Below are 115343 nucleotides of genomic sequence, written 5' to 3'. Positions count from 1 at the left end.
AACGCGCCCGAGGCGAGGCCGCGCAGCCCGATGACGGTGGGTAGCCCGCGGGCGGACCGCAGGAACCCGGCCGGCAGCAGCCGAGGCGCGCAGACCAGCAGGCCGGCGACCGCGACCGCGGTCACCACCACGGCGACGGCACCGCGCTGCTGGCCCCCGATGTGCAGCAGAGCGGCGCTCACCCCCGCCCCGCCCGCCCAGCCGATCCGCGCCCGGGCGCCCGCCGGCACGCCGGTCGCCGCGGCCGGGCCGATCGACCGCAGCCCGGGGTGGACGAGCAGCACGGCCGGCACGGCGACCGCCGGCACCGCCAGGAACACCCACCGCCACCCGAGGTGTTCGACGATCAGACCGGCCACCGCCGGTCCGACCAGCGACGGTACGACCCACGCGGCGGCGAAGGCCGCGAAGATCCGCCGGTGCAGCTCCTCCGGGTACGCCTTACCGACGATCACGTACAGCGCGACGGAGAGCAGCCCGGAACCGAAGCCCTGCACGACCCGACCGACGACCAGCGCCCCCATCACCGGTGCGGTCCCGGCGACCACCAGCCCGACCACGAACCAGACCAGCCCGTGCCACATCGCCGGGCGCGGCCCCCGGGCGTCGCACCAGATGCCGGAGAGCACCATGGCGACCACACCGGCGGCGAAGGATCCCCCGAACGCCAACCCGTACAGGGCCAGGCCGTCCAGGCTGCGGGCCACCGTGGGCATCGCCGTGCCGACGGCCAGGGCCTCGAAGGCGAGCAGCGAGACCAGCGCGACGCTGCCCACGGTCATCGCGCGCAGGCGGGGTGCGAACAGGCTCGTGGCCGGTGTCGCCGGTGCGACGGTGGCGGTCATGGTCGGGTCCGCGCCGGTGCGATCGTCATGCGACCCAGCCTGCGACTTGAAGCCGGGTTCAGGTCAACCGGAAAACGCGGACGGCGGGTGGACCGGCCTCGGTCAGGCGCTCTGCAACGCCTCGCCCACGCCCTTCACCAGGCCCGAGAAGTGCTGGTCGGACAGGAGGTGGCCGGCAGTGATCACCAGCGCCAGCGGCCACTCGATGATCTGCACCGCGGCGAGCAGCCCGATCCCCGCGTAGTAGGCCAGCCGATCGACGGGTGGTACTGCCATCTCGCCCAGCATCGGCACCTGTACCCGCCGGCTGTAGATCTCGACGGTCTCGCGGGCCCCGTTCAGATGTCGACTCAGACTGCTCATCGCGGCCTCCCCGTTGGCTTCTGACGTCCGCCGCTTTCCACCGCCGATCCGGTCCATGCGCCCGAAGGTGGGGAAACTTCCTCTGCTCCGGGGGCATAACGGACGACGCGGCGGGAAGCCAGGCCGCCGACGCGAGCGTGGGAGGCGAGATGGCGTACGGCAGAAACGGCAGCAGCGGGGAGTCTGGCCGGCGATCGTCCGGTCGTACGCCTCGATGACGCTGGCGGGTCGCGTCGCCGGTCGGCTCCTCCCACCGGTCGGCGTGCCACGGCTGGTCGAAGACGCCGGGCGCACGGTTGGCTCCGCCGCGTCACGGCTGGCCCGGCTGGCCGGCGTCACCAACCGCCGCGTGTGGTCCCGGCCGGGGCGGCATCACATCGAGGTGCACGGCGTCTGCCAGGACGGCGGCGACACTCTGGCCCGCCAGGTGGAAGCGGCCCTGGAGGGGATGCCGGGCGTGGCGTGGGCGCGTGTCAACGCGCCGTCCGGCCGCGTGGTGGTGGCCGTCGAGCCACCGGAGCCGAAGCTGCGCGACCTCATCGCCACGATCGCCCGCACCGAACGCACCTGCCCGCACGAGCCCGACCCGGAGGTCCCGCCGCCGCACCCGCCGGAGGAGGGCCCGCGTACCCCACGCACGCTCGGTGCCCTCGCCTCCGACGCGTTGGGCCTGACGATCTCCGCGGCCACCCGGATCCTGCCGTTCACCCCGGTGCCGGGCGAGGTGGCCGGGCTGCTCTCGGCCGTGGACCTGCACCCGCGTCTACACTCGCTCGCCGGTCGAGGGCTGCGCGCCGACCCCCGGGCGGACATCCTCTTCCCCCTCGCCGAGGCGGTGGTGCAGGGCCTCACCGGTGGCTGGGCGGGGATCGTGCTCGACGGCGCCCAGCGGATCATGCAATGGGGTGAGGACCGGGCCCAACTGTCCGTCTGGGAGAAGGCCGAACCGCGGCTGTTCGGTGAGCCCGACCTGGCGGTGGCCCGGTGGCCCGTCCTCGACCGGCCCCGCCCCAAACCGGACAGCCCCGTCGAGCGGCACGCGACCCGGATGCTCGCGGCCGGCGCCGTCGCCGCCGCGGCCGCCGCCCCGGTCGCCGGCCGCAAACGCGCCGCGGCTCTCGGCCTCTCCGCCCTGCCCAAGGCCCCAGGGAGTGGCCGCGAGGGTTACGCCGCCCAGCTCGGCCGGATCCTGGCCCGCCGGGGCGTGATCGCCATGGACCGCGGTGTGCTGCGCCAACTCGACCGGCTCGACACACTGGTGCTGGACGCCGCCGTACTCGGTTCGGATCGGGGCGTCCTGGCCGACCTCGCGCCGCTGCCCGGCGCGGAGACCGGGCACGTCGCCGAGCAGGCGTTCGCGCTCTTCGACCCGGAGGACCCGGACCGCGTCCACGAGGCGGACGGTTGGCGGATGGGCCCGCTGGACCGCCTCGACGCCGACGACCCGGGCGACACCGAGGACAGCCGCCGCCTCCGCGAGCAGGGCGGCCGGCTGCTCGGGCTGGCCCATCGGGGCACGCTCGCCGCGCTGCTGCGGGTGGAGGCCGAGCCCGCACCGGGCGTCGACGGGCTGCCCACCGCCGCCCGCCACGCCGGGCTGCGGCTGGTGGTGGCCGGCGACGACGATCAGCGGTACGGCTTCGCCGACGCCGTGCTGCCCGGCGGGGACCGGCTGACCGAATCGGTGCGGTCGCTCCAGCGGGACGGCGCGATGGTGATGCTGGTGTCCCGCGACCGGTCTGCGCTCGGCGCCGCGGACTGCGGGCTCGGCCTGTCCGCCCCCGACGAGCCGCCGCCGTGGGGCGCGCACCTGCTGGTCGGCACGGATCTGCGGGTCGTGGCGCTGATCGTCGAGGCGGCCGGCGTGGCCCGCCGGATGACCGCGCAGAACATCAAGGTGGCGATGGCCGGAACGGGCCTCGGCGCGCTCGGGGCGTTCACCGCCGCCCCGCAACAACTGCCCGGCCGGAGCCTGCACGCGGTCAACGGCGCGGCGGCGATCGCGTTCGGCAACGGCGTCTGGCGGGCCAGTCGACTGCCCCAGCCGGACGACACGCCGGCCCCGGTGGCGACGGCCTGGCACCTCATGCCGGTGCGGACCGTCTTCGAGCGGCTCGGCACCGATCGGGACGGGTTGGCGGAGGCGGAGGCGGAGCGACGACGCGCCGGCGGCGGCCCGGACGGTCAGGGCCAGGGCGGCCTGCTCCGGGCGTTCGTCGACGAGCTCGCCAACCCGCTCACCCCGGTGCTGGCCGCCGGCGCGGTGCTCTCCGCCTCGTTCGGCTCGGTGGTGGACGCCGCCCTGGTGGGTGGCGTCGTCGGCGGCTCCGCGCTGATCGGCGCGGTGCACCAGCGCAACACCGAACGCTCCCTGGCGGAGCTGCTGTCCCGATCGGCGGTCACCGCGCGGGTGCGGCGCGACGGCGCGGAGCGGGTGCTGGCGGCCGAAGACCTGGTGCCCGGGGACGTGGTGCGGCTGGAGCCCGGGGACGCCGTCCCGGCCGACTGCCGGGTCATCGAAGCCGACGGGCTGGAGGCGGACGAGTCGTCGCTGACCGGGGAGTCCCTGCCGGTTACCAAGACGGATCAGCCGGTCGTGGCGGCCGCCGTCGCGGATCGGCACTCCATGCTTTACGAGGGCACCACCGTCGCCGCCGGACACGGCAGCGCGGTGGTGGTGGCCACGGGCGCCGACACGGAGACCGGCCGCAGCCTCGCCCTGGCCCGGCAGGCCCCGCCGAGCGGCGGTGTCGAAGCCCGCCTCGGCCGGCTGACCCGGGCAGCCGTCCCGCTGGCGGCGGGCTCGGCGGTGGCCGTCGCCGGGGCGGGCCTGCTGCGGGGCGTACCCCTGGCGCAGACGGCGGCGACCGCCGCGAACCTGGCGGTGGCGTCGGTGCCGGAGGGGCTGCCGTTCCTGGTCAGCGCCGCCCAGCTCGCCGCGGCCCGGCGGCTCGCCGACCACGGCGCCCTGGTGCGCAACCCACGCACCATCGAGGCGCTCGGCCGGGTGGACGTGCTCTGCTTCGACAAGACCGGCACCCTCACCGAGGGGCAGCTACTGCTCGCCGGGGTCGGTGACGGCGACGCCAGCCGGTACGCCACCGTGGACCGGCTCGACGACCGACTCCGGTTCACGCTGGCCGCGGCGCTGCGGGCCACCCCGTGGGCGGCCGACCCGGAGGAGCTGGGTCACCAGACCGACCGGGCGGTCCGGCACGGCGCGGAAGCCTCGGGCGTGGTGGAGCAGATCGGCGCGGACGGGTGGCGCGCGGTGGGTGGGCTGCCGTTCGAGCCGTCCCGGGGCTACCACGCCACCGTCGGCGGGGACAACGACGGCCTGCTGCTCAGCGTGAAGGGCGCGCCGGAGTCGGTGCTGCCGCGCTGCGGCTCCCGCCGCGTCGACGGGCGGTCGGAGCCGCTGGACGACGCCGGTCGGGATGAGCTTTACCACCTGCTCGCCGAGCGCGCCGGCGCCGGTCACCGGGTGCTGGCGGTCGCCGAGTGCCGGATCGGCGAGCAGTCGGTCAGCGACGAGCAGGTGACCGATCTCTGTTTCGTCGGCTTCCTCTCTCTCGCCGACGGGGTGCGGGAGAGCGCCGCCCCCGCCGTACGCCGGATCCGGCAGGCCGGCGTGCACACCATCATGATCACGGGTGACCATCCGGCGACCGCCGAAGCGATCGCCGCCACCATCACCGACCACGACGAGCAGCAGGTGGTGACCGCCACCGAGCTCGACCAGCTCGACGACGAGGCGCTCGCCGACCGGCTGGCCCACACCGACGTGGTGGCCCGCTGCACGCCGGCGCACAAGGTCCGGATCATCCAGGCGTTGCAGAAGTGCGGTCGTACGGTCGCGATGACCGGCGACGGCGCCAACGACGCGCCCGCGATCCGGCTGGCCGACGTGGGCATCGCCCTCGGCCAGCGGGGCACCCCCGCCGCGCGGGCCGCGGCCGACCTGGTGGTCACCGACGACCGGCTGGAGACCATCATCGCCACCCTCGTGGAGGGTCGGGCGATGTGGTCGTCCGTACGGCACGCGCTGAGCATCCTGGTCGGCGGCAACCTCGGCGAGATCGCGTTCAGCGTGCTGACCGCCGCGGCGACCGGCCAGTCCGCCATAAACGGGCGGCAACTGCTGCTGGTCAACCTGCTCACCGACCTCGCGCCGGCGTTGGCGATCGCCGTCCGCCCGCCCGGGGGCGACCACGCCGACGACCTTCTCCGCGAAGGGCCGGACACCTCGCTGGGCGAGACCCTGACCCGCGAGATCGGGCTGCGGGCCGCCGCGACCACCCTCGGCGCGACCGCCGGCTGGACGCTCGCCCGCTACACCGGCGGCACACCGCAGCGGGCCGGCACGGTCGCGCTGGTCTCCCTGGTCGGCACCCAGCTCGGCCAGACCGTCCTGGCCGGTGGCACCAGTCCGACGGTGCTCGCGTCCACGGTGGCCTCACTCGGTGTGCTGGGTGCGGTGGTGCAGACACCCGGGCTCAGCCAGTTCTTCGGCTGCACCCCGCTCGGGCCCGTGGGTTGGGGTATCGCCGCCGGTTCGGCGTTCGGCGCCACCTTCGCCAACGGTGCGCTGAGCCGGCTGGTGGAGCGGCTGCCGCAGCGCGACGGCGCCGGCCGCCCGGCCCACGACGGCTCCTCCGGCGACACCGGGTCTCCGGGGTCCGAGGACGGCGGCGGCGTGTCGCCGGGTGCCGACGACGGCGGGGGCCTCCAGGGTTTCGCGCCGGGCCTCGGCGGCCTCGACACGGACGAGCCGGCGGACGGCTGACGACCGCCGCCGGCATGGCCCGCCCATCCGGGGGTACGGCAACGGACGGAGGTGGGCGGGTTGGCAGAGCGGCCGGAGGTCACGTTCATCGGCACCGCCACCACGGTGCTGCGGATCGGCGGGTTCACCCTGCTCACCGACCCGAACTTCCTGCACCGGGGGCAACCCGTCTATCTGGGCAAGGGGCTGTGGTCGCGGCGGCGCACCGATCCGGCCATGACCATCGCCCAGCTGCCGCCGCTCGACGCGGTGGTCCTGTCCCACCTGCACGGCGACCACTTCGACCGGGTGGCCCGGCGTGAACTCGACCGCGCGCTGCCCATCGTGACGACGCCCGAGGCCGAGCGGAAACTGCGGCGCTGGGGTTTCCGGGGCGCGGCGGGGCTGCCCACCTGGCGCTCCCACGAGCTGCACCGCGACGGCGCGACCCTACGACTGACGTCGATGCCCGGCCAGCACGGGCCGGGCATCGTGGACCGCCTGCTCCCGGACGTGATGGGCACGATGATCGACCTGCTCCGCGACGGGGCCCGCACGTTCCGCCTCTACGTCACCGGCGACACCCTCAACCTGCCGATGCTCGCCGCCGTCCCCGAGCGGTACCCGGACATCGACGCGATGCTCATCCACCTCGGGGGCACCAAGGTCGCCGGCATCCTGCTCAGCATGGACGCGCAGCAGGGTGCCGACCTGATCGAGCTGGTCCGGCCGAGGCTGACCGTGCCGATCCATTACGACGACTACCCGGTGTTCCGGTCGCCGCTGACCATCTTCCTGGACGAGGCGCGCCGCCGAGGCCTGGTGAGGATGATCCGCCCGATTTCCCGGGGCGAAACCGTCCCCCTCATCCCCTGAGACCCTGCCCTTGCCTCGGTGATCGAGAACTTTGGGCCAGGATCGCGCCGATTCCTGACGCAAGCGCACTTCCGGCGGGAGGGTTGATGCCGGTCCTCCTACCCCGGTGCGACCCGCCCATGCGCCCGACGCCGTCGGCGGCGGGCGACGATGCGCCAGCCGATCACCAGCGCCACCAACCCGACCAACCCCACGAGGAGCTGCCCGAGCGGCCACCAGAGGGCGAGCAGCCACCGGAGGGCGCCCTCGGGCCAGGTGGGCGACGGCCCGCCGAAGCTGTCCAGCAGGTCGGCCGGGACGTCCACGAAGAGGGCGCTGGACGGCAGCGCGACCAATTCCCGCCGGGAACCGTCCACCCGGAACTCCCGCAGCTCCACCGCGCCGACCTGCGTCCAGCCGGTCTCGGACCAGAGCTCGTCGTCCGGTTGCTTGGTCAGCCCCACCTCCGGCTGGTACTCGGCGACGACGGCGTCCCCGTCGCGCTGCCAGCCGAGGAGTCGGGCGGCCAGGCCGTGCGCGGGAGGCAGCGCCGGGCCGGTCGCCGGGCCGCCGGTGCGTACGTAGCGGTAGCTGATCTGGATCGCCCGCCGCGCCAGGCGTTGCTCGTCGCAGCTGCCGCCGTCCTCGCAGTCGCTGATCGACCACAGGGCGATCCGCTCGCCGTCGGGCAGCCAGGCACCGGGCCCGGCGAGCCGTTCCCGAGCGGTGAGGGCGGCGAGGGTACGGCTCGCGCCGGAGGCGAGGTCGACGATGTGCAGCGCCTCGGTCGTCGCCACGGCGAGCCGTGACCCGTCCGGGGAGAAGGCGGCGAGGTTGCCGGCGTGGGCGGCGGTCCCGTCGATCGGGGGCAACTGGCGCACCGCCCCGGTGGTCGTGTCGAGCAGGCTCAGCCGACCCAGCCGTCCGATGACGTTCTGCGCCATGACCAGCAACGACCGTCCGTCCGGGGCCCAGGCCACCGGCAGCCCACCCGGGTACTGCCGCGCCTGCCCGGTGGTCAGGTCCATGATCGCCGTCTGCCCGACCGGGTCGTCCGGCCACTGACTGCCCTCCAGCCACGGTTGGGCGGCCAGCCGGCTGCCGTCCGGTGAGAGGAGAAGGTCACTCGTTCCCGCAGCGGTCTCCCCGACCGTACGCGCCAGCCGGTAGCTGCCGTCCCGCCCGACCAGCAGGCTGCGGCCCTCCCAGCCCCAGATGTCGCTGCCCCGCAGCTCCTTGTCGCCGGACACCACCAGGGCTGCCGGGCCCGGCGGGTCCTCGACGACGGTCGCCTCGCCGGTCAGCGGCGGAAACACCCGCGACGGCACCACCGGCCGGTCCGCGGCGGGCGAGAACCCGCCGTCGGGCAGCGTGGTCGCCAGCAGCGGTACGCCGGTCAGCGCCACCACGAGCGCCACCAGCGCCGCACCGGCACGCCGCCGTCGCCGCCGCCGACCGAGTAGCCAGGTGTCCGGTGAGATCCGCGGCGGGTGGGACTCCTCGGCCAACCGGTGCAGTGCCTCCCTCAGCAACTGGTCGCTCATGACCGCACCTCCAGCAGGTCCACCAGCTCCGGCGCGAGGACGCGCAGCCGCGCCAACCCGTCCCGCAACTGGCTCTTCACCGTCCCCACGCGACAGCCGAGGGTGTCGGCGATCTGCGCGTCGCTCAGGTCGGCGAAGTACCGCAGCACGATCGCCGCCCGCTGCCGGGGAGCGAGCCGGCCCAACGCCGCCCGGACCGCGAGGTTCACGGCGACCGCGTCCGCCGCGTCCGGCACCGGCCGGTCGTTGCGCTCCAGCGGGGCCTCCGGCACCTGCCGGGTCCGCCGCCGCCACCAGGAGATGTGCTGGTGGTAGAGGGCCCGACGCACGTACGCGTCGGGGTCGCCCTCGGCCACCACCCGCCGCCACCGGCCGGCGACCCGCAACAGCGTCTGCTGGACCAGGTCCTCGGCGAGATGGTGGTCGCCGGTGAGCAGGTAGGCGTGCCGAGACAGACCCGGACCACGGGTCTGCACATACGCCTCGAACGACTGCCGGTCGGCATCCACTCGGCACCTCCTGCACTACCTTCACGCCCGTACGCCGGTAAGTGGAGGGGTGCGGCGCCAGAATTTCCCGGCGATCTCGCCGACGGCCAAATCGCCTTGCCGGCCGGACCGCCGCTTGCGAGGCTTCGACCGTGATCGACAAGCCTGACGTCGACGAGCGGTCGCTGGCGGCCGAGGTGGCCGCCGCCTGGGGCGTCGACGTCGCCCACCTCGCGTTCCTGCCGCTGGGGCTCGACGGGAACGCCTGGGCCTACCGGGTGGACACGTCCGGCGGCGAACGCTACTTCCTGAAACTGCGTCGCGGCGACGTCAACCGGGCAGCCGTCCTGCTGCCCGGCTTCCTCCGCGCTCAGGGCGTACGCCAGGTCGTGGCGCCGATCGACCTGCCGGACGGTGGCGCCAGCCGGGCCTTCGGGGAGCACCGGCTGCTGCTCTACCCGTTCCACGACGGCGGCAGCCTGTGGAGCCGTGGCCTCACCGACCGCCAGTGGGTCGAGTACGGCGAGTTCCTCGGTCGGTTGCACGCGGTCACGCCGAGCGCCGACCTCGCCGCGGTCCTGCCGGTGGAGACCTACCGGTCGGGCGCGGGCGAACGCCTGCGCGCCCTCGGCGAGCAGGCTGCGGCGAGCGAGATCCTCGGCGCCTTCTGGGACCGGTACGCCACCGCGCTGCGTCGACTGTCGGCACGGGTCGACGACCTCGCCGCCCGGCTGACGCGCGGCCAGCACGTCGTCTGCCACGCCGACGTCCACCCCGGCAACCTGATCGCCGACGGCGACGGTCCGCTGCACGTGGTGGACTGGGACGCGCCCATCCTCGCGCCGCGCGAGCGGGACCTGATGTTCGTCTACAGCCACGACTTCGGCGACCACCCGATCAACGCGCACCGCGCCGCGCTCTTCCGTCAGGGCTACGGACCCCTGGAACCGGACGAGACAATGCTGGGCTACTACCGCAGCGAGCGGCACCTCGACGACGTGACCGCGTTCCTGGACAGCATCCTGAACACCGGGGCCAGTGCGGAATCCCGAGCCAACGACCTGCACTGGCTGACCCGCATCGCCGAGATGGTCGCCGCGGAGGAAGCCCGGTGAACGACGACGAGAGCCTCCGCCGTTACGGCCCCCAGCCGTCCATCGCCGACCTGCCCCACATCCGCGAGATCCTCCGCGTGGGCTCCGAGGACACCGCCGACGCGCTCCACTACCTGGTCGAGTGCGAGGCGGCCGGCGACTTCGACACCTTCTCAGTAGCCGAGCAAGCCCGTTGGAGAGCCGACTACTACCTCGGTTGATGGCGCTACGGCTACCACGGCCAGTGCTGGGCCAGGTTGGCCGGATCATCGTCCGGCGACACCACGACCGCGTGAGCGCCGTCGTCGTCAAGCACCAGCATCGGCCCGACCTGCGACGCCAGTGCCACCACCGTGGCCAGGACGGCACGGCCCGACGGCTTACGGAACCCGATATCGGTTACGGCCTGGTTCAACGTCACGGGCTCCGCGCCGCTGGCTCCGTCGACACCCAGACTGACCTCACCCAGATCCAGGCCACCCACTGACGGGCAGGTGCCCGGGTCGGGGCAGTCCGGGAAGCCGGCGAGCAGGTCATACCCCGCGACCTGGAATCACGGCGTGCCGTGACAGCCAGCCTCCTGAAACGCGAGCAGAACCTGCTCCACCGTCGGCAACTCACGATCGAGCGGGGGCTCCTCGGGCAGAGCAAAGGAGAACTCGGCACCAGCCGCCCACTCAAGCCCACCATTCTCGGCTGCCCGCTGCAGGGGCATCACCAGCAGAGACCAGCTCACGGAACGCATCGTGCCATCAGGGCACCCGTGCCCGAGATGCACCAGGTGCGCGCTGGACCGGGGCAACGACCTGCCAGCGGCCCACGCGGGCACGCGCATCCCCCGCTATAGGCTCGACCGGTGACGCTGCCCCTGCCGCCCGGCGACTTCCAGGCGTACCTCTTCGACTGCGACGGCACCATCGCCGACTCCATGCCCCTGCACTACGTGGCCTGGGAGCGGGCGCTGGCGGAGTGGGGGTGCACCCTCCCGGAGGACCTGTTCTACGCCTGGGGCGGCCGTCCGGTCGCGGACATCATCGTCGACCTCAACGAGCAGCAGGGGCTGGCCATGCCGGTCGAGGTCGTCGCCCGTCGCCGGGAGGGCATCTACCAGCGGCTCCTGCCGCAGCTCACCGCCGTCCCCGACGTCCTCCGGCACATCCACGACGCCCACGGACGGCTCCCTATCGCCGTGGTGTCCGGCAGCACCCGGGAATCCGTCACCGCCTCGCTGCGCACCCTCGACCTGCTGGACAAGTTCGACGTGCTGGTCTGCGCCGGTGACTACGCGCGGGCCAAGCCCGACCCGGAGGCCTTCCTGCTCGCCGCGAAGCTGCTCGACGTTCCGCCGCAGTCCTGCCTCGTCTTCGAGGACACCGACTTCGGCATCCAGGCCGCGACGGCGGCCGGCATGGCAGCCGTACGCGTGCCGCAGCCCCGGCAGCGCTGACAGCGCGACAGACGACGGGTACAGAGTGGAGATGGTGGAGCCCAGTGGGGGTGAACCGCTAGCCCGTGTTACGTAAGGGCCTTCCAGCGGTGAGGTGCGCCCGGCCGAGGTGTGTGCACCCTGACAGACCGGGTGGACGCGAGGCGGCCACCGCGTACTCGGCTCGCCCGACCCACCTGCCGGCTGCGGTCGGTGGATCGGGTGGGTGGGCGTCTGCGCCAACTCTGAGTCTCCGGCCAGCCGGAGAACTCCCTCGTCAGCAGGACCCCGGCGCCGGTGCCGCACGAACTGACGTAATTTGGTCGTTGAGCCAGTTGCCGTCGGCAAGATTCGCGATTTCCTTGTCCTTCCTCAACCAGATCCACCGCCCCAGATAGCCTCGGTCGGCGTAGAAGCACATGTCATATCCGGTCCCCCAGTTTCCCAGCGAGGACGCCCGGTTATCGAAGCCGCCACGGTTTACCAGGCTGTACGCGTTTACGTCGATCTCGTATTTCTCCCCGCTGTACCCTGCATGCTCGAAGAGTTGAACGGGTTTGTGGAAGCGAAGTTCGCCACTGCCCATGACGGAGACCGTTGGCTCCGTCGACAGCCCATACACAATTCCGCTGTCTTCCACCGAGGGCTTTGCCTCGGCAGATGCCGGCGCTCCGGTCAAGGTGCTCGATCCCACAACAAAAACAGCGATCATCGCCAACCGACCAACTAACCGCACTGACATCACTTCCCATCTCACCGTAAAGCCAGCCTACTGATTTCAGTAGCCACGTGGAGGCCGAGGTCCCGACATAACTGGCTCGACATTCATCCACATCGGAATCCTGCTAACAACCGAATAGATCCGACGATTCACATACCCGCAAGGTGCCTCGTCTCACATCACAACAAGGAGAGCCGAATGAACATTTCGGCGATCGTGACGTGGCAGCCAAAACGAGGGTCACCGTCCCGCACATAGAGCAAGCCGCGATCGCAGGAGATCTCTTGGCTCTATTGAGATGATCTCGGCAAGGTCCCGGGAGCGGTTGGGATCAGTACGTACACCGTCGCGAAGTGTCGGATCAGGCGTGACTCGGCGACAAGTTGGTGGCGACGGGGCTCCGGCGGGCTGAGCTGTTGGGCCTTCGCTGGTCGGATGTCGACCTGCCCGGCCGGGCGCTGTTCGTTCGGCAAACGCTCCAGTGGACTGATCGCGGCCTGGAGTTCGTGCCGCCGAAGACGCACCGGTCCAGCCGGCCGGTGCCGCTGTCCGCGCTGGCTGTGCGGGCGTTGGAGTCGCAGCGGGCACGCCAAGCCAAGGAACGGCTCGCGGCCGGGGAGGTGTGGTCGGATCTGGGCCTGGTCTTCGCCAGCACCATCGGCACCGCGATGGAGCCGCGGAACGTCAACCGACGCTTCGAGCAACTCCGCGCGGCGGCCGGGCTGGACTGGCTGCACCTGCACGACCTGCGGCACGCCTTCGCCACGTTCCTGCTCGACCAGGGCGAGGAACTGCGCACGGTGATGGAGCTGCTCGGGCACTCCATGATTCGGATGACGGCCGACACGTACGGGCACGTCCTGCCGGCGCGGGGCTCGTCAGGCTGCCTCGGCCATCGATAGCGTGCTGGGCGAGGAGGGGACGGCGTGACCGCTTGGCTGTACGAATGGCTGTACTCGGGACCGAGATCAACCAAAGGAATTCCTGGTGGGCCGGCGGCACCACCATGCAAACCACACCGCCACCCTCCCTGGTGATCTGCTGACCCTGACTTCTCCCAGGGCACGGACTCGGACGGCGTCTGGCGACCCCGGCCCTGAGCAGCCAAGGCTGCTGACGCATGCGGCCAAGCAGGCTAGACTAATCCCTTAGCTAAGCGAGGAGATTGCGCATGTCGGCTGAGGCGGTGCACTACAACATGCATGACGCCAAGACCCACCTGTCGCGCATCATTGAACGGGTGGAACACGGCGAGGAGATCATCATCGACCGGGCGGGCACTCCGGTGGCGAAGGTCGTACCGCTGGTCCGGCGGGTTAACCGCACCGCAGTCGGCTCCCTCGCCGGCCAACTGGACCTATCCGGCGACTGGGACTCACCACAGACCAACGCCGAGATTGCCGACGACTTCGGCATCGGCGCATGAACCTGTTGCTGGACACTCACGTCGCGCTCTGGGCCATCACCGCCGACCCGACCCTCGGCACCGAGTTGCTCGACCGACTACGCCACGAGCCGGACATCTTCCTCTCCCCGGTTACCCTGTGGGAGATCACCATTAAACAAAGCACCGGGAAACTCGCCGGACCCCCTGACCTTGCAGAGCGGGTACGAGACATGGGTTTCCGAGAACTCACGGTGACCCACGCCCACGCCATCGCCGCCGGCCGCCTGCCATCGCATCACCGCGATCCCTTCGACCGCATGCTGGTGGCACAGGCAATCACCGAAGGGATGACCCTCGCCTCCCGCGACGCGTCGATAGCGCTGTACGACGTGGACGTCCTCAAGGTGTGATCGGACAGCTCGGTCCACGCCTGATATCCGCGAGAGGCCCAGGCCCAACTCGCCAACTCGCCGTCCCTTCCATTCCGAGCGGGGCCGGTTACTCAGCCCCGGCACAAGCCGTGGCCTGCAACTTCGCGAGTCTTGGACCCCTCCGTTTGGGTATCCGTTTCGGTGGACCCGATGTGGCGCGTGATGGAGAAGTCCGGGATGCGGCAGGTGCGCTCTGACGAGCGGCTGCGCTACTTCGAGATCACCAAGCCGGTGTAGCTGGGACCACCGGCCTGCTTCCGGCGCGCTGGGCTCCAGCCAGGCCGTGCAGAGGAAGGTCGGTGAGCGCGTCGACGACACCGGTGTCGTCGTAATCGGCGCCGCGAAGTTCAGGGCGGCGAGCATCGCACCGATCGCGGCGACGACCAGGCTGCACGCGACCGTGATCCTCCACGCGGTCGACCCTGTTCCGACCCGGCATAGCTCGGCCGGATCTCAGCCCGCCAAGCAATCAAACCCATCGCAGTCCAGGCCATCGCACGGTGGAATCGATCACCGCCCCAGATAGGAGAAAGCCCAGCTCGCGAACGAGCTGGGCTTTTGCTAATCGGACATATCCGATTAGCGGGTGGAGCCCAGGGGACTCGAACCCCTAAACCGCGATCGTGGCTCGGAGTGGGCGGGAACGGACTGATCTACGCCCTGACCTCGGCCAGACCCGTCACGGTTTCTCGATGTTTCACAGCCACTGCGGCGCTCATCTGTAGTGGCTTTGTACTAGTTGATCTAGCTAGCTGCCAGACGCTCTGCCGCCACTCAGGGCAGCGATGCAGTGACGTTCGTTGGTATGTTGCGGGCATGGGTCGTGCACGGGGAAACGGCGGTCGTCTGCAGGGCCGGCCGGTCTCTGATGGGGAGCGCGCCGAGGCCGTGGAGCACTACCGGGGATCGGTCGATCGTCTGCAGCGGTCAGCGTTCCGCAACCTTCGGAACTCGATCGCCAACGCGGCGATCTTCTTCGCGGTGCTGTCGGCGTTCATGATCCTGGCCGGGGACGTCACGCCTGCGACCCTGCTGCCCATGGCAGTGTCCGTGGTCGGTGGCGCCCTCGGCGTCGGCACCTACGTCGTCCGGCAGGAGCCGATGTCCAAGTACCTGCACATCGCAGCGGTGGTGCTGGCGGTCGCAGGTCTGGCAGGCACGGTCATCGCATCCCAAATCGCGTCGTGACCCTCTTCGTTGACCCACAGGCGGTGACCGGCTTCGCCGGCCAGGTCGACCGAGCCGCGGGGCACGTCTCCGAGATGCGCCGCTACCTCACCACGTATGCCGAGGCCGGCACGGGCGGAGAGGCATTCAACCTCGCCAGGTCCAGCCACGAGCACGCTGTCAGCGTCATAAACGCCGTCATCTACCGACTGGCGTGCCTGTTAGAGAACTCGGCACCCGAGCTGCGCGCCGCAGCCACCTACTACCGCACGACCGACCTCGCCGCGGCCGACGCCGTCGACCGCACCCTCCCATCCGCTGTCGATCGGTGCATCACCCCGCTGGAACTCGAACTGGCGAACAACCCCTGCGCTCCGGCGAACTTCGCCGATCCGCGCGAGGTCACCGAACAGCTCAAACCACCCGGTGAAGCCGAGAATCCCGCCAATGCCCTCGGCTGGATGGACTACCTCAGCCCATCAGCGTGGGCCAACAGCGCCTTCGACATCGTCTTCGGTTTCGACCCCATCGGAGAGCTGCAAGCCCGACTCGTCGGAGACTGGGAAGCCCTCGCGGCCATGAGCCCAGTGACACGCAACCTCGGCAGCGCACTTCACGACCTGGCCTACAACGTCCAATCCGGCGCGACCACCCTCCGACCGATGTGGCAGGGCACTGCGGGCGGCGCCGCCTTCCGCTACTTCACAACCGCCTGCAACGGTGTCGCCGACCTCCACGGCCCCCTGAACAACATCAGCCAGGCATATACGAAACTCGCCGACGGTGTCTGGGCTATCGGCGAGGCCATCGGCGGCATCGTCAAGAGCATGCTCGACTCCGCCATCATCGCCGGCATCAGCGTTGCCGCCGGGACCGCCACTTCCGCGACCGGCGCCGGCGCTCTCATCGGCTACGGCCTCGCTGCCGGTGAAGTCGCCAACATGCTCCGGCTGTGGGGCCACGCCACCAACCTCTGCCAGAAGCTCTCCGCGGTCGTGAACACCTTCCGAGCCGCACTCGTTCGCGCCCTGAACGACCTCGACTCCGTCTACCTGCCCGCCCTACCCGACGGCGGTCGGTACGACCACCCCGTCGCCGGCATGGCCGCCTGAACCGATGAGCGACCTTCACGACATAGCCGGCGGCGACGAACGCCGCGCGCGAGAGCTGCACGATGCCCTCCTACGCCTCGCGGACGGGAAGAACCCACTTCTTCGCGAGATGTCCGAAGCTGTGATCAACGGCGAACTCGCCCTCCGCGACGCCGTTGCCAGTGACACCTACGCCTCGCAGTTCGCCGAGCCTTTCAAAGCCTTCTGGAGCCAGTACCAGGAGCTCACGGAAGCAGATCGGGATCAACTTCCTGAACCCAATAGCCCGGGCACCGACGCGGTCGAATCGCCCAGACCGACTCCTGGACTACTCGACGGGGCTAGTCTGGACCGTTGGTTCGACGGACCGACCGAGTACCCGTTGTGAGCATGGGGGTACGCGATCCCATCCGATTGCGGCGCCCTCCCCGAGGCGGCCCGTCCACCGGACAGGGCACTGCCAATGCAGGCCGCGACATCTTCTGAACCGTAGCTCCGGGCAGTGCGGTCTTGAACGACTGCCTCAGCTGCCAGCTGGCTCCCGTTGGTCGCATCGACGCCGGTTGCTGGCGGGCGGCTTTGAGCAGCTCCGCGCGGTGGCCGGACTGGAGTGGCTGCACCTGCACGACCTGCGGCACGCCTTCGCGACGTTCCTTCTCGACCAGGGCGAGGTACTGCGCACGGTGATGGAGCTGCTCGGGCACTCCACGATCCGGATGACGGCCGACACGTGCGGGCACGTCCTGCCGGCGCGGGGCTCGTCAGGCTGCCTCGGCCATCGATAGCGTGCTGGGCGAGGAGGGGACGGCGTGACCGCTTGGCTGTACAAATGGCTGTACTCGGGACCGAGATCAACCAAGGAAAGTGCTGGTGGAGCCCAGGGGACTCGAACCCCTAACCCCTGCCTTGCAAAGGCAGTGCTCTGCCAGTTGAGCTAGGGCCCCGAGGGCGGCGACGCCGCCCGGTCAGTGTCGGTGAGGCAAGGGCCTCAGCGCAGGTCGGGGGCGGTGGTCGCCTCGTGCCACAGGGCGCGCTCATCGTTGGAAGCCTTGACCTTCTTGGCCACGAGCGCGGCCACGCCGACGACGCCGGCGAGAATCAGAAGCTTCTTGAACATGGGGCGACCCCTTGCGCTCGGCTGCCGTCGGACGACGTGCGGTGGGGCTAGCTGGAATCGAACCAGCGACCTCAGAGTTATCAGCTCTGCGCTCTAACCGACTGAGCTATAGCCCCGCGTTGCGACGAGCAAGATTAACCCATCCCCGTGGGCCGCCCCAAATCGGGGGTCGGATCGCGCGCCGCCGTCGCTTGCGAACCTACCGGAACGCGGAACGCCGGGGCGACCGCTTTCGCGGCGCCCCGGCGTCCGGTGGGGTCAGTCCCGCTCGGCGAGGGTCAGCTCGATGCCGCCGACCAGGTCGGCGCACACGTTGTAGACGAACGCTCCGAGGGTGGCCAACGCGGTGAACAGCACGACGTTGACCAGGCCGATCAGCGCCGAGCTGAGGATCACGCCCTTGGCCGTGATCTGGAAGCCGCTGGTGCTCTGCCCACCGCCCGCGTTCACCAGGTCGGTGAGGCTGTCGTTGACGCTCTGGAACACGCCCATGGCGTCCAGGGCCAGGTAGAGCACGGACGTGGCGACCACCACGACGATGAAGAGCACCACCGAGACGGCGAATGCGAACTTCATCACGGACCAGGGGTCGATCCGCTTGAGGTTCAGCCGGGCCCGGCGCGGTCCGCGCGACGCGGCCGAGCTGACCGACGTACGCGCGGCGCGTACCGCGTCACCGACGCGCGCGGCCCCGACGGCGGCCGCGTTGCCGATGCCCGGCGGCAGCCCGCCGCCGTTGGGTGTCCGGCCGGCGCCGGGCTGCGGCGCGCCCGCGGCACCCACCCGGGGCTGCGTGCCGGTCGCGCCGCTCGACGCGCCGGCGCGGACCGGGATCTGCTGCGTGGCGTTCGAGCTGGCGGCGGCCCCGCCCTTGGCGGCACCGGCGGTGGTCGCCTTGGCCGGCGCCACCGCCTCGGTCTTCTCACCGGAGCCCGCGTCGTCGCCCGGTGTCTCCGGTGGTGGCGTCATCCCGGGAGCCCGGGTGAATTTCGGGGCAGGCGCGTCGGCGGGGACGGTCGCCCGACCCACGGCGGCGCGGCCGCTGGCCGCCGTGCCGCCCGAGGCGGCCTCCTCGTCGACCGGGTTGGCCGAGGTCCCCGTGTTCCCCGACTTCGCCTGTGTCTCCGTCATTCAACTAGTCCTGTTCGTCAGGCTCGTCGGCATTGCGAGCAATCGCCACGATAGTCACGCCGTCCGGGAGGTCCATCAACTTGACCCCCATTGTGTTCCGGTCACGCGTACGGCGTACAGGCTTCACCGGAGTCCGGATGACACCACCGTTGCTCGTGATCGCGAACAGCTCGTCGTCCGGGTCGATCACCACCGCACCGACCAGACCACCGCGTCGCTCGGTGATCTTCGCAGTCAGCACGCCTTTACCTCCCCGGCCCTGGACCGGGTATTCCTCGATGGGGGTACGTTTCGCGTATCCCCCGTTCGTGGCCACGAGGACGTCCATTTCCGGCCGGACGACCTCCATCGCCAGCAGGACGTCGTCCTCGGCGAAGCGCATACCGATCACGCCCGAGGTGGCGCGACCCATGGGCCGCAGGGCCTCGTCGGTGGCGTTGAACCGGATCGCCTGGGCGTTCTTCGAGACGAGCAGCAGATCGTCCTCCGGCGCGACGAGGGCAGCACCGACCAGCTCGTCCTCATCGCGCAGGTTGATCGCGATGATTCCGCCGGAACGGTTGGAGTCGAACTCCTCGAGGCGCGTCTTCTTCACCAGGCCGTTCTTCGTGGCCAGTACCAGGTAGGGGGCTACCTGGTAGTTCGGGATCTCGATGATCTGTGCGATCTGCTCATCGGGTTGGAACGCGAGCAGATTGGCCACGTGCTGGCCCTTGGCCACCCTACTGGCTTCCGGAAGTTCGTACGCCTTGGCCCGGTACACGCGGCCCTTGTTCGTGAAGAACAGGATCCAGTCGTGCGTGGAGCATACGAAGAAGTGGCTGACGATGTCGTCCTGCCGCAGTGAGGCGCCGCTGACGCCCTTGCCACCGCGCCGCTGCGAGCGGTACAGGTCGACCTTCGTGCGCTTGGCGTAGCCCGTGCGGGTGATCGTCACGACGACGTCCTCGCGGGCGATGAGGTCCTCCATCGAGACCTCGCCGTCGAAGGGCACGATCTGCGTACGCCGGTCGTCGCCCCACTTCGCGACGATCTCGCCGAGCTCCTCCGAGACGATCTTCCGCTGCCGCTCGGGCTTGGCGAGGATGTCCTTGAGGTCGGCGATCTCCAGCTCCAGCTTGGCCAGGTCGTCGAGGATCCGCTGCCGCTCCAGCGCGGCGAGCCGGCGCAGCTGCATGTCCAGGATCGCGGTGGCCTGGATCTCGTCGATCTCCAGCAGCCGGATCAGGCCCTGGCGGGCGTCCTCGACCGTGGGCGAGCGACGGATGAGGGCGATCACCTCGTCGAGGGCGTCGAGGGCCTTCGCCAGACCGCGCAGGATGTGCGCCCGCTCCTCGGCCTTGCGCAGCCGGAACGCGGTGCGCCGGCGGATGACCTCGACCTGGTGGTCGACGTAGTAGCGGATGAACTGCGCCAGGTTGAGCGTGCGCGGCACCCCGTCGACCAGCGCCAGCATGTTGGCGCCGAAGGTCTCCTGAAGCTGGGTGTGCTTGTAGAGGTTGTTGAGCACCACCTTGGCGACCGCGTCGCGCTTGAGCACGAGCACGATCCGCATACCCGTACGTCCGGAGGACTCGTCGCGGATATCGGCGATCCCGCCGAGCTTGCCCTCCTTGATCAGCTCGGCGATGCGCTCGGCCAGGTTGTCCGGGTTGACCTGGTAGGGCAGCTCGCTGACGACCAGCGCGGGACGGCCGCGCTTGTCCTCCTCGACCTCCACCACGGCGCGCATCCGGATCGAGCCCCGGCCGGTGCGGTACGCGTCCTGGATCGCCTGGGTGCCGACGATCAGGCCGTGGGTCGGGAAGTCCGGGCCCTTGACGATCCCCAGCAGCGCCTCGAGGGTGGTCGCCTCGTCGGCCTCCGGGTTCTCCAGGCACCACTGCACCGCCGCGCCGATCTCGCGCAGGTTGTGCGGCGGGATCTTGGTGGCCATGCCGACCGCGATGCCCTCGGAGCCGTTGACCAGCAGGTTCGGGATCCGCGACGGCAGGATGGTGGGCTCCTTGGCCCGGCCGTCGTAGTTGTCCTGGAGGTCGACGGTGTCCTCGTCGATGTCCCGCAGCATCTCCATGGCCAGCGGGTCGAGCTTGCACTCGGTGTACCGCATGGCCGCGGCCGGATCGTTACCCGGCGAGCCGAAGTTGCCGTTGCCGTCGACCAGCGGGTAGCGCAGCGACCAGGGCTGCGCCATGCGGACCAGCGCGTCGTAGATGGCCGAGTCGCCGTGCGGGTGGAACTGACCCATCACGTCGCCGACGACGCGGGAGCACTTCACGTAGCCCCGGTCCGGCCGGTAGCCGGAGTCGAACATCGCGTAGAGGATCTTGCGGTGGACCGGCTTGAGCCCGTCCCGGACGTCCGGCAGCGCCCGCCCGACGATGACACTCATCGCGTAGTCGAGGTAGGAGCGCTGCATCTCCACCTCGAGCCCGACCGGTTCGATCCGGTCGTGCGCGACCACAGCGCCGACGGTCTCGGGGACCTCGGGCTCGTTCGGTGTGGACTCGGGGGAATCGGTCACTGTTTACCCTTATCAGACTCAGAGTCGTTTTCGTGCTGTGGATAACCGCTGTGGATAGCGGCCAAGCTGTGGATAACTCTGTGGATCGGCGGGTCGGCCGGTGATGCCGGCCGACCCGCCGCCGACCGTCAGATGTCCAGGAAGCGGACGTCCTTGGCGTTGCGCTGGATGAACGACCGGCGCGCCTCGACGTCCTCACCCATCAGAACGCTGAACAACTCGTCCGCGGTTGCCGCGTCGTCGAGGGTGACCTGCCGGAGCGTACGGGTCGCCGGGTTCATCGTGGTCTCCCAGAGCTCGGGATAGTTCATCTCACCGAGACCCTTGAACCGCTGGATGTCGTCCGGCTTGGCGTTCGGCTTCTTCTGCTGGCGCAGCGCGATCAGCCCGTCGCGCTCCCGGTCGGAGTACGCGTACTGCGCGTCATCGCCCTTCTTGTTCCACTTGATCTTGTAGAGCGGCGGGGCGGCCAGGTAGACGTGCCCCAGCTCGACCAGCGGACGCATGAAGCGGAACAGCAGCGTGAGCAGCAGCGTCTGGATGTGCTGGCCGTCGACGTCCGCGTCGGCCATCAGCACGATCTTGTGGTAGCGCAGCTTCTCGATGTCGAAGTCGTCGTGGATGCCGGTGCCCAGCGCGGTGATGAGCGCCTGGACCTCGTTGTTCTTCAGCACCCGGTCGATCCGGGCCTTCTCCACGTTGAGGATCTTGCCGCGGATCGGCAGGATCGCCTGCGTACGCGGGTCGCGCCCCTGCTTCGCCGAGCCGCCCGCCGAGTCACCCTCGACGATGAAGACCTCGGACTCCCGCGGGTCGGTCGACTGGCAGTCGGCCAGCTTGCCCGGCATCGAGCCGGACTCCAGCAGCGACTTGCGCCGAGCCAGCTTGCGCGCCTGCTGCGCGGCGATCCGGGCCCGGGCCGCCTGGGAGGCCTTCTGGATGATCGTCTTGGCCTCGGCCGGGTTGCGGTCGAACCAGTCCACCAGCCACTCGTTGCAGACGCGCTGCACGAAGCTCTTCACCGGGGTGTTGCCGAGCTTCGTCTTGGTCTGACCCTCGAACTGCGGGTTGGCCAGCTTCACCGAGATGATCGCGGCCAGGCCCTCACGGATGTCCTCGCCGGAGAGCTTCTCGTCGCCCTTGAGCAGCTTCTTCTCCGCGCCGTAGCGGTTGACCACGCTGGTCAGCGCCGCCCGGAAGCCCTCCTCGTGGGTGCCGCCCTCGTGGGTGTTGATCGTGTTGGCGAAGGTGTAGACCGACTCGCCGTACGACTCGTTCCACTGCATGGCGATCTCGACCGACATGCCCTCCTCCTCGGCGCCGAACTCGACCACCGTGCGGTGGATCGGGTTCTTCGAGGCGTTGAGGTGCCGGACGAAGTCGGCGATGCCGCCCTTGTAGAGGAAGGTCACCTCACGCGGCTTGCCCTCCTCGTCCGCCGAACGCTCGTCGAGCAGGTGGATGGTGAGGCCGCGGTTGAGGAAGGCCATCTCCTGGAGGCGCCGGTAGATGGTCTGGAAATCGAAGTCGACGGTCTCGAAGACCGCCGCGTCCGGCCAGAACGACACCGCGGAGCCGGAGCGCTCGGTCGGCTCGCCCTTCTCCAGCGGGCCGGGCTTGGAGTTGGTGTAGCTCTGCCGCCAGTAGAAGCCGTCCTTCTGGATCTCAACGGCCATCTTCGTGGAGAGCGCGTTCACCACCGAGACGCCGACGCCGTGCAGGCCGCCGGAGACCGCGTACGCCTTGCCGTCGAATTTGCCGCCGGCGTGCAGCACGGTCAGCGCGACCTCGACACCGGGCTTCTTCAGCTTCGGGTGCAGGTCGACCGGGAAGCCACGGCCGTTGTCGGTGACCCGGACCCCGCCGTCGGCCAGCAGCACCACGTCGATGGTGTCGCAGTAACCGGCCAGCGCCTCGTCCACGGCGTTGTCGACGACCTCCCAGACGAGGTGGTGCAGACCACGCTCGCCGGTCGACCCGATGTACATACCGGGCCGCTTGCGGACCGCCTCCAACCCCTCGAGAACGGTGATCGACTCTGCGCCGTACTGCTGATTTTCCTGCGCTGACACCCTCGGCCACTTTCTCGCACCGTGACACGCCGAAGGGGCGCGTCGGGCGCGGGTTCGGCGGACAGGACGCGACGTAGGCACGCGGACCGGACCGGACGAATCCGGACACGGGTCGGTACGCGCCGTTCGCCGCGGTTGCCCGCGGATCGCGATCGGCTCGACCCGACGTGGACAATGATCACGGGCCCGGTGAGGGCCCGGGTCCGTCGCTCCGCACCGGGTCTTCGTCTCTGCGTCAATCTTACTGTGCGCCAGCGGCAGAACCGCCACTCGGCACCCTCGCAAAGCGGCTGAGATCTCCGTAGCCGGGCGAACCGCGCCTCCCACGACTCCCCCTACACGCCAGCCTCGGATCGGGGGCGGCGCCGCCCGACGGGTGCACCCGCTGCCGGGCGGGTCGGGGGTTCCGGACAGACCGGCCGTGCCGTACGTTTGCGGCGGTCGCGAAGCCGGCTTGATCTTTGCCCACCGGAACCGGACGATCGACTCGATCGTCCTCCACACGCGCTCTTAAGAGGTGACCCCAGATGGGGCTGGACAACGTCGCGGTGCACTGGCCGCGTACCGGCCGCTTCTACGATCCGGTCGCACCGGCCGAGTTCGTCGACTTCGGCGAGATCGTCGACATGCCGCGGATCTCCGCGCCCACAGCCGCGTTGGCCGAGTTGATCGCGAAGACAGGGACAGTACGCGCGACGGCGTACACCGAACTGGTGGACCTGCTGCTCGGTCTGGAGGGTGTGCTCTACGCCACTGACGCGGCGGCGGAGGACGAGGACCCGGTGATCGATCCGGACGGCTGCGCCTGGATCGCCGACGGCATCGAGCGCTTCGTGGCCGGCCACCGGTCGCACGGCGAGGCGGTGACGTTCGAGTCGGTGAGCGCCGTGCTGCGGTCGCTGCTCGGCGACGGGCGGCTGGCCGAGCAGCAGCTGCGCTGGCTCGACGGTCGCCTGGACGCCCTGCGTGACGAGAGCGGCGAGCCACCGCAGTGGGACTTCACCTGCGCCGAACTCGGCGTGCTCGCCGCGTTCTACCGGCGCTGCGCCGACCGCGGCTTCGCCGTGTACGCGGAGTCCGAGGCGCCCCGCCGCGCCACCCAGCCCTAGTCGGTCGCCACGCTCGCCGCGCCGCCGGCGTCCGTGGGCGCGCCGTCCGCGGCACCCGGGACGGCGGCGGCGTTCGGGGCGGCTGCGTTCGTGGCGCCGTTCGCGGCCGCGATCACCTGGGTGAGCGCCGAGTGCAGCTGCCGCAGGTCGTCGACGGGTAGCCCGAGCCGCGCCACGATCGCCGGCGGGATCTCCTCCGCACGGGCCCGTAGGGCCTGGCCGCTGGCGGTCAGCGTGACGGCGAGGCTGCGCTCGTCGGCCGGGTCCCGCTGGCGCCGGACGTAGCCGGTGGCCTCCAGCCGTTTCAGCAGGGGCGACAGCGTCCCCGGGTCGAGTTGGAGCAGCCGGCTCAGGTCGCGTACGGACAGCGGGGCGTGCTGCCACAGCGCGAGCATCACCAGGTACTGCGGGTGGGTCAGACCCATCGGCTCCAGCAGTGGCCGGTAGACCGCGACGACGCTGCGCGCGGCGACCGACAGCGCGAAGCACACCTGCTGCTCCAGTGCCAGCGGATCGACGTCGTCGATCTGGTCACGCATTCCCGACCTCCTCGTCCGGTGTTATCGTACCCATGTTTGGTGCCCCAATGATTGGGATACCAACGGTTGGGGTGCGTGGAAGCGGTTCCCGAGCGGAGGTCATGGCATGAGCGAGGACGCGAAGGAGACCAGGAGCGCCGGCGAGGGTGGCCGGTTCCTGCGGTTCGCGTACAAGTACCTGGCCGGGCCCGCCGAGGGCGTGGGGAACGCCGTGTACGGGGGCTCGACCGAGGCCCGCGAGGGGTGGAAGCGCGACCTGGAGAACCGCAAGCGCTACAGCCGCGAGCAGCGGGAGCGCAAGCGCGCCGAGCGCGAGGCCCGACGCGACGGCTGAGCGGGGCGGGTGCGGGCTCTTCGTGGCCGCCGGCACCGACGCCAGGATCGAGCAGGCTCAGCCGTACGTGTCTCGGGGGCCACGCCCCCGCACCCGCCTCGGGCCGCGCGACCACGACGGTGCCGCCGGCCCGTGGATGTGCAGTTTGCGCACCACGTTGTGCCCGACCTCGCGGGCTATCTGCTTGAGCAGCGACCCGGCGAGCAGCCGTAGCTGGGTCGCCCAGGCGGTGGAGCGGGCCTCCACGGTCAGCTCGCCGTTCTCCAACTTCACCGGACGGCTGTGCTGCGCCACCTCCGGCCCGACGACCCGCTCCCAGGCACCGAAGACGGTCGCCTCGGCCGCCGGCTGCTGCCAGCCGCGCGCCTTCACCAACCGGTCGAGCACGGCGCCGAGCGGCTGGGGATCCCGGGGATCCGGGCCGGGGCCGGAATAGCCGCGGAGCCGCCGCTCGCCGCCGCCCGCACCACCGGTCGTGCTGGTGCGCCGCCGACTCTTGGCCGCCGACTCCCGCCGTGCCTTCGCCGCGTCGAGCACCGCCCGCGCCAGCTCCGGGCCGGAGGCCCCGTCCGGTGCTCCGGGCGGCGGCCCGTCGGAGGTCGACCCGGCCGGCGCCGACCCGGCGGGCACCGGACCACGGGACGCCGGCCCGTCCGGGCGCTGCGGGTCATTCGACACGGCGTACCGTCCCCTCGCCGACCTCGTAGCGGGCTCCGCGCAGCGCCGCCGGGACGTCATCGTCCACCGCACACGTCACCAGCAGCTGGCTCGCCCCGCCGACCAGCTCGGCCAACCGCTCCCGGCGGCCCGCATCGAGCTCCGCGAAGACATCGTCCAGCACCAGGACCGGTTCGATCCCGTCGGCGCGCAGCAGGTCGTAGCCGGCCAGCCGCAACGCGAGCGCGAACGACCAGGACTCGCCGTGGCTGGCGTACCCCTTGGCGGGCAGCGGGCCGAGCGTGAGGGCCAGTTCGTCGCGGTGCGGCCCGACCAGCGTGGTGCCGCGCTCGATCTCCGCCGACCGCGACTCGGCGAGCGCGGCGGTCAGCGCCTCGACCAGCACCGCGCGGTCGGTGGTGGGCTCGACCAGCTCCAGCGACGGCCGGTAGGCGATGCCGGCGGAGCCACGGCCGGCGGCCACGGCGTCGTACGCCTTGGTCACGTGCGGTGCGAGCGCGGCGACCAGCTCCAGCCGCCCGGCCAGCAGCTCGGCCCCGTGCCGCGCCAGGTGGGTGTCCCAGACGGCCAGCGTGGAGAGGTCGCCGCCGCGCGAGCCGCCGGTCTTGCGGGCGAGGTACGCGGTCCGCAACAGCGCGTTGCGCTGCTTCACCACCCGCTCGTAGTCGGCGCGGACGCCGGCGAAGCGGGGTTGGCGAGTGACCAGCAGGTCATCCAGGTAGCGGCGGCGCTCCGCCGGGTCGCCGCGGACCAGTTCCAGGTCCTCCGGAGCGAAGAGCACCAGGCGCAGCGCACCGAGCACGTCCCGGGCCCGACGGGCCGGGGAGCGGCCGAGCCGGGCCCGGTTCGCCTTGCCCGGGACGATCTCCAGCTCGACCAGCAGCTCCCGGCCGTCGTGCACCACCGCGCAGCGGATCACCGCCGCGCCGGCGCCCATCCGCACCAGGGGGGCGTCCGTGGCGACCCGGTGACTGTCCAGGGTCGCCACGTAGCCGATCGCCTCGACCAGGTTGGTCTTACCGACGCCGTTGGCGCCGATCAGGACGTTCGCCCCCGGCTGGAGGTCCACGCCGACGCGCTCATACGAACGGAAGTCGACCAGTTCCAGCCGGCGGACGTACACAGGTTGTGGATACCGGTCAGCGCTTGTGGACGGCGTGCCCGCCGAACTGCTGACGCAGCGCGGCGACGGCCTTCATCGCGGGCGAGTCGTCCTGGCGGGACGCGAACCGGGCGAAGAGGGAGGCGGTGATGACGTTCAGCGGCACGGCGAGCCGGACCGCCTCGTCCACCGTCCAGCGGCCCTCACCGGTGTCCTCGGTGTAGCCGCTCAGCTCGGCGAGCTCCGGGTCCTCGTCGAGGGCCCGGTCGAGCAGGTCGAGCAGCCAGGACCGGACCACGGTGCCCTCGCGCCACGACTTGAAGACGCCCGGCACGTTGGTGACCAGCTCGGAGGCGGTGAGCAGCTCGTAGCCCTCGGCGTAGGCGTGCATCAGGCCGTACTCGATGCCGTTGTGCACCATCTTGGCGTAGTGCCCGGCGCCGACCGGCCCGGCGTGCACGAACCCGAACTCGCCCTCCGGCTTCAGCGAGTCGAAGATCGGCATGAGGCGCTCGACGTGCTCCTGGGCGCCGCCGACCATCAGCCCGTAGCCGTTCTGCCGGCCCCAGACGCCGCCGGAGACGCCGACGTCGATGTAGCCGATGCCACGGTCGTTCAGCCGCTCGGCGCGGGGGGCGTCGTCGCTGAACCGCGAGTTGCCGCCGTCAATGATGATGTCGCCGGCGTCGAGCACCTCGGCGAGCTCGTCGATCGTGGCGTCGGTGACTCCGGCGGGCACCATCACCCACACCGCCCGCGGCGCCTCGAGCTTCTCCGCCAGCTGCGCGAGGGACGTGACGTCGCTCAGCTCCGCGTTGTGGTCGAAACCGACCACCTCGTGGCCGGAGGCGCGCAACCGCTCACGCATGTTGCCGCCCATGCGGCCGAGTCCTACCAGGCCGAGCTGCATTGTTCCTACCTTCCGGTGTTGCTGGATGTGCCTGCGCGATCAGCGGGAGACGCGGATCGGCATGATGAGGTACCGGTACCCGGGGATGACCTCGCCATCCTCACCGGCGGGCGAAATCACCGCGGGCTTGAAGGCGTCGACGAACGAGAGCATCGCGGTCTGGGCGCCCAGGTTCGACAGGCCGTCGATCAGGTACTGCGGGTTGAAGCCGATGGTCAGCGCGTCACCGGTGAAGGTGGCCTCCATCGCCTCGCTGGCCCGGGCCTCCTCGGAGCCGCCGGCCTCGACCACCAGCCCGTCGGCGCTGAAGCTGAGCAGCACCGGGGTGGTGCGCTCGGCGACGAGTGCGACGCGCTTGACGACCTCGATCAGGGTGCTCACCGACACCCGCGCCTCGGCGTTGTGGCTGCTCGGGAAGAGCGACCGCACGGGCGGGTAGTTGGCGCCGTCGAGCAGGCGGCTGGTCGTCCGCCGGGTGCCGCCGGAGAAGCCGATCATGCCCTCGCCGGCGCCGCCGGCTGCGAGCGCCATCGTGACCTCGCCGCCGAGCGGACCGAGCGCCTTGGCGGTGTCGTGCAGCGTGCGCGCCGGCACCAGGGCGTTGAGGCTGATGTCGGGATCGTCCGGGCTCCACTGGATCTCACGCAGCGCGAGCCGGTAGCGGTCGGTGGCGAGCATCGCCAGCGTGCTGCCGCTCAGCTCGATCCGGACGCCGGTCATCATCGGCAGGGTCTCGTCCCGCCCGGCGGCGACGGCCACCTGGGCGACCGCAGAGGCGAAGGCGGCCGCGTCGACCGTGCCGGCGCTCTCCGGCATCTCGGGCAGGGTCGGGTAGTCCTCGACCGGCATGGTCGGGAGGGTGAACCGTGCGCTGCCGCAGACCAGCTCCAGGTGCGCGCCGACCGCGGCGATGTCCACCGGCTTGGCCGGCAGGGCCTTGGTGATCTCGGCGAGCAGGCGACCGGAGACGAGGGCCGCGCCGTCGGCGTCACCCTGCACCTCGACGGTCACCTGGCTGGAGACCTCGTAGTCGAACCCGGAGACCTGCAGGTTGCCGTCGGTGACGCGCAGCATCACCCCGGCGAGCACCGGAACCGACGGCCGGTTGGGCAGGCTCTTCGCGGTCCAGGCCACGGCCTCGGCGAGCGCGTCGCGCTCCACTCGGAACTTCATCAATGCCTCCGCGTCGACGTCGACGACAACTCTCTCATGCCGACCGCTGCCTGCCGACCCGCCTGACGGTGCGGGTACCCCTCGCACCTTAGGACGCGTCGGCATCCACTGTGCGCCCGACCCCGCTTGCGGGGTGGGTGCTCACTGCCGTCCTGGCAGCGCTCGGCCCGATCCACAGAAAGTCCAACGGTGATGATTGGTTTTTGTTCTTTTAGAAGAGATAACTCATCGTCTTCATCGCACCTGTGCAAACTGTGGAGAACCGACGTTCGCGCAGGTGAGACAGGTTATCCACCGGTGTTCATGCTGTGGAGAACCGGGGTGCGAACGGGTGTCTGAGTCCACAGGCCCCGTCAGCCGCGACGTTGTCCACGCTTGTCCACCGGTTGTCCACCGGTTGTCCACGGACTTTCTCCCCAGGCTTGTGGATCGCCCCAACCGCCTTCTTCGTCGTCATCCCCAGAACCTTCAACAGCCCATCCACACGGTGATCGTCGTCGGTGGATGACGATCGAGTTTTCCCCACCCGTCCACACGCCGTCCCCAGGAGTTCTCCACAGGCTGTGGGTAACCGGGCGAGGACGGAAGGTAGTTATCCACCGTCGGTGGACAACGGGATGTGGACAACGATCGGGGCCGTGGACGGACACGGCCCCGATCCTGTGGGCTCGACCGACGTGAGGGTCAAGCTCATGAGGGTGTGGAGAAACACCAGAGGTGTGGAGAAACACGAACGCCCGGCCGTGGGCACGGCCGGGCGCTACCGGTGCGGTGGCCGTCGGTCACCCGACGGCAGGCGTACGCCTCAGGTGGTCTGCTTGATCCGGTTGGTCAGCTCGGCGATCTGGTTGTAGAGCGACCGGCGTTCGGCCATCTGCTGCCGGATCTTGCGGTCGGCGTGCATGACCGTGGTGTGGTCGCGGCCGCCGAACGCCTGCCCGATGCGGGGCAGGGAGAGATCGGTCAGCTCCCGGCACAGGTACATCGCCACCTGGCGGGCGTTGACGAGGACGCGCGAGCGCGAGTGGCCGCGAAGGTCCTCCAGGCTCACTCCGAAGTAGTCGGCGGTCGACACCATGATCTGGTCCGCGGTGATCTCCGGCCCGGCGCCGTCCGGGATGAAGTCCCGCAGCACCTCCTCGGCCAGCGACAGCTCCACCGTCGAACGGGTGAGGCTGGCGAACGCGGTCACCCGGATCAGGGCGCCCTCCAGTTCGCGGATCGAGTTCGACACCCGCGAGGCGATGAACTCCAGCACGTCCGGCGGGGCGAAGAGACGCTCCTGGGCCGCCTTCTTCTGCAGGATCGCGATCCGGGTTTCCAGGTCCGGCGGCTGGATGTCGGCGAGCAGCCCCCACTCGAACCGCGTACGCAGCCGGTCCTCCAGCGTCGCCAGCTGCTTCGGCGACCGGTCCGAGGTGATCACGATCTGCTTGTTGGAGTTGTGCAGGGTGTTGAAGGTGTGGAAGAACTCCTCCTGCGTCCGTTCCCGGTTCTCCAGGAACTGGATGTCGTCGATCAGGAGGATGTCCACGTCGCGGTAGCGCCGCTGGAACGCGCTGGTCTTGTCGTCCCGCAGCGAGTTGATGAAGTCGTTGGTGAACTCCTCGGTCGACACGTACCGCACCGAGCGGGCGTTGCCGAGGGTCGTCGCGTAGTGCCCGATGGCGTGCAGCAGGTGGGTCTTGCCCAGCCCGGAGCTGCCGTAGATGAAGAGCGGGTTGTACGCCTTCGCTGGCGACTCGGCGACCGCGACCGACGCGGCGTGCGCGAACCGGTTCGACGACCCGATGACGAACGTCTCGAACATGTACTTCGGGTTGAGCCGGTTGCCGCCGGTGTCGGCGCCGGGCAGACGCCGCTCACTCGGCAGACCTGTCCGGTGATCCGTGCCACCCCGCCCGGGTCCGCTGTCCGTCCCGCCGTCGCGCGGCAACGCCCGGATGACGTGCTGGTCGCGCGGTGAGCCGACGTCCTCCCGGTAGCGGGGGTCGAAGCCACGGGTGTCCGGACCCGGCGGGCTCAGCCGAGCCGCCTGCTCCTCGAAGCCGCGCCGGGCCGCCTGGTCCTCGAAGCCCCGCCGGTCGGCGGGACGGGTCGCCGGCGGCGGCTCGGCGAAGGCGGTGCTGAACAGCGTCTCCTGGGCGTTGCGCCCGGGCGGGGCCGCGTCGGGTTGGTGCGCCTCGATCGGCGGTGGGCTCAGCTCGGCGACGCGCTCGGGCTGCGGCTGCTCCGGGATCGACACCTCCGGCCGCGGCGGGGCGACGGCCGGGTCGTCGTCGAGCAGGCTCGGCGGGGCGCCCTCGGGGGCCGCCGGCTCGGGGCCGCTGCGATAGACGGTGCCCGCCGGGCGACCCGCGGCGTCCTCGGCGACCCGGACGGTGACGGCGACCTGGATCGGCCGACCCAGCCGCCGGGTCAGCGCCTCGGTGATCGCCGGCCGCAGGCGGGACTCGATGACGTCCCGGGTGAAGGCGTCCGGGACCGAGATCAGAGCGGTGTCCTCGACGATGGCGCGCAGGCGGGTCAGTCGGAGGTAGGCGCGCTGCTGGGCGGAGATGATCTCGTCGGCGAGCTCGTCCGTCGTCGCCGTCCACACCGCGGCAAGGTCGGTCGTACCGGCCACCGTCGTGCCACCCCCTCGCCTCTGCTCCCGGCCGCCGCTGTCTGCCAGCCGGCCGTCCCGGGCCCGCCGCGTGCGCGCGGGTGGTCCATCACCACCCGAACGGCCGACCAGTCATCCACAAGTTATCCACAGCCTGTGTACCGACCGATTGTGGCCGTTCGTCGGACGCGGATGGGACCTGCCCCCTGCCTGAACGGGCGTTGAAGCGGGTACACCGTGCCGAACGATTCACTACCTTGTCCGGTCTTGCCGGTCAGCGACGACCTGACCCCCCGACGCCGACCGCAATCGGGCACGGTAACAGCGTTGTCCCTGCGCCATCAACCGGCGACGCGGCCCGGTCGTTCTCGGCATCAGTGAAAACCGCCGCTTCGGTCGCCGGCGCGTCCGGGTGGACCTTCGCCGCGACGTTTGACGGTCATTGCCCCCCTGCGTAGGCTGGAGCGGCCGCTCTCTCGCCCTCTGCTAGGGTGATGGGTGCATGCTGTCCGCGGTCGCATCCCCGCGTCGCCGAGGTCCCGCACCGCCGGGCAGCACCGATCGGAGGTCACCGTCGAGGTGGCCTGGACCACCCCACGACCCCGGGCGATCCCATCGCGCGGGGCGCGTACGAAAACGGAGAGCCTGACGTGAGCAAGCGCACCTACCAGCCGAACAACCGCCGGCGCGCGAAGACCCACGGCTTCCGGCTGCGCATGCGCACCCGCGCTGGCCGTGCCATCCTCTCGAACCGCCGCGCCAAGGGTCGCACCACCCTGTCGGCCTGAGGGCCGACCGGGTAGGTCCGGGAGACGTGGGCAGTCGTGCTGGCGGCCGCACAACGACTGCGGCGCAGCACTGACTTCGCCGCAGCGGTCCGCGGTGGCCGTCGCGCCGGCCGTGGTGCCGTCGTGGTTCACCTGACCCTGCCTCCCGACGACCCGACAACGACCTCGCCGGAGCCGGCGCGGCCCACCGGTGCGGAGGACACCTCCGCACCGAGCCGCGCCGGCTTCGTCGTTTCCAAGGCCGTCGGGCCCGCCGTGGTCCGCAACCGCGTCCGCCGTCGGCTCCGGCACCTCGTCCGGGAGCGGCTGGCCGGGCTCCCGGCGGGCACCACCCTCGTCGTCCGTGCGCTGCCGGCGGCCGCCGACGCGTCGTACGCCCGACTCGCCGCCGACCTCGACGCCGCGCTCGTCGCGGCCCGAGCGCCCCGCGGGCGACGCCGGTGACGGCCCACGCGGCCGGTTCCCGGCCTCGCAGCGCCGCCGCCCGTGTGCTGATCGGGCCCATCATCGCGTACCGTCGGTGGATAAGTCCGGCACTGCCGGCCCGCTGTCGGTTCTACCCGTCGTGCAGTGCGTACGCCCTTGAGGCGGTGGAACGGCACGGCGCGGTCCGCGGGATCGGCTTGGCGGTCCGGCGGTTGTTGCGCTGCCACCCCTTCCACCCAGGTGGACACGACCCGGTGCCGGAGCCGGGCGGTCACCGCCGTGCCGATCTGACTGGAGCCTGAGAATTGTTCAGTCTGGACTGGATCTACTACGCGATCTCGTGGATCCTGCTGACCTGGCACTCCGCCTGGGACGCCATCGGGGTCCCGGTCGACGCGGTGATCGGCACGAACTTCGCCTGGATCCTGGCCATCGTCTTCCTGGTGGTCACCGTCCGGGTGATCCTCTTCCCGGTCTTCGTCAAGCAGATCAAGTCGCAGCGCGCGATGCAGGCGTTGCAGCCCCAGGTCAAGGCCCTCCAGGAGAAGCACAAGGGTGACCGGGAGACGCTCCAGAAAGAGATGATGGAGCTCTACCGGAAGGAAAAGGCCAACCCGCTCATGGGCTGCCTTCCGATGTTCCTCCAGATCCCCGTCTTCCTGGGCCTCTTCCACGTGCTCCGCCGGCTCGACCCGGCCAAGCAGGCCAAGACCCTGTACGGCTGGTCCGTGGAGCAGTTCGACAGCGCCTCCAACGCGAAGCTCTTCACCGCGCCGATCGCCGGCAAGTTCGGCTCGACGACCGACGAGCTGGCCCGACTCGGCGCCAACGGCACCACCGTCAAGGTCATCGCCGGCATCCTGGTCCTGGTCATGATGGGCACCACCTACCTGACCAGCCGCCAGATGATCCTCAAGACCGGCTGGGCCGAGGACCCGCAGCAGCGGATGATCCAGCGGCTGATGCTCTACGGCATCCCGCTCTCGCTGCTCGTGTCGGGTGCGATCTTCCCGATCGGTGTGATCATCTACTGGGTCACCAACAACCTCTTCACCCTCGGCCAGCAGCAGTGGGTGCTGCGCAAGTACCCGCCGCCGCCCACCGCGACCAGCAAGGCCACCTCGGGCGCGCGGAACCCGGTGCAGCCGGCGAAGTCTGCCGGGCTGTTCGGTCGGAGCAAGCCGGCTCCGCAGGCGCCGGCCAAGGCCACCGCGCCCAAGGTCGCCGGCCCGAAGCCGGGCGCGAAGCCGGCCAACCCGAAGAAGGGGCGCCCCGCCAAGCGGCAGGGCTGAGCTCAGTCGGGCCGCCGCCGGGAGACCGACGGCGGCCCGTTCCGCACCGTGCAGCCGCCGTACGGCCGGCGCCGGGCGGAACACCCCGCGCGCGGCGCGGCCACGGGCGACACTGGCCCGTACAGACGTGCCCGTGGGCACCGGCGACCTCCCGCCGGCCCCCGGGAGACCAGCGGACCCGATGGTCCGGCCGAGCGAGTACGGAGATGACACCGTGACCGACACCAGCATCCCCCGCGCCGACCAGTCCCTGGACGAGGAGGGGACCGCCCCGATCGCGGCGAACGGCGACACCGACAACGACACCGAGTCTGAGGAGACCGAGGTCGAGGCCGGTCGGGAGAAGAAGGCCCCGGCCGAGAGCGACCTGTTCCGGCAGAGCGAAATCGCCGCCGACTACGTCGAGGGCCTGCTCGACATCCTCGACTACGACGGTGACATCGACGAGCTGGTCTCGGGCGGACGCCCCGTGGTCGAGGTCGTCGGCGGCCGGCTGCAGAGCCTGGTCGGCCAGCGCGGCGCCACCCTGGAGGCGCTCCAGGAGCTGACCCGGCTCGCGGTTTTCCGGCAGACCGGCACCCCCAGCCGCCTGCTGCTCGACGTCGGCGGCTACCGGGCCAACCGGCGCAAGGAGCTCGCCGCGGTGGCCAAGAACGCGGTCGAGAAGGTCAAGGAGTACGGCGAGGCCGTCCGCCTGGAGCCGATGTCCGCCTTCGAGCGCAAGTGCGTGCACGACGTGGTCAACGCGATGAGCGGCGTGGAGAGCGAGTCGGAGGGCGTCGAGCCCAACCGGCGCATCGTCGTCCGGCCGGTGGACTGACCGGGTGACCGACGACGACACCACGGCCGGTGCCGTGGCCGGCCCGGGTGACAGCTCACCCGGGCCGTCGCCTGTCCGGCCCGGCACACCCGACCCCGCCGCCGCGGTGCTTCCCCCCGAGCTGGCCGGCGCCGCCCGTACCCTCTTCGGCGACCGCCTCGACCTCGCCGCCGCGTACGCGGAGCTGCTGGCGACCGACGGCGTGGTCCGCGGGCTGATCGGTCCCCGGGAGGCACCGCGGATCTGGGACCGGCATCTGCTGAACTGCGCGGTGGTGGCCGAGCGGATCCCGGAGGGCGCGGCCGTGCTGGACGTCGGCTCCGGTGCCGGCCTGCCGGGCCTCGTGCTGGCGATCGCGCGGCCCGACCTGACCGTCACGCTGATCGAACCGCTGGCCCGGCGCACCTCCTTCCTCATCGAGGTGGTCGAGCAGCTCGGTCTGGCGAAGACCGTGCGGGTCTTCCGTGGGCGGGCCGAGGAGGCCGCCTCCGGCGCGTCGGGTGTCGCCCCGCTGATCGGGGACGTGGTCACCGCCCGCGCGGTGGCACCGCTGGACCGGCTCGCTGCCTGGTGCCTGCCGCTCGCCGCGCCGGGCGGACGACTGGTCGCGCTGAAGGGCGCCTCGGCGGCCGAGGAGATCGTGGAGCACGCGGCGGCGGTGGCGAAGCTCGGCGGTGGAGAGCCGACGATGCACCGCTGCGGGGTCGACGTCATCGACCCGCCGACCACCGTCGTGGAGATCGTGCGGGAACGGGTGGTGGGGCCGGCTCGCGCGGGGGGCGGCAAGAAGTCACGGGGTGGCCGGTCCCGTCGGCGTTGACCGCGGGACTTCTCACCCGCCGACTTTCGACGAGTCGGCCGGGCTCCACGAGAACTCGCCGTCGTCGGACGGCGGCTGACCAGCGCTTCGATCAGCTCGGCGGCTTTCCCGGACGGGGTTGCCTCGTTGAAACCCTTGCGGGTGGAACGAAGGGACGAGAACCCGACGTGGACCGGCCACGCCCGTCCACCGTAGGCTGACCGCGCGTCGATAGTGTGGGGTGGGTGGTGAAGGACCCTACGGTCTCCGACCACTCCCACCGGCCGCAGGGAGCCGCGGGACGAGCGCGGACGTGGCCAGTTGACGGGTGCGGACCGACCATCCGAAGCGGGCAGGGATGACAGGTGCATGACGACGGCAGGTATGACGATCCACGCGTGAACGGGTCGGCCAGTGACCATGTTTCACGTGAAACCGCCTATCCGAGTTGGTCGGCCGAGGAGGGCCCCCGGGGTGCCGGGTACGTCGGCGGCCGTGGCGGACAGGTGCCGCCCGGTACCGAGCCGGCGGACTCCCCCGGGACGCGCCGAGCGTCGGACGGGGTGACGCGGCCCGCGAACGCCCCTGGCGACGCGAGGTCGACCCCGCGCCGGAACAGCGTGGCGTCCGCCCGCTTCGAGCCGCCGGTACCGCACCAGCCAACTCCCGATGGCGTACGGGACGCGTCCCCGACCGCCGTGGCGTCCGACGCCTCCGCAGCTCCGGTCGAGCCGTATGCGGCACCTCCGGTTGACCCGTCGTTCGTTTCACGTGAAACGGGCGAAGACGATGACCCACCGTTGGCTATGGAGGCGATGCGCGCCGTGCAGATCCTGAACCCCAGTGGCGAGGTGACGATGCCTCGGCCAGAGCGGACCCGGGTCATGTGCGTCGCGAACCAGAAGGGCGGCGTCGGTAAGACCACCACCACCGTCAACCTGGCGGTGGCGCTCGCGCTCCACGGCAACCGGGTGCTGGTGATCGACCTGGACCCGCAGGGGAACGCGTCGACCGGTCTCAACGTGCCGCACCACACCGGTGTGCCGGACGTCTACGACTGCCTCATCAACAGCGTGCCGTTGGCGGACGTCGCCCAGGCGGTGGAGGGCATCCCGAACCTCTGGTGCGTCCCGGCGACCATCGACCTGGCCGGCGCCGAGATCGAGCTGGTCTCCGTGGTCGCCCGTGAGTCCCGGCTGGACCGGGCCATCACCGCGTACCCGGGTCACTTCGACTACGTCTTCATCGACTGCCCGCCCTCGCTGGGCCTGCTCACCGTGAACGCTCTCGTCGCCGCCCAAGAGGTACTCATCCCGATTCAGTGCGAGTACTACGCGCTGGAAGGGCTGAACCAGCTCATCAACAACATCAACCTGGTCCGGCAGCACCTCAACCCGAGGCTTGAGGTGTCCACGATCCTGCTCACCATGTACGACCGGCGTACGCGCCTGGCCGACGCGGTCGAGCAGGACGTCCGGAACCACTTCGGCGACAAGGTCCTCCAGGCGGTGATCCCGCGCAACGTACGCGTCTCCGAGGCACCGAGCTACGGCCAGTCGGTGATGACCTACGATCCGGGGTCGCGGGGCGCTACGAGCTACTTCGAGGCGGCCCAGGAGATCGCCGAGCGGGGCGTCATGGAGCCGGTGAGCCGGAATGCGTAGTGCGGACGAGTCGTCGGGAGGAATGGCATGGTGAACCGTCCTCGGGGCGGCCTCGGTAAGGGCCTCGGGGCGCTGATCCCGACCGGACCGGCGCCGACCGCCGGTGCGATCACGGGCGCGCCCGACAACGCGCCGGCCGGCGGCGTTGCCGGCGCCGGGGTCGTACCGCCGGCGGTCCCGGCCGCCCCGGTGCCCACCGGCCCGGAACTGAGCCCGGTCCCCGGAGCCCGGTTCGCCGAGATCCCGGTCGACGCGATCGTGCCGAACCCGAAGCAGCCCCGGCACGTCTTCGACGAGGACGCGCTCGAGGAGCTGAAGGTCTCGATCCAGGAGGTCGGCTTCCTCCAGCCCATCGTCGTGCGCCAGTTGGACGACGAGAAGTACGAGCTGGTCATGGGCGAGCGCCGTTGGCGTGCCGCCCAAGCGGTCGGCAAGGAGAGCATTCCGGCGATCGTCCGGGACACGCGGGACGACGCGATGCTCCGGGACGCGCTGCTGGAGAACATCCACCGCGCGAACCTCAACCCGCTGGAAGAGGCGGCGGCCTACCAGCAGTTGCTGGAGGAGTTCGGGGCGACCCACGAGGAGTTGGCCCGCCGGATCGGGCGCAGCCGCCCGCAGATCTCCAACACCATCCGGCTGCTGAACCTCCCCGCCCCCGTGCAGCGGCGGGTCGCCGCCGGCGTGCTCTCCGCCGGGCATGCCCGAGCCCTGCTGAGCCTGGAGGACCCGGAGGCGCAGGAGCAGCTCGCTACGCGGATCAACGTCGAGGGGCTGTCCGTCCGGGCGACCGAGGAGATCGTCGCGCTGGCGCTCAGCGAGGCGCCCGCCAAGACCCCGGCCGCCAAGCGGCGCCCCAAGCCGCAGGCACCCGCCCTGGGCGACCTCGCCGACCGGCTCTCCGACCGGTTCGACACTCGCGTCAAGGTGGACATCGGCCGGAACAAGGGCAAGATCACGATCGAATTCGCCACGGTGGACGACCTGGAGCGGATCGTGGGCATCATCGGCTTCACCCCGGAGGAACCCGAGAGCTGACCGACCGGACCGCTCGACGGCCGCGCTCCCCGACCTCGGGGTCGCGGCCGTCGTCATCTCCGCCGGCCTTCCCCGAGCGCTTGGTCCGTGGACTGCCGCCAGCGAGAAGGTGAGACAAGGGCTCCACCGGTCTCCGAGCTCGCGGACCTCGGTCCGGTCTGGCGGCAGGCCCGGTCTGGGTGACGGCCGGCAGTTCGCGGGGCGGAGCCGGCATGAGGGCGCGCCCTGGCCGAGCGGCAGGGCTGTGCGCGCCTTCCGGGGCGTGGGGCTGGGCGCCTTGCCGGGGCTTGGTGGCGGGTGGTCGGCGTGGAGCACGGGTGCGGGCCATGGGTGCCGGGTTGATCAGGGCGGAGCGCGGGTGTGGCCCGTGGGGGCGGGGTGCCCGATGTTGACTGCGGCTGGGCCGGCGGGCTGGCGTACCCGCAGGGTCGTGAGACGGCGCCCCGGGGAAATGGCCGGGCGCCAAGGCCAAGGGCCCCGCTGCCGTGAGGGCCTTGGCGGGCCGAATGAAGTGGCTGACCGCTGGGTCGGCGTCCGCCGTTTCACGTGAAACGCGCTAGAGGTGAGCGCCGGGTGCCGGCGGTCCGGTGAACGCACCGCCCCCGCCGTGGCTCCGGCAGTCGCGCAGCCGCTTCTGGAGCCTACGAAGTGACCGTTGGTGCATCCGGTCCCCGGCTGACGGAGAGAAGCCGCCAGGGGCGTTCTGGAGGGCCGGGCCAATCCTTCTCGGGGATCTGCTCGCTGCCGGTCCTTCCATCCGTGCCCCCACGGGGCCGAGGCTCCGCGTTCCAGCGGCTGCTTCGGGCTCTGCGGTGTTGATGATCGACTCGATAACCGAGTGATGTCACGGTGTCCGGGTGTTGGGAGATACCGCGACGCCCGGGAGCCGGGAAGTGCGGGGTCCGCTCCCTGGCGATCGAGCGGTTCTGGCTGTTGGCTTCGCGCCCCCTCTGAAGTTCCGGTGAGCGGACGAAGTGCAGTGGGGACCAGACGCTGAGTGCTGCCGACGGCGCCCGGCCACAGGGACAGCTCGCTCGGCCGGCCGGGCGGTGCCAGGCAAGGTCGGCTGATCGCCGGAAGAGGACAGCGGCGAGTCGGCGGCTGCCCAAGGCAGTGAATCCGGACCGGGCCGGATCCGGGCGGACGAGATGACGGGTAGCCGTCGTCCCGCGCGACTCTTCCCACTGGCCTCGTTTCACGTGAAACCGTGCGGCAGACGTGGCGAGCGAGAGCCGCAGGGGTTGCCGGCCGCCGTCGGTTCGAGGCCGAGGCGTCATGCTGCGTGACTCTCGGCGGACGACCAAGCCCCGTCCGGGGCGGCTGTGTCCGAGCGCCTCCGCGCGTTGCGGGCCGCCGGCCGCCCAGAGCGGGCGCCGGTGCGTCGGGCGACGCTGTCCGATGGGCACGGGGGAGATTGAGCCCCCTGCCCTGGCAGGCAGCGCCGGTCGGGGCCAGGACCGTCGGGGCCGCCAGAGGAACGACCGGGACGGAAACGACGCCGCGATCCGCATCTCGGTGATGAGGGCGGAGAGTTGGTCGTGCGACTGTGGGCAGGAACGCGGCCGAGGGAGCGGACTACCGCTAACGGGTCGACGGTCTGGGGTCATCGAGATCACGGAGCGACTGCGCTGAGGGAGGCGCTCTGAACGCTGACCGGGCGATAGGCGACCAGCCGAGGCGACCGCGCCCAGGGCCGACAGCCGACTGGCCGAAGGCGGCCGGGTCCGCCAGGCCACCGGTTCGCCGCGCCGGCCGGGCCGCCAAGTCCGCTCCCGGTTCGCCGCGCCGGTCGGGTCCGACGAGCGCCGGCCGGGTCGGACGAGGCCACTGGATCGACGGTTCAGCGGCTGGACCCGAACGACTTACTCCGACGGAGCGCACCGATCGAGGGCGCCAAGGGCGGACGCAGCGGACGCGCCGAGCAGGCGTGCTGATCGGCGGAGCGGACGGCCTCCTCGGGGCGGTCGTCGCAGCGAGCCGGGACCGGATCCCGCCTCCCTCGTTTCACGTGAAACGAGGGAGGCGGCCCGCTCGCGTTACCCCGGACCGTGCCGCGCAGTTATCCACTGAAGTTATCCACACGGGTTTTCCACAGGCACCCGTCGTTTCACGTGAAACAGCGCGTGGAGATGGGTGTTGGCCTGTGGATGACGGCGCGGATCCGCCAGTGCGGAGGCCTGTGGATATCTCCCGGAACGGTGGATGACGGGAGCGTTGCTCGGGCCCGGAACCACCCAGGATTTCGGGTAGGGACAGTCGTCTCCGACTCGGTTAGGGTCAGCCTCGTGCCCGACACCCCTCCTGCAGTTCCGGACTTCACCCACTGGCCCTCCTTCCCCTTCGAGGGCGATCTCCGCGTCAAGCAGCTCGACCCGCCGGTCGCCGTCGAACCGCCCCGCAAGGGCGAAGGCAGCCGGGAGTGCACCGCCTGCGCCGCTCCTGACGAGGCCTACATCTGGGTGGGTGAGCGCTGGCGGGTACGCGCCATGGACCGTCCCACCGGCCTGCCGATGGTGCTCATCCTGGAATCCCGGTCCCACCTCGACATCGGCGATCTGCCGAACCTGCTCGCCGCCGAGCTCGGGGTGATGACGGTACGGCTGGAGCGGGCCATCCGTTCGCTGGACGGCGTCGGTAGAGTGCACGTGAACCGCTGGGGCGATGGCTCCGCCCACCTGCACATGTGGTTCCTCGCCCGGCCCTACGGTCAGCTCCAACTGCGCGGCACGTTCCTGTCGCTCTGGGACTCGATCCTGCCGCCGATCCCCGAGGCACAGTGGCGAGAGAATCTCGCGCTCGTCGCGGCTTGGCTCGCCGAGTTCGGCGGACGACCGCTGGCGGAACCGCCGCGGATCCAGTGGCAGGCGCCGTCCAGCCTCGCCGCCCAGGGGGCGGCCACCGTCGACGAAGGGCCGGTCGACGAGGTGGTGTCAGTGATCGAGGCATCCGAGGAGAATCCCGAAGCGGCCACGGGTGACGGCGGTGGAGTCGGGACGACCGGAGTAACGGTGGTCGGCGATGCCGCGACGGCCGGTGCCGGACCCACTGCGGGCGGCACCGAGGTGGTCGTGCGTGACGAGGGCGGCAACGGAACCGGTGCCGAGGGCGGCAGCGGGGACGGGGTCAGGACCGCCGTCGAAGCCGACGATCGCGGCACCGCCGGAAGTGCGCTCGGAGCGACGGTCGGCGTTGGTCGTAGCGGCACCGGGATCGGCAGCGGCCAGAACGCAGACGACGCCGACAGCACGGACGTCGAAGAGACCGGGGACGAGGAGACGAGGGCAGCGCCGGTCACCGTCAAGGGCGATGGAGCGACCGGCCCGAACTGACCCAGCCGCGGTGGCTGCTCGAACCGCATGACGGTCGCCGAGGCCGCTGGGCAGCGGGCCGGCCTGAACCGGCGGAACCGGCAGCCGAGCGGAACCGGCCGGCACGACGAAACCGCCGGCAGGACGCAACCGCAGGCGCGACGCAACCGCCAGCACGGCGGAACCGGCAAACCCGTCCGCGCCGCTCGCTCGCACCGGAGGCGAGCCAGGCAAGAGCGGCGGCGGCGATCAGAGGCAGCCGCGCGGTCAGGGGCGGCGGGTCGCGGCTCGGGCGACCAGCGAGCTGAGCACCTGGCCGAAGTCGAGGGCGGCGGCGGAGACCGCGAGCGGGAGCAGCGACGTCTCGGTCATCCCCGGGGAGACGTTCACCTCCAGCACGTGCGGCCGGCCGTCGGCGTCGACGATCATGTCGACCCGGGACAGGTCCCGTAGGCCGAGCGCGTTGTGCGCGGCGAGCGCCACGTCGGCGACGTGGTCGGCGACCTCGGGCTGGAGTCGGGCCGGGGCGTGCCAGGTGGTGCGGCCGGCGGTGTAGCGGGCCGCGTAGTCGTACACGCCGTTGCGGGGCACGATCTCGACGGCGGGCAGCGCCTCCGGGCCGTCGCCCAGGTCGACGACGGAGACCGCGACGTCCATGCCGGGGACGTACCGCTCCACGAGGGCCGTGGTGTCGTACGCGAAACAGCCCACCATGGCGGCCGGAAGGGCGGCGGCGTCCCGGACCACGGCGGCGCCGAGGCCCGAACCGCCCTGCGCCGGCTTGACCATCAGCGGCAGCCCCAGGCGGTCGACGATCCGGTCGAGCACCGCCACCGCGCCGAGTTCGGAGAAGCGGTCGTGCGGCAGTGCCACCCAGTCCGGGGTGGGGATGCCGGCCTCGCGGAGCACCGCCTTGGCCGACGGCTTGTCCCAGGCGAGGCGGGACGCGCGGGCGTCGCAGCCGACGTAGGGCACGTCGCAGAGGTCGAGTACGCCGCGCAGGGAACCGTCCTCGCCGGTGGCGCCGTGCAGGGCGATCACCACGGCGTCCGGCGGGTCGGCGGCCAGGGCCGGCAGCAGGGCTACGTCGGCGTCCCGGAGCTCGGCGTCGACGCCGACGGCGCGCAGCGCGTCGAGGACCCGGCGGCCGGAGCGCAGGGACACGTCCCGTTCGTAGGAGAGCCCGCCGGCGAGCACCAGCACGTGCAGGTCCTCGGTGACAGGTGACGCGGTCAGCCCTGGCTGCTCGGCAGCGGTCGTACCCATGCCGGAATCATGCCAAGTCGGGACCCGGGGTGTCGGAGCCGGCCCGGCCACGACGGGGGCCCTCCCCGCGGATCGCACCGAACACCCGTCGGGTGGCGAGCTCCTGCTCCATCACCCCGGCCAGCCGGCGGACGCCCTCCCGGATCCGCTCCGGCGGCGGGAAGCTGAAGTTGAGCCGCATGTGACCGGTGCCGGTGCCGTCGGCGTAGAAGCCGGTGCCCGGCACGTAGGCGACCCGGGCGGCGATGGCCCTCGGCATCATGGCCTTCGAGTCGAGCCCGTCGGGGAGGGTGGCCCAGACGAAGAGACCGCCGCCGGGCCTCGTCCAGGTGGTCCCGGCGGGCATCAGGTCGGCGAGGGCGTCGAGCAGCGCGTCCCGCCGCTCCCGGTAGACCTCGCGGTAGACCTTGAGCTGCTGCCGCCACGGCATCGTGCTGAGGTAGGTCGCGACGGCGGCCTGCGCGTAGCCGCTGGGGCAGAGGATCTGCGCCTCGCTGGCGATCACCAGCTTGTCGCGGACGGCGTGCGGCGCCAGGATCCAGCCGACCCGCAGACCGGGGGCGAAGGTCTTGGAGAAGGTGCTGAGGTAGAAGACGCCGTCGCGCCGACGGGCGCGCAGCGGCGCGGGCGCCTCGCCCTCGAAACCCAGTTGGCCGTACGGGTCGTCCTCGACCACCAGCAGCCCGGCTCGTTCGCAGATGTCGAGGACCCGCTCGCGCCGCTCCTCGGAGAGGGTCACGCCGGTCGGGTTCTGGTAGGTGGGGATGGTGTAGAGGAACTTGACCCGCCGTCCGGCGCGGGCCAGGTCGGCGATCGCCGCCTCCAGCGCCTCGGGGATCAGGCCGTCGGAGTCCATCGGGACGTGCACCACCTGGGCCTGGGCGGCCTGGAACACCCCGAGCGCGCCGACGTACGTCGGGCCCTCGGCGAGCACCACGTCCCCCGGGTCGAGGAAGAGCCGCGCCACCAGGTCCAGGGCCTGCTGGCCGCCGACGGTCACCACGACGTCCTCCGGGGAGGCGCCGCACGCGGCGTCGATCCCGGAGAGCGCCATCACCTCACAGATCCGCTCGCGCAGCTCGAGGGTGCCCTGGCCGATGCCGTACTGGAGGGTGGTCACGCCGTGCTCGCCACCGAGCCGGCCGAGCATCTCGCCCACCGCGTCGAGCGGCAGCGCGGCGATGTAGGGGGCACCACCGGCCAGCGAGACGACCTCCGGACGGCTCGCCACGGCGAAGAGCGCTCGGATCTCCGAGGCGGTCATCCCGCGCACGCGGCGGGCGTACCGGTCGGTGTAGTCGTCGAGCGTCGTGCCGGTCATGACATCACCTCGATCGCTGGTGCGGCTCCCGCTGCGGCGTACCCAGGACACCGGCGACCATGGCGGGCGTGGGACGCCGATTGTCGATCCTAGTCGCCCCTGACCAGGGACGTGAGGTACGACATGAGGGACGTCCACATCCCGGGCGCCGGTCACCCACCGCGGTGAGGGTTCGCGCGTCCTCTCCCGTACGGTCGATCAGCGGCGTACGATCGCTCGTCGGGGGCAGGAAGGCGGCGCTGTCGTTCCGTGCCGGGTTCACCACCGAGCCTATTGTGGGGATGCGCCAATGTCGCGACGTCTGGTCAGTCTGACCCTGGACACCCTGGAGGACCTGCCCCGTCCGTGTCGCCAGTGCGTCTACTGGGAGCTTGATCCGGTCTCCGCCGACCGCGCCTGCGCCGCCGGTGACCCCGGCCTGGAGAAGGAGGCCTGGGTCTCCCAGACGCTGCTGGAGTGGGGCTCCTGCGGCAAGCTCGCGTACGTGGACGGCATGCCCGCGGGCTTCGTGATGTACGCCCCGCCCGCCTACGTGCCCCGCTCGATGGCCTTCCCCACCTCGCCGGTCTCCGCCGACGCGGCGCTGCTGATGACCGCCAACGTGGTGCCCGCCTTCGCCGGTGGCGGGCTGGGTCGGATGCTGGTGCAGGGCGTGGCGCGGGACCTCACCAAGCGGGGGATCAAGGCGATCGAGGCGTTCGGCGACGCCAAGTTCGGCGACGCGGACGACCCGACCCGCGCCTGCGTCGCTCCGGCCGACTTCTTCCTCTCCGTCGGGTTCAAGACCGTACGTCCGCATCCGCGCTTCCCGCGTCTGCGGCTCGAACTGCGCACCGCGCTCAGCTGGAAGTCCGACGTCGAGTACGCGCTGGAGAAGCTGCTCGGCTCGATGAGCCCGGAGACCCTGCTCCGTCCGGTACGGCCCGCCCCGGCCACCCGCGCCACGATGCACTGAACTGTCAGTCGACGACCGTGCCGGCCGCCACGACCGCACGGAGTTCGCTGACGTCGATCGAGCCGGTCGGGACGTCCCGCTCGATCGGCAGGTACATCCGCTGCACGCCGGCCACGATCGCCTCCACCAGCCGGTCCCGGAACCGCGGGTCGACCAGCCGGTCGCGGTCGGCGGGTGAGGTGAGGTATCCGATCTCCACCCGGACCGCCGGCATCCGGGTCAGCCGGAGCAGGTCCCACGCTTTGGCGTGGGTGCGGCAGTCCCGCAGGCCGGTACGGGCCACGATCTCCCGCTGCACCAGCCCGGCGAGCCGTTCACCGGTCGCCGAGGTCACCCCGTTGTCGGTGCCGTAGTGGTAGGTCGCCACGCCCTCGGCGCACGGGTTGGCGTGTCCGTCGGTGTGCAGGGAGATGAACACGTCGGCGCCGAGCGCGTTGGCCAGCTCGGCGCGTTCGGTGTCCGGCAGGCAGTCCTCCGGGGAGGGCCCCCGGGTGAGCTGGACCCGCACGCCGGAGGCGGCGAGGCGTCCCTCCAGTCGGCTGGCCAGGTCGTGGACCAGGTCCGCCTCGGTCCAACGCAGCCGCCCGTCCGGCACCACGACGCCCGGGTCGGTGCCGCCGTGCCCGGGGTCGATGACCACGGTGCGGCCGACCAGGGTCGGACCGGACTGGCGGATGGCGTCGGACTCGCGCAGCCACTGCGGCCGGCCACCCACGACTTTCCGGCCGAGCCGGCGCAGCGCGTTCATGGTGTGCGGTCCGCAGGCGCCGTCGGGGGTGAGCCCGACCTCCCGCTGGAACTGGGCCACCGCCCGCGAGGTGCGTACGCCGTAGATGGCGTCGGCCCGGCCGACGTCGTACCCCATCTCCAGCAGGCGTTCCTGCAACGACCGGACGTCCTCGCCGGTGAGCGGTTCCGGCACGGCGTGGTAGAGCGTGCGGGCGCCGAGCCGCCAGCGGGCGGCGTCCAGGGCCCGCCACGTCTCCTCGCCGACGCGGCCGTCGACGCTCAGCCCGCGGGACTGCTGGAACGCGCGTACGGCCCGCTCGATCTGGGCGTCGAACTCGTCGTCGTCGGGACCGGCCGGGGTGAGCAGGTTCAGACCGACCAGGACCGTACGGATCTCCGTGACCGCGGGTCCGCGGTCACCGGGACGGATCGGACGCACGCACGACCCCCTCTGCACGGACGCTGGCTGGCCGGGCGGCCCCGGCTTGAGGTTATGCGCTTCGGCGGGGCGAGGTGGCGTGGGCGGCGAAAAACGCCGAACCCCGGACCGCGGAGGCGGTCCGGGGTTCGGCGTCGTCGGCGCAGGTCAGAGCGCCGATTCGATGAGCTTCACCAGCTCGCCCTTGGGCTTGGCCCCGGCGATGGACTGCACCGGCTCACCGTTCTTGAACACGGTGAGGGTCGGCACGGACATCACCCGGTAGGCCCGGGCGGTCTCCGGGTTCTCGTCGATGTTGACCTTGACGATGGTGACCTGGTCACCCATCTCGCCAGCGATCTCCTCCAGCAGCGGCGACACCTTGCGGCACGGCCCGCACCACTCGGCCCAGAAGTCGACCAGCACCGGCTTGTCGGACTTCAGCACGTCGGTCGCGAAACTCGCGTCGGTGACCGCCTTGGTCGTTCCCACTATGCCCCTCCTCCAGGGTGTGTTTCGGTTGTTCAGCCCTGCAGCGTCGCGATGAAACGCTCGGCGTCGAGGGCGGCGGCGCAGCCCGTGCCGGCGGCGGTGATCGCCTGCCGGTAGACGTGGTCGACGAGGTCGCCGGCGGCGAAGACACCGGGCACGCTCGTCCGGGTGCTCGGCACCTGGACCTTCACGTACCCCTCGTCGTTCAGCTCCACCTGACCGCGGAAGAGTTCGCTGCGCGGGTCGTGACCGATGGCGACGAAGACACCGGTCACGTCGAGCACCTTGGTCTCGCCGGTGTGCACGTTGCGGAGACGGGCGCCGGTGACCTTGCCGTCGTCGCCGAGGATCTCCTCGACGACGCTGTTCCACTCGACCTTGATCTTGTCGTTGCTCAGCGCCCGCTCGGCCATGATCTTGCTGGCCCGGAACGAGTCGCGTCGGTGGACGATGGTCACCGAGTCGGCGAAGCGGGTCAGGAAGCTGGCCTCCTCCATCGCCGAGTCACCACCGCCGACGACGATGATGTGCTGGTTACGGAAGAAGAAGCCGTCACAGGTGGCACAGGACGAGACGCCGTGGCCGAGGTATTCCTGCTCGCCCGGCACGCCCAGCGGCCGCCAGGCGGAGCCGGTGGCCAGGATGACGGCGCGGGCCCGGTAGGCGGTCTCGCCGACCCACACGGTGCTGGTCGCGCCCGAGCCGGCGTCGCCGGTGTCGACCAGCTCCACCCGGGTCACGTCGTCGGTGAGGAACTCGGCGCCGAACCTCTCGGCCTGCTTGCGCATGTTGTCCATCAGCTCGGGCCCGAGGATGCCGTCGGCGAAGCCGGGGAAGTTTTCCACCTCGGTCGTCGTCATCAGCGCCCCGCCGGACTGCACGCCCTCGATCACCAGCGGATTCAGGTTGGCGCGTGCGGCGTAGACCGCCGCGGTGTAGCCGGCCGGCCCGGAGCCGATGATGATCAGGTTGCGGACCTCGTCCACTGCCGTCTCCCGAGTTGTGTTGTCGGCGTCGGCGTCTACCGATGCCGATCCGAGTGCGGCACCCGGAGGTGCCGACGAGCTTCTTCCAGAACGTCATCGTATTGACCGGGAATTCCCAGGACGGGCATCCGGTGGGTCACGTCACGTGAGCGGTGAAACGCCGATGACCGCGATTTCACCCTACCCGGGTGCGGTAGCGGGTGTCTGCGCCCGAACCGGGTACGCCGCACTCCGGTCCGCTCACCCAGGTCCACCGTGCGCCGGTGCCGTCGGTGAACCGCACCACCAACGCCTGCTCGCCCTGGAAGGCGGCGTAGTCGACCAGGTCGACCACCAGCGGACCGGCGCGGTGCTCGGCGGCGATCTCGTCCAGGCATGTGGTGAGCGCGGCATGGTCGGTGAGCCGGGCCAGCCGGTCCCGGCCGTCGGGCGCCGGTAGCCGCTCCCCCTCGGCGTCGGCCCCCGTGCGGGGCATCTCGCTGGCCAGCGGCCGGGACGTGGCCGATGCGCCGGGCGCGCTGGCACCGGCGAGGCTCTGCGGGGAGTAGTCGGTGCCGCTGTGGATCGCCGGGCCGGTCGTCCTCGCCGGCCCGGCCCCGGCCGCGTCCGCCGGGGCCCTGACCGGCTGGTCCATCGCGGTGCCGGCGGTGTCCCCGTGCTGACGAAGCTGACCGACGCCCAGGCCGACGGCCGCCAGCGAGACCGCGGCGACCGCAACGGGGCCGGCGACGCGGGCCCAGCGGCGGCGCCCCCGACCCGGGCCGGTCGCGACGCGCCGCCCCGATTCTGCGCGTGACGTGCCCGCGGCCGGCCGGCGCCGCACCGGCCCGCCCTGCGCGGGGACCAGCCGCCCGCCGTCGCCCGCCGACTCGATCGTCGGTACGCCGTCGACCGGCGCGTCCGACGCCAACCCGGCCGGGTTGCCGTCTGCGGAGGTCGGCATCGGCTCCGCGGCGAGCGCCGCGGCGATCCGGTCGCTGATCTCGGGCGGCAGTTCGACCGCCGGCTCGCCCCACCCCGCCAGATCGGCCCGGACGTCCGCCACGGCCGGTGCCAGCAGGGCGTACGCGTCGGCCCAGACGCTGTTCTCGCTGATCAACCGGGCGACCAGGGCCTCCTCGGGCGTGCCGTCCAGTGCCCCGCCGACGTAGTCGGCGAGCAGGTCGTCGTCGACCTCCTGGGACCGCCCGGTCGTCACGCGTCCTCCTGGTTGGCGTCGCGCCGGGATCGCCCCGGCCCTGATCCGACGCCCTCCGACGGGCGTGGGTTCCCGGACGTGACGGGTGGCACGTCGCCGCGCAGGTGCCCCAGCAGCACGGCCAGCCGGGCGCGGCCCCGGGCGCACCGGCTCTTCACCGTCCCCTCGGCGACGCCGAGGATCCGGGCCACCTCGGCGACCGGGTAGCCCTGCACGTCGACGAGGACGAGCGCGGCGCGTTGCTCGACGGGCAGCGCGGCGAGGGCCTGCCGGACGACGAGGGCGGTGTCGTGGTCGGTCACCGGGGCCGCCGGCTCGACGCCGCCGGTGCCCGAACCGCTGTCGCCGTGGACCCCGTCGGGCAGCGGCACCGTGGGGTGCGCCTGCCGCCGGCGGATCCGGTCCAGGCAGGCGTTCACCACGATCCGGTGCAGCCAGGTGGTGACGGCCGAGTCGCCGCGGAAGCGGTCGGCCGCGCGGTGTGCGGAGAGCAGCGCGTCCTGGAGCGCGTCCGCCGCCTCCTCGCGGTCGCCCATCGTGCGCAGCGCCACCGCCCAGAGGCGGTCTCGGTGTCGGTGGAACAGCTCGGCGAAGGCGTCCCGGTCACCGGCGACGTGAGCGCGCAGCAGCGCGAGGTCGTGGGCCGGGTCGGCGACGCCCGGCGGGACCGGCGCGGTGGCCGGCGGTGAACCCGCGTCGTCGTGCGTGTCCATCACCACGTCCGGCGGAGGCGGTGCCCGGGACGTGGTTGCCGGTTCACGACCCCTGGACCGAGATCTCCTGGACCCCGAGCCGGAACCCGGGACTGTCCTCGTCGGCGGGCAGCTGGGTGACCCAGAAGAGCAGGTACCGGTATTTCTTGTCGGCGTCGAAGCCGTCGAAGGTCATCGTGGTGCCGTCGTGCTCCTCGAACGGCTGGCCGATCGCGGTCTTGTAGTTCTCGACCAGCTGCTTGTCGCCCGAGGAGGTGGAGGGCGGGTTGACGCTGCCGCTGAACAGCGCGGCCGTCGCGCCGCTGCCGGCGAGGGTGACCTGGACGGAGCGCACGGTGTGCGGGGCGCCGAGGTCGATCCAGACGCCCATCCCCTTCTTCAGGTTGCCGAACTTGTTGTTCGGGTAGCGGTCGGTCCGCCAGCCCTCGTCGGTCTTACCGTCGATGATCTTCTTGGCGCCGTCCAACTCGTCGCGCTTGCTGCTGTCCGGGTCGATGATCCGGACGTCCTGGATGCGCAGCGGCCCGGCCGCGGGCGGGTTGGCGTCACCGGCGGGAGCGCTGGAGGTGGGCGCCGCGACCGGGTTGGTCTGCGGGTCCTTGTCGTCGCCCCCACCGAGCGCGCTGATGCCGATCAGGAGCCCGACAAGGGCCACGGCGAGCAGGCCGGCGATGCCGATGGCGACCTTGCGGCCACCGGCTGCGGCCAGCGGCGACGGCTCCTCTTCGGGGTCGGCGGCGAAGCGCAGCGGGCCGCTGTTGTCGAGGTACGAGTCGTCCGCCGGCACGTCGAGGCGGGCCAGCTCGGCCGCGAGCACGTCCGACGACGGCGGGGCGATCTCCGGGTCGAGCAGGTCCATGGTCAGGTCGTCCAGGTACGCCGGCACGCCGGCGCGGACCTGGCGCGGCGCGGCGATGGCGCCGGCGGCGTCGCGTACGCCGTCCGGAATGGCGGCCCGTCCGTGGCCGGCGGTGGCGCCGCGCAGCGGGGCCTCGGTGTGCGGCCAGTGCCCGGTCAGGGCGAAGTAGAGGATCCCGCCGACCGCCCGGATGTCGCTCTCCTGGCTGTCGTCGCCGTCGGTGCGGGCGTCGGCCAGCACCACGCGGCCGTCGTCGGAGATCATCACGGTGCCGGGGTGCACGTTGCCGTGCACCATGCCGGTGGCGTGGACGGCGGCGAGGGCGCTGGCCACGGCGCTGCCGATGGCGGTGGCGCGCGCCGGGTCGAACTGGCCCTCGGCGACGAGCTCCCGCAGGGACTGCCCGTCGACCCACTCGCGCACCACGTACGCGCGCTCGTCCTCGTCGATCGCGTCGTAGACGCCGACGAGGTTGGGGTGGATGACGCGGCTGGCCGCGACGGCGGCCTGGAGCATCTCGGTGGCGGACTCACCACCCGGGTAGCGCAGCACGACGGCGACGGGGCGGCGCAGCACGACGTCGACACCCCGCCAGACCAGACGCCCAGCGCTGTCGTTGTTGATGTGCTCGACCAGTTCGTAGCGCTCGGCGAGGATCTCACCGGCCGTGGGAGCACCGAAGGTCATGACCGGCGGAGCGCTCTCGTCCGCGTCCTGACCCTCGCCGACCTGGGTCACCCGTCCTCCCTCGGTGATCGTGTCGATCGATGGACCCGCGCTGCTGGGCATGTGGCTTCCCGCTCTGCCTTCAAAGGAACCGGCCGACCGGAGTCGCACCGATGCCGGCTGCCGTTCCCGTCGACAGCGACCTTACCCGGGTTGCCCGCTTCCCCGACATGTCATCTTCCCGCCGCACCCACCGAGGTGCCCGGAGTCGGAGGAGTCGTCCGGTTACGACCGTTGTCGGCCACGTTGCTGGCACATGTACTAGCCAATCTACGGGTTCACCGCAAGGCGTCGCCGCAGGGGCCCGGGCCGGGGTGGTGGACCGCGTCCCTGCGGACCCCAGGTTCCCCCCGACAGCCCGGGCACGCTCATCCGTACGGCTGGTTATCCACAGGCCGACCGGCCAGCTGACCGGTGAATCGCGGAGTTATCCACAGGCACATCCCCAGCCTGGTGATCCACGGTCACGGACCGTACCGCCGGGTAGTACCGGGCCTCAGTGGCCGAGACGGCGGCGGACCATGCCGACCACCTCGGTGATCTCGCCGATCCGCAGGGCCATCGCGAGGCCCAGGTAGGTCACGCCGATGACCGCGCCACCCACCACGAGCTGGATGACGGCCTCCACGCGGGTCGGCGTGTCATCGCCGGGGAGCACCTTGACCACCAGCAGACCGACCAGCGCCGCGCCGAGCGCCGCCACCAGCACCCGTCCGCTGGTCCGGGTGATCTCACCCAGGCCGATCCGACCGACCCGGGGGCGCAGCAGCCACGCGGAGCCGAGCGCGGCGGCCAGGTAGGAGACGGCGTTACCGATCATCATTCCCGCGCCGGCGAAGCTCGCCGAGAAGGCCACGAAGAGCACGATCTGCACGCCGATCCGCAGCGCCACCACCGGAATGTTGATCAGCGCCGGGGTACGGGTGTCCGGCAGCGCGTAGAAGGCGAAGGTGAAGAGCTGGCTCACCGCGAACGGGACCAGCGCCAGCGCGGCGGCGATCAGCACCACCGAGGTCGCGGTCGCGTTCTCGGCGTTGAACGCGCCGAACCGGAACAGGGTGAACGCGATCGGGGTCGCCAGGACGGCGTAGCAGACCGCGATCGGGGCGAGCACCGCGGTGACCGTCCGCGTGCCCCGGGACAGGTCGGCGGCGACGTCGGCGTACCGGCCGTCGGCGGCGGCGGCGCTCATCCGGGGCATCAGCGCGGTGATGATCGAGACGGCGATGATGCCGTGCGCGGTCATCAGCAGCAGGAACACGTTGTTGTAGATCAGTGGGCCGGCGGCGTTCTCCTCGCCCACCCGGTTCAGCAGGTTGAAGAGCACGATCAGGCCGACCTGGCTGACCGCGACGTAGCAGATCATCCAGGCCCCGAGCCGACCCAGCTCGCGCAGGCCGAGGGCCCGGAAGTCGAAGCGCATCTTCCAGCGGAACCCGACCTTGCGCAGCGCCGGTAGCAGGCCGACGGCCTGGATCGCGACGCCGAGCAGGGTGCCGCCACCGATCAGCGCGATCCGTCCGGCGGTCATGTCCTCCGGCTGGACGATCTTCGCCCCGAACACGGCGATGTAGAGGCCGGCGGTGCCGATGACCACCAGGTTGTTGAGGATCGGCGCCCACATCGGGGCGGCGAAGTGACCCCGGGTGTTGAGCACCGCGCTGATGAGCGCGCTCAAGCCGGAGAAGAAGATCATCGGCAGCGTCAGGTACGAGAGGTTGGTGACGAGGCCGGAGTAGCCCTCGGTCGACTCGCTGCCGCCGTAGAGCCAGGTCAGCGGTGATGCCAGGAGCACCGCGAGGACGGCGGCCGCGCCGAGCGCGAGCACCGCCAGGGTGAGCAGCCGCTGGGCGTACGCCTGGCCGCCGTCGGCGTCCGCCTTGCGCCGTCGAACCAGCACCGGGATCAGCACGCTGGTGAGGACGCCGCCCAGCAGGAACTCGTAGACCATCCCGGGCAGGATCTGGGCGGTCGTGTACGCGTTGCCGACGAACCCGCCGCCGAGCGCCGCCCCGATCACGAGGTTGCGGAGGAAACCGGTGCCCCGGCTGACCAGGCTGCCGATGGCCATCACGGCGCTGTTGGTGGCGGCGCTCGCCTCGGCGACCTGCTCCTGCGGCGGGGCCGTCGACTCGAACGCCGGCTGGTTCAGCGGCTCGGCCGAGATGAAGGTGGCCCCGTCGGCCGGCGGCTGCCCGCTGCCGTACCCGCCCGGGCCTCCGCCCTGTGCGGCGTTCGCGCTGCGGTAGAGCCCGCCGCTCATGTCCAGCCTCCCCGGGTACCTCGCCGGGCGCCCGCCCGCACGTCAGAAACCTTAGTCAACCCTGGCCCGTTACCCGCGCCCGGCGGAGGAGATCCCCACCCGGCCCGATAGGCTGGCGATCCCATGTCCGAAGCCTCCGCGTATCCCACCGCCGACCGCCGCGAACTCACCGCCGCGCAGCGCACCGCCGTCGCCGAACTGCTCCGGGTTTCCCCGGTCGCCGACGAGTTGGGCCGCCGGTTCGCCCGCGCGGGCCACGAACTGCACCTGGTGGGCGGTTCGGTGCGCGATGCCCTACTCGGCCGGCTCGGCGACGACCTCGACTTCTGCACCGACGCCCACCCCGACGAGACCCTGCGGATCGTCCGGGGCTGGGCGGAGGCGATCTGGGAGACGGGTCGGGAGTTCGGCACCATCGGCGCCCAGCGCGACGGGCTCCGGCTGGAGATCACCACGTTCCGGGCCGAGGCGTACGACCAGATCAGCCGCAACCCGGTGGTCGAGTACGGCACCAGCCTCACCGAGGACCTGAAGCGCCGGGACTTCACGATCAACGCGATGGCGGTGAGCCTCCCGGACCACCGGTTCACCGACCCGCACGGTGGGCTGGACGATCTCGCGGCCAAGGTGATCCGTACGCCCGCGACTCCCCACGAGTCGTTCCGGGACGACCCGCTGCGGATGCTGCGGGCCGCCCGGTTCGCCGCCCAGCTCCGCTTCGCGGTGCACCCCGACGTGCACGCCGCGATGACCGCGATGGCCGCCGACCTCGACCGGATCACCGCCGAGCGGATCCGCGACGAGTTCACCAAGCTGCTGTGCGGCGCCGACCCGATCACCGGGCTGCGCCTGCTGGTCGACACCGGCCTGGCCGAACGCTTCCTGCCCGAGCTGACCGGCCTCAAGCTGGAGATCGACGAGCACGCCCAGCACAAGGACGTCTACGAGCACACCCTCACCGTGGTCAGCAACGCGATGCGGTTCGAGGAGGAGGGCTGCGACTTCGTCCTGCGGATGGCCGCGCTGATGCACGACGTGGGCAAGCCGGGGACCAAGGCGGTCGGGTCGGACGGTCGGGTCAGCTTCCACCATCACGAGGTCGTCGGCGCCCGGCTGACCAAGGCCCGGATGAAGGCGCTGCGCTACCCGAAGGAGGTCACCTCCCAGGTCACCGCGCTGGTCGCGCTGCACCTGCGGTTCTACGGGTACGGCCGGGGCGAGTGGACCGACTCCGCGGTGCGCCGGTACGTCGCCGACGCCGGTGACCTGCTGTCCCGCCTGCACAAGCTGACCCGGTCGGACTGCACCACCCGCAACCGCCGCAAGGCCGCCCAGCTCGCTGCCGACTACGACGCGCTGGAGGAGCGGATCGCCCGGCTGGCCGCCGAGGAGGACCTGGCCCGGGTCCGCCCCGACCTCGACGGAAACGCGATCATGGAGCTGCTCGGCGTGCCGCCGGGGCCGGTGGTGGGCCGGGCCTGGAAGTACCTCAAGGAGCTGCGGCTGGAGCGCGGCCCGCTCGACCGCGACGAGGCAGAGGCGGAACTGCTCCGCTGGGCCCGCGACGAGGGCATCCGCGACTGACCGAAGCAGGACGGGCGCCACTCCCGAACCGGGAGCGGCGCCCGCCGTCGTACGTCAGCGGGTCTCGACGGCCGCGCCCTCGACGGACGGCTTGCCGTTCCCGGCGGCCGAGCCCAGCCGGGCGAGCAGCCCGGCCAGGTCGATGCCGGTGAGATCGCTGCCGAGTTGGAGGCCCTGCGCCACGTTGCCGGCCACCGACTTGGTCAGGGAGGAGGCCCCGTCGGTGGAGATGACCGTCATCTTGTCGATCGCGCCGATCGGGGCACTGGCGGCCTCGACCACCTGCGGCAGCACCTTCACCAGCAGGTCTAGGACGGCCGCCTCGCCGTACGCCGCGAACGCCTCCGCCTTGCGCGCCATCGCGTCGGCCTCGGCCTGACCGCGGGCGAGGATCGCGGCGGCCTCGGCCGCGCCCTCCCGCTCGACCGCCTCGGCGATCGCGGAGCGACGCCGCTGCTCGGCCTCACCCTCCTTGGCGCCTTCGATCGCGTTCGCCTCGGCGAGCGCGGCGCGCCGCGCCCGCTCACCCTCACCGGTGAGCCGGGACTGCTCGGCGGCCGCCTGGGCGGCGGCGATGACCGCCTGCCGCTGGGCGTCCGCGTTGAGGACCGCCGCGTTGCGGGCCGCCTCGGCCTCCTGCTCGACCTTGTACCGGGCGGCGTCGGCCGGCTTGCGCACCTCGGTGTCGAGCTGGCGCTGCTTCAGCTCGGCGTTGCGCTCGGCCACCTTCTGCTGTTCGGTGAGGATCGCCTGGTCCCGCTCGGCCTGCGCGAGCGGCCCGGCCGCCGCCGACTTCGCCTTCGCGGCGTCGATCTCGGCCTGGATGGCGGCCTGCTTGAGGGAGAGGTTCCGGTTCGCCTCGGCGATCGCCTCCTCGGCGAGCAGCCGTTCCTGCTCGGCCTGCTGGCGGGCCCGGGCCTCGGCGATCGCCGCGTCCTTGAGCACCCGGGCCGCCTCCGGCCGGCCCAGGTCCTGAAGGTAGGAGCCCTCGGCCAGGATGTCCTGGAGTTGGAAGGTGTCGAGCACCAGGCCCTGGTTGGTCATCGAGTGCTCGGCCTCCTCGGCGACCGCGCTGGCGAACGCCGCCCGGTCGCGGATGACCTCCTCGATGGTGAGCCGACCGACGATGGAGCGCAGCGCGCCGGCCAGCACCTCCCGGGTGAAGTTGTCAATCTCGTCCTGCTGGTGCAGGAAGCGCTGGGCGGCGGCCCGGATGGCGTCCTCGGTGCCGCCGACCTTGACGATCGCCACGCCGTGCAGGTCGGCCCGGATGCCCTGCTTGCTGACCGCGCCCCGGATCCCGACGTCGATCCGGCGGCTGGACAGGTCGAGGGACTGGAGTTTCTGCACCACCGGCAGGACGAAGACCGAGGCGCCCAGCACCACCTTCTGGCCGGACATGTCGGTCGAGCGGCCGCCGTCCGCGGTCTGGGTGGTCCGGCCCTTGCGGCCGGTGACGATGAACGCCTCGTTCGGCCCGGCCACCTTGATCCGGGACAGCACGAACATCACGAGGATGAGGACGAGGATGACCGCGCCGCCGATGGCGATGAGTAGGAGCATGCAGGTGTCCTGTCTGCGAAGGGGGTTGTTCAGTAGGTCTCGACGTGCACGCTGGTCTCGCTGAGCGCCTGGACGACGAAGATCTGGGCGCCGGCCGGGATGGCACGATCGGCGCGGGCGTTGAGCTTGACCGGCTGCCCGGCCAGCCGGATCCGGACCTCGCCGTAGCCGTCGACCGGCACCGGGGTCACCACCAGGCCCATCGCCCCGACCAGGTCGTCCCGGGTCGGCGTGGGGTCGGTGCGCATGTCGCGGGCGGCCCGGCTGAGGCGGGACGCCAGCCACGCGACGGGCACGGCGGCGAGGGCGCCGCCGGCGGTCGCTGCGGCGACCATTGCGGGCGTACGCCCACCGAGCAGCTCGTTGACGATCGCGGCACCGAAGCCGAACGAGCCGACGAAGGCGGCCACGGTCTCGGTCGACACCGGGCCGTCGACATCGGCCCCACCGAAGTGGAGCAGTTCGGTCCCGAGCAGGGCGAGTGCCAGCACCGCGACACCGGCCCCACCGACGATCAGGAAGAACAGCGTCCCCGTGGCCACGACCTGCACGGTATCGACGTCCCGCAACATTTCGATGATCCACTGGACGGCAAGATGATCTACCGACGCGCGGGCTGGCGCCTTGATCGAAAAGAGGACAGCGCAGGCAGCCCTCGGCGAGTTATGTTCTGCGCCGCCGGTTGATCGCTCCGGCCTGTGCACAACGAGAGGACCTGCCGTGGCCGTGGTGATCACGCTCTACATCCTCGGCTTGGCGCTGACCGCGCTCGTGCTGCTGGGCGTCGCCGTCACCTCCTTCGTCACCACGTCGTGGGTCGACCGCGTGCTGGCCGGCATCGGCGCCGTGCTCGCCGGCTCCTACGCCTATTACCTGCTGAGCGGCGGCGCGGGCTACGTCCTGTTCTTCGTCGTGGCGTTGCTGCTGCCCTTCTACGCCGGTCGCAAGTTGTACCTGGGCTTTCGTGACCGCGACCGCACCCGCGCCGAGCGGGCCGCCGCCGCTGCCGCGATCCGCGCAGCGGACGAATGGCGTTCGACCCGCCGTTGGTAGCCGGGCCGGCGGAGAAGTCGGCGACGGGGACAATGGCTGGATGCGCTGGACCGTGCTCGACTCACCGATCGGCGAGTTCTCCGTGGCCACCGACGGCACGAGCGTGTGCGGCACGCGCTTCGGCCGGGTGGACACAGCGGCCGACGAGCCCGGCGACGAGGTGTCCCGGCAGGCCGTCTCGGAGCTCCGGGCGTACTTCGCCGGTCAGCTGACCGACTTCACCGTGCCGGTGTCCATTCCGCGCGGCTCGGAGTTCGAGCGGGCGGTGTGGCAGGTGATGACCGAGATCCCCCACGGTGAGACGCTGACCTACGGCGAGGTGGCGCGACTGGTCGGCGATCCCGGGGCGGCACGGGCGGTCGGGGTGGCCTGCAACCGCAACCCGGTCCCGGTGATCGTGCCCTGCCACCGCATCGTGGGCGTCGGCGGCAAGCTGGTCGGCTTCGGCGGCGGCCTCGACCGCAAGGTTCACCTGCTGGAGCTGGAGGCCCGCGTCGCCCTGCAACGGGCCTGGTCCTGACGTTCGTCGATCTGGAGGGGGCGGCGGGCGACCGTGGCGAAGACACGGTTACCGACCGATCGGTCGATGCGAACCCGCCACCTACCAGTCATGATCTACCGGGTCACACATTTCCATTCCTCACGGGGGATTCATGACTGAGAAGCAGGACAAGAACGTCGACCGCCGCCAGTTGCTGCGGCGGGCCGGCACCGTCGCCGCCGGCGTGGCCGGGACGACGGTGGTCGGCGCCGCGATCGCGAGCCCCGCCCAGGCCGACCCCGGCCAGCCGGTGCTCCAGGGCGGCAACAACCTGGCAGGTGCGACCAGCACCTCGCTGACCAACACGTCGACCGGGCCGACGCTGCGGCTCGACAACACCAGCAGCACCGCCGAGGGCGACGCGTCGCTCTCCGGTCCGCCGCTGCAGCTGGTGCCCCGGGGCGACTACCTGAGCGACCAGTCCCCGGTCGGTTCGGTCGGCGTCGACGCTTACGGCAACTTCCAGGTCGTCTCCGTGCCCGGTTGGGTCGACTACCTCCACACGACCGGCAACTCGAACCGCATCGTGCCGATCACGCCGCAGCGCGTGGTCGACACCCGCACCGCGGCGGGCCGCTCCCGGATCGTGAACGCCTCGGGGACCACGCTCGACAGCTCGGGCCGGCTGCGCGACGGCCAGACCATCCACCTCGACCTGAGCGACTTCGTCTTCATCGGCGACGCGCTCTTCGGCAACCTCACGGTGACCAGCGCGGTCGCCTCCGGCTTCGTGCAGATCTTCCCGCACGGGGTCGCGCGTCCGCAGAACTTCTCGTCGATCAACTACCTGACCAACCAGGTGATCTCGAACTCGTTCATGTCGGGCATCGGCTACAACTTCGACTACATCTCCGTCTACGCCGCCCGGACGACCCACATCATCATCGACGCGGTGGCGTTCGTGGTCGGCATCGGCGGCGTCAACCCGGAGATCCTGCCCTACTCGGCCGACGCCAGCGCCCGCGCCAGCAAGTCGGCCGCCGCGAAGCGGGCCGAGCGGGCCAAGAACAGCTCGCCGAGCTGGAAGTGACCCCGTCGGCGTTGGGCTGAACATGGCGAAGGGCCGGGTCCGTTCGGACCCGGCCCTTCGGCCGTACTGGTGCCCAGCGCGTCAGCGCTCGACCTCGCCCTTGATGAAGGCCTCGACGGCGGCGTGCGCGTCGTGGTCGGCGTACTGCACGGGCGGGGACTTCATGAAGTACGACGACGCGGAGAGGATCGGGCCGCCGATCTTCCGGTCCAGCGCGATCTTCGCGGCGCGCACCGCGTCGATGATGACGCCGGCCGAGTTGGGGGAGTCCCAGACCTCCAGCTTGAGCTCGGCGTTCAGCGGGGTGTCACCGAACGAGCGGCCCTCCAGGCGGATGTAGGCCCACTTGCGGTCGTCCAGCCACGGCACGTGGTCCGACGGACCGATGTGCACGTCGCTCTTGCTCATCTCGTGCGGGATCTGGGAGGTCACCGACTGGGTCTTCGAGATCTTCTTCGAGACCAGGCGGTTGCGCTCCAGCATGTTCATGAAGTCCATGTTGCCGCCGAAGTTGAGCTGGTAGGTGCGCAGCAGCTCGACGCCGCGGTCCTCGAAGAGCTTCGCGAGGGCGCGGTGCACGATCGTCGCGCCGACCTGGCTCTTGATGTCGTCACCGACGATCGGCAGCCCGGCGTCGGTGAACTTCTGCGCCCACTCCGGGTCGGAGGCGATGAAGACCGGCAGGGCGTTCACGAACGCGCAGCCGGCGTCGATCGCGGCCTGGGCGTAGAACTTGTCGGCCTGCTCGGAACCGACCGGCAGGTAGGAGACAACGACGTCGACCTGGGCGTCGCGCAGCGCCTTGACCACGTCGACCGGGTCGGCGTCGGACTCCTGGATGATCTCCCGGTAGTACTGGCCCAGGCCGTCGAAGGTCGGGCCGCGCTGCACGGTGACGCCGGTCGGCGGCACGTCGCAGAGCTTGATGGTGTTGTTCTCGCTGGCGACGATCGCCTCCGCGAGGTCCATGCCCACCTTCTTGGCGTCGACGTCGAACGCCGCGACGAACTGCACGTCCGAGACGTGGTAGTCGCCGAAGGTGACGTGCATGAGACCCGGGACGCGATCGTTCGGGTCGGCGTTGCGGTAGTACTCAACGCCCTGCACGAGGGACGAGGCGCAGTTACCCACACCGACGATGGCGACGCGGACGGAGCCCATAGCGTCTGCCTCCTTCTTCTTTCATCACGGCCGCTCTGTCCTGGACTCTCCAGGCGGGGGCGGGCTGTTGTCTTCTCGTCGACCACCGGCCGTCCCGGCTCGCGGGACCGTCGGGGCTCGGCCGGAGCGCTCATTGGCGATGAGCTCCTCCAGCCAGCGGACCTCGCGCTCACAGGCCTCCAGGCCGTGGCGCTGCAGTTCCAGGGTGTAAGCGTCGAGGCGCTCGGCCGCTCGGCCCAGCACGTCGCGAAGCCCTTCGCGACGCTCCTCGATCTTTCGGCGGCGACCCTCCAGAATGCGCAGTCGGGTCGCCTGGTCGGTCCGGGCGAAGAACGCGAAGTGCACGCCGAAGCCCGTGTCGTCGTACGTCTCGGGCCCGGCCTGTGCGATCAGCTGGGCGAACCGCTCCTTGCCTTCCGCGGTGATTTTGTAGACCACCCGACCTCGTCGGCTGGTCAGCGCGGGAACCTCCTCGGCGGTGGCAGGTGTCTCGGCAGCTTCGGCGATCCACCCTTCCGCCTGCAGCCGACGCAGGGTCGGGTAGAGGGAGCCGTAACTTATCGCTGCCCGGATCGCCCCGAGCTTGGCGGTCAACTCCTTGCGCAGCTCATAGCCGTGCATCGGAGACTCCTGCAACAGGCCGAGGATGGCGAGCTCGAGCACTGGCCACCCTTCCTCTACCCTGAGTGCGGAGCGCTAACCGCCGCGATGTATCGGACCGATACATCGCACGCTAGCGGATCACCATGGCCAGGGCAAACCCCCTTCGCGAGATCCCGTCGTCACGGATCGTCACCGTGGTCGCCTCGCTCGGCCGGACCGCGTACCCTTCTCCGCATGCGTACGCAGCGCCAGGTCGTCGACTACTCGCTTCAGAAGCGAGCGGTGCTGCGTGAACTCCTGACCGGCCGGATCGGCACGTACGACGTCTGCGACGCCTCGCCGTACCTGAAGAACGCTGCTCGCTTCCACGGCGAGCCGACGGACGACCGGTGTCCGATCTGCCGGAGCGAGAATCTGACCCACGTCCACTACATTTACGGCGACGAACTCAAGCAGTCCGCCGGGCAGGCCCGCACGTTGGCGGAGTTGCCCGTGCTGGCGATGACACTGCGTGAGTTCCAGGTCTTCGTGGTGGAGGTGTGCCTCGGCTGTAACTGGAACCATCTCGTCGAGCAGTACCTGCTCGGCCGGGACGGGTTGGCCGGTGGCGTGGACGCCGCGGCGGAGCCGGGCGCTGGCAGTGACACCTCCGCCGGTCCCGCTTCGACGAGGCGAAGGCGAGAGGCGCAACGGTGAACCCAGCCCGACCGGCCGGCCCCGACGCCGTGCAGGACCGCTGGGACGGGCGAGGGTCATTTGGTCTGATTGGCCCGATTGATTCGGAATCGTACGCGTGCGGATCCGCCGCTCTCGCGGCCGCGCGTGAAACAGCTCACGGCAACCCGGTGGCGGCGCAGCGGCGCCCCACCGCGACCGGCAGGGTGTGAGGAATGAACTCGTACGGCGATCCCAGTTCGCATGGGCGGGCCCAGATCCCGAACCCGAGCGGTGACCGCGGACGGGGGGCGGAGGACCCGTACCGCCGGCCCGACGGCGACGCGCGCGGCGACGGCTGGGCGGCTCAGGACGGCTCGGCCTCCGCCGGACGCGCCTCGGTGGCGCCACGCGGCTCCGCCTCGGGCGGACGGGCCTCGGTTCCGCCACGGGGTGGCAGCGCCTCCGGGTCGGCGTCTGTCGGCTCGGCATCGGTCGGCTCGGCCTCCGTCGGCCGACCCGGACGCGCGTCGGTGCCGGTCTCCCCGGCCTCCGGCGGGGCACCCGGGCGCGCGTCGGTGCCGGTCTCCCCGGCCGGCCCGGCCGGTCGGGCGTCGGTCGGCGCGGCGTCCGTCGGTGCCCCGTCCGGCCGGGCGAGCGTCGGCTCCGCCTCGGTCGGCGGCCGCGCGTCGGTCGCCCGGGCCAGCGTGCCTGGGCAGCCAGGCGGACCGGGCGGCCCGGGCGGCCCTGCCGGGCCGGGTCGTGGCGGCCGTGGCGGCACCGGAGACCCGCGCAAGCGCAAGCGGATCAACATGATCATCGCTGGTTTCGCGGTCTTCATCATGCTCGCCGGGCTGGGCGTCGTCGGCTTCACGTACTACTCCACCAACGTGGTGCTGCCCGACGAGATCACGCCGCCGCAGGCGACCACCATCTACGCCTTCGACAACAAGACGATCATCGCGAAGGTCGGCCAGGAGAACCGCACGCTGGTCACCATCGACAAGATCCCGCAGTTCGTCCAGGACGCGGTGGCGGCCGCCGAGGACCGGAACTTCTACCGGCACTCCGGCGTGGACTACAAGGGCATCGTCCGTGCCGCCTGGAACAACTTCACCGGCGGCGACAAGCAGGGCGCCTCGACGATCACTCAGCAGTACGCGCGCAACGCGTACGACAACCTGAAGGACGACACCTACGCCCGGAAGGTGAAGGAGGCGATCCTCGCCTCCAAGCTGAACGACGAGTACACCAAGCCGCAGATCATGCAGCACTACCTCAACGTGATCTACTTCGGCCGTGGCGCGTACGGCATCCAGGCCGCCGCGCAGACGTACTTCGGCAAGGACATCGACAAGGTCACCCCGGCCGAGGGCGCGGTGCTCGCGGCGCTGATCAAGCAGCCCGAGCCGAGCGCCTCCCACAAGGGCTACGATCCGGCGATCAACCCGACGGACGCCAAGGGCCGCTGGGACTACGTCATCGGCGGCATGATCCAGGAGGGGTGGCTCAACGCCCCCGGGAAGCCGCAGGCGCCGACCGAATACCCGAGCAAGACGTTGAAGGCCCCGAAGAAGGGCGGCATCGGCGTCGACTACGGCGTCAACACCCCGTACGGCAACGTGATCAACTACGTGCGGGAGGAGATGAAGGAGAAGGGCATCTGCGTCGACAACGACGCCGAGGTGACCGACAAGAAGCCGCTCTGCTCCCAGGCGCTGATGTCCGGCGGCTACCGGATCCGCACCACCATCGACACCAAGATCCAGAAGGCGGCGCTCGAGGTCGCCCAGCGCAGGACCAAGGGTTCGGAGCTCGACGGCCAGCCCTCGAACCTGATGGCCGCGGTGGTCGCGATCGATCCCAAGACCGGTCGCGTGGTCGCCTACTACGGCGGTGACACCGGCGTCGGCACCGACTACGCCGGCAAGAACGTCGACACCGCCGGCAACCTGTCCGGCGGTCACTCGCCCGGCTCCAGCTTCAAGATCTACACCTTGGCGGCGGCTCTGAAGGCGGGCAAGGCCATCGAGTCCCGGTGGAAGGGCCGGGCCTTCACGCCCGAGGGCACCAAGTTCAAGGTCAGCAACGCGGGCACCGACAATCCGTCGTGCGGCAACTCCTGCACGCTCGAGGTCTCCACGCTGAAGTCGCTGAACGTGCCGTTCTACTACGTCACCCAGGAGATCGGCCCGGACAAGGTCATCGACATGGCCAAGTCCGCCGGTGTCACGACGATGTGGCGTACGGACACCAACCCGGCCAAGCCGTACGACCTGACGAAGACCGACCCGAAGGACATCGCGCCGTCGCCGTTCTTCCACGTGGTCGGCTACGGCCAGTACCCGATCACCGTGCTCGACCACGCCAACGGCGTCGCCACCTTCGCCAACGAGGGCGTCTACAACAAGGCCCACTTCCTCTACTCGGTCGAGAAGCAGAACGAGACGACCGGCAAGTGGGAGAAGGTCGGCGGCGAGAAGCTCAAGCCGGAACGGCGGATCGAGAAGGACGTCGTCGCCGACGTGACCGCGGTCCTGGAGAAGTACCCCGGGCAGGTCAACCACCGGCTCGAGGGTGGCCGCAAGGCCGCGTCCAAGACCGGTACCTGGGAGCAGAAGGAGAACAGCCCGGAGAACGGCGACGCGTGGATGGTCGGCTACACGCCGCAGCTCGCCACCGCCGTCTGGGTCGGCAACGTCAAGGAGCGCAAGCCGCTCAAGTTGAAGAACGGCACCCGGATCAGCGGCGGTAACCTGCCCGGCGAGATCTGGGAACGCTTCATGGACGAGGCGCTCAAGGGCAAGGAGAAGCTGGACTTCCTGCCTCCGTCGAAGATGGGTGACCCGGACTCCGGCAACGGCGAGGCGCCCCCGCCGCCCACCCCGCCGGCGTGCAACGACCCCCTCGGTCTGCTCTGTCCACCGAACAATGGCGGCACCCCCGGGGGCGGTAATCCCGGGGGCGGTAATCCCGGCGGCGGTAACCCCGGGACCCTCCCCTTCGATCCACGGCCGGGCGGCGGTAACGGCGGTGGCGGCGGCGGGCTGCTACCCACCACCAGACCGGAGACCGACTGAATCTCTGACGCCCTGTGACGCCGCCGGCGGCCGGACCACCATCCGGCCGCCGGCGGCGTCTCGCGTACCGACATGTCGGGCCAGGACAGGACGCGGGGGCGGGGCGTACGGCAGGATGCCTCTTCATGAGCACCCAGTCGACGTCCGGCCTCGACGACGCCCCCACCACCGACCACCCGTCCCGCTCGGACGGCTTCGTCCGCGGGATCTCCGGCGTGATCGGCGGCCCCCTGGGTGACCACGCGGTCGCCCTGGACCGGCCGGCGGGCCGGGAACGGCGTTTCTGGACGGCGGCCCGGATCGTGCTGGCCCTCGCCTGCCTGGCGCTCGCGCTGCACTGGGTGCAGAAGTCTCCCTGCCAGGACGGCGCGTGGCAGAACAACGTGCAGTACACCCGCTTCTGCTACACCGACGTGCTCGCCCTCTACTACGCCGAAGGGCTGAACGAGGGCAAGGTCCCCTACCGCGACCACCCGGTCGAGTACCCGGTCCTGACCGGCTACTTCATGGGCGCGCTCGGCCTGCCCGTGCACGAGCTGGGCGTCGACGACCCGAGCATCAACCAGGGCCGGTGGTTCTACAACCTGAACGCGCTGGTGCTCGGCGCGCTCGGGGTGGCCACCGTCGCGGTGATCCTCGCGCTGCGCCGCCGCCGACCGTGGGACGCCGCGCTCTTCGCCCTGTCGCCCGCGCTGATCCTCACCGCCACCGTCAACTGGGACCTGCTCGCCGTCGGCCTCGCCGCGTTCGGGCTGCTCGCCTGGGCGAAACGACGACCCCTGGTCGCCGGCCTGCTACTGGGGCTCGCCGGGGCGGCGAAGCTGTGGCCGCTGTTCCTGCTCGGCCCGATCCTGATCCTCGCGCTGCGGGCGAGCCGGCTGCGCGCCGCGTTCACGGCGGTCGCCTCGGCCGCCGTGGCGGTGGTCGCCGTGAACCTGCCCGCCGCGGTGCCGTACTGGGAGAACTGGGACCGTTTCTTCGAGCTCAACAGCAGCCGGGCGATCGACTGGGGGACGCTCTGGTACATCGGCCGCTACCTGGACGGCCGGGTGGGCGGCAGCGGAGACCTGGGCCCGTTCGAGTGGCTGAACGCGAACATCCCCACCCTCAACCTGCTGTCGTACGCCCTCTTCGGGCTCGCCTGCCTCGGCGTCGCCGCGCTGGCGCTGCTCGCCCCGCGCCGCCCCCGGCTCGCCCAGCTCGGCTTCCTCGTTGTCGCGGCGTTCCTGATCTTCAGCAAGGTGTGGTCCCAGCAGTTCGTGCTCTGGTTGCTGCCGCTGGCGGTGCTCGCCCGGCCGAGGTGGGGCGCCTTCCTGGCCTGGCAGCTGGCCGAGGTCTGCTACTTCGCGGCGTTCTACGGCGAACTGCTCGGCGCGTCCACCGGCCGGCCGGTCTTCCCCGAGGGCGTCTTCGTGCTCGCCTCCACGCTGCGGCTCGTCACCGTCGTGGTGCTCTGTGGGCTGATCGTGCGCGACATCCTGCACCCCGACCGCGACGCCGTACGCGCCACCTACCTCGACGACCCGGACGGTGGCGTGCTCGACGGCGCGCCGGACGCGCCGTGGTGGGACCGCTGGCGACGGCGTTCCGCGCTACCCGCCGAGCCGCTGTCGGTAACAGGCTGAGCCGTCGCCGATCGCCGGATCAGCCCACGCCGGATGCGCGCGGGCCGAGCCCGTGTCAGCCGGGCGCGGGCTCAGTCCATGCCCGGCCTCAGCCCACGTCGGTTCGCGGCCGAACCGGTGTGATCGCGGCCCGGACCTACCGGGTCGGCAGACCCGTCGGGAGGCCGGTCGGCAGACCCGTCGGCAGGTTGGTCGGGAGGCTGGTCGGCAGACCGGTCGGCAGGTTGGTCGGTATACCGCTCGGGAGGTTGCTCGGCAGGCCACCCGGCAGGCCGGGTTGGGCCGTCGGCGCCGGCTGCGGTAGTCCGCCGCCGACCGACGGCTCGGCGAAGAGCCGGTAGACCACCGCGTTGCCGATCTCCTCACGGGTGATGCCGAGGAAGTCCACCGGCGAGTCGACGGTGATCTCCCAGGGCGTGCCCGCGAGCTGGTCGCGCAGCAGCACCACGTTGCGTACGCCCAACGTCCGCAGGTAATCGACGCTGGTCTGGTCGGGGAACGACTGCGTCACTCGCCGGACGTCGTCCAGTTGCCGAGGCGTGAAACCGCTACCGCCGTTCACCACGTCCTGGAAGTGGGTCGTGGACCAGAGCATCACGTGCTGGTCGAGGCTCTGGTTGCTGGGCAGCACCAGCATCGGACCGTCCACCAGCCGCATAGCGGCCGGCTGGGTCGGCACCACCGGATGCGGCGTGCTGTTCAACCCCTCGACCGTGACCAGCAGCAACGGCAGCAGCGTCGCCAGCCGCAGCCAGGGGCCCGGCCAGGACGGGATGCGCTGCGCGGCGAGGTCCCGGACCCGGTCGGAGAACGCGGTGATCGCGCCGGCGGCCAGCAGGCCGAGCAGCAACGTGGCCCAGAGCATCAGCCGGCCCGGGGTGCGCAGCCCGTTCCAGCCGGGCAGGTGCTCGAAGAGCGGGATGTAGGTCCAGGTGCCGCCGAAGAAGCGGGTGCCCATGGCGAGCACCATCGTCACCACGACGCCGGCGAGCAGCAGGAGTCGCTGCCGCAGCCGCCACACCGAGAAGAAGAGGCCGCCGGCGGCCAGGGCGTAGAGCACGAACCCGGGCAGCAGCGTCATCTCAGGGTGCCACGGCAGCGCGGCTCGGGCACCCTCGTGCAGATCGCCCCAGATCCGCGACTCGGCGGGCGCGGTGACGAAGCCGGAGGCCGGTGGGGAGAAGATGGCGATGTCGCCGATGCTGCGTTGCGCGTACGGGTGCAGCTCGGTGACGTTGAAGTAGGGGATCGCCAGGAGCAGGCCCACGCCGCCGAAGAGCAGCCCGCCGACGACGTTCGCCACCACCATCCGGCGGCCGAACGGCCGCCGCTCCGGCCAGATCCAGGTCTGCCGGACGAACCACGTGATGAGGGCGACGACCACCGTGCCGCCGAGGAAGTACGCGAACGGCAGGCCGATGCCGAAGCCCAGGCTCAGCTGCCACGCCGCCACGAACCAGCCCGCGTAGACCCAGCCGTCGTGCCGCCGGTCCGGCCGGTAGCCGTGCCGCAGCGACCAGCCGTGGCCCCGGGCGAGCATGGCCAGCGCCAGCGGGATGCCACCGTTGGAGAGCACGTGCAGGTGCCCGGCCTGGGCCAGCAACCACGGCGCGTACGCGTAGGTGACACCCGCGACGGCGGCGCCCATCCGGGCCGAGCCGAGCTGCCGGGCCAGCGCGTACGCCCCGAGCGTCGCCAGCGCGTGCGCCAGCACGAACATGATGTTGTAGCGCAGGATGGCCGCGCCGGGGCCGGTGCCGAGCATCCCGGCGGGCGCGTAGCCGAGCAGGGTGTCCGAGAACGCGAAGCTCCACTGCTCGGGGAAGAACGTGTTGGACTGCCACAGCTGGGCGGGGTTGGCCAGCAGGATGTGCCCCGACCAGGCCATCTGCCAGGCCTGCAGGCTCGGGTCCCAGTAGTCCTGCGGCAGCGTGTAGAGCGGGTAGCGCAGCGTCGGCCAGGTCATCAGCACCGCGAGGGCCAGCGACCCGAGCATGGCCAGCGTCCACTCGTGGATCAGGAACCGTCCGACCGCGCGGACCGCCCGGCGCGGACGGCTCGGCACCGCCTCCGGGGCCGGCCCGAAGGCGGCCCACCGGTCGGTCTTCGTCTCCCCGGCCGTGCCGGTCTTCGTCGCACCGGTCACCGGCGGCGTGCCGTCGACCTTCGTCGTGTCGACCTTCGTCGTGTCGGCCTCGTCTACGGCGGCCGGCTTCGTCGTGCCGCTGGCCTTGCCTCCACCGACCGGCTTCGTCGCGTCGTCGGCCTCGCTTCCGCTGGCCGGGCTCGTCCTGCCGCTGGCCTTGCTTCCGCTGGCCGGGCTCGTCGCGTCGTCGGCCATGGTCGTGCCGTCGGGCGCGGTCTTGCCGGCCTCGGTCGTGCCGCCGGCCGTGGCTTCGTCGGTCGTGGTCGTGCCGCTGGCCGCGCGTTCGCCGGTCGACGTCGTGGCGGGTGCCGCGCCGTCCGTCCCTGCGGCGCCCGAGGGGCGGTCGACCCCTTCGGCAGCGGTCGCGGCCCGCCCGGCGGTGGTGCCGGAAGCAGCCGACCCGGCTGCGGTGTCGGCGCCGACGGCCGCCGTGGTGTCGGTCGCCTGATCGGTGCCGGGTGCCACGTCGGCGGGCTTTCCGCTGGCGGATGTCTCGGCGGTCGTCACGTCGGTCGGTCCTCCGGGGCTGTCCGCGCCGCCCGTGCCGGCGCCACTCGTCGTGCTGCTCGGGGTGGCCGTGTCGGCCGGTGCGGTGACCTGCTGGTGCTTGTCGGCGGGTGCGGGCAGCTTGTCGCCGGTCTCGGACCGTCCGGTCGTCATGCCGACGGCTGCTCCGCGCCGAGCTGCTGGCGGAGGAAGGAGATGTCCGACGCCTGGCCCGTCACACCGCCGGGTGTCTCGACGACCACCGGGGCGCCCGCGGCGCGGATGACCGCCACCACCAGCTCCGGGTCGATCGTCCCGCCGTCGAGGTTGTCGTGCCGGTCCTGCCCGGAGTTGAAGGCGCCCTTGGAGTTGTTCGCGTGCACCAGGTCGATCCGGCCCGTGATCGCCTTGACCCGGTCGACCAGGCCGAGCAACTCCTCACCGCCGGCGTGGGCGTGGCAGGTGTCCAGGCAGAACCCCACCTCGTAGTCGCCGACCGCGTCCCAGAGCCGGGCCAGCGCGTCGAGCCGCCGGGCGCAGGCGTTCTCGCCGCCGGCCGTGTTCTCGATCAGGACCGGCACGCCGAACCCGCCGGCGTCGGCTGCGTACGCGAAGGTCTTGCGCCAGTTGTCGAAGCCCACCGCCGGATCGTCGCCGGCGTTGACGTGGCCGCCGTGCACGATCAGCCCCTTGGCGCCGACCTCGGCGGCCGCGGTGGCGTGCGCCAGCAGCAGCTTGCGGCTCGGGATGCGGATGCGGTTGTTGAGGGTGGCCACGTTGATGACGTACGGCGCGTGCACATAGAGGTCGACCTCGGCGGCGCGCAGCCGGGCCGCGTCCTCCCGGGGCTTGGGGGCTTTCCAGCCCTGCGGGTCGGAGAGGAAGAACTGCACGGTGTCGGCGGCCCGGGCGGTCGCCTCCGCCAACGGGTCCGTCGAATCGACGTGGGCTCCGATACGCATGCCCGCGAGCCTACGTCGCGCCTCCGACGAGCGGGGTGACGGCGGGCCCTGTCGCCGCGTCGCACGTCACTCGGGCGGCTGCCGCTCGTTGATGAGGTGGGATGGAAGGCCAACCCGACGTTCGACGCCATCGGCGTCACCTGCCGGCCGGTCGACCACCTGTTGGCGGGGACACCTCCGTCGCGCGGCCCGGCGTGGCGGGGGTGTTCCGGAGAAGAATTCGACAAAACCGTCGCGAATCTCGGAAATTTGCGCCATTTCCCCCGACAAGCGACGAGAGCCGTTGTATCGTCAGGTAACAACACGATAAAGCTCCGCGGGGCGTCTCCGGTCCAACCTCATCGGTGTGGTCGTTCCTCCCCAGGTCCCACCCAAGGAATGCGGACGGGACGCCCCGCGGCCCCGTCGACGGGGACCCGCCACCGGCCGCAGGGTCGGCAGCGGGTCCCCGTCGACGTGCGTGCGGCGACGGTCCGGCTGGCGCTGCCGGACGGCTCGTTCGACGGCGCGGCGAGCCCCGTTCCGGCCCGCGACCGGCCGCTCCGCTGATGATCGTCCGCGCCGGGTATCCTGGTCCGGTTGTCCGCGTCCGGCCGGGTTCCCCCGACACCGGCGTGGGCCACGACGCACGACCTCCTGCCACGGAAGGACCGTGGCCGCTTAGCCCACAGGAGGTGAGCACGTCTTGCGTCATTACGAGATCATGGTGATCCTCGACCCCAGCCTCGAGGAGCGCACCGTCGCCCCGTCGCTCGACACGTACCTGAACGTGATCCGGACCGCGGGTGGCTCGGTGGAGAAGACCGACGTGTGGGGCCGCCGGCGCCTCGCGTACGAGATCAACAAGAAGGCCGAGGGCATCTACGCCGTCATCGACCTGCAGGCGACGCCCGCAGCGGTGGCCGAGCTGGACCGTCAGCTCCGACTGAACGAGTCCGTGCTGCGCACCAAGGTCATCCGGCCGGAGATGCGCTAAGCGTCCACCCCCGGCACGCCCGGATCAGCCTCATCGACGCTGTCGTACGGCTCTGAGAGCCTGTACGGCAGACGATGAGGGCGCGAGGAGATGGTCATGGCAGGAGACACCACCATCACGGTCATCGGCAACCTTACCGATGACCCCGAGTTGCGGTTCACCCCGAACGGGGCGGCGGTCGCCAAGTTCCGTGTCGCCTCGACGCCGCGGTTCATGGACCGCGCGTCCGGCGAGTGGAAGGACGGCGAGCCGCTGTTCCTCTCGTGCACCGTCTGGCGCCAGGCCGCCGAGCACGTCGCCGAGTCCCTCCAGCGGGGCGCTCGGGTGATCGTGTCAGGCCGTCTGCGGCAGCGGTCCTACGAGACCCGTGAGGGCGAGAAGCGCACCGTCATCGAGCTTGAGGTCGACGAGATCGGCCCGTCGCTGCGCTACGCCACGGCCAAGGTGCAGAAGATGTCCCGCTCCGGCGGTGGCGGCGGTGGCTTCGGTGGCGGTGGTGGCCAGGGCGGCGGCGGAGGCAACTTCGACGACCCCTGGGCTTCGGCCGCGCCCGCCCCCTCGCGTTCCGGTTCGGGCGGCGGAAACTTCGACGAGGAGCCCCCGTTCTAATGGCGCCGAGCGCCCGCGATCGCAAACCAGGAGCAAGAGCAATGGCCAAGGCTGCGGCACTGCGCAAGCCGAAGAAGAAGGTGAACCCGCTCGACAAGGACGGGATCACCTACATCGATTACAAGGACACCGCGCTGCTGCGCAAGTTCATCTCCGACCGCGGCAAGATCCGCGCTCGGCGGGTGACCGGCGTGACCTCGCAGCAGCAGCGGCAGATCGCCCGTGCGGTCAAGAACGCCCGTGAGATGGCGCTCCTGCCGTACACGGCCACCACCCGCTGAGAGGAGGCACCGATATGAAGATCATCCTGACTCAGGAAGTGACCGGCCTCGGTGCCCCCGGCGACATCGTCGAGGTCAAGGACGGCTACGGCCGTAACTACCTGCTTCCGCAGGGCTTCGCGATCGCCTGGACCAAGGGTGCGGAGAAGCAGGTCACCCTGATCAAGCGGGCCCGCTCGGCTCGCGAGATCCGCGACCTGGGCCACGCCAACGAGGTCAAGGGTCAGCTCGAGGGTCTGAAGGTCAGCCTGAAGGCCCGCGCCGGCGACGGCGGTCGGCTCTTCGGCTCGGTCACCCCGGCCGAGATCGTCGACGCCGTGAAGGCCGCCGGTGGCCCGGTGCTCGACCGGCGTCGCCTGGAGCTGCCCGGTCACATCAAGTCGACTGGTGCCTACCCGGTGCGCATCAAGCTGCACCCGGAGGTCACGGCGTCGTTCAACCTGAACGTCGTCGCCAGCTGACGCCCCGCACCACAACCGAGGGCCCGCACCGGATCGGTGCGGGCCCTCGGTCTGTCCGGACCGCCACCCCAAGAGCGCCAGACCCCGGTGCTGAACCACGCCAGCCTCAGGTTGCCGCGCGCGCCGGGCTGCCCGCGCACCTGACCGACCACCGCGCCATCCTCGGGTTGCCGCGCGCCGGGCTGTCGGGCCGCCGATCGACGATCGCGCCGTCTGCGGGTTGCCGCGCGCCTCGGGTTGCCGGCGCGCCGAATCGACGACCGCGCGCCCTGCCTCAGCCGATCGGCTGGCCGGTCACCACGCTGATGATCACCGTGGAGAGACCACCGCCCACCACCGCCGAAGCGAGGGCGATCGTCGTCGCACGCCACGTCGTACCGACCCGCCGCAGCAGCGCCGCGACCACCAGACTGCTGACCAGCGCCAGACCGAACCGCGGAGCCGCCGCGACCAGTGAACCCAGCGCGTGCGCGCGCGGGGAGTCGCAGCCGCCGCCGCTGATGTCGGTGACACAGCCCGCCGGTGCCCCGGCGTCCAACGTCAGCAACCACACGAAGATGAGCACGGCCGGGACCAGGTAGCACGCGGCGGTGAAGAGCAACGGCCGGACCGGGCCACCCGGATCCGGATCGAGCAGGTCGTCCTCCAGCCGCCGTCCCCACCCGCCCGGCGGCGCGACCGTGTCGATGCGCCGGCGCACCACCGCCGCGCCCGTGCCGCGGGGAGCGCCGATCGGCTCCGATCGGCGTCGGCTCGGCCCGTACGCGCCCGGCGCGCTGCGCGGCCGAGGCGCTGTGTAGGTCACCGCGGGTGAGCGTGGGGCCGAGGTCGGCGGGTCCACCCACCGGGGATCGTCACCAGCCAGCCGGGTCCCCGACCAGAAACCCTCGTCCTGCCGCGCCCAGGACCAGCCCTCGGTCTCGTCGGACCGCGCGGAACGCGGCGGCTCGGTCCGGTCCCACCCGCCCGCGTCCGGGTAGCGGTCCCACTGTCCGGTGCTGTCCGGCTCCGACCAGCGGGCCGCGACGTCGGGCTGCTCCCACCGCGTCGTGCTCTCCCACCGCTCCGCACCCGGTGGCCAGGCGTGCACACCTGAGGCGTCCCACGGATCCACCGCGGGCCGTGCCTCCACCTCGTCCGCACGCCGCGCCGCCCGGTCCCACGGGTCTGCGGCCGCACGGGGCGCCGGCTCCGGCTCCTCGGCGCTCCCGGTTGCCCGCTCCCAGGAGCCGACGGCGGGACGGGACCAGGAGTCCTCGGCGTCCGCCGCACGTCGGCGTCGCCGACCGACCCGACCCGGGTCAGGCTGCGGGGCCGGCGCCGCCTCGTCCTCCCCGCCCGACCACGTGACCTGCGGTCGACCGGCGGGTGACCGGCGGGGACGCCGCTGGCTGGGCGAGCCCGAGACAGGCTCCTCCGCGCGCTCCGCCCGTCGGCTGCCCACGTAGCCCGATCCCTGCGGGCGGTCGAACGTCCACTCGCGCGTGTGGTCCGATTCGGGTGCGGCACCGATCGCCGGTAGTTCCCGCCAACTCGTCTCCCGGACCCGCTGCCAACTGCTCGTGGTCTCGGTGGTGCGCCAACCGTCGCCGTCGGACCGCGGCCGGACCGGCTCGTCGTCGTCCGGCGCGGCGTGCCGTCCGGCGCCATCAGCCCGGCGTACGCCGGACTCCACGGCCCACCGCGGCAGGTAGGCGTCGACCGGCTCCTCCCGGCCACTCTCCAGTGCCCGGCGACCCGGCGCTCCGCGACCCGTTCCGTAGGAATCGACCGAGGCCTGATCGGCGGAGTCGGCCCACGAGGAGGTGCGCTCGCGCGGGCTGCCCTCCCCGCGTGCCCAGTCCCGGTAACTCACGGCCGGAGCGTGACCCTTCTCAACCGTTGGCGCAATCCGCTGTCCAGGTGTAGCCGTTCGCTGGAGATAGTACGGGACGAACGACTCCGCAACCCGACCGAAAACTTTGCCTCCACAGGCTGGGGATCGCATAGTCCCAGGTCAGAGCGTTGCGGCCGGGAATTCCCCAGGAGTTGTCCACAGGCTGTGCACACCCTGCGCACATGGTTGTGCACGGACGTCCACAGGTTGTCCCGAGGCTCGTCCACCGGCGTTGTTGAGTCGTCGAACCCCAGGTCCGTATGGTTGGCCCGCGACCACCCGTGCGATGACCCCCGATCGACCGGCCCGGTCGGCGAAGTGTCGTACCCGGACGGTAGGGCCGGGACGAGCGTCCGACGCAGTGGAGGGGGGACCGGTGTCGGTCACCGACGACATGCGGGCGGAGCCACGCGGCGGCGGGCAGGCTCCCGCGCCCGCCCAGCGGGACGGCCAGTTCGACAAGACTCCGCCCCAGGACGTGGCGGCCGAGCAGTGCGTGATCGGCGGCATGCTGCTCTCCAAGGACGCCATCGCGGACGTCGTGGAGATTCTCAAGAGCAACGACTTCTACCGGCCGGTGCACGCCACCATCTTCGACACCATCCTGGAGATCTACGGCCGGGGTGAGCCGGCCGACGGCATCACCGTCGCGGCGGCCCTCGCCGACTCCGGGGACCTCGCCCGCGTGGGCGGTGCGCCCTACCTCCACACCTGCATGGCCGCCGTGCCGACGGCCGCGAACGCGGCCTACTACGCGCGGATCGTCAGCGAGCGGGCCATCCTGCGCCGACTCGTCGAGGCCGGCACCAAGATCGTGCAGCTCGGCTACGGCACCGCTGCCGGCGGCAGCCGCGACGTCGACGACGTCGTCGACCTGGCCCAGCAGGCCGTCTACGACGTCACCGAGCGCCGGGTGAGCGAGGACTTCGCCGTCCTCGCCGACATGCTCCAGCCCACCCTCGACGAGATTGAGGCCGTCGGCGCGCAGGGCGGCGTGATGACCGGCGTGCCCACCGGCTTCACCGACCTGGACCGGCTGCTCAACGGCCTGCACCCAGGCCAATTGATCATCGTGGCGGGGCGGCCTGGTCTGGGCAAGGCGCTCGCTCTCGACACACCGCTCCCCACCCCGGACGGCTGGACCACCATGGGTGAGATTCGGGTCGGTGACCAGTTGCTGGCGGCCGACGGCACTCCGACCAGGGTCACCCACGCCTTCGACGTCATGTACGACCGTCCCTGCTATGAGGTCGAGTTCTCCGACGGCACCGTCATCGTGGCGGACGCCGAACACCTGTGGAAGACGACGACCCGGGCGGGCCGGAGGCAGGGTCCGGGACACCAGCGGCGGCACTGGCCCGAGGCCTCGTTGGCCAAGGTGCGGAACGCGCATGAGACGTTCGCCCTTGATCCCGATCGCCAGGTGACGCTCAGCGAGGTGGTCGGACGGGTGGGCCCGGAGTTCCGGCACGTCCTGCACACCGTCGCCCGCGAGGTCGGCTCGATAGGCCGGATCAGCCGGCCCGTCGTCCGCGCCGGCGAGCTGCGAAACTGGACAGCCCCCGGATACCCGGCCCGGCCGCTCCTGGCCACCCTGATGGAACGGGCGGAGCGCCAGGTCAACGCCGGAAACCGCGTCCGCCACGATGGCGTCGTCACCACTGCTCAGATCGCCGCGACGCTGCGCACCGACACCGCCGAGCGCCGGCTCAACCACGCGGTACGGAACTGCGCGCCGCTTCGTCTGCCGGACAGTGACCTTCTGGTTCCGCCCTACACGTTGGGTATGTGGCTCGGCGACGGGCATGCCGACGCCAGCCGGTTCACCACCGCGGACTCGGAGATCATCGGGCACGTCGAGGCCGACGGCTTCATCGTCCGGCCCAGTGGGCCGATGGCTTACACCATCCTGCTGCCGCCTCCGTCCTCGACGCCGCAGGAAGGGCGCTGCGTGGATTGCGGCGAGTCCACCCGGGCGTTGCGGGAGAACAAGGCGACCAGGCGTTGTGCCGCCTGCCACAGCCGGAACGGTTCCTTCCTGGGGCTGCTGCGGCGACTCGGTGTCGCGGGCGACAAGCACATCCCGCAGGCATACCTGCGCGCGTCGGAGGCGCAGCGCCGGGCGTTGCTGGCGGGCCTGATGGACACCGATGGCACCGTCGCTCCGACGGGCAACCTCCAGTACACGTCGACCTCCAAGCGGTTGGCGGACGACGTATACGAGCTGGTGGTCAGCCTCGGCTACCGCTGCACCGTCACCACGAAGGCGGTGCGCGGTCGCACGGCCGAGTCGTCGACGGCGTACACGCTGAACTTCTCGACCCCCGACCCGGTATTCCAGCTCACGCGGAAGCGCGCCGCGCATGCCGCCCGTCGGCGGACGACGTCCGACGCCCGGACCGCATCCCGGTTCATCGTCGACGTCCGCCCGGTGCCGAGCGTCCCGGTCCGGTGCGTCACGGTCGACAACCCCGAGCACCTGTACCTCGCGAGTCGCGCCATGATTCCGACCCACAACAGCACCGCAAGCATGGACTTCGCCCGTAATGCGGCGATCCGCGCCAACCAGGCTGCCGCGATCTTCTCCCTGGAAATGAGCAAGGTCGAGATCGTCATGCGACTCCTCTCGGCCGAGGCGCGGGTGCCGCTGCACGTGCTTCGCAGCGGGCAGCTCTCCGATGACGACTGGACCAAGCTGGCCCGCTGCATGGGCGAGATCAGCGAGGCGCCGCTCTTCGTCGACGACACGCCGAGCATGAACCTCATGGAGATCCGGGCCAAGGCGCGTCGGCTCAAGCAGCGGCACGACCTCAAGATGATCGTGGTCGACTATCTCCAGCTGATGACCTCGCCCAAGCGCACCGAGAGCCGCCAGCAGGAGGTCGCGGACCTGTCTCGTGGCCTGAAGCTGTTGGCCAAGGAGGTCGAGTGTCCGGTGATCGCCGTCAGTCAGCTGAACCGTGGCCCCGAGCAGCGCACCGACAAGCGCCCACAGCTGTCCGATTTGCGCGAAAGTGGATCAATTGAACAGGATGCTGACGTTGTCATCCTGCTTCACCGGGACGACTACTACGACAAGGAGTCGCCCCGGGCGGGTGAGGCGGACTTTATCGTTGCTAAGCACAGAAATGGCCCGACCGACACGGTGACCGTCGCGGCGCAGCTGCACCTCTCGCGCTTCGTGGACATGGCCATCGTCTGAGCCAGCCGCTCAGCCGAACAGGGGAAACCAGCCCGCGACCTCGCCCAGCTCCAGCCGGTCCCGGTCGCTGAGCGGGAGCCGGCCGGTCGCCTTCAGCAGGTATTCGTGGTCGTCCCAGCCCGCCGGGCGTACGGCCTCGTCGCTCAGCAGGCCGTCCATGGTGGTGACCGCGACCCGGGTGGCCAGGGGGCCGGGCCGGGGTGCGGCGGGGAGGTCGAGCACCAGGTCGAGGTGGTGAACGACGGCTTCGGTGCTGAGGGTGGCGAGGAGGTCGGGCACGCGCAGCACGTGCCCCTGGGTCGTCACGTGCCCGGACGGGTCGGCGGCGGTGGCGGCGCGTACGGCGGCCGGGGCGGTCTCACACCACAACCTGACCAGGCCCGAGGGCCGGTCGAACGCGACGGCGGAGCGGCGGGCCCACCAGGCGTGGCGGGCGCCGTCGTCGTTCCCGCCCGGGGTGAACGCCCGCCAGTAGGTGACGTCGTCCACGTCGGGGGGCCCGGCGGCCGGGCTGGCCAGGGCGACCAGCGCCCGCTGCGCGTCGCAGAGCACGTGGAACAGCAGGTCGGCGACGAGCCAGCCGTGGCAGCGGGTGGGACGCTGCAGGTCGTGGTCGTCGAGGTCGCCGACCACGGCCGTGATTCCCTGGTACGCCTCGGCCAGCGCCTCGTGCTGCGGGATGGGCGTCATCATCGTGCAGCTTCGCACGGACCCACCGCGCACGGCATTCCGACGCGGCCGACCATCAGTGCGGTGTGCCGCGCAGCCGGTGGGCGGTCCGGAACCGGGTCGGCCAGGGCAGGACCGGCGGGGCGGTGGTACGACGCACGGCCGGCCCGGCGGACGCCAGGCCGGCCGTGGAGGATGTCGGACGGCTCAGCCGAACATCTCGTCGAGGAAGCTCTTGTGCTTCTTCCGGCGGTAGTGCCCGTGGTAGCCGTAGTGCTGCTGGCCGTGCCCGCCGTACGCGGGCGCCGGGGCCGGCGGGTAGCCGTGCGTGGGCGGGGGCGGCGGCGGAACCGCGCCGTAACCGGGCTGGTGCGGCGCGGGGGGCGGCGGCGGCGGCGGGTAACCGCCCTGCTGGTGTGCGGGCTGGGCGGGCTGGCCGGGAGGTGCCGTCTGCTGACGGTTCCAGTTCGCCTCCGCCTCGAACAGCTTCTCCAGCTCGCCGCGGTCGAGGAAGATCCCTCGGCACTCGCCGCACTGGTCGATGACGACGCCGCTGCGCTCGTACTGGCGCATTTCTCCGTGACACTTGGGACAGGTGAGGCTCATCACCCGACGGTACCCGGTCCGGTCACGCGGTCGCCGTCAACATCTCGGTGACCTCCTCGTCGCTCACTTCGTGGAAGTCCTCGTAGTAGGCGCTCACGGCCATGAACTCGGGTGGGCGCTGGGCGCAGATCACCTGGTCGGCCTCGGCGGCCAGCATCTCGTACGCCTCCTGCGCGCCGACCGGCACCGCGACGATCACCCGCCGGGCGCCGAGGTGGCGGGCGACCTCGACGGCGGCGCGCGCCGTGGCGCCGGTGGCGAGGCCGTCGTCGACGAGGACGGCCGTGCGGTCGGTCAGGTCGAGCGGCGGGCGTCCGGCGCGGTAGAGCTCTTCCCGCCGCTCCAGTTCGGCCTGTTCGCGGCGGCGGGTCTGGGCGATGTCCTCCGGGCCGAGGCGGCTGGCCACCTGCTCGTTGAGCACCTGCACTCCGCCGGGGCCGAGTGCCCCGAAGGCGACCTCGCGGGCCCACGGCATGCCGAGCTTGCGGATCACCAGGACGTCCAGCGGCGCGCCGAGCCGTTCGGCGACGACGCGCGCGACCGGTACGCCGCCGCGTACCAGACCCAGGACGATGACGTCGGACTCCCCGATCAGTCCGGTGAGCCGGTCGGCGAGCGCCCGCCCCGCCTCGGCGCGGTCACGGTAGGTGGTCATTCCTCAGGTCTACGCCCTACCGCGCTCCGGTGCTCGCCAGTTGGCGGAAAGAGGCGGGGCGGCCGGCTCGCCGGTGGGCGGCGTCGGCTCGTGCAGGGCGGGGGCCCAGAGCAGCAGGGCGACGGGGTAGAGCAGGTAGCCGAACCGGGTCGACGGCATCAGGGCGATGGCGGCGAGCAGGCCGTACCCGCAGATGAGCGCGGTTGCGGCGGCGGTGCGTGGCGGGCGGCGAGCGAGCCGGACGGCGATGGCCGCGCCGGTCGCGAGCAGCAGCCCGGCGGCGATGATCCGGCCGCCGGGCAGGCCGGTGGCGATGAGGTGACCGGGGAACGGTGACTGGGCCGGGCTGGTCACGAGCCCGTGGCCGAGGGGGAAGCGGAGCACGTTCTCGACGAGGGCGTCCCGGTCGACCAGCAGCGCGGGCAGCAGAGCGGCGAGCGGCAGCCCGACGGCTCCGGCGGTGACCCGCAGGCCGACGCGGCGGGTCGCCCCCCAGATGATCAGCACCAGGGCGATCGGCCAGGCGAAGAGCTTGAGGGCGCCGGCCAGCCCGACCGCGATGCCGGCCCGGCCGGGCCGGCCGGTGGCGGCGAGGGCCAGCGCCAGCAGGCAGAGCGCGAGGACGGGCAGGTCGTCGCCACCGGTGGCGAGGGTGAGGGCGCAGATCGGCAGCACGGTGGCGGCCTGGACGCCGCGCAGCAGCGCGGCCGCCCGTCGGGGGTGGTCGGCGTCGGCGGCGCGGCCGGTGCCACCCGCGTCGCCGCGCGGACCACCGCCGCCCGGCCCGCCGGGGGCGCGGTCGGGCCGGTGGAGCGACGCGACCGCGAGGGCGAGGGCCAGGGCGGTGCCGAGCGCGAACCAGATCCGGGCGTCCGTCCACCAGCCGGCGGCGAACGCCCGCGGCAGGCCGAAGAGGGCCATTCCCGGCTGATACGGGGTGTAGCCGAGCAGCCGTTCGTCGGCGGGCAGGGCGGCGATGGCGTCCGGGCCGAGGTAGGGGGTGCCGTGCTCGACGAGCCGGCTGCCGGCGTGCTCCACGACGAGCACCTCCTCCTGCGCCCGGTCCGTGCGGCCGGAGGCCCGCTGCACGGTCTGCTGCACCAGCGGCAGGAGCGTGGCGGTCGCCCAGGCGAAGGCGGTGACCGCCCAGCGGCCGGGCAGCCCGGCCGGTGTCGCGTCGGGGCGCCGACGGCGGAGCAGCAGCTGGGCGCCGACGGCGAGCGCGGCGGCCAGGTAGCCGAGGGTTGCGGTGGCGCCCCAGGCCCGGTGCGGCAGGAGGGTCGATGTGACGGCGGTGATCGCGGCGAAGCCGGCCGACACGGCGTAGAGGCCGAGGTCGAGGGCGAGGCCGCCGGCGGCGGTGTCGATGGTCCGCCAGGTGGGGCGGCGGGTCGTGGGGGCTGCGGCGGTCACGCGGGCAAGTGTGGCAGCCGGTCGCGTCGACCGCCCTGGCGGCGGCCGGGTGCGAGGCGGATGACGGCGCCGGCGTCGTGCAGTGGGGGTGCCAGGGCGCCGGGCCGCCCGCCGGCGCCCCGCTGGAGCGCGGCGAGCAGGGTGCCCGCGGGGACGGGACGGGAGAAGAGGTGACCCTGGCCGGCGGCGCAGCCCAGCTCCCAGAGGGCCCGGCGCTGTGGCTCGCTCTCCACGCCCTCGGCGACGACGGTGAGGTCGAGGCTGCGGCCCAGGTCGAGGGTGGACCGGATGACGGCGGCGGCTTCGGCGGAGTTCTCCATCGCGGTGACGAAGCTGCGGTCGATCTTCAGCTCGTGGACGGGGATGCGGGAGAGCAGGCTCAGTGAGGAGTAGCCGGTGCCGAAGTCGTCGAGGGCGAGGCGTGCGCCCTCGTCGCGGAGCCGGCTGAGGACCCGGTCGACCACGTCGAGCTGGCTGAGGGTGAGGGTCTCGGTCAGTTCCAGGATCAGCCGGTCGGCGGGGAGTTCGTGGGCGCGGAGCCGGGCCAGTACGGAGCCGGGGAACCGGGCGTCGAGCAGGCTGCGCGGGGAGACGTTGACGGCGACGGGGATGTCGTGGCCGGCCTCGCGCCAGCTCGTGGCGGCGAGGAGGGCCTGGTCGAGGATGGCCTCGGCGAAGGCCGGCAGCAGGCCGGAGCGTTCGACCGCCTCCAGGAAGCGCAGCGGGTCGATCATCCCGTGGGTGGGGTGGTGCCAGCGGGCGAGCGCCTCCGCGGCGGTGACCTCGCCGGTGCCGAGGTCGACGATGGGCTGGAAGTTGACGGTGAACTCGTGGTCGGCGACCGCGCGGGGCAGTTCGCCGCCGAGGGTGAGCCGGCCGAGGTCGGCGGTGTCGCGGGTCGGGGCGTACGTGGAGATCCGCTGGCCGGCGCGTTTCGCCTGGTACATGGCGACGTCGGCGCGGCGCAGCAGTTCGGGCATCCCGCCGCTGGCCGGGGCGGCGGCGATGCCACCGCTGGCCTCGACGCTGATCCGCATGCCGTCCAGGTCGAACGGTTCGTGGAGTGCGCCGAGCAGGCTCTCGGCCCGGTGCGCCGCCACGGCGGGGGCGGGCAGGCCGCGCAGGAGGACGGCGAACTCGTCGCCCCCGAGCCGGGCCACCAGGTCGTCGTCCTGGGCGGCGCCGCGGAGCCGCTCGGCCACGCGGACGAGGACCTGGTCGCCGGCGGCGTGCCCGAGGGTGTCGTTGACCTCCTTGAAGTGGTTGAGGTCGATGAGCACCAGGGCGGTGACGCCGTCGGCGTGCCGGCGGCTGAGCTGATCGGTGCCGCGTTCGAGGAGGTGCCGCCGGTTGGCCAGGCCGGTGAGGGCGTCGTGGCTGGCGGCGTACGCGTGCTCGTCGGCGACCCGGGCCAGCTCCGCGTACGCCTGGGCGTTGCGGACGGCGGTGCACAGGGCGGATGCGAAGGTCCGCAGCGTGTAGCGCTCGCGTTCGGAGAGCTCCACCGGCCCGCGGAACCGCAGGCGGAGCACGCCGATGTCGACCGTGCGGTCGTGTCCTTCGAGGGGAGCGGGGACCACGGTGCCGTCGATGGCGGCCGGCTCGTCGTCCGTGATGACGCCGTCGGCGCCGCCGCGTACGGTGCGGTGGTCGTCGCGCAGCTCGATCTCCACCTGGTCGGCGGAGAAGAGCTCGGCGGCCTGGACGACCGCGCTGGTGAGCACCTTGTCCAGGTCGACCACGTTGAGGGCGTCGGTGGCGCGGGCGAGGCGCTGCCAGGCCTGCTGCTCGGTGCGGTCACGGACGCGGGCGGAGTAGGCGAGGTGCAGGCTCAGCACGAGCGGGGGCACCGCCAGCAGCAGCCGGGAGTCGGCCTGGATGATGAGCAGCGTGCAGGCGGCCACGACGAACCGGGCCGCGAAGCCGACGAGCCGCAGGTCGAGGTCGTTGAGGAACTGGCGGGAGATCCGGTTGCCCGAGGCGAGGGCGATGACCGGTGCGGCGAGGACATCGTCCAGCAGCGCGGCGACCAGGTACACCGCGCCGAGGACGAGGACGACGCTCCAGAACCCCTTCGGCGGCCAGCGGTCGCCGAGGAGCAGGATCAGTGCGGTGGCACCGCCCGCGACGAGCATGTTCTTCGCGATGCCGAACGCGGTCTTGATGGCGGACAGGCGGAGCAGGAACGACGCGCAGGCGATGCCGACGCCGGTGGCCAGGATGACCCGCGACGGTGGTGCCAGTGCGAGTCCGAGGACGATCGCGGTCTCCACCCACGCGATGGAGAACGAGGTCGACCTGATGCGTACGGTCACCTTCACGATCGCCCCGAGCGCGATCGTCACAGCGACGGCGCAGATCGTGGTGATGTCGTTCAGGGACGTGGGGGGCTCGTGCCGGACGGCGACGGCGGCAATCGACGTGACGACGCAGGCGAGGCCCACGAAGACTCCGACCAACAGCAGCAGGCGCCGATCGGTATCACTGTGACGACGCGTCGTCCGGCCCACTCAACCCCACTCGTTGCCGACCGTCAGTATTCGATGACCGGCAGCGTACCTCTCGGGTTCCGGACTGATAAGGACTCAGTGCCACTCGGTGCTGCGCATGATGCTTCCTCCTCGTCGAGCCCGGGCCCCGGTGGGGGCCTTTCCGTTCGGGGTAGGGCGAGAGTAGAAGCGAAAGCGCGTCATGCGGAAGCATTTATGTCGGTATGCGCAACATAAGCCAAGCTACCGCTGGTTTGTCACGTTCTGTCCGCAATCCTGAGCGGAGCGCGCTTAACCGATTGGCCGACATCCGCACCGGCGTCGGCGATGCGGACGGACGTTAACGCTCGGTTGCCTCTCCAGTGTCGCTGAGGTCGCCGAAACCTTCATCCGCACTTCGGGCCCTTCCTCGATCGGATCGGTGCGACGGCGTGCGGCCATCGCCGTTGCGATGGGTGACCAGGGCGGCGCCCAAAGAGGGGCCAGTTCGCGGCTGACCTACCTCTATGCTGCGACGCGAATACCCAATTGTGGGCAAAGTAGAGGGACCGGTGGAGATTCGCGTTCTGGGTGGCCTGTCCGTGCAACTTCCGGGCGGCACACTGCAGCTGGGGACGCCCAAACAACGTGCCGTTCTCGCGATGCTCGTGACACAACCGGGCCAGCTCGTGACGGTCGGCGAACTGGTCGATGAACTCTGGTCCGCGGAACCGCCCCGCTCCGCCGTTCCGAACGTCCGCACGTACGCCGCAAATCTGCGTCGACACTTCGAGACCCTTCTTCCCGACGTCCGAGTCTTGCGGCCCGAGGGAAACGGCTACCGGCTGCACGTCGAGCCGGATCGGATTGACGTCTACCGTTTCGAGGTCGAGTGCCAGCAGGCTCGGGACCTGCTCGACCGGGGGCTGCTCGACCGGGCCGCGGAGCTGCTCGACGGGGCGGTGGGCCGCTGGCGGGGCCCCATGCTCGCGGGCGTGCCCCTCGGACCGGTGCTGACGTCCCGCACCGTCGCGGTCGAAGAGGAGCGGGTGCTCGCCGTCGAGCTCCTGGCGGACGCCTGGACGCGGACGGGCCGCGCGGAGCAGGCCGTCCCGCTGCTGCGGGAGCTGCTCGGCCGTCACCCGCTCCGGGAATCCGCCCACCTGCTGCTGATGCGGGCGCTGTATCAGCGCGGCGACCGGTCGGGTGCGCTCGCCGCGTACGGCAACGCGCGGGACCTGCTGCGGGACGAGCTCGGCATCGCGCCCGGCGCGGAGCTGCGACGCTTCCGGCGCACCCTGGACGAGGGCGCCGGCGCTCCCCGCCGGGACCGGGTGCCGGCGCCACGGACGGCCCCCGGCGCAGGCCCCCGCAGCGACCCGCCGATCGACGCCCCGGCCCGATCCCACGGCACCGGCAACTGGCTCCCCCGACCGGTCACCGACTTCGTCGGGCGCGGCGGGACGATCGAGCGGGTGCTGGCCGAGACGCGCCGGGTGGAGGCGCGTACGTCCGCGGTGCACGTGATCGACGGCATGGCCGGCAGCGGTAAGACGAGCCTCGCCGTGCACGTGGCCCACCGGTTGGCCGACCGCTACCCGGACGGGCAGCTCTTCATCGACCTGCGCGGTCACGGTGGCGGGGACCCGATCGACCCGGGGACCGCGCTGGCCACCCTGCTGCGGCAGCTCGGCCTGCCGGGTCAGCAGATCCCGGCGGAGCTGGCCGACCGCGTCGACGCGTGGCGGCGCGAGCTGGCCAGCCGTCGGTGCGTCGTCGTCCTGGACAACGCCGGCAGCCGGGAACAGGTGCTGCCGCTGCTCCCGGTGCTGCCGGGCACCGCGATCGTCGTGACCGCCCGGCGGCGGCTCACCGGCCTGGGGATGGGGCCGCCCGAATCCCTCCCCGTGATGACCCTCGACGAGGGCCTGGAGCTGCTGGCCCGGTCCGCCGGCCCCGCCCGGGTCGCGGCCGAGCCGGACGCCGCCGCCGACGTCGTACGCCGCTGCGGCCACCTGCCGCTGGCGATCCGGCTGGCCGGATCCCGGCTGGCCCGACGGCGCAGCTGGCGCCTCGCCGACCTGGCGGCGCTCCTGGCCGACGGGTCGCGCGCGCTCGGTCAGCTCTCCGAGGAGGAGCGGACCCTGGCCGGCGTCTTCGCCACCTCCTACGAGCCGCTCAGCGTTGCCGGTCGGCGGCTGTTCCGGCTGATGAGCCTGCACCCGGGCGGGCACCTGACCCTGCCGATGGCGGCGGCGCTGGCCGGCCTGCCGCTCGACGCCGCCGCCCGGGCCCTGGACGAACTCGTTGACGGCCACCTCGTCGAGGAGGTCACCGCCGAGCGATACCGCATGCACGACCTGCTGCGGCAGTACTCGTTGGAGCTGTCGGCGCGGACCGACTCCGCCGAGGACCGCCGGACCGCGCTCGCGGAGCTGCTCAACCTGGTGACGCACGCGGTGCTGCGGGTGGCCGAGCTGCTCGAACCGGATTTCATCCGGGAGCAGGCGGTGCCGGGGCCGCCCCACCGTCCGGACCTGCTCGCCGCGCTGAAGCCGCCGACCGTCGAGGTGTTGGAGCGCGAGCGGGCGGAACTCGTCGCCCTGGTCGTGCATGCGCAGGAGGAGGGGCAGCACGGGTACGCCTGGCGTCTGGCGCGGATCCTCTGGCGGTTCTTCTACATCCGCGGATACTTCGACGACATCGTCCTGACCCACCGGCATGGGCTGGCCGCCGCCGAGGTGACCGGCGACCCGCACGCCATCGCCTCCATGAACAACTACCTGGCCTCCGCGTACGCCCGCACGGGTGACTACCGTGCCGCGCTGGAGCACGTCACCAGGGCGGTGGCGGTGTGCGAGCGGGCCGGCGAGAGCCACAACCTCTTCCGGTACCGGGCCAACCTCGTCGTCGTGCAGATGCTCCGGGGCGACCTGCGGCAGGCCGTCGAGGTGGGGCTGGAGAGCCTGCGGGACGGGCGGGGCCTCGGCGGACACGACGTCGCCGTCGGGCTGCCCAACACCGGGCTGGCCCTGGGCCTGAGCGGACGGTACCGGGAAGCCCTGCGGATCCACCGGCTGCACCTCTACTGGGGGCGGCAGGGCGGAAGTACCTTCCACATCCTCAACGCGCTCAGCCACATCGGTGGGGTGCGGATGCGCCTGGGCGAACACCGCCAGGCGATCCGGTTGCTGCGGGCGTCGCTGCTGCTGCGCGACCGGACCGGCCACCGGTACGCCGAGGCGGAGGTCCGCAACGACCTCGGCGCCGCGTACCGGGCTCTCGGGCGGCTCGCGGAGGCCGAGCAGGAGCACGAGTTGGCCCGGACCCTGGCCCACGAGTCGGGCGAGCGCCACGTGGAGGCGGCGGCGCTGAACGAACTCGGCCGGACCCTGGCGACCCGCCGTCGGTATGACGATTCGGCCGGGATGTACCGCGCCGCGCTGCGCCTCGCGACCCAGATCGGCCACCCGTACGAGCAGGGGCGGGCGTTGGCGGGGCTGGCGGAGCACCACGCGCGTACGGACCCGGCGGAGGCGCGCCGGCACTGGGAGCGGGCGCTGGCGATCTTCCAGCGGATCGGCGCCCCGGAACGGTTCGAGGTGTCCCGGCGGCTCTCCGCCACCGTCCTCGACCGCTCCCCCGATGGTGGCTGACCCGGACGGGTCCGCTTATCGAATTCTTATCGCCCCTTTCGTTATGGTCCTCGCCGTGTCGGCGAACGGGGGAGGTTCTGGCGTGCGTCAGAACCGGGTCGCCGTGTCGCCCGCCGCTCGGGTCCCCCCCAGCGACTTGGCGGCGGGTGGGTAGGGAGGGGCGGCGCGGGCCCGTCTAACGGGCGGCGACGCTCCGGCGCGGGGCCGCCGCTCCTCCCGCCGTCACGGGAGCACTCCGGACGGTCGTATGCGGAGGATAGGCTCGCGGCCGTGACCGAACCCGCGCAGCTCACCCACGTCGACGCGGCCGGCGCGGCCCGCATGGTCGACGTGTCCGCCAAGGCCGTGACCGGGCGGTCGGCGGTCGCCGCCGGCCGGCTGCGGACCACGCCCGAGGTGGTCGACCTGCTCCGCCGCGACGGCCTGCCCAAGGGCGACGCGCTGGCCGTCGGCCGACTCGCCGGCATCATGGGCGCCAAGCGCACCCCCGACCTGATCCCGCTCTGCCACCCGATCGCGCTGCACGGCGTCACCGTCGACCTGCGGCTCACCTCCGACACCGTCGAGATCACCGCCACCGCCCGCACCGCCGACCGGACGGGCGTGGAGATGGAGGCGTTGACGGCGGTGGCGGTCGCCGGCCTGGCCCTGGTCGACATGGTCAAGGCGGTCGACCCGGCCGCCTCGGTCGACGCGGTCCGCGTGCTCCGCAAGGAGGGCGGCAAGACCGGCGAGTGGATCCGCCCGGAGGACCGGCCGTGATCCGGGCCCGGGTGGTCGTCGCCTCCAACCGGGCCGCCGCCGGCGTCTACGCCGACACCAGCGGCCCGCTGCTCGTCGCCGGCCTGCGTGAGCAGGGCTGCGAGGTCGACGATCCGGTGGTCGTGCCCGACGGGGAGCCGGTCGGTGCGGCGCTGCGCGCCGCGCTCGCCGACGGCGTGGACGTCGTCGTGACCAGCGGTGGCACCGGCATCACCCCCACCGACCGCACTCCCGACGTGACCCGAGCGCTGCTCGACTACGAGATCCCCGGGATCGCCGAGGCGATCCGCGCGCACAGCCGTGACCGGGTGCCCACCTCCGCGCTCTCCCGGGGCGTCGCCGGAGTGGTCGGTCGGATGCTGGTGGTCAACCTGCCCGGCTCGACCGGCGGCGCGAAGGACGGGCTGGCGGTGCTCGGCCCGATCCTCACCCACGCCGTCGACCAACTGCGCGGCGGCGACCACTGAGCGCGCGACTGGCGCGGCGCGTCGACCGGCACCCCGATAGGCTCGGCGAGTGAGCACGAGAACCGCACCGGCCACCGACCGCGCCGCCGCGCCGCCGGTCGGTTGGGACGAGGCGCGCTCCCAGGTCCACGCGGCCGGGCTGGCCGCCGCGCTGCCCGTGGCCGCCCGACCGCTCGTCGACACCGACGGGCACACCCTCGCCGCACCGTTGACGACCCGCACCGACCTGCCCGCGTTCCCCACCTCCAGCGTGGACGGCTGGGCGGTGCGCGGCGCGGGCCCGTGGCGGGTCGCCGGGCGGGTCCTGGCCGGCGGCACCCCGCCGCCACTGACCGAGGACGGCACGACCGTCGAGATCGCCACCGGCGCCATGGTGCCCGAGGGCGCCACCGCCGTGCTGCGCGTCGAGGAGTCCGAGCGCACGGCCGACGGACGGGTCACCGGCACCCCCCGGCCCACACCCGAGTGGCGCAAGCCGGGCGAGGAGGCGTACGCCGGGGAGGAGCTGCTGCCCGCCGGCACCCCGATCGACCCGGCGGTGATCGGGCTGGCCGCCTCCTGCGGGCTCGACACCCTGCCGGTGCGGCGCGCGCCGCGCGCCGCGCTGCTGGTCTTCGGTGACGAGCTGCTGACCGCCGGCCCACCCGGCGCCGGCCGGGTGCGGGACGCGCTCGGCCCCTCGGTGCCGGCGTGGCTGCGCCGCTACGGCTGCGCGATCGGCGCCGACGACGTGACCGGCCCGGTGGTGGACACCCTCCCGGCGCACGTCGACGCGCTGCGCACCGCGTTGACCACCGCCGACCTGGTCTGCACGACCGGTGGCACCATGCACGGTCCCGTCGACCACCTGCACCCGGCGCTGGCCGCGCTCGACGCCGACTACGTGGTCAACACCGTCGCCGTCCGCCCCGGGTTCCCGATGCTGGTGGCCCGGGTGACCGGCGCCGACGGCCGGGACCGCTTCGTGGCCGGGCTGCCCGGCAATCCGCAGTCCGCGATCGTAGCCCTGGTCTCGCTGGTCGCCCCGCTGCTCGCCGGCCTCCAGGGCCGGTCGCTGCCGGCGCTGCCGGAGGTCACGCTGGGCGAGGCGGTGCCGGGTCGGGGCGACTTCACCCACCTCGCCCTGGTGCGGGTCGACGACGTCGACGGCACCGCTCACCCCGTCCGGCACGTGGGCTCGGCGATGCTCCGAGGGCTGGCCCGCGCGGCCGGCTTCGCGGTGATCCGTCCGGGCACCACCGGCGAGCCGGGCGCCCGGGTTCCGCTGGCACCGCTGCCGCTGCTGCCCGGGGAGCGTGCCTGGTGACCGCCCCGACCGTCGCGTACGGCGAGGTCACCGACCAGCCCCTCGACCTGGCCGCGCACGAGGCAGCGGTCGCTGACGCACGGGCCGGCGCCGTCGTCTCCTTCCAGGGCGTGGTCCGCGACCACGACCACGGCCGCGCGGTGACCAGCCTGGAGTACGAGGGGCACCCGAGCGCCGAGCAGATCCTGCGTGAGGTCGCCGCCGAGATCGCCGCCGACCCGGACGTCTACGCCGTCGCCGTTTCGCACCGGGTCGGTCCGCTCGCCATCGGCGACGTGGCCCTCGTCGCGGCGGTCAGCACCGCGCACCGGGCCGCCGCGTTCGCCGCCTGCGCGCGGCTGGTCGACGAGGTGAAGGCGCGACTGCCGATCTGGAAGCGGCAGGTGTTCGCCGACGGCTCCGAGGAGTGGGTCAACTGCCCCTGACCGCCGTGGCGGGTCAGGGGCCACGCACCGTTCCGACCGTGGCCGGGCGGGGCGGCCGGTCAGCGTCGGGCGGCGACGACCGCCCGGCCCATCCGGTCGGCGTGGAACGCGGGCTCGGCGCCCGGCCGCCACGGCAGCCCGGCGACCAGCACGATCAGCGCCACCGCCAGGGAGTTCTCCATCAGCGCGCCGAAGAGGCCGTCCTGGTAGTGCGACACCTCCGGCAGTTGGTGCTCGTACGGCCAGATCGGCGAGATCAGGAACAGCAGGTAGAGCCCGAGCGCGGCCACGCCGTGCCGCAACCCGGTCAACGTCGGATACCAGATCGGCGGGCGCAGCCCGTTCACCCCCGGTAGCCCGCCGTTCGGCTGCGCCGGTCCGGTCCGGTACGCGAGCCCTCGGCTCGCTTCGCGGCGGCGTACGGCGGCGTCGGCGAGCACGATGATCGCCGGGATCACCCACACGAGGTGGTGCGTCCAGGAGATCGGGCTGATGACGTTGGCGGTCAACCCGACCAGCGTGAACGCGGTGAGTTCGTCACCGTCCGCGTGCGCGTTGCCGGCACGGGACAGGCCCAGCGCCAGGATCAGCACGGCGAAGGCGAACCAGAGCAGCCCCGGGGTCTCGATCGAGTCGTACAGCCGCGCGAGGAGGCCGGCCAGTGACTGGTTGGGCGTCATGTCGGCCGCGCCGACCCGCTCGGTCTGCCACAGCACACTGCCGAAGTAGGTCCGGGACTCCGCGCCGACGATCCCGAAGGTGCCGACGGTGACCGCGATCGTGGTACCGACGGCCGTGGCCGCGACCCGCCACTGGCGAGTGATCATCAGGTAGGCGATGAAGAGCGCGGGGGTGAGCTTGACCGCGGTGGCCAGCCCGATGCCGGCGCCCGCCCAGGCGCCGCTGTAGATGAAACGCAGCAGCGGCCCGTCGTCGTCGGTCGCGTGCGTGCCTCGGCGGGAACGCCAGCGCAGGCCGACCAGGTCGGCCATGATCAGCGCGAACAGGAGCAGGTTGACCTGGCCGTAGCCGAGGGTTTCCCGGGCCGGCTCGATCGCCGCCGCGAGCGGCACGGCGATGGCGACCGAGAACCACAGGGGCCAGGCCAGCCGGTCGACGATCGGACGCAGCAGGGCGGCCAGCACGATGGCCAGCGCGGCGAGGCTGGCCGCCGCGTTGACCAGGCCGGCCGCCTCCACCGGCAGGTGCGCCATCGGCAGCATGACCAGACCGGCGAACGGCGGGTAGGTGAAGCCGAGGGTGGTGTCGGGGGCGATGAATTCGTAGAGCTCGTGGCCGCTCGCCCACCACACCACCGCACCGTGGTAGATCTTCATGTCGAAGAAGTTGTACGGACGCCCGAAGAGGCCGATGGCGAGCCACGCGGCGTAGGCGACGGCGGCCACGATGCCGACCCGTACGACTGTCCGTCGATCGATCCCACTCGTTACGCGGTGCACCGGGGCGAGGCGGCCCGGCCGTCTCCCGACGGTCGCCGGCATGGCGTGGCCACCCCCGTACCAAGGTCGTCGTCCTACCCGTGCAGGTCCTGCACGGAGCCTAGAACGGCGCCTCACCTCAGTGCCTCCCGCGTTATGCGACCGTGTCCGATCCCACACAAGTTTTTGACATTTCCACCGCGTTAACGCCTACCGCGCCGTTCAGGTGATTCGCGGCGTTGGGTGGGGTGCGGTGTCACCGAGGAGAGGTATCGACGCAGGTCAGCCGGGAATTCGTCGGGCGGTGGCGGCGGATCGCACGGCGATGCGGGCCTCCCGCCGGGCGGTACGCACCGCCCGCTGCACGGAACGTCGAGAGTGGCCGATGCGGTGGCCGGTGCGCCAGCGCAGCCCCGGCCGACCCCCGGTGTCCGCGGCGGCGAGGAGCAGCCCGCCGAAGAGGCCGAGGTTCTTCAGGAAGTGCACCTGGTTGTTGACCCGCGCGGCCGGGTCGTCGTTGTTCCAGAAGGGATGCCCGGCGACCGTCACCGGGACGAGCGTGCCGGCGAGCACCAGCGCGGTCGGCCGGGCGAGCCGTCCCGTGGCGAACATCAGCCCGGCGCCCATCTGCACCGCCGCGTTGGCGCGGATCAGCGACACGGTATCGGTCGGGATGCGGGGGTTGATGCTCTCGAGCAGGGGGGCCACCCGATCGGTGGTGGGCTTTGCCGTCGGCGCCAACCGCTCCGGGTTCATGAAGTTGCGGTACCCGCTGTGCAGGAAGATGCCGCTCAACATGATGCGGGCGAGGGAGCGTACGGGTTTCATGGCTCAGTCATACCCCCTCGTGACCCCCGCCACCCCTGCAACCGCCGATCCGGACCCGCCCGCGTACGCTCCGCGCCACGCCGAATCGAGCGACCGTCGCGGATGGACCGGCTGCGGGGAGTAACGTCGCGCGCGTGACGACGCTGCGGCTGCGACCCGAGGGCCCGGCCGACGCCGGCCCGGTCCGGCGGGTGCTGGCCGCCGCTTTCGCGCGCCCCGACGTCGCCACGCCGCCGGAGGTGGGCCTGGTCGAGGAGTTGCGCGACAGCGACGCCTGGATCGCGGAGCTCGCGATGATCGCCGAGTACGGGGGCGAGGTCGTCGGCTACGCGCTGCTGACCCGCGTGCGGGTGAAATCCGACGCGGGCCCGGTGCCCGCGTTGGCCCTCGGCCCGGTGGCGGTGGCGCCGCATCGGCAGCGGGTCGGGCACGGCACCGCCGTGGTGCAGGCTGCCCTGGACGCCGCCACCGAGCTGGGCGAGCGGCTGGTGGTGGTGCTGGGAAACCCGGCCTACTACCGGCGCTTCGGGTTCGGCCGGGCCGACCGGATGGGCCTCACCAGCCCGTGGTCGGGGTTGGGAGAGCCGTGGCAGGCACTGGTGTTGCCCCCGGCGACCAGTGACGCCGCACCACCACCACAGGGTGAGGTGGTCTTCCCGTCGCCCTGGTCGAAGGTCTGAACCACCCCGGTCGGCGCCCTCAGGCCGGCTGGGTGCGCAGGTAGCGGCCGAAGTGCGGGACGGTGAACGCGACCGTCCCCCGCTCACCGGAGTAGATGAGCCCCTTCTTGATCAGGGCGTCCCGGGCCGGCGAGAGGCTGGCCGGCTTCCGGCCGAGGGCACGCGCGATCTCCGCGGTCGGCACCGCCGCGTCCATGTCGTCGCGGACCGGGCCGCCCGCCTCGGCCTCCACCAGCGACAGGGTGGCCATCGCCCGCATGTACTCACGTTCGGCCGGGGTCGCCCGTTCGAAGCGGGAGCCGAAGAACCCGACCGCCAGTTCGGCCTCGGCCTCCGGCGCGGCGACCCGCACGTCGGCCGCCGTGATCGGGGAGCGCGGCGCGTGGTCCCAGGTGGCCTTCCCGTACGCCTGGACGAAGTACGGGTAACCGCCGGACTTCTCGTAGAGCAGGTCGAGCGCCTTCTGCTCGTACTCCACCTCCTCGCGCTCCGCCGGCGCGCAGAACGCCTGGTCGGCGGCGATCCGGTCGAGCCGGTCGATGCGCTGGTAGCGGAAGAGCCGCTCGGAGTACGACTTCGCGGCGCTGAGCACGGCCGGCAGGTGCGGCAGGCCGGCGCCGACCACGATCAGCGGCGCGCCGATCTGGGAGAGCTCGTGGCAGGCGGCGCAGAGGGCCGACACGTCCTCCGGGCCGAGGTCCTGCATCTCGTCGATGAAGATGGCGATGCCGGTGCCGACGTCGCTGGCCACGGCCGCCGCGTCGCTCAGCAGCTCGACCAGGTCGATCTCGATGTCACCGGAGTCGGCCCGGCCGCTGGCCGCCGGCACGTCGATGCCGGGCTGCCAGCGGTCGCGCAGCTTCGGTGCGGCGCCGCCCCGGCCGGCCGGGGCGGCGCGCATCGCGAACGCCTTGAGCACGCCGAGGAACGCGTCGATCCGGTCGGGTGCCCGGTGTCGTGGCGCCAACTCACGGACCGCCATGTGCAGCGCGGCCGCGACCGGACGGCGCAGCGACTGGTCCGGCCGGGCCTCGATCTTGCCGGTGCCCCAGAGCCGGTTGATCGCCTGCGAGCGCAGCGTGTTGAGCAGCACGGTCTTGCCGACGCCCCGCAGGCCGGTGAGCATCAGGCTCCGCTCCGGCCGCCCTCGGGCGATGCGCTCCAGCACGATGTCGAAGACGTCCAGCTCGCGGCCCCGCCCGGCGAGTTCGGGCGGACGCTGGCCGGCGCCCGGCGCGTACGGGTTGCGGACCGGATCCACGCATCGGAGAGTATCGGGCCGTCTAGTGGGGCGGCTAGACATGCGTAGATGGGGCTACCGGCGTGTCGGGACCGTCGAGATAAAACTAGGGCTGTCTAGCGTCCATGCTAGACAGCCCTAGTTTCGGCTAGGAGGCCCGTCGACTACCGCTCCCGGAGGCAGAGCACGTAGTCCAGCACGTCGACCGTGTTGTCGTGCACGTAGTTCGCGGTGGCCTGCGGCGCCATGATCTCGCACCGGTCGCCGTCGGTCGTCGCCGGAATCCGCAGCAGCACCTCGTACGTGTTCGGGCCGCAGGGCACCTTCCGCAGTTGGGCGTCGTCGTCCGTGCCGTCGTTGACCAGGCAGTCGCCCTTGGCGAACTCGTCGCGATCCGGGCTCGGGGCCGTGTTCGTCGGCGCTCCGGACGGCAGGGCGGGGTCGCTCATCGACGGGCCGGCGCTCGTCGACGCGTCATCCGCGACCCGCCAGACCGCCCAACCGACGAGCCCGACGCACGGGCAGAGCAGGAGCAGCACGACCAGACCGATGATCAGTGCGATCTTCCCCCCGTTCCGCTTCGCGGGCGGCGGGCCCGGCGGCATCCCGTAACCGGGCGGAGGCGGGGGAGCGCCCCACGGGCCGGGCGTCGGGCCGGGCGGCGGAAACGGGGTGCCGGCGGTGGGCGCGGGCGTCGGCCCGGCCGGCGGGAACGGCCCGGGTGGCGGGGGACCCGCCGGGCTGCCCGGTGGCGGGTAACCGGCCGGGTTGCCGGGCGGCGGATAGCCCGCGCCCGAAGTCGGCGGCTGCGCCGGACCGGAGGCCCCCGGCGAACCCCACAGCGGAGCCGTCGGTGGCTCCGTGCCGACCGGCGGCGTCGGCTGAGGTTGGGTCGGTGGCTCCGCGCCCGCCGGCGGCGGCGCCCACTCGGAGAGCGTGGGCTGCTCGGCGGCCGGCTGGGGCCGGGTGGGCGGCTCGGCGCCGGTCGACGGCGTTGGCGGCTGGGGCTGGGTCGGTGGCTCGGCGTCGGCCGGGGGCGGCGCCCACTGGGACCGCGTGGGGTCGTCGTCGTCGGGTCGGCCGGAGGGTCCGTAGGTCGTCATCTCATCCCCAGGGGTACGGCGGATCAGCGCTGCTTCAGGCAGAGCACGAAGTCGAGGGTGTCCAGCTCGCTGTCGAAGAAGTACCAGTTGGTGTAGCCGGTCACCTTGGCGCACTTCGCCTCGGCGTCCTTCTCGCCGCTGGTCGCGCCGTCGACGCGGCGCAGCACCTCGTACGTCCTCGGGGCGCAGTCACTGATCAGCAGCTTCGGCTTGCCGCCGGCCGGTCCCTCGTTGCGGACGCACTGGCCGACCTTGACGAACCGCGGGTCGGCCGACGACTCCGGCGCCGGATCGCTCGGCACGTCGGTGGGCTCGGCCGGGTCGGCGCTCACGTTCACGTCCGGGTCCGCGCCCACACCCGCGGCCGGTTCGGTCGGCGCGGTCACCGGCGCCGCGTCGTCACCGCCGAGCAGGACGAAGGCGGTCGCCCCGCCACCGAGCACGAGCAGCGTGACCACCACCAGCACCGCGATCAGCGCGCCGCGCCGCTTGGGCGGCGGCGCCGGGTCCTGGGCGTACGTCACGGCGGCGTCGCCCGGACCCGGGAAGGCCGTCGCGTGTCCCGGCGTGACGGTCGGTCCGTGCGGTCGGGTGCCGTAGACCGGGCCCTGGTCGTAGCGCGGGCTCTCGCCGTAGTGCGGGCCCTGGTCGTAGTGCGGGCTCTCGCCGTAGTGCGGGCCCTGGTCGTAGCGCGGGCTCTCGCCGTAGCGTGGGCTCTCGCCGTAGCGTGGCTCGCCACCGCCGTAGGGGGTCGCCTCGTCGTAGCGGGGCTGCTGGCCGTAGGGCGATCCCGTGCCGTAGCGCGGGTGTTCGTCGTAGCGGGGGCCCTCGCCGTAACGCGGACCGGGATCGGCGGGACGGTAGCCGGCCCGGTCGTCGCGGCCGTGCGTCGGGTAGCCCCCCTGCTCGTGCCACGGGTCCGGGGAGCCGCCTCCCGGTGATCCGTAGTTCGCCATGCACGCCTCCTGCGCGGGTGGTGAGGCCGGCCACCAAGGTGGGACGCCGACGCCGACGTCACCGTAGCGTGGACCAGCGATGAGCTCGACTCCGCCAAGTGCGTCCCGGTCCGACGTCCCCTCCGCGGGCGCCACCGTCGCCGCCGCTCCGGCCGCCGCGCCCGCCCTGATCTGGACCGCCCTGATCGTGGTCTATGTGCTCTGGGGTTCCACCTACCTGGGCATCCGTATCGCGGTGGAGACCCTTCCGCCGCTCGCCTCGGCGGCGGCACGGTTCGCCGCCGCCGCGGTGGTGCTGGCGCTCGTGCTGCGGCTGCGCCGGGGGCCTGGTGCGCTCCGCGTCGACCGCCGTCAGCTCGGCGCCGCCGCAGTGGTCGGGGTCCTCCTGCTCGCCGGCGGCAACGGGCTGGTGGTGCTGGCCGAGTCCGGGCCGCCCGAGGTCGCCCTGCCCTCCGGCATCGCCGCGCTGCTGGTCGCCACGGTGCCGCTGCTGGTCGTGCTGCTCCGGTCGGCCACCGGCGACCGGCCCCGACTCTGGACGCTCGGTGGGGTCAGCGTCGGCTTCATCGGGCTCGTCCTGCTCGTGCTGCCGGGCGGCGGCACCGACGCCGTACCGCTCGTCGGCGCGCTCACCGTCGTCGTGGGGGCCGTCTGCTGGTCGGTCGGCTCGTTCCTCTCCGGACGCATCCGGATGCCCGACGACCCGTTCGTCGCCACCGTCTACGAGATGCTGGCCGGCGCGCTGGTCCTCGCCGTCCTCGCGGTCGGTCGGGGCGAACTGGTCGGCTTCGATCCGGCCCAGGTCAGCCTCCGCTCGTGGCTCGCGCTCGGCTACCTGATGATCGCCGGCTCGCTGGTCGCCTTCACCGCGTACGTCTGGCTCCTGCACAACGCCCCGATCTCGCTCGTCGCCACGTACGCCTACGTCAACCCGGCGGTGGCGGTCGTGCTCGGCGCACTGCTGGTCGCCGAGCCCATCACCCCGCAGGTGCTGCTCGGCGGCGCCGTGATCGTGGCCGGTGTCGCCCTGGTGGTGACCACCGAGAGACCCCGCCGTTCGGGCACGGGGGCCACGGCGGCGCCGGCGCGCCGGTAACGTCCGGCCGGTGCCCGACGGCCCGTCGATCGCCGCCGCCCTGCTCGGCGCCCTGATCGGGCTCGGCGCCCCGCGCGTCGCCCGGCGAGTCGTCCTGGCCCTCCCCCCGGTGGTCGAGGTGCGACCGCCCCTGTCCGCTGCCGCGTCTTCCGCCCTCAGCGCCGAGTCTTCCGCCCCCGGCGATGGGTTCTCGGTGCGTGCCGGGGCCGTCGTGGCCGGTGCGATCGTGTTCGGCGGCCTGACCGTCGCGCTGAGGGCCGACCCTGGCCTGCCGGTGTTCCTCGCGCTGGCGGCGGTCGGCCTGGTGCTGGCCCTGGTCGACCGAGCCTGCCTGCGGTTACCCGATCCACTGGTCGGTGTGGCGGCGCTGATCGCCGGCCTCGGTCTGACCGGGATCGCGCTGCTGACCGGGACGCCGGACCGCCTGCTCGGCGCGCTGCTCGGTGCGCTGGTGGCCGGCGGTACGCACGTCGTGCTCGCGCTGCTGCCCCGGTCGCGGCTCGGCTTCGGGGACGTCAAGCTCGCCACCGTGCTCGGCCTGCCACTCGGCTGGCTGGGCTGGCCGACCCTGTGGCTCGGGCTGCTGCTGCCGCACCTGCTCCACGGCCTGCTGGTGCTGACGCTGCTCGCGACTCGCCGCGTGCGGCGCGACACGGTGCTGCCCCTCGGCCCGGCCCTGCTGACCGGCGCCTGGCTAGCCACCCTGCTCCCCTAAGCCCCACCGCGTGCGCCTCCCCGCTCCCGCTCCCGCCCTCCCCGCCCGCGATCTTGCACTTTGCGCCCGAAAGAAAGGGGCGAATGCCGCAACCCGGGGGCCGAAACTGCAAGATCGCGGGCAGGTAGAGCAGGTAGAGCAGGTAGAGCAGGTAGAGCGGGCAGAGCGGGCAGAGCGGGCAGAGCGGGCAGAGCGGGCAGAGCGGGCAGGGAGGGAGGGGCGGGAGTTAGATCAGGCGGAGTTGGCGGTCCTTCGGGCGGCGGGGTTCGGCTTCGCCGAACCGCTCGAACAGTCCCGGATCGATGGAGTCGAGGAACGGCGACGGGCCGCACTCCCGCTCGCTGCCCTGGCGGATGCGGCGGGCGGCGTGGCTGACGTAGAGCCGGTCCTGGGCCCGGGTCAGCCCCACGAAGAAGAGCCGGCGCTCCTCGGCGATCGCGTGCTCATCCGGCGTGGAGCCCGGCCAGCGCAGCGGCAGCAGCCCGTCCTCGGCGCCCACCAGGAAGACCACCGGGAACTCGAGTCCCTTGGCGGCGTGCAGGGTGAGCAGGGTGACCGCCTCGGCCCGCGGGTCCAGCGCGTCCACCTCGGCGCCGGTGGCCAGTTGGGACAGGAACAGCGGCAGGTCGTCGCCGCAGCGGCGGGCCAGCGGCGTGAGCAGGTCGACCGCCGCGCGGACCTCCTCCGGCCGGACCGTGCCCGACCCGTCGAGCGTGGGCGTCGCGAACCGTTCGGCGAGCACCTGACCGGCGCGGCGTACCCGGGCGGGCAGGTCGCCGCCGAGCCCGTCGGCGTGCCGCAGCTCGCGGGCGATCGCGGCCACCCCGGGGCGGTCCCGGAGCCGGTCGTGCGAGCGCTTCTGCACCGGGATGTTGGCGCGGGTCAGCGCGTCCAGGATCGGCGCGGCCTGCGAGTCGGTGCGGTAGAGCACGGCGATGTCGGAGAACGCGAGCGCCGTCGCGCGTCCGTCGATGCGACCGGAGTCCAGCGACCGGTGGGAGAGACCGCCGACCAGGTCGTCGATGGTGCGTACGACGAAGTCGGCCTCGTCGGCGACGGACGCCGCGGGGTAGCGGCCGACCAGCGGCGCCTCCGGGTCGAGCCGGGCCGGATCGAGCCGACGGCCGCGGACCAGCGACGACGGCGCGATGGCCTGCACCGCGGCGGCGAGGATCGGCGCCGAGGAGCGGTAGTTACGGTTCAGCCGGACCAGTCGGGCGTCGATGAAGTCCTGGGAGAAGCGCAGGAAGTAGCCGACGTCGGCGCCCCGGAACGAGTAGATGGCCTGGTCGGGGTCGCCGATCGCGCACAGGTTGCCGTCGGCGGGGCTGAGCAGGCGCAGCAGCTCGTACTGGACCGCGTCGACGTCCTGGTACTCGTCGACGAAGACCCACCGCCAGCGCTCGCGGTAGTGCGCCACCAGCTTCGGGTCGTCGCGCAGCAGCGCCACCGGCAGGGTGAGCAGCTCGTCGAGGTCGACGAGGTCCTGCTTGCGCAGCAGCGACGTGTACGCCGTCGGGTCGTCACCGGCCTCGGCGCGGGCCGCCGCCCGGTCGGCGTCGTCGGCGATCCGGAAGTCCACGGGCAGCCCGGCCGCGCCCGCGTTCTCGCGCAGGATCGTCAGCCCGAGGGAGTGGAAGGTGCCGACGGTGACGTCCTCGGCGACCGGGCCGAGGAGCCCGTCGAGGCGGTGGCGCAGCTCCTCGGCGGCCCGCCGGGTGAACGTGATCGCCAGGCACTGCTCGGGGAAGACGTTCAGCTCGGCGCACAGGTACGCGATCCGGTGCGTGAGCGTCCGCGTCTTGCCGGTGCCCGGACCGGCCACGATGAGCAGCGGCCCGCCCGGCGCGGAGGCGGCCACCCGCTGCATCGCGTCGAGCCGGTCCAGCAGGCCGGTGCCGACCTCCTCCATGCCGGCCAGCATCGGCTCGAACGGCTCGTGCGGCGACGGCGGCGGGGCGATCGGGGGTGGGGGTGGCGGGGTCGCCTTCCGCTTCGGCTCGGCCTTCGCCGCCGCCGGGCGCGCGGCCCGTGCCTTCGGCGTCGCCTCCGCGGGCCTGCGGGGCGTCGGCACGGGTACGTCGAAGAGCGTCTCCGCCTGCGTCCCGCCCGACTTCGCGGGCAGCTCCGCCGGGTCGAAGAGGGTGATGACGCCGTACTCGCCGTCGTAGCCGGGCACCCGTCGCACGTCACCGCGGCGCAGCCGGCCGATCCCCTCGGCGAGCAGCTCGCCGCCGACCCGGGCGAGCTCGTCGAGCGGGGTGCGGGTCAGGATCTCCAGCTCGGGGCCGAGCGCGGCGAGCAGGTCGTTGAGCTTCCCCTCGACCTTCTTGGAGCGGGCACCCACACCGTTGATCTCACCGAGGATCTCGGCCAGCGGCACGAGGTGGGTCACCGAGCGGGCGTGTGCCGGCCGGTGGCCCTCCGGCCGGTCGGCCAGCTCCTCGACCCGACTCAGCACGCCGACGGTCAGCGGCTTGCCGCACTCGGGGCAACGGCCGCCGGCCGCCCGCGTCCGCTCCGGAGCCCAGTTGACGCCGCAGAGGCGGTGGCCGTCCGCGTGGTACTTCCCCTCCTCGGGGAAGAACTCGATGGTGCCGGCCAGACCGTCACCGGTGCGCAGCGCGTCGCGTACGGCGAAGTAGTCGCGTGCCGTCGCGAAGACGGTCGCCTCCCGGGCCAGGGCGGGCGGGGAGTGGGCGTCGGAGTTGGACACCAGCCGGTACGCGTCGAGGCTGCCGACCCGCCAGTTCATCTCCGGGTCCGACGAGAGCCCGGTCTCCACGGCGAAGATGTGCTCGGCGAGGTCGGCGTAGCAGTCGGCGATCGCGTCGAAGCCGGACTTCGAGCCGAGCGCCGAGAACCAGGGCGTCCAGATGTGCGCCGGCACGAGGTAGCCGTCCGGGCTGGCCTCCAGCGTGATCTCCAGCAGGTCCCGGGAGTCGAGGCCTAGGATCGGGCGACCGTCGGAGCCGAGGTTGCCGATCCGGCCGAGCGCGGTGTTGAACCGCTCCACGGCGTCCAGGTCGGGCAGGTAGACGAGGTGGTGGACCTTGCGCGTCCGATCGTCCCGCTTGTAGATCGTGGAGATCTCGACGCTGAGCAGGAACCGCACCGGGTCGCTCTCGGCCTCGCTCGCCAGCCGGGGCGGCAGCCGCCGCGCGATGTCCCGCTCCGCCTCCGGGCTGAGCCGGTAGACGCCGGGCTCGGCCGGGTGGAGCGTCTCGCGCAGGTGGTCGTACCAGGCGGGGTGGGTGAAGTCTCCGGTGCCGAGCAGGCCGATGCCCTTACGCCGGGCCCACCAGCCCAGGTTGGGCAGGGTGAGGTCGCGGCTGCACGCGCGGGAGTACTTCGAGTGGATGTGCAGGTCCGCGACGAACGGCGGGAGGCCACCGGGGGGTGCGGCGCTGAACGGAGGCACGCCGCATCCTGTCACGCCCGGCCGGTGAGCCGCCCGCCGCCACGCACACACGTGACCCGCGCAATGCGTGGGCGGCTCACGGTGCGCGTAGCTCCACCAGGGTGATCTGGGGATTGGCGCCGACGCGGACCGGTGGGCCCCAGAATCCGGCGCCGTTGGTGACGTACACCTTGGTGCCGTCCACCTCGCCCAGCCCGGAGACGACCGGCTGTTCGAGCTTGACCGCCAGGTTGAACGGCATGATCTGGCCGCCGTGGGTGTGCCCGGACAGTTGCAGGTCGACGCCGTACTTCGCCGCCTCGACCGCGACGATCGGCTGGTGGGCGAGCAGCACGACCGGCCGGGACGGGTCGCGGTCACCGAGCGCGGCCGCGTAGTCGGGCCCGTCGACCGAGCCCGGCTCGCCGCCGGACGGGTCGTTCACGCCGGCCAGGTCCAGCACCCCGCCCCGGGCGGCGATCTCCACCCGCTGGTTCTGGAGCACCCGCAGGCCGAGCCGGTCCACCTCCCGCACCCATTCCTCCGCCCCGGAGTAGTACTCGTGGTTGCCGGTGACGAAGAAGCTCCCGTACCGCGAGCGCAGGTCGCGCAGCGGCGCCGCCGCCGGCCCCAGCTCCGCGACCGTGCCGTCGACCAGGTCGCCGACGACCGCGACCAGGTCGGCGTCGAGTCGGTTGATCATGGAGACGATGCGCTCGGTGTGCGCCCGGCCGAGCAGCGGCCCGAGGTGGATGTCGGAGACCGTGGCGATCCGCAGGCCGTCCATGCTCCTGGGCAGCCGGGCCAGCGGGATGCGGACCCGGTCCAGCTCCGGCGGGCCGAAGGCGTTGCGGACGCCGTACCCCGTGACGCCCGCGGCGGTGAGACCGGCGAAGACGGCGGCCCCGCGCGCGAGCAGCAACCGGCGGGACCGGTCGTGGTCGGGCTGCGCGACCGCCTCCGCGGCCGGCGGGCCGGTGGGCCCGGCGGCGCCGACCAGGACCGGCTCCGGCGCGGCGGCGGTGGACTCGGCGGCGACCGCCCGGCGGCGCAGCACCAGCCGGGCCACCAGCATCGGCACCTCCAGCACCAGGAGCAGCACCAGGAGGTAGAACATCAGCGCGAGCCAGAGGTAGCCGGGCCAGGCCAACCAGTACAGCTCGGCGCGGGTGCCGATCAGGGTGGCGGGGATCAGCAGCGCGAGCACCAGGGCGGCGATCGCGCCGATGCGCCGCCAGCGGCCCGGCGCGGTCGTGTCGCGCACCAGCCGCTTCCACAGGTAGAAGTGGATGAGGCCGGTGACCAGGGCGATCACGCCCACGAAAGCCAGAGCCGACAGCACGTACGCCTCCCTCAGCCGCCCGCGAAGGGGGGCAGGACGTCGATCGTGGCCCCGGCCGGCAGCGGTGTCCGCCGATCATGGCAGGCGATGCCGTTGACGAGGAAACTCGCCACCCGCAGCACGGCCGCGAGCCGGTCGCCGTGGCGGTCGGCCAGGTCGGCCGTGACGTCGTCCAGCGAGCGGCCGCCCGGCACGGTCTCCTCGCTGCGACCGGCGGCGGCCCGCGCGCCCGCGAAGTAGCGGACGGTCAGCGGCGCCGCGACGGTGGTCGCGGGGGTCGGGTCGGTCACGGTCAGCCTCCGATGGCCGACATGGGTCGGGCGGGTTGCAGGAAGGTCGGGTCGTCGATGCCGTGGCCGGCCCGCTTGCCCCACATGGCGCGCCGCCAGCGGTCGGCGAGACCGTCGTCGGCCACCCCGGCGCGCAGCGCGCCGCGCAGGTCGGACTCCTCGGTGGCGAAGAGGCAGGCGCGCACCTGGCCGTCCGCGGTGAGCCGGGTGCGGTCGCAGTCGCCGCAGAACGGGCGGGTGACGCTGCCGATCACCCCGACCCGCGCCGGGCCGCCGTCGACCAGCCACGTCTCGGCGGGCGCGGATCCGCGCGCCGCCGGGTCGGTACGCAGATCGAACTCCCGGGCCAGCGACGCGAGGATCTCGTCGGCGGTGACCATCGTCGTACGGTCCCAGCCGTGCTGGGCGTCGAGCGGCATCTGCTCGATGAACCGCAGCTCGTAGCCGTGGTCGAGGGCGAAGCGCAGGAGAGCGGGCGCCTCGTCGTCGTTGACCCCGCGCATCAGGACGCTGTTGATCTTCACCGGCGTGATCCCGGCGGCCGCCGCGCCCGCGAGCCCGGCCAGCACGGCGTCGAGGCGCGGCCGGCGGGTCAGCTCGGCGAACCGGGCCGGGTCCAGCGTGTCGAGGGAGACGTTCACCCGGTCCAGCCCGGCGGCGCGCAGCGCCGGCGCGAGCCGGTCCAGGCCGATGCCGTTGGTGGTCAGCGAGATCGTGGGACGCGGATCGAGCGCCGCCACCTCGGCGACGATGCGAGCCAGCCCGGGCCGGATCAGCGGCTCACCACCGGTGAACCGCACCTCGGTCACGCCCAGGCGGAGCACGGCGACCCGGACCAGCCGGACGACCTCGTCGTCGGTCAGCAGCTCCGGCCCCGCCAGCCAGGGCAGCCCCTCCGCCGGCATGCAGTACGTGCAGCGCAGGTTGCACTTGTCGGTCAACGAGACCCGCAGGTCCCGGGCGACGCGGCCGTACCGGTCGACGAGGACGCCGCCGGTCGGGTGGGCGCTCATCCGACGACCGTAGCGCGGCCCAGCCCGCTGAGGGCGGCACGGGCGGCCCGGTTGACCGCATCGCGGTACGCGGAGCCGAACAGCGCGGTGTGGACCAGCAGCAGATGCAGTTGGTGCAGCGGGACCCGTTCCCGCCACCCGTCGGCCAGCGGCCAGACCTCCTGGTAGCCGGCCAGGATCCGGTCCAGGTGCGGGGCGCCCCCGAAGAGCGCCAGCTGGGCCAGGTCGGTCTCCCGGTGACCGCCGTGCGCGGCCGGGTCGACCAGCCAGGCCCGGTCGTCGGCCGCCCAGAGCACGTTGCCCGGCCACAGGTCGCCGTGCACGCGCGCCGGCGGCTCGTCACCGCCGAACTCGCCGACCCGGCCGACGACCTGCTCGACCAGGTCGATGTCGGGCGCGGCCAGCGCCCCGTCGGCCACCGAGCGCTCCAGGTACGGGGTGAGCCGGCGCCGCCCGAACCACTCCGACCAGGGGCCGTCGTCCGGTGTGTTGTCCTGCGGAAGCGCCCCGATGTAGCCCGACCAGTCGGCGCCGAAGGCCGGTGCGCCCGCCCGGTGCAGCGCCGCCAGCTCCCGGCCGAACCGCTCGGCCGCGTCGGGGCTCGCCTCGCCGGGCTCCACCCACTCCAGGGCCAGCAGCGCGGGCAGCGCCACGATCACCTCGGGTACGCGTACCGCCCCGGCCTCGCCCAGCCAGCGCAGGCCCGCCGTCTCGGCGGCGAAGAAGCCCTCCGGCACCGGCTCGGCGGCCCGCTCCGGCCAGGTCTTGGTGAAGACCGAGTGTCCGTCGTCGAGGGTGAGCCGGGACGCGGCGCAGATGTCGCCGCCGCTGACCGGTGTCTCCCGGATCCGCTGGTGGGTGAGGAAGGTCGGCAGCTGGGTCGGATGCGCGCGCAGGTACGCGAGGTCCATCAGCGCACGGTAACGCCTTCCGTCGGGCCGCAGGGCGATCCGAGCGCGGCGACCTCCACCGGGCGGGCGTCGCAGCGCCGTGGAACGGACCCTGCGTTACGCCGTTGAGCAGGGAGAACACGGAGCGTGTCTGTGGATGAGCGGCGTGTCGTCCACAGGGGCAGCCGGGGGTGCCCCGAGGGCCGCAGGCTGCGGACATGACCTCGACCGACCATCCCCGGCTCGCCGTCCGCTCACCCGCCGACCTGCTCGCCGCCGTGCCCTACCTGCTCGGCTTCCATCCCGCCGACAGCGTCGTCGTGGTGGCGCTGCGCGGCCGGCGGATCATCTTCGCCGCCCGCGCCGACCTGCCCCATCCCGCCGACCCGGCCGGTCCGGCCCGGCACCTGGCCGGCGTCGTCCGCCGGCAGCGGGCCGATGCCGCGACCGTCGTGGGTTACGGGCCGGCGGAGCGGGTGACCCCGGCCGTGGACGCCGTCCGCGCCGCGCTGACCGGGGCGGGGCTCGTGCTGCTCGACGCGCTCCGCGTCACGGGCGACCGCTGGTGGTCCTACGTGTGCACGGAGTCCGGCTGCTGCCCGCCGCAGGGCCGGCCCTACGACCCGGGCGCCAGTGAGGTCACCGCGTCGGCCGTCTTCGCCGGGCAGGTCGCGCTACCCGACCGGGCCGCGCTCGTGGCACAGGTGGCCTCGGTCGAGGGGGCGGCCCGCACGGCGATGCGACAGGCCACCGCCGACGCGGAACGCCGGCTGTCCCGCCTGATCGGGCGCGCGTCCGGGGCGGACCTGTCGGAGGGGGGTCCGCTCCGCGCGGCCGGGCTCGCGGCGGTACGCGGCGCGCTGCGCCGCCAGCGCCGCCGGGAGCGACTCGGCGACGACGAGGTGGCCTGGCTGAGTCTCCTGCTCACCCACATGCCGGTCCGTGACCACGCCTGGGAACGCACCGACGGGCGGGACCGGGACATCGCCCTCTGGACCGACGTGCTGCGCCGGGCCGAGCCGGAGTTGATCGCCGCACCGGCCTGCCTGCTGGCCTTCGCGGCCTGGCGCGCCGGTCAGGGCGCCCTCGCGGCGGTCGCGCTGGAACGGGCGCTCGCCGGGCATCCGGACTACTCGCTGGCGCTGGTCCTGGACGACCTGCTCCGCCGTGGCGTGCCGCCCTCGGAGTTGGACGGTTGGCCGGTGTTCGGCCCGTCCGCCGTCGTCCGCCCCCGACGGCGCCGCACGCGATGACCGATTCGCCTCGGGCTGCTCGACCGGTTCACCGGGTGACGAGGCGCTGCGGGCCCGCGTAGACGTTCATCGTCCGGCCACGCAGGAAGCCGACCAGCGTCATCCCGGCCTCCTCGGCCAGGTCGACCGCGAGGCTGCTCGGCGCCGACACGGCGGCGAGCAGGGGCACGCCGGCCATCCAGGCCTTCTGGGTCAGCTCGAAGCTGGCCCGTCCGGAGACCAGCAGCAGGTGCCCGGCCAGCGGCAGCCGGCGTTCGCGGACCGCCCAACCGATCACCTTGTCGACCGCGTTGTGCCGGCCCACGTCCTCGCGCAGCAGGACCAACTCCCCGTCGGCCGTGAACAGGCCCGCCGCGTGCAGCCCGCCGGTGCGGTCGAAGCCGCGTTGCGCCGCGCGCAGCCGGTCCGGCAGCTCGACCAGCACCTCGGCCGGGACGGTGAGCGGATCATCCGCGACGGGGAAGAGCGAGCGGGTCCGGACGGCGTCGATGCTCGCCTTGCCGCACACGCCGCACGAGCTGGTGGTGTAGAAGTTCCGCGCCGGGTCGACGGTCGGCTCGGGCGCGCCGGGGGCGAGCACCACGTCCACCACGTTGTACGTGTTGGGCGTCTCGGCCCCCGCGCACAGCTGCGCGGTGCGGACGTCGTCCGTCGACCGGATCAACCCCTCGGTTAGCAGGAACCCCACCGCCAGGTCGAGGTCGTCGCCCGGGGTTCGCATGGTCACCGCCAGCGGGCGGCGGCGGCCCGGCCCGGCCGCGCCGACCCGGATCTCCAGCGGCTCCTCCACCGCGAGGGTGTCCGGCCGGCGGACCGACGTGCGGCCGTCGTCCGTCGCGTCGAGGTCGATCCGGAGTACGCGGCGTCGATCAGTGGCCCGTCCCATCCCGCCATCCTGCACCCCGCGCCGGGGCGTCCGCACGGCTACCGTGACCGGGTGGGCAGGTACGCGGCGGTGGTGCTGGCCGGTGGCGCGGCCCGGCGGATGGGTGGGGTGGACAAGACCACGCTGCCGGTCGGCGGCCGGCCGATGCGGGACCGGGTGCTGGCCGCCGTCGCCGACGCCGAGCCGCGGATCCTGGTCGGCCCGGCCGACGCGGTGCCGCCGGGCGTACGGGTCACCCGGGAGGAGCCGCCCGGCGGCGGTCCGGTGGCGGCCGCGGCGGCCGGGCTCGCCCTGCTCGATCCCGGTACGCCGCTCGTCGCCCTGCTCGCCGCCGACCTGCCGCTGCTCAGCCGGGAGGCGGTGGACGCCCTGCGGCACGAGCTGGACGGGCCGGGTGAGGCGGACGGGGTCTGCTACGTCGACGCCGACGGGCGGCGGCAGTCGCTCTGCGGGGTGTGGCGAGTGGCGCCCCTGCGGGCCGCCCTGGACCGGCTCGCCGCCGCGCGGGCCGGGACGCTCGCCGGCGCGTCCGTGCGTGCCCTGCTCGGCGAGCTGACCGTGCGGACGCTGGCCTGGGCCGGGCAGGGCCCGCCACCGTGGTTCGACTGCGACACTGACCAGGACGTACGCCGGGCGGAGGAGTGGGCGCGATGACGGTGATGGACGACTGGGTCACGGCGGCCTGCGCCGAGCTGAGCCTCGATCCGACTCAGGTGCCGGTGCCGATGGTGCTCGACCTGGCCAAGGACGTCGCCCACCAGGTGCTCCGCCCCGGCGCGCCGGTGTCCGCGTACCTGCTCGGGCTGGCCGTGGGTCGCGGCGCCGACCCGGCGGTGGCGGCGCAGCGGCTGAGCGCGCTGGCCGCGTCCTGGCCGGTGGGGCTGGGCGCGGAGACCGTCGACCCGTCCGCCCCCTGACCTCGCCGCCGGCTCAGTCGCCGGAGGTGCGGGGCGGCAGCGTCGCGGCCGGTTGTCCGATCACGGTCGGGCCTGATTCGACCCGCGCGGCCCGTGGGTAGGGTGACCGGAACGGACGGAGGCGATCATGACGGCAGACCACCCCTCGGCGCCGACCGCGGAGCCGCCCGGCGGCGCGCGCCCGCAGCCGGAGCAAGCGGAGCAGCCGGAGTCGATCCTGCTCGACGAGGCGAGCACCGCGGACCTGCGGGCCAAGGTGACCCACGCCTGGCAGGACTTCGCCCGGGCCCTCGCCGCGCGACTGCCCGCGCTGCCCACCGGCGCGCACGTCGAGCTGACCCTCGATCCGACCGCCTCCGGCACCGGTGACGCCGTCTACTCGATCGGGGTGGACGTGGGCGAGGACGGTCGCCTCTCGGCCCGCGCGGTGGGCAACGCGAGCCTGCCGCAGGGCTTCCGGCTGAACCGGGCCTCGGTGGCCGACATGATCGCGCTGGGCTGGTCGCCGCCGGGCGTCATCGAGGGCACCCGTGACTACTTCGGGCTGGAGGGTACGACCGCCGACTCCACCCGGATCGCGGCGCTGCTGTCCCGGACCCTGCGCGACGTCTACGGCGCCCCGCACCCGGCCTTCCTGGTCTACCTGATCCACGACGCGGAGGGCGAGCCGCTGCCCGGCGAGCCGCTCGGGACCGCCCGCAGCGAGTTCGGCCCGGACGCGGACGTCGAGGCCGACCTGGACGAGGCGCTGGCCCAGGCGGCCATCGCCGAGCCGGGGCAGGACGGCGTGCTGGCGCTGGAGGACCGGGTGCGGACGGTGGTGTCCGCGATGCTCAAGTCGGACTCCGACCGGCTGCAGGTCGACTCGGACGGTGACATCAACATCCGGGCCGGTTCCGCGATGGTCTTCGTCCGGGTGCGGGACAACCCGCCCCTGGTGGACGTCTTCTCCCCGGTGCTCACCGAGGTCGAGCCGACCGAGCGGCTCTACGTGCGGCTCTCCGAGCTGACCAACCGGATGCCCATCGGTCGGCTCTACTGCGCCGACGACACCGTCTGGGCGTCGATCCCGGTCTTCGGCCGCAACTTCCAGGCCACCCACCTCATGCTGGCGGTGCAGGTGATGACGGGGCTCGCCGACGAGTTGGACGATCGCCTGCACGGCGAGTTCGGCGGCAAGCGGTTCTTCGGCGAGGGCGACAAGCCGGTCCGCCGTGACGAGGGCGAGCACCGCACCGGCATGTACCTCTGACAGCCCCGCGCCGCCGCCCGCGACCCGGCGTCGAGGGGACGGCGCCGGTCGGGGCGTGGTCAGCCGGCGGACGGGCCGACGCCGGGTGACTCCACCAGGCGGGAGAGCACGATGGTGCTCCGGGTCGAGGTCACGAACGACTCGGCCCGCAACCGCTCCAGCGCCGCCTCCAGGTGTGCGATGTCGGCTGCCCGCAGGTGGACGAGCGCGTCCGCCTCGCCCGAGACGGTGTAGGCGCCGACCACCTCGGGGTGCCGGCGGGCCGCGACGCCGATCTGCGCCGGGGTGGTGCGGCCGGCGCAGAACAGCTCCACGAACGCCTCGGTGGTCCAGCCGACGGCGGCCGGGTCGACGACGGCGGTGAATCCCCGGATGACCCCGGTGGCCCGCAGTCGATCGACGCGTCGCTTCACCGCCGGGGCGGAGAGTGACACCCGGGTGCCGATGTCGGCGTACGAGGCGCGGGCGTCCGCGACGAGCAACGCAATGATCCGCTGGTCAACGGCGTCGATCTGCAACGTTCCGCCTCTGGGAAGCAATGGTTGTGGCTGTTACCAAAGTTCCACGATACCTACTCTTGGTCACCGTGAACCAGCAGCGAGTGCCGCGAAAGCGGACATATCTCATGTGCTCTCCGGAGCACTTCGCGGTCGAGTACGCGATCAACCCGTGGATGGACGTGACCACCCCGGTCGACCCGGAGCTGGCCGTGAAGCAGTGGGACCGGCTGCGCGAGACGCTGGTCGGTCTCGGCCACGAGGTGCACCTGCTGACGCCGGAGCGCGGCCTGCCCGACATGGTCTACGCGGCCAACGGCGCCTTCGTGGTGGACGGCACGGCGTACGGCGCTCGCTTCAAGCACGAGCAGCGGGCCGCCGAGGCTGCGGCGCACCGGGCGTTCTACGAGGCGCAGGGCTGGCGCTTCATCGCGCCGAGTGAGACCAACGAGGGCGAGGGCGACTTCGCGTACGTCCCGGAGGCGCACGGCGGGCTGATCCTCGCCGGGCACGGCTTCCGCACCGAGCTGCCCGCGCACGCCGAGGCGCAGGAGGCGCTCGGCCGGCCGGTGATCTCGCTGCACCTGGTCGACCCGCGCTTCTACCACCTGGACGTGGCGCTCGCCTCGATCGACGACGGCAACATCGCCTACTACCCGGGCGCCTTCTCGGCCGCCAGCCAGCGGGTCCTGGCGCAGCTGTTCCCCGAGGCCGTGGTGGCCGACGACGAGGACGCGCTGGCCTTCGGCCTGAACCTGGTCAGCGACGGCCTGAACGTGGTGCTGAACAGCGAGGCGACCCGGCTGGCCGGCAAGCTGAAGTCGATCGGCTACCGCCCGGTGCCGGTCGAGCTCGCCGAGCTGAAGAAGGGCGGCGGCAGCGTGAAGTGCTGCATCGCCGAGCTGCGCCACTGACCCGGCGCGGGGCGCGTACGAGCAGGGGTCGCCTCCCGCGGTGGGAGGTCGGCCCCTGGTGTGGTGATCGCAGCGGTGCGGTCAGCCCAGCGTGGCCAGCTCGTTGATGACGACGTTCGACAGCACCTGACCGTCGCGCTGCACCTGGCGCAGGTACCACTTCTGCTGGGGCGTCCGCGGCTGGTTGAACTGCCAGATGCCGCGCGGGCTGTCGATCTGCCCGAGCTTGCCCAGCGCGAGGTTGACCTGCTGCGGGTTCAGGTTGTCGCCGGCCAGGCCGATCGCCTGGTGCAGCACCTGCGCGGCGTCGTACGACGCCATGGCGTAGGTGGTCGGCGAGATGTTGTGCTTCTTCCGGTAGGCCGAGGCGAACACCCGGTTGGCGACGTTGTTCAGGTCGGCCGAGTAGTTCAGCGCCGTCTGGATGTTGAGCGCGTCGTTCTTGAGGGTGTCCAGCGCGGCGCCCTCGGTGAGGAAGCCCGGGGCGTAGACGGGGCCCCGGTAGCCCTCGTTGCGCAGCTGCTTGACGAACTCGACACCGGCGTCACCGGCGAAGAAGCAGAAGATCGCGGTGGGCTGCCGGTTGCGGGCCTTGCGGATGTCCTGGACGAACGCCGTCTTGCCGGGGTTGAGGGTGGCGGTGGTCCAGACCACGTCGCCGATGATGCGCGGGTCGCTGGCGCCGAACTCCTGCCGGAAGCCGCGCACCACGTCCGGGGCGCCGACGTTCTCCGGCATGATCATCACGACCCTGCTGCTGGCCGGCAGGCGGTCCTTCAGGTAGCGGCCCAGCGCGCGGCCCGCCTCGTCCAGCACGTACGAGGTGCGCCAGATGTAGACGACGCTCTGCAGGCTGCTCGGCGAGGCGTTCGAGCCGATCAGCGGCACCCGCGCCTCCTCGACCATGTCGCGGACGCCCAGCATGGCCGCCGAGTTGACCACACCGGTCAGCGCCAGCGCGCCCTGCTTCAGCAGGCCGTCGACGGCCGCCTGGGCGCTCTTCGCGCCGTCGCCCTCGTCGGCGGTGATCAGCGTGACCGGGTGCCCACCGAGCTTCTCGTCGTGCAGGTCGAGGAAGAGCTGGAACCCGTTCGTGATCTCCTCGCCGATCGCCTTCAATCCGCCGGCCTGGGGAGCGATCAGGCCGATCTTGATCGGGCTCTTGGGGCTGGCCGCCGGTCCGCCCTCGGTGTCGTCGCCGCATGCCGCGACGAGGCCGGTCGTACCGAGCGCGCCCAGCAGTTGGAGTGCCCGCCTGCGGTTCATCTGCGACACCGGGATCCTTCCCAATATGTGAGCAGGGTTCTTCGCCCCCTCGGCGTTCTACCTGGTCGGCGACGCTGCGTCAATCGGCCAATGATCACCGTGTAGGGACTGCAACGCGGCCACGACGATTGGCCAGGCCACCGACTCGGGGTCGATAAGTGCGAAATGCTCACACTCGGGCAGCTCAATAAGGGAGATATCGGCACCCTCGGCCCGGGCGGCGGCGACGAAATCCCGGCTCAACTCCACCGGCACCTGCCGATCCTGGGCCCCGTGGATGACTACGGTGCGTGTTTGCGTCGGTACCAGAACTCGCGGGTCGGCTGCCGCGTACCGCTCCGGCACGTCGTCCGGACCCCCGCCCAGCAGCGCGGCCACGGCGCCCTCGTCCAGGTCCCGCCGGTACGCCTCGGCGAGGTCGGCCACCGGGGCGAGCGCCAGCACACCGCCGACCGTCGTCGGCGCGGTCCCGGCGACGTGGAGCGCGAGGTGCCCGCCCGCCGAGTGGCCGACGAGGATCGGGGCCTCCGCCGACACCCGGCCCGGCAGCGCCGCGGCGGCAAGCCGCGGCAGCGCCGAGATCCCGCTCACCACGTCGGTGAGGGTGCCTGGCCAGCCACCGCCCGGCTGCCCGGTGCGCCGGTACTCCAGCTGCGCCACCGGATGCCCCATTGCGGCCAGGGCGGCGGCCAACGGGCCCGTGTGTCGCCGGTCGTACTCGGCTCGCCAGAAGCCGCCGTGGATCACCACGACCAGGGGCCGCGCCGGGCCGGTCCCCGCCGGAGCACGGAGGTCGGCGATCTGCTCCGGGTGGTCGCCGTACGCCACGGTCAGGTCGGGTTCCGGGGCGGGCCGGGTGAGAACGGCACGCGGGTCGGCGGGCATGGCGCGACGGTAGCGCGCCGGTCGGGTGGTTCGCCGCCGGGGAGCCGGTCCCGGCACGCATGGGTGGGGGCCGCTGGGTAAAGATGGATCCCATGACCGAAGCGCTCTCCGCTGGACAGAACGACGAGCCGGGCCGCGAGGACACCGGTCACTCCGGCACGGTGGTGGTGGTCGGCCCGGACGGCCAACCCGTCGGCACCGTGCAGACCGACGAGGGGCCGGGCGAGGACCCGACCCGACTGGTCGAGCAGCCGGCCAAGGTGATGCGAATCGGCAGCATGATCAAACAGCTGCTGGAGGAGGTCAAGGCCGCCCCGCTCGACGACGCGAGCCGGCACCGCATGCGGGAGATCCACGAGCGGTCGATCGTCGAGCTGAAGGAGGGCCTCGCGCCGGAGCTGCGCGAGGAGTTGGAGCGGATCTCGCTGCCCTTCACCGAGGAGGGCGCGCCCAGCGAGGGCGAACTGCGGATCGCCCACGCCCAGCTGGTCGGCTGGCTGGAGGGTCTGTTCCACGGCATCCAGGCGGCGCTGGTCGCCCAGCAGATGGCAGCCCGCGTCCAGCTGGAGCAGATGCGCTCGGGCCGGCAGGCGCTGCCGAGCGGCCCCGGCGGGATGGTGCCCGGCATGCCGGGCATGGGGCAGCCGTCGGGCGAGGGCCACAACACCGGGCAGTACCTCTGATCTGATCCGCCCGCCGCGCCCTCGGCGGGGCGCGGCGGCTCGGTCAGCCCACGTCGAAGATCTTTTCCAGGTACGCCGCCACGCCGTCCTCGGAGTTCGCCGCGGTCACCTCGTGCGCGACCTCCAGGACGGTGGGGTGGGCGTTCGCCACCGCCACCGACCGGCCGGCCCAGGCCAGCATCGGCACGTCGTTGGGCATGTCGCCGAAGGCCAGCACGTCCCGGGCGTCGATGCCGAGCCGCTCGCAGTACCAGGCCAACCCGGCCGCCTTGGTCACCCCGGCGGCGGAGATCTCGACCAGGCCGGACGTGGACGAGTGGGTCGCCTCGGCCAGGCCCCGCAGCGCCGTGCCGATCAGCTCGACGAACGCGTCCGGGTCCTGCTCCCCGGCCCGGGCGAGCAGCTTCACCGCCGGCGCGGTCAGCAACTCCTCCGGCGTCTCGACGGCCCGGATCGCGTCGTGGTCCGCGTCCCAGCGCAGCGGGTAGTGCGCCTCGTGCCGCATCTGCCGGCTGTCGCTGATCTCCACCGCGAACGTGATGCCCGGGACCTCGGCGCGCAGTCGGCGGGCCACCTCGGCGAGCAGCTCCGGCGCCAGCGGGTCGGCCCGCAGCACCTCGTCGTTCGTCGGGTCGTACACCACCGCGCCGTTCGCGCAGACCGCCGGCAGCGGCTCGGCGAGCTGGTCGTAGATCATCTTTAGCCAACGGATCGGCCGCCCGGTGACCAGCACGACCGGCGTGCCCTGTGCGGAGATCCGGGCCAGGACCCCGGCGGTGCGCGGACTGAGCGTCCGGTGGTCCCGCAGCAGCGTGCCGTCGATGTCGGTGGCGACCAGTGCCGGTGTCTCTCCCATCACCGGGAGAGTAGTCGGTCGAGGTAGACGGCCACCCCGTCGTCGTCGTTGCGCAGGGTCACCTCGTCGGCGGCGGCGCGGACGGCCGGGTGGGCGTTGGAGACGGCCACCCGGGACCAGCCGGCCCACCCGAACATGGGCAGGTCGTTCGGCTGGTCGCCGAAGACCAGCACGTCGTCGGGGTCGACGCCGAGGGCCTCGGCGACCACGGCCAGCCCGCTGGCCTTGTCCACCCCGGGCGGGCAGATCTCCACGAACCCGAGCCCGGCCTGGGTGAGCGTCGCCACCTCGGCGGGCACGATCCGGCGGGCCACCTCCAGCAGCTCGTCCACGTGGTGGTCGGCGGTCCGCGCGAACGCCTTGATCACGTCGGTGGAGAGGCACTCCGCCCGCGTCCGCGCCTCGAACCGGTCCTGGTAGGGCCAGCTCGGGTGGTAGTCGCCCCACAGCGGGGCATCGTGCTCGTCGGACGCCTCCACCATCACGGTGAGCGGGCCGACCTCGGCCTCCAGATCGGCCAGCAGCCGCGCGAGCACCTCACCGGGGAGGCGTTCGTCCCGGAGCACCACCGGCCCGGCCGGGTCGCTCTGGTCGACGACGCGCCCGCCGCCGGCCATCACGAGGAAGTCGGCCGCACGGATGTCGTTGCGGGTCAGCTCGGTCAGCCGGGGGCCGCGGCCGGTGGCGCCGACCACCGGAATCCCGGCGGCCCGCACCCGGTCGAGCACCCCGTGGGTGTACGCGGACACCGTGTCGTCGCTGCGGACGAGTGTGCCGTCGAGGTCGGTGGCGATCAGCTTGGGCAGTCCCGGGCGGGTCATGGTTCCTCCTTCGCCCGCCGCCGTCGCAACCAGCCGTTTTCGTGGTCGATCGTCGACCCGGAGTGACGGCGGGCAGCAACCGTACCTCGCCCGACGGGTCGTAACCATGGCTTCCAGGCGAATCGAACGCCAACCCCCGGCGCCGGTCCGGTGCCGGCTCACCGGGGGTCGGACGGGGGGTGTCCCTATGGGTTTCGTCAAGCGGGGACGGGGCTGGTGGGGCGGGGTTGGTAGGGGATCTTGTCGCGGAGCATGGCGAACAGGACGTC

At 72.2% G+C, this 115343-nt stretch carries 105 protein-coding genes and 2 tRNA genes (1 of these 107 running past the window's edge); 50 read left to right on the top strand and 57 right to left on the bottom strand.

Features of this window, described 5'->3' with window-relative positions; genetic code table 11:
* Together ACIBTV_RS17390 and ACIBTV_RS17385 are read right to left on the bottom strand one after the other, a co-directional pair.
* Positions 1-845: the 5' portion of an MFS transporter gene (locus ACIBTV_RS17390; protein WP_396705963.1), read on the bottom strand. It extends 532 nt beyond the left edge of the window; 845 of the gene's 1377 nt are visible here — the first part of the coding sequence; it begins with the start codon at positions 843-845; its stop codon lies off the left edge, out of view.
* A 102-nt stretch (positions 846-947) separates the two neighbouring features.
* Positions 948-1208 (bottom strand): hypothetical protein, encoded by a 261-nt coding sequence (locus ACIBTV_RS17385; protein WP_396705961.1) that lies wholly within the window; start codon positions 1206-1208, stop codon positions 948-950.
* A 214-nt stretch (positions 1209-1422) separates the two neighbouring features.
* Here ACIBTV_RS17385 and ACIBTV_RS17380 point away from each other — a divergent pair, with 214 nt between their 5' ends.
* Together ACIBTV_RS17380 and ACIBTV_RS17375 are read left to right on the top strand one after the other, a co-directional pair.
* The gene (locus tag ACIBTV_RS17380) at positions 1423-5994 is read left to right on the top strand and encodes an HAD-IC family P-type ATPase (protein WP_396705959.1); all 4572 of its coding nucleotides are present in this window, start codon (positions 1423-1425) and stop codon (positions 5992-5994) included.
* 51 nt (positions 5995-6045) lie between these two features.
* Complete coding sequence (locus tag ACIBTV_RS17375; protein WP_396705957.1) at positions 6046-6849, top strand: MBL fold metallo-hydrolase; 804 nt, start codon at positions 6046-6048, stop codon at positions 6847-6849.
* A gap of 98 nt (positions 6850-6947) precedes the next feature.
* Here the strand turns inward: ACIBTV_RS17375 and ACIBTV_RS17370 are convergent, their stop codons facing one another.
* Positions 6948-8372 (bottom strand): TolB family protein, encoded by a 1425-nt coding sequence (locus ACIBTV_RS17370; RefSeq protein WP_396705955.1) that lies wholly within the window; start codon positions 8370-8372, stop codon positions 6948-6950.
* Positions 8369-8881 (bottom strand): SigE family RNA polymerase sigma factor, encoded by a 513-nt coding sequence (locus tag ACIBTV_RS17365; protein ID WP_396705954.1) that lies wholly within the window; start codon positions 8879-8881, stop codon positions 8369-8371. The genes ACIBTV_RS17370 and ACIBTV_RS17365 overlap by 4 nt, the downstream gene beginning before the upstream one ends.
* Positions 8882-9012: 131 nt before the next feature.
* On the opposite strand from ACIBTV_RS17365, the gene ACIBTV_RS17360 reads away from it, so the two are divergent.
* Together ACIBTV_RS17360 and ACIBTV_RS17355 are read left to right on the top strand one after the other, a co-directional pair.
* Entirely contained in the window at positions 9013-9975 is a 963-nt protein-coding gene (locus ACIBTV_RS17360; protein WP_396705952.1) for a phosphotransferase enzyme family protein, read from the top strand.
* Positions 9972-10175, top strand: a complete 204-nt coding sequence (locus tag ACIBTV_RS17355; protein ID WP_396705950.1) for a hypothetical protein — start codon at positions 9972-9974, stop codon at positions 10173-10175. The genes ACIBTV_RS17360 and ACIBTV_RS17355 overlap by 4 nt, the downstream gene beginning before the upstream one ends.
* An 11-nt stretch (positions 10176-10186) precedes the next feature.
* Here the strand turns inward: ACIBTV_RS17355 and ACIBTV_RS17350 are convergent, their stop codons facing one another.
* Complete coding sequence (locus tag ACIBTV_RS17350; RefSeq protein ID WP_396705948.1) at positions 10187-10438, bottom strand: hypothetical protein; 252 nt, start codon at positions 10436-10438, stop codon at positions 10187-10189.
* A gap of 69 nt (positions 10439-10507) precedes the next feature.
* Entirely contained in the window at positions 10508-10690 is a 183-nt protein-coding gene (locus tag ACIBTV_RS17345) for a hypothetical protein (RefSeq protein WP_396705947.1), read from the bottom strand.
* A 120-nt stretch (positions 10691-10810) separates the two neighbouring features.
* Between ACIBTV_RS17345 and ACIBTV_RS17340 the strand changes: the two genes are divergently transcribed.
* On the top strand, positions 10811-11401 hold the full coding sequence (locus ACIBTV_RS17340; protein ID WP_396705945.1) for an HAD family hydrolase: 591 nt from the start codon (positions 10811-10813) through the stop codon (positions 11399-11401).
* Positions 11402-11657: 256 nt separating this feature from the next.
* Here ACIBTV_RS17340 and ACIBTV_RS17335 read toward each other — a convergent pair whose 3' ends face one another.
* Entirely contained in the window at positions 11658-12137 is a 480-nt protein-coding gene (locus tag ACIBTV_RS17335; protein ID WP_396705943.1) for a peptidase inhibitor family I36 protein, read from the bottom strand.
* Between the two features lie 350 nt (positions 12138-12487).
* Here ACIBTV_RS17335 and ACIBTV_RS17330 point away from each other — a divergent pair, with 350 nt between their 5' ends.
* The 7 genes from ACIBTV_RS17330 (at position 12488) to ACIBTV_RS17300 (ending at position 16962) form a co-directional block, all read left to right on the top strand.
* A complete protein-coding gene (locus ACIBTV_RS17330; RefSeq protein ID WP_396705941.1) occupies positions 12488-13003 on the top strand; it encodes a site-specific integrase in 516 nt (171 codons plus the stop codon).
* A 269-nt stretch (positions 13004-13272) separates the two neighbouring features.
* Positions 13273-13527, top strand: coding sequence for a type II toxin-antitoxin system Phd/YefM family antitoxin (locus ACIBTV_RS17325; RefSeq protein WP_281587169.1), 255 nt, complete (start codon positions 13273-13275; stop codon positions 13525-13527).
* Complete coding sequence (locus ACIBTV_RS17320) at positions 13524-13898, top strand: type II toxin-antitoxin system VapC family toxin (RefSeq protein WP_396705939.1); 375 nt, start codon at positions 13524-13526, stop codon at positions 13896-13898. The genes ACIBTV_RS17325 and ACIBTV_RS17320 overlap by 4 nt, the downstream gene beginning before the upstream one ends.
* Before the next feature lie 837 nt (positions 13899-14735).
* Complete coding sequence (locus ACIBTV_RS17315) at positions 14736-15107, top strand: hypothetical protein (protein ID WP_396705937.1); 372 nt, start codon at positions 14736-14738, stop codon at positions 15105-15107.
* A complete protein-coding gene (locus tag ACIBTV_RS17310) occupies positions 15104-16198 on the top strand; it encodes a hypothetical protein (RefSeq protein WP_396705935.1) in 1095 nt (364 codons plus the stop codon). Before ACIBTV_RS17315 ends, ACIBTV_RS17310 begins: the two co-directional genes overlap by 4 nt.
* A 4-nt stretch (positions 16199-16202) precedes the next feature.
* Positions 16203-16565 carry a hypothetical protein gene (locus tag ACIBTV_RS17305; RefSeq protein WP_396705933.1) on the top strand — a complete coding sequence of 121 codons (363 nt, stop codon included), beginning with the start codon at positions 16203-16205 and terminating at the stop codon, positions 16563-16565.
* A gap of 208 nt (positions 16566-16773) precedes the next feature.
* Entirely contained in the window at positions 16774-16962 is a 189-nt protein-coding gene (locus ACIBTV_RS17300) for a tyrosine-type recombinase/integrase (protein ID WP_396705931.1), read from the top strand.
* Positions 16963-17045: 83 nt separating this feature from the next.
* Here the strand turns inward: ACIBTV_RS17300 and ACIBTV_RS17295 are convergent.
* The 6 genes from ACIBTV_RS17295 to gyrB all read right to left on the bottom strand — a co-directional run bounded on the left by ACIBTV_RS17295 (position 17046) and on the right by gyrB (position 23021).
* A tRNA-Ala gene (locus ACIBTV_RS17295) sits at positions 17046-17121 on the bottom strand.
* A 44-nt stretch (positions 17122-17165) separates the two neighbouring features.
* Positions 17166-17294 carry a DLW-39 family protein gene (locus tag ACIBTV_RS17290; protein WP_265009727.1) on the bottom strand — a complete coding sequence of 43 codons (129 nt, stop codon included), beginning with the start codon at positions 17292-17294 and terminating at the stop codon, positions 17166-17168.
* Positions 17295-17336: 42 nt separating this feature from the next.
* A tRNA-Ile gene (locus ACIBTV_RS17285) sits at positions 17337-17410 on the bottom strand.
* Between the two features lie 142 nt (positions 17411-17552).
* On the bottom strand, positions 17553-18425 hold the full coding sequence (locus tag ACIBTV_RS17280; protein WP_396705929.1) for a DUF3566 domain-containing protein: 873 nt from the start codon (positions 18423-18425) through the stop codon (positions 17553-17555).
* A 4-nt stretch (positions 18426-18429) separates the two neighbouring features.
* Positions 18430-20949 carry a DNA gyrase subunit A gene (gyrA, locus tag ACIBTV_RS17275; protein WP_396705927.1) on the bottom strand — a complete coding sequence of 840 codons (2520 nt, stop codon included), beginning with the start codon at positions 20947-20949 and terminating at the stop codon, positions 18430-18432.
* A 128-nt stretch (positions 20950-21077) separates the two neighbouring features.
* Positions 21078-23021 (bottom strand): DNA topoisomerase (ATP-hydrolyzing) subunit B, encoded by a 1944-nt coding sequence (gyrB, locus tag ACIBTV_RS17270; RefSeq protein WP_396705926.1) that lies wholly within the window; start codon positions 23019-23021, stop codon positions 21078-21080.
* Positions 23022-23548: 527 nt separating this feature from the next.
* Here gyrB and ACIBTV_RS17265 point away from each other — a divergent pair.
* Entirely contained in the window at positions 23549-24130 is a 582-nt protein-coding gene (locus tag ACIBTV_RS17265; RefSeq protein WP_396705924.1) for a hypothetical protein, read from the top strand.
* Here the strand turns inward: ACIBTV_RS17265 and ACIBTV_RS17260 are convergent.
* Positions 24127-24669 carry a MarR family winged helix-turn-helix transcriptional regulator gene (locus tag ACIBTV_RS17260; RefSeq protein ID WP_396705923.1) on the bottom strand — a complete coding sequence of 181 codons (543 nt, stop codon included), beginning with the start codon at positions 24667-24669 and terminating at the stop codon, positions 24127-24129. The two genes, ACIBTV_RS17265 and ACIBTV_RS17260, sit on opposite strands and share 4 nt — an antisense overlap.
* A gap of 106 nt (positions 24670-24775) precedes the next feature.
* Here ACIBTV_RS17260 and ACIBTV_RS17255 point away from each other — a divergent pair, with 106 nt between their 5' ends.
* Positions 24776-25003 carry a hypothetical protein gene (locus ACIBTV_RS17255; protein WP_396705921.1) on the top strand — a complete coding sequence of 76 codons (228 nt, stop codon included), beginning with the start codon at positions 24776-24778 and terminating at the stop codon, positions 25001-25003.
* A gap of 57 nt (positions 25004-25060) precedes the next feature.
* On the opposite strand, the gene ACIBTV_RS17250 is transcribed toward ACIBTV_RS17255, so the two are convergent.
* From ACIBTV_RS17250 to dnaA, 5 genes are all read right to left on the bottom strand, one after another.
* Positions 25061-25681, bottom strand: coding sequence for a DUF721 domain-containing protein (locus ACIBTV_RS17250; protein ID WP_396705919.1), 621 nt, complete (start codon positions 25679-25681; stop codon positions 25061-25063).
* Positions 25671-26804, bottom strand: a complete 1134-nt coding sequence (recF, locus tag ACIBTV_RS17245; RefSeq protein ID WP_396705917.1) for a DNA replication/repair protein RecF — start codon at positions 26802-26804, stop codon at positions 25671-25673. Before recF ends, ACIBTV_RS17250 begins: the two co-directional genes overlap by 11 nt.
* Before the next feature lie 16 nt (positions 26805-26820).
* Positions 26821-27693, bottom strand: a complete 873-nt coding sequence (gnd, locus tag ACIBTV_RS17240; protein WP_396705915.1) for a phosphogluconate dehydrogenase (NAD(+)-dependent, decarboxylating) — start codon at positions 27691-27693, stop codon at positions 26821-26823.
* A 39-nt stretch (positions 27694-27732) separates the two neighbouring features.
* Positions 27733-28866 carry a DNA polymerase III subunit beta gene (gene dnaN / locus ACIBTV_RS17235; protein ID WP_396705913.1) on the bottom strand — a complete coding sequence of 378 codons (1134 nt, stop codon included), beginning with the start codon at positions 28864-28866 and terminating at the stop codon, positions 27733-27735.
* A gap of 805 nt (positions 28867-29671) precedes the next feature.
* Positions 29672-31492, bottom strand: coding sequence for a chromosomal replication initiator protein DnaA (dnaA, locus tag ACIBTV_RS17230; protein WP_396705911.1), 1821 nt, complete (start codon positions 31490-31492; stop codon positions 29672-29674).
* A gap of 629 nt (positions 31493-32121) precedes the next feature.
* Between dnaA and rpmH the strand changes: the two genes are divergently transcribed.
* The 9 genes from rpmH to ACIBTV_RS17185 all read left to right on the top strand — a co-directional run bounded on the left by rpmH (position 32122) and on the right by ACIBTV_RS17185 (position 41627).
* Positions 32122-32259: a 50S ribosomal protein L34 gene (gene rpmH / locus ACIBTV_RS17225; protein WP_091593805.1), complete on the top strand. Its 138-nt coding sequence runs from the start codon at positions 32122-32124 to the stop codon at positions 32257-32259.
* Between the two features lie 36 nt (positions 32260-32295).
* A complete protein-coding gene (gene rnpA, locus ACIBTV_RS17220) occupies positions 32296-32703 on the top strand; it encodes a ribonuclease P protein component (protein WP_396705909.1) in 408 nt (135 codons plus the stop codon).
* A 44-nt stretch (positions 32704-32747) separates the two neighbouring features.
* The gene (yidD, locus tag ACIBTV_RS17215) at positions 32748-32987 is read left to right on the top strand and encodes a membrane protein insertion efficiency factor YidD (protein ID WP_231921902.1); all 240 of its coding nucleotides are present in this window, start codon (positions 32748-32750) and stop codon (positions 32985-32987) included.
* Between the two features lie 3 nt (positions 32988-32990).
* Positions 32991-33977 (top strand): membrane protein insertase YidC, encoded by a 987-nt coding sequence (yidC, locus tag ACIBTV_RS17210; protein WP_396705907.1) that lies wholly within the window; start codon positions 32991-32993, stop codon positions 33975-33977.
* A 181-nt stretch (positions 33978-34158) separates the two neighbouring features.
* On the top strand, positions 34159-34797 hold the full coding sequence (locus tag ACIBTV_RS17205; RefSeq protein WP_396705905.1) for a protein jag: 639 nt from the start codon (positions 34159-34161) through the stop codon (positions 34795-34797).
* Positions 34798-34918: 121 nt separating this feature from the next.
* A complete protein-coding gene (rsmG, locus tag ACIBTV_RS17200; protein WP_396706146.1) occupies positions 34919-35617 on the top strand; it encodes a 16S rRNA (guanine(527)-N(7))-methyltransferase RsmG in 699 nt (232 codons plus the stop codon).
* Positions 35618-35994: 377 nt separating this feature from the next.
* On the top strand, positions 35995-37260 hold the full coding sequence (locus tag ACIBTV_RS17195; protein WP_396705903.1) for an AAA family ATPase: 1266 nt from the start codon (positions 35995-35997) through the stop codon (positions 37258-37260).
* A 27-nt stretch (positions 37261-37287) separates the two neighbouring features.
* Positions 37288-38298: a ParB/RepB/Spo0J family partition protein gene (locus ACIBTV_RS17190; RefSeq protein WP_396705901.1), complete on the top strand. Its 1011-nt coding sequence runs from the start codon at positions 37288-37290 to the stop codon at positions 38296-38298.
* Between the two features lie 2285 nt (positions 38299-40583).
* The gene (locus ACIBTV_RS17185) at positions 40584-41627 is read left to right on the top strand and encodes a hypothetical protein (RefSeq protein ID WP_396705899.1); all 1044 of its coding nucleotides are present in this window, start codon (positions 40584-40586) and stop codon (positions 41625-41627) included.
* Positions 41628-41873: 246 nt separating this feature from the next.
* On the opposite strand, the gene ACIBTV_RS17180 is transcribed toward ACIBTV_RS17185, so the two are convergent.
* Together ACIBTV_RS17180 and ACIBTV_RS17175 are read right to left on the bottom strand one after the other, a co-directional pair.
* Positions 41874-42872 (bottom strand): D-alanine--D-alanine ligase, encoded by a 999-nt coding sequence (locus ACIBTV_RS17180; RefSeq protein WP_396705897.1) that lies wholly within the window; start codon positions 42870-42872, stop codon positions 41874-41876.
* Between the two features lie 7 nt (positions 42873-42879).
* Complete coding sequence (locus ACIBTV_RS17175; RefSeq protein ID WP_396705895.1) at positions 42880-44193, bottom strand: PLP-dependent aminotransferase family protein; 1314 nt, start codon at positions 44191-44193, stop codon at positions 42880-42882.
* 289 nt (positions 44194-44482) lie between these two features.
* Between ACIBTV_RS17175 and ACIBTV_RS17170 the strand changes: the two genes are divergently transcribed.
* A complete protein-coding gene (locus ACIBTV_RS17170) occupies positions 44483-45148 on the top strand; it encodes a GNAT family N-acetyltransferase (RefSeq protein ID WP_396705893.1) in 666 nt (221 codons plus the stop codon).
* 4 nt (positions 45149-45152) lie between these two features.
* Here the strand turns inward: ACIBTV_RS17170 and ACIBTV_RS17165 are convergent, their stop codons facing one another.
* The 7 genes from ACIBTV_RS17165 to murJ all read right to left on the bottom strand — a co-directional run bounded on the left by ACIBTV_RS17165 (position 45153) and on the right by murJ (position 53532).
* Positions 45153-46316 carry an N-acetylmuramoyl-L-alanine amidase gene (locus tag ACIBTV_RS17165; RefSeq protein ID WP_396705891.1) on the bottom strand — a complete coding sequence of 388 codons (1164 nt, stop codon included), beginning with the start codon at positions 46314-46316 and terminating at the stop codon, positions 45153-45155.
* 147 nt (positions 46317-46463) lie between these two features.
* Positions 46464-46787, bottom strand: a complete 324-nt coding sequence (gene trxA, locus ACIBTV_RS17160; protein ID WP_396705889.1) for a thioredoxin — start codon at positions 46785-46787, stop codon at positions 46464-46466.
* Between the two features lie 32 nt (positions 46788-46819).
* Entirely contained in the window at positions 46820-47773 is a 954-nt protein-coding gene (gene trxB, locus ACIBTV_RS17155; protein ID WP_396705887.1) for a thioredoxin-disulfide reductase, read from the bottom strand.
* A gap of 175 nt (positions 47774-47948) precedes the next feature.
* Positions 47949-48971: a hypothetical protein gene (locus ACIBTV_RS17150; RefSeq protein ID WP_396705885.1), complete on the bottom strand. Its 1023-nt coding sequence runs from the start codon at positions 48969-48971 to the stop codon at positions 47949-47951.
* On the bottom strand, positions 48968-49684 hold the full coding sequence (gene sigM / locus ACIBTV_RS17145) for an RNA polymerase sigma factor SigM (protein ID WP_396705883.1): 717 nt from the start codon (positions 49682-49684) through the stop codon (positions 48968-48970). Before sigM ends, ACIBTV_RS17150 begins: the two co-directional genes overlap by 4 nt.
* Before the next feature lie 43 nt (positions 49685-49727).
* Positions 49728-51332: a protein kinase family protein gene (locus ACIBTV_RS17140; RefSeq protein WP_396705881.1), complete on the bottom strand. Its 1605-nt coding sequence runs from the start codon at positions 51330-51332 to the stop codon at positions 49728-49730.
* A gap of 433 nt (positions 51333-51765) precedes the next feature.
* A complete protein-coding gene (gene murJ / locus ACIBTV_RS17135; RefSeq protein WP_396705879.1) occupies positions 51766-53532 on the bottom strand; it encodes a murein biosynthesis integral membrane protein MurJ in 1767 nt (588 codons plus the stop codon).
* Positions 53533-53655: 123 nt separating this feature from the next.
* Between murJ and ACIBTV_RS17130 the strand changes: the two genes are divergently transcribed.
* The gene (locus tag ACIBTV_RS17130) at positions 53656-55116 is read left to right on the top strand and encodes a CCA tRNA nucleotidyltransferase (RefSeq protein WP_396705877.1); all 1461 of its coding nucleotides are present in this window, start codon (positions 53656-53658) and stop codon (positions 55114-55116) included.
* A gap of 54 nt (positions 55117-55170) precedes the next feature.
* Here ACIBTV_RS17130 and ACIBTV_RS17125 read toward each other — a convergent pair whose 3' ends face one another.
* Together ACIBTV_RS17125 and ACIBTV_RS17120 are read right to left on the bottom strand one after the other, a co-directional pair.
* On the bottom strand, positions 55171-56679 hold the full coding sequence (locus ACIBTV_RS17125; RefSeq protein ID WP_396705875.1) for a flotillin family protein: 1509 nt from the start codon (positions 56677-56679) through the stop codon (positions 55171-55173).
* Positions 56680-56708: 29 nt separating this feature from the next.
* Positions 56709-57251 carry a hypothetical protein gene (locus tag ACIBTV_RS17120; RefSeq protein ID WP_396705873.1) on the bottom strand — a complete coding sequence of 181 codons (543 nt, stop codon included), beginning with the start codon at positions 57249-57251 and terminating at the stop codon, positions 56709-56711.
* Positions 57252-57399: 148 nt separating this feature from the next.
* Between ACIBTV_RS17120 and ACIBTV_RS17115 the strand changes: the two genes are divergently transcribed.
* From ACIBTV_RS17115 to ACIBTV_RS17105, 3 genes are all read left to right on the top strand, one after another.
* Positions 57400-57732 (top strand): hypothetical protein, encoded by a 333-nt coding sequence (locus tag ACIBTV_RS17115; RefSeq protein ID WP_396705871.1) that lies wholly within the window; start codon positions 57400-57402, stop codon positions 57730-57732.
* 40 nt (positions 57733-57772) lie between these two features.
* Positions 57773-58252, top strand: coding sequence for a methylated-DNA--[protein]-cysteine S-methyltransferase (locus tag ACIBTV_RS17110; RefSeq protein WP_396705870.1), 480 nt, complete (start codon positions 57773-57775; stop codon positions 58250-58252).
* Between the two features lie 133 nt (positions 58253-58385).
* Positions 58386-59303 (top strand): hypothetical protein, encoded by a 918-nt coding sequence (locus ACIBTV_RS17105; protein ID WP_396705868.1) that lies wholly within the window; start codon positions 58386-58388, stop codon positions 59301-59303.
* 81 nt (positions 59304-59384) lie between these two features.
* Here ACIBTV_RS17105 and ACIBTV_RS17100 read toward each other — a convergent pair whose 3' ends face one another.
* Positions 59385-60464, bottom strand: coding sequence for an inositol-3-phosphate synthase (locus tag ACIBTV_RS17100; protein WP_396705866.1), 1080 nt, complete (start codon positions 60462-60464; stop codon positions 59385-59387).
* Positions 60465-60488: 24 nt separating this feature from the next.
* Positions 60489-61127 (bottom strand): PadR family transcriptional regulator, encoded by a 639-nt coding sequence (locus ACIBTV_RS17095; RefSeq protein WP_396705864.1) that lies wholly within the window; start codon positions 61125-61127, stop codon positions 60489-60491.
* Between the two features lie 174 nt (positions 61128-61301).
* On the opposite strand from ACIBTV_RS17095, the gene ACIBTV_RS17090 reads away from it, so the two are divergent.
* Positions 61302-61763 (top strand): DUF5318 domain-containing protein, encoded by a 462-nt coding sequence (locus ACIBTV_RS17090; RefSeq protein WP_396705862.1) that lies wholly within the window; start codon positions 61302-61304, stop codon positions 61761-61763.
* A gap of 325 nt (positions 61764-62088) precedes the next feature.
* Here ACIBTV_RS17090 and ACIBTV_RS17085 read toward each other — a convergent pair whose 3' ends face one another.
* The gene (locus tag ACIBTV_RS17085; protein ID WP_396705861.1) at positions 62089-62502 is read right to left on the bottom strand and encodes a hypothetical protein; all 414 of its coding nucleotides are present in this window, start codon (positions 62500-62502) and stop codon (positions 62089-62091) included.
* Positions 62503-62533: 31 nt separating this feature from the next.
* Here ACIBTV_RS17085 and ACIBTV_RS17080 point away from each other — a divergent pair, with 31 nt between their 5' ends.
* Both ACIBTV_RS17080 and ACIBTV_RS17075 read left to right on the top strand, forming a co-directional pair.
* Entirely contained in the window at positions 62534-64801 is a 2268-nt protein-coding gene (locus tag ACIBTV_RS17080; protein ID WP_396705859.1) for a transglycosylase domain-containing protein, read from the top strand.
* A 125-nt stretch (positions 64802-64926) separates the two neighbouring features.
* Positions 64927-66426: a glycosyltransferase family 87 protein gene (locus tag ACIBTV_RS17075; RefSeq protein ID WP_396705857.1), complete on the top strand. Its 1500-nt coding sequence runs from the start codon at positions 64927-64929 to the stop codon at positions 66424-66426.
* 136 nt (positions 66427-66562) lie between these two features.
* Here the strand turns inward: ACIBTV_RS17075 and ACIBTV_RS17070 are convergent, their stop codons facing one another.
* The gene (locus ACIBTV_RS17070) at positions 66563-69232 is read right to left on the bottom strand and encodes a hypothetical protein (protein ID WP_396705855.1); all 2670 of its coding nucleotides are present in this window, start codon (positions 69230-69232) and stop codon (positions 66563-66565) included.
* Positions 69229-70020 carry a deoxyribonuclease IV gene (locus ACIBTV_RS17065; protein WP_396705853.1) on the bottom strand — a complete coding sequence of 264 codons (792 nt, stop codon included), beginning with the start codon at positions 70018-70020 and terminating at the stop codon, positions 69229-69231. Before ACIBTV_RS17065 ends, ACIBTV_RS17070 begins: the two co-directional genes overlap by 4 nt.
* A 685-nt stretch (positions 70021-70705) precedes the next feature.
* Here ACIBTV_RS17065 and rpsF point away from each other — a divergent pair.
* The 4 genes from rpsF to rplI all read left to right on the top strand — a co-directional run bounded on the left by rpsF (position 70706) and on the right by rplI (position 72347).
* Entirely contained in the window at positions 70706-70996 is a 291-nt protein-coding gene (gene rpsF / locus ACIBTV_RS17060; protein ID WP_076468436.1) for a 30S ribosomal protein S6, read from the top strand.
* A 96-nt stretch (positions 70997-71092) separates the two neighbouring features.
* Positions 71093-71605: a single-stranded DNA-binding protein gene (locus tag ACIBTV_RS17055; RefSeq protein ID WP_091599171.1), complete on the top strand. Its 513-nt coding sequence runs from the start codon at positions 71093-71095 to the stop codon at positions 71603-71605.
* A 41-nt stretch (positions 71606-71646) separates the two neighbouring features.
* On the top strand, positions 71647-71886 hold the full coding sequence (rpsR, locus tag ACIBTV_RS17050) for a 30S ribosomal protein S18 (RefSeq protein WP_013289355.1): 240 nt from the start codon (positions 71647-71649) through the stop codon (positions 71884-71886).
* Between the two features lie 14 nt (positions 71887-71900).
* Positions 71901-72347, top strand: a complete 447-nt coding sequence (gene rplI, locus ACIBTV_RS17045) for a 50S ribosomal protein L9 (protein WP_091593856.1) — start codon at positions 71901-71903, stop codon at positions 72345-72347.
* 274 nt (positions 72348-72621) lie between these two features.
* On the opposite strand, the gene ACIBTV_RS17040 is transcribed toward rplI, so the two are convergent.
* Complete coding sequence (locus ACIBTV_RS17040; protein WP_396705849.1) at positions 72622-74202, bottom strand: hypothetical protein; 1581 nt, start codon at positions 74200-74202, stop codon at positions 72622-72624.
* 397 nt (positions 74203-74599) lie between these two features.
* Between ACIBTV_RS17040 and dnaB the strand changes: the two genes are divergently transcribed.
* Positions 74600-77425, top strand: coding sequence for a replicative DNA helicase (gene dnaB, locus ACIBTV_RS17035; protein WP_396705847.1), 2826 nt, complete (start codon positions 74600-74602; stop codon positions 77423-77425).
* A gap of 9 nt (positions 77426-77434) precedes the next feature.
* Here dnaB and ACIBTV_RS17030 read toward each other — a convergent pair whose 3' ends face one another.
* From ACIBTV_RS17030 to ACIBTV_RS17010, 5 genes are all read right to left on the bottom strand, one after another.
* Positions 77435-78118, bottom strand: a complete 684-nt coding sequence (locus ACIBTV_RS17030) for a maleylpyruvate isomerase N-terminal domain-containing protein (protein WP_396705845.1) — start codon at positions 78116-78118, stop codon at positions 77435-77437.
* A 183-nt stretch (positions 78119-78301) separates the two neighbouring features.
* The gene (locus ACIBTV_RS17025) at positions 78302-78703 is read right to left on the bottom strand and encodes a zf-TFIIB domain-containing protein (protein ID WP_396705844.1); all 402 of its coding nucleotides are present in this window, start codon (positions 78701-78703) and stop codon (positions 78302-78304) included.
* A 19-nt stretch (positions 78704-78722) separates the two neighbouring features.
* On the bottom strand, positions 78723-79355 hold the full coding sequence (locus tag ACIBTV_RS17020; RefSeq protein WP_396705842.1) for a phosphoribosyltransferase: 633 nt from the start codon (positions 79353-79355) through the stop codon (positions 78723-78725).
* Positions 79356-79364: 9 nt separating this feature from the next.
* On the bottom strand, positions 79365-80768 hold the full coding sequence (locus ACIBTV_RS17015) for a glycosyltransferase 87 family protein (protein WP_396705840.1): 1404 nt from the start codon (positions 80766-80768) through the stop codon (positions 79365-79367).
* Entirely contained in the window at positions 80765-83278 is a 2514-nt protein-coding gene (locus ACIBTV_RS17010; protein WP_396705838.1) for a putative bifunctional diguanylate cyclase/phosphodiesterase, read from the bottom strand. The genes ACIBTV_RS17015 and ACIBTV_RS17010 overlap by 4 nt, the downstream gene beginning before the upstream one ends.
* A 485-nt stretch (positions 83279-83763) precedes the next feature.
* On the opposite strand from ACIBTV_RS17010, the gene ACIBTV_RS17005 reads away from it, so the two are divergent.
* From ACIBTV_RS17005 to ACIBTV_RS16985, 5 genes are all read left to right on the top strand, one after another.
* Positions 83764-86892 (top strand): AfsR/SARP family transcriptional regulator, encoded by a 3129-nt coding sequence (locus ACIBTV_RS17005; protein WP_396705837.1) that lies wholly within the window; start codon positions 83764-83766, stop codon positions 86890-86892.
* Positions 86893-87162: 270 nt separating this feature from the next.
* Positions 87163-87654, top strand: a complete 492-nt coding sequence (moaC, locus tag ACIBTV_RS17000) for a cyclic pyranopterin monophosphate synthase MoaC (protein ID WP_396705835.1) — start codon at positions 87163-87165, stop codon at positions 87652-87654.
* Complete coding sequence (locus ACIBTV_RS16995) at positions 87651-88121, top strand: molybdenum cofactor biosynthesis protein B (RefSeq protein WP_396705833.1); 471 nt, start codon at positions 87651-87653, stop codon at positions 88119-88121. Before moaC ends, ACIBTV_RS16995 begins: the two co-directional genes overlap by 4 nt.
* Positions 88122-88170: 49 nt before the next feature.
* The gene (locus ACIBTV_RS16990; RefSeq protein ID WP_396705832.1) at positions 88171-89427 is read left to right on the top strand and encodes a molybdopterin molybdotransferase MoeA; all 1257 of its coding nucleotides are present in this window, start codon (positions 88171-88173) and stop codon (positions 89425-89427) included.
* Complete coding sequence (locus ACIBTV_RS16985) at positions 89424-89852, top strand: molybdenum cofactor biosynthesis protein MoaE (protein WP_396705830.1); 429 nt, start codon at positions 89424-89426, stop codon at positions 89850-89852. Before ACIBTV_RS16990 ends, ACIBTV_RS16985 begins: the two co-directional genes overlap by 4 nt.
* Positions 89853-89911: 59 nt before the next feature.
* Here the strand turns inward: ACIBTV_RS16985 and ACIBTV_RS16980 are convergent, their stop codons facing one another.
* Positions 89912-91354 carry a glycosyltransferase 87 family protein gene (locus ACIBTV_RS16980; protein ID WP_396705828.1) on the bottom strand — a complete coding sequence of 481 codons (1443 nt, stop codon included), beginning with the start codon at positions 91352-91354 and terminating at the stop codon, positions 89912-89914.
* A 219-nt stretch (positions 91355-91573) separates the two neighbouring features.
* On the bottom strand, positions 91574-92119 hold the full coding sequence (locus tag ACIBTV_RS16975; RefSeq protein ID WP_396705826.1) for a DoxX family protein: 546 nt from the start codon (positions 92117-92119) through the stop codon (positions 91574-91576).
* 134 nt (positions 92120-92253) lie between these two features.
* On the opposite strand from ACIBTV_RS16975, the gene ACIBTV_RS16970 reads away from it, so the two are divergent.
* Entirely contained in the window at positions 92254-92799 is a 546-nt protein-coding gene (locus ACIBTV_RS16970) for a GNAT family N-acetyltransferase (protein ID WP_396705824.1), read from the top strand.
* A gap of 19 nt (positions 92800-92818) precedes the next feature.
* Here ACIBTV_RS16970 and ACIBTV_RS16965 read toward each other — a convergent pair whose 3' ends face one another.
* The 3 genes from ACIBTV_RS16965 to ACIBTV_RS16955 form a co-directional block, all read right to left on the bottom strand.
* On the bottom strand, positions 92819-94060 hold the full coding sequence (locus ACIBTV_RS16965; protein WP_396705821.1) for an AAA family ATPase: 1242 nt from the start codon (positions 94058-94060) through the stop codon (positions 92819-92821).
* Between the two features lie 143 nt (positions 94061-94203).
* The gene (locus ACIBTV_RS16960; protein WP_396706144.1) at positions 94204-94596 is read right to left on the bottom strand and encodes a hypothetical protein; all 393 of its coding nucleotides are present in this window, start codon (positions 94594-94596) and stop codon (positions 94204-94206) included.
* Between the two features lie 569 nt (positions 94597-95165).
* Positions 95166-95666: a hypothetical protein gene (locus ACIBTV_RS16955; RefSeq protein WP_396706142.1), complete on the bottom strand. Its 501-nt coding sequence runs from the start codon at positions 95664-95666 to the stop codon at positions 95166-95168.
* A gap of 511 nt (positions 95667-96177) precedes the next feature.
* Here ACIBTV_RS16955 and ACIBTV_RS16950 point away from each other — a divergent pair.
* On the top strand, positions 96178-97194 hold the full coding sequence (locus ACIBTV_RS16950; RefSeq protein ID WP_396705819.1) for an EamA family transporter: 1017 nt from the start codon (positions 96178-96180) through the stop codon (positions 97192-97194).
* 10 nt (positions 97195-97204) lie between these two features.
* A complete protein-coding gene (locus ACIBTV_RS16945) occupies positions 97205-97909 on the top strand; it encodes a prepilin peptidase (protein WP_396705817.1) in 705 nt (234 codons plus the stop codon).
* 226 nt (positions 97910-98135) lie between these two features.
* On the opposite strand, the gene ACIBTV_RS16940 is transcribed toward ACIBTV_RS16945, so the two are convergent.
* From ACIBTV_RS16940 to ACIBTV_RS16920, 5 genes are all read right to left on the bottom strand, one after another.
* The gene (locus tag ACIBTV_RS16940) at positions 98136-101330 is read right to left on the bottom strand and encodes a UvrD-helicase domain-containing protein (protein ID WP_396705815.1); all 3195 of its coding nucleotides are present in this window, start codon (positions 101328-101330) and stop codon (positions 98136-98138) included.
* Positions 101331-101406: 76 nt separating this feature from the next.
* Positions 101407-102651 (bottom strand): metallophosphoesterase, encoded by a 1245-nt coding sequence (locus ACIBTV_RS16935; RefSeq protein ID WP_396705813.1) that lies wholly within the window; start codon positions 102649-102651, stop codon positions 101407-101409.
* 11 nt (positions 102652-102662) lie between these two features.
* Positions 102663-102941, bottom strand: a complete 279-nt coding sequence (locus ACIBTV_RS16930) for a MoaD/ThiS family protein (protein ID WP_396705811.1) — start codon at positions 102939-102941, stop codon at positions 102663-102665.
* Positions 102942-102943: 2 nt separating this feature from the next.
* Positions 102944-103954, bottom strand: coding sequence for a GTP 3',8-cyclase MoaA (gene moaA, locus ACIBTV_RS16925; protein WP_396705809.1), 1011 nt, complete (start codon positions 103952-103954; stop codon positions 102944-102946).
* Positions 103951-104865, bottom strand: a complete 915-nt coding sequence (locus tag ACIBTV_RS16920) for a fructosamine kinase family protein (protein ID WP_396705807.1) — start codon at positions 104863-104865, stop codon at positions 103951-103953. The genes moaA and ACIBTV_RS16920 overlap by 4 nt, the downstream gene beginning before the upstream one ends.
* A 197-nt stretch (positions 104866-105062) precedes the next feature.
* Between ACIBTV_RS16920 and ACIBTV_RS16915 the strand changes: the two genes are divergently transcribed.
* Entirely contained in the window at positions 105063-106097 is a 1035-nt protein-coding gene (locus ACIBTV_RS16915) for a DUF4192 domain-containing protein (RefSeq protein ID WP_396705805.1), read from the top strand.
* A gap of 28 nt (positions 106098-106125) precedes the next feature.
* Here ACIBTV_RS16915 and fdhD read toward each other — a convergent pair whose 3' ends face one another.
* A complete protein-coding gene (gene fdhD / locus ACIBTV_RS16910) occupies positions 106126-106983 on the bottom strand; it encodes a formate dehydrogenase accessory sulfurtransferase FdhD (RefSeq protein WP_396705803.1) in 858 nt (285 codons plus the stop codon).
* A gap of 51 nt (positions 106984-107034) precedes the next feature.
* Here fdhD and ACIBTV_RS16905 point away from each other — a divergent pair, with 51 nt between their 5' ends.
* The 3 genes from ACIBTV_RS16905 (at position 107035) to ACIBTV_RS16895 (ending at position 109152) form a co-directional block, all read left to right on the top strand.
* Positions 107035-107637, top strand: a complete 603-nt coding sequence (locus ACIBTV_RS16905; protein WP_396705801.1) for a molybdenum cofactor guanylyltransferase — start codon at positions 107035-107037, stop codon at positions 107635-107637.
* The gene (locus ACIBTV_RS16900; RefSeq protein ID WP_396705799.1) at positions 107634-107900 is read left to right on the top strand and encodes a DUF6457 domain-containing protein; all 267 of its coding nucleotides are present in this window, start codon (positions 107634-107636) and stop codon (positions 107898-107900) included. Before ACIBTV_RS16905 ends, ACIBTV_RS16900 begins: the two co-directional genes overlap by 4 nt.
* 127 nt (positions 107901-108027) lie before the next feature.
* Positions 108028-109152, top strand: coding sequence for a T3SS (YopN, CesT) and YbjN peptide-binding chaperone 1 (locus tag ACIBTV_RS16895; protein WP_396705797.1), 1125 nt, complete (start codon positions 108028-108030; stop codon positions 109150-109152).
* Between the two features lie 59 nt (positions 109153-109211).
* Here the strand turns inward: ACIBTV_RS16895 and ACIBTV_RS16890 are convergent, their stop codons facing one another.
* The gene (locus ACIBTV_RS16890) at positions 109212-109670 is read right to left on the bottom strand and encodes an Lrp/AsnC family transcriptional regulator (RefSeq protein WP_091593913.1); all 459 of its coding nucleotides are present in this window, start codon (positions 109668-109670) and stop codon (positions 109212-109214) included.
* A 59-nt stretch (positions 109671-109729) separates the two neighbouring features.
* On the opposite strand from ACIBTV_RS16890, the gene ddaH reads away from it, so the two are divergent.
* The gene (ddaH, locus tag ACIBTV_RS16885; RefSeq protein ID WP_396705795.1) at positions 109730-110563 is read left to right on the top strand and encodes a dimethylargininase; all 834 of its coding nucleotides are present in this window, start codon (positions 109730-109732) and stop codon (positions 110561-110563) included.
* An 81-nt stretch (positions 110564-110644) separates the two neighbouring features.
* On the opposite strand, the gene ACIBTV_RS16880 is transcribed toward ddaH, so the two are convergent.
* Both ACIBTV_RS16880 and ACIBTV_RS16875 read right to left on the bottom strand, forming a co-directional pair.
* Positions 110645-111838 (bottom strand): ABC transporter substrate-binding protein, encoded by a 1194-nt coding sequence (locus ACIBTV_RS16880; protein WP_396705793.1) that lies wholly within the window; start codon positions 111836-111838, stop codon positions 110645-110647.
* A gap of 48 nt (positions 111839-111886) precedes the next feature.
* The gene (locus ACIBTV_RS16875; protein ID WP_396705791.1) at positions 111887-112714 is read right to left on the bottom strand and encodes an alpha/beta hydrolase family protein; all 828 of its coding nucleotides are present in this window, start codon (positions 112712-112714) and stop codon (positions 111887-111889) included.
* Positions 112715-112797: 83 nt separating this feature from the next.
* On the opposite strand from ACIBTV_RS16875, the gene ACIBTV_RS16870 reads away from it, so the two are divergent.
* The gene (locus ACIBTV_RS16870; protein ID WP_396705789.1) at positions 112798-113397 is read left to right on the top strand and encodes a bacterial proteasome activator family protein; all 600 of its coding nucleotides are present in this window, start codon (positions 112798-112800) and stop codon (positions 113395-113397) included.
* A gap of 43 nt (positions 113398-113440) precedes the next feature.
* On the opposite strand, the gene ACIBTV_RS16865 is transcribed toward ACIBTV_RS16870, so the two are convergent.
* Positions 113441-114253, bottom strand: coding sequence for an HAD family hydrolase (locus ACIBTV_RS16865; RefSeq protein ID WP_396705787.1), 813 nt, complete (start codon positions 114251-114253; stop codon positions 113441-113443).
* On the bottom strand, positions 114253-115074 hold the full coding sequence (locus ACIBTV_RS16860; protein WP_396705785.1) for an HAD family hydrolase: 822 nt from the start codon (positions 115072-115074) through the stop codon (positions 114253-114255). The genes ACIBTV_RS16865 and ACIBTV_RS16860 overlap by 1 nt, the downstream gene beginning before the upstream one ends.
* Positions 115075-115343 lie beyond the last annotated feature (269 nt).

Source organism: Micromonospora sp. NPDC049366 (assembly GCF_044466625.1).
Taxonomy (GTDB): domain Bacteria; phylum Actinomycetota; class Actinomycetes; order Mycobacteriales; family Micromonosporaceae; genus Micromonospora.
The sequence above is the reverse complement of the archived record's forward strand: the minus strand, read 5'-3'. Positions and strand labels throughout refer to the sequence as shown.

Excerpts from the sequence above, each read along its gene's own strand:
- ACIBTV_RS17385 (WP_396705961.1), bottom strand. The coding sequence starts at position 1,208 with ATGAGCAGTCTGAGTCGACATCTGAACGGGGCCCGCGAGACCGTCGAG.
- ACIBTV_RS17380 (WP_396705959.1), top strand. The coding sequence starts at position 1,423 with ATGACGCTGGCGGGTCGCGTCGCCGGTCGGCTCCTCCCACCGGTCGGC.
- ACIBTV_RS17370 (WP_396705955.1), bottom strand. The coding sequence starts at position 8,372 with ATGAGCGACCAGTTGCTGAGGGAGGCACTGCACCGGTTGGCCGAGGAG.
- ACIBTV_RS17325 (WP_281587169.1), top strand. The coding sequence starts at position 13,273 with ATGTCGGCTGAGGCGGTGCACTACAACATGCATGACGCCAAGACCCAC.
- ACIBTV_RS17320 (WP_396705939.1), top strand. The coding sequence starts at position 13,524 with ATGAACCTGTTGCTGGACACTCACGTCGCGCTCTGGGCCATCACCGCC.
- ACIBTV_RS17315 (WP_396705937.1), top strand. The coding sequence starts at position 14,736 with ATGGGTCGTGCACGGGGAAACGGCGGTCGTCTGCAGGGCCGGCCGGTC.
- ACIBTV_RS17305 (WP_396705933.1), top strand. The coding sequence starts at position 16,203 with ATGAGCGACCTTCACGACATAGCCGGCGGCGACGAACGCCGCGCGCGA.
- ACIBTV_RS17290 (WP_265009727.1), bottom strand. The coding sequence starts at position 17,294 with ATGTTCAAGAAGCTTCTGATTCTCGCCGGCGTCGTCGGCGTGGCCGCG.
- ACIBTV_RS17280 (WP_396705929.1), bottom strand. The coding sequence starts at position 18,425 with ATGACGGAGACACAGGCGAAGTCGGGGAACACGGGGACCTCGGCCAAC.
- ACIBTV_RS17265 (WP_396705924.1), top strand. The coding sequence starts at position 23,549 with ATGGGGCTGGACAACGTCGCGGTGCACTGGCCGCGTACCGGCCGCTTC.
- ACIBTV_RS17260 (WP_396705923.1), bottom strand. The coding sequence starts at position 24,669 with ATGCGTGACCAGATCGACGACGTCGATCCGCTGGCACTGGAGCAGCAG.
- ACIBTV_RS17255 (WP_396705921.1), top strand. The coding sequence starts at position 24,776 with ATGAGCGAGGACGCGAAGGAGACCAGGAGCGCCGGCGAGGGTGGCCGG.
- gnd (WP_396705915.1), bottom strand. The coding sequence starts at position 27,693 with ATGCAGCTCGGCCTGGTAGGACTCGGCCGCATGGGCGGCAACATGCGT.
- dnaN (WP_396705913.1), bottom strand. The coding sequence starts at position 28,866 with ATGAAGTTCCGAGTGGAGCGCGACGCGCTCGCCGAGGCCGTGGCCTGG.
- ACIBTV_RS17205 (WP_396705905.1), top strand. The coding sequence starts at position 34,159 with ATGGTCCGGCCGAGCGAGTACGGAGATGACACCGTGACCGACACCAGC.
- ACIBTV_RS17190 (WP_396705901.1), top strand. The coding sequence starts at position 37,288 with ATGGTGAACCGTCCTCGGGGCGGCCTCGGTAAGGGCCTCGGGGCGCTG.
- ACIBTV_RS17180 (WP_396705897.1), bottom strand. The coding sequence starts at position 42,872 with ATGGGTACGACCGCTGCCGAGCAGCCAGGGCTGACCGCGTCACCTGTC.
- ACIBTV_RS17175 (WP_396705895.1), bottom strand. The coding sequence starts at position 44,193 with ATGACCGGCACGACGCTCGACGACTACACCGACCGGTACGCCCGCCGC.
- ACIBTV_RS17170 (WP_396705893.1), top strand. The coding sequence starts at position 44,483 with ATGTCGCGACGTCTGGTCAGTCTGACCCTGGACACCCTGGAGGACCTG.
- sigM (WP_396705883.1), bottom strand. The coding sequence starts at position 49,684 with ATGGACACGCACGACGACGCGGGTTCACCGCCGGCCACCGCGCCGGTC.
- ACIBTV_RS17140 (WP_396705881.1), bottom strand. The coding sequence starts at position 51,332 with ATGCCCAGCAGCGCGGGTCCATCGATCGACACGATCACCGAGGGAGGA.
- murJ (WP_396705879.1), bottom strand. The coding sequence starts at position 53,532 with ATGAGCGGCGGGCTCTACCGCAGCGCGAACGCCGCACAGGGCGGAGGC.
- ACIBTV_RS17130 (WP_396705877.1), top strand. The coding sequence starts at position 53,656 with ATGTCCGAAGCCTCCGCGTATCCCACCGCCGACCGCCGCGAACTCACC.
- ACIBTV_RS17125 (WP_396705875.1), bottom strand. The coding sequence starts at position 56,679 with ATGCTCCTACTCATCGCCATCGGCGGCGCGGTCATCCTCGTCCTCATC.
- ACIBTV_RS17120 (WP_396705873.1), bottom strand. The coding sequence starts at position 57,251 with ATGTTGCGGGACGTCGATACCGTGCAGGTCGTGGCCACGGGGACGCTG.
- ACIBTV_RS17110 (WP_396705870.1), top strand. The coding sequence starts at position 57,773 with ATGCGCTGGACCGTGCTCGACTCACCGATCGGCGAGTTCTCCGTGGCC.
- ACIBTV_RS17105 (WP_396705868.1), top strand. The coding sequence starts at position 58,386 with ATGACTGAGAAGCAGGACAAGAACGTCGACCGCCGCCAGTTGCTGCGG.
- ACIBTV_RS17100 (WP_396705866.1), bottom strand. The coding sequence starts at position 60,464 with ATGGGCTCCGTCCGCGTCGCCATCGTCGGTGTGGGTAACTGCGCCTCG.
- ACIBTV_RS17090 (WP_396705862.1), top strand. The coding sequence starts at position 61,302 with ATGCGTACGCAGCGCCAGGTCGTCGACTACTCGCTTCAGAAGCGAGCG.
- ACIBTV_RS17080 (WP_396705859.1), top strand. The coding sequence starts at position 62,534 with ATGATCATCGCTGGTTTCGCGGTCTTCATCATGCTCGCCGGGCTGGGC.
- ACIBTV_RS17075 (WP_396705857.1), top strand. The coding sequence starts at position 64,927 with ATGAGCACCCAGTCGACGTCCGGCCTCGACGACGCCCCCACCACCGAC.
- ACIBTV_RS17070 (WP_396705855.1), bottom strand. The coding sequence starts at position 69,232 with ATGACGACCGGACGGTCCGAGACCGGCGACAAGCTGCCCGCACCCGCC.
- ACIBTV_RS17065 (WP_396705853.1), bottom strand. The coding sequence starts at position 70,020 with ATGCGTATCGGAGCCCACGTCGATTCGACGGACCCGTTGGCGGAGGCG.
- ACIBTV_RS17055 (WP_091599171.1), top strand. The coding sequence starts at position 71,093 with ATGGCAGGAGACACCACCATCACGGTCATCGGCAACCTTACCGATGAC.
- rpsR (WP_013289355.1), top strand. The coding sequence starts at position 71,647 with ATGGCCAAGGCTGCGGCACTGCGCAAGCCGAAGAAGAAGGTGAACCCG.
- rplI (WP_091593856.1), top strand. The coding sequence starts at position 71,901 with ATGAAGATCATCCTGACTCAGGAAGTGACCGGCCTCGGTGCCCCCGGC.
- ACIBTV_RS17030 (WP_396705845.1), bottom strand. The coding sequence starts at position 78,118 with ATGATGACGCCCATCCCGCAGCACGAGGCGCTGGCCGAGGCGTACCAG.
- ACIBTV_RS17020 (WP_396705842.1), bottom strand. The coding sequence starts at position 79,355 with ATGACCACCTACCGTGACCGCGCCGAGGCGGGGCGGGCGCTCGCCGAC.
- ACIBTV_RS17005 (WP_396705837.1), top strand. The coding sequence starts at position 83,764 with ATGCTGCGACGCGAATACCCAATTGTGGGCAAAGTAGAGGGACCGGTG.
- ACIBTV_RS16980 (WP_396705828.1), bottom strand. The coding sequence starts at position 91,354 with ATGCCGGCGACCGTCGGGAGACGGCCGGGCCGCCTCGCCCCGGTGCAC.
- ACIBTV_RS16975 (WP_396705826.1), bottom strand. The coding sequence starts at position 92,119 with ATGAAACCCGTACGCTCCCTCGCCCGCATCATGTTGAGCGGCATCTTC.
- ACIBTV_RS16950 (WP_396705819.1), top strand. The coding sequence starts at position 96,178 with ATGAGCTCGACTCCGCCAAGTGCGTCCCGGTCCGACGTCCCCTCCGCG.
- moaA (WP_396705809.1), bottom strand. The coding sequence starts at position 103,954 with ATGAGCGCCCACCCGACCGGCGGCGTCCTCGTCGACCGGTACGGCCGC.
- ACIBTV_RS16920 (WP_396705807.1), bottom strand. The coding sequence starts at position 104,865 with ATGGACCTCGCGTACCTGCGCGCGCATCCGACCCAGCTGCCGACCTTC.
- ACIBTV_RS16915 (WP_396705805.1), top strand. The coding sequence starts at position 105,063 with ATGACCTCGACCGACCATCCCCGGCTCGCCGTCCGCTCACCCGCCGAC.
- fdhD (WP_396705803.1), bottom strand. The coding sequence starts at position 106,983 with ATGGGACGGGCCACTGATCGACGCCGCGTACTCCGGATCGACCTCGAC.
- ACIBTV_RS16900 (WP_396705799.1), top strand. The coding sequence starts at position 107,634 with ATGACGGTGATGGACGACTGGGTCACGGCGGCCTGCGCCGAGCTGAGC.
- ACIBTV_RS16895 (WP_396705797.1), top strand. The coding sequence starts at position 108,028 with ATGACGGCAGACCACCCCTCGGCGCCGACCGCGGAGCCGCCCGGCGGC.
- ACIBTV_RS16875 (WP_396705791.1), bottom strand. The coding sequence starts at position 112,714 with ATGCCCGCCGACCCGCGTGCCGTTCTCACCCGGCCCGCCCCGGAACCC.
- ACIBTV_RS16870 (WP_396705789.1), top strand. The coding sequence starts at position 112,798 with ATGGATCCCATGACCGAAGCGCTCTCCGCTGGACAGAACGACGAGCCG.
- ACIBTV_RS16865 (WP_396705787.1), bottom strand. The coding sequence starts at position 114,253 with ATGGGAGAGACACCGGCACTGGTCGCCACCGACATCGACGGCACGCTG.
- ACIBTV_RS16860 (WP_396705785.1), bottom strand. The coding sequence starts at position 115,074 with ATGACCCGCCCGGGACTGCCCAAGCTGATCGCCACCGACCTCGACGGC.